Source organism: Allobosea sp. MMO-172 (assembly GCF_037147855.1).
In the GTDB taxonomy this organism is placed as follows: domain Bacteria; phylum Pseudomonadota; class Alphaproteobacteria; order Rhizobiales; family Beijerinckiaceae; genus Allobosea.
On the sequence record NZ_JBBCUM010000007.1, the window covers coordinates 1 to 113,349 of the forward strand.

The 113,349-nt window shown below is 66.6% G+C and carries 100 protein-coding genes, 1 tRNA gene, 3 pseudogenes and 1 riboswitch (1 of these 105 only partly in view); of the genes and pseudogenes, 48 read left to right on the forward strand and 56 right to left on the reverse strand.

Translation table 11 applies throughout. From position 1 onward, the window contains the following. Positions 1-104, forward strand: a pseudogene (locus tag WFK61_RS12010) (branched-chain amino acid ABC transporter permease); the annotation flags it as partial. Between the two features lie 13 nt (positions 105-117). Here WFK61_RS12010 and WFK61_RS12015 read toward each other — a convergent pair. Further along, the gene (locus WFK61_RS12015) at positions 118-648 is read right to left on the reverse strand and encodes an isochorismatase family protein (RefSeq protein WP_336811910.1); all 531 of its coding nucleotides are present in this window, start codon (positions 646-648) and stop codon (positions 118-120) included. A 131-nt stretch (positions 649-779) separates the two neighbouring features. Here WFK61_RS12015 and WFK61_RS12020 point away from each other — a divergent pair, with 131 nt between their 5' ends. The 3 genes from WFK61_RS12020 to WFK61_RS12030 all read left to right on the forward strand — a co-directional run bounded on the left by WFK61_RS12020 (position 780) and on the right by WFK61_RS12030 (position 3,493). Continuing rightward, a complete protein-coding gene (locus tag WFK61_RS12020) occupies positions 780-1,226 on the forward strand; it encodes a MarR family winged helix-turn-helix transcriptional regulator (protein WP_336811912.1) in 447 nt (148 codons plus the stop codon). Positions 1,227-1,343: 117 nt separating this feature from the next. Then, positions 1,344-2,837, forward strand: a complete 1,494-nt coding sequence (locus WFK61_RS12025; RefSeq protein WP_336811914.1) for an MDR family MFS transporter — start codon at positions 1,344-1,346, stop codon at positions 2,835-2,837. 95 nt (positions 2,838-2,932) lie between these two features. Then, positions 2,933-3,493, forward strand: a complete 561-nt coding sequence (locus WFK61_RS12030) for a DUF1269 domain-containing protein (RefSeq protein WP_336811916.1) — start codon at positions 2,933-2,935, stop codon at positions 3,491-3,493. 123 nt (positions 3,494-3,616) lie between these two features. On the opposite strand, the gene dapD is transcribed toward WFK61_RS12030, so the two are convergent. The 7 genes from dapD to WFK61_RS12065 form a co-directional block, all read right to left on the reverse strand. Further along, the gene (dapD, locus tag WFK61_RS12035) at positions 3,617-4,459 is read right to left on the reverse strand and encodes a 2,3,4,5-tetrahydropyridine-2,6-dicarboxylate N-succinyltransferase (protein ID WP_336811917.1); all 843 of its coding nucleotides are present in this window, start codon (positions 4,457-4,459) and stop codon (positions 3,617-3,619) included. 61 nt (positions 4,460-4,520) lie between these two features. Then, positions 4,521-5,279 carry a precorrin-6A synthase (deacetylating) gene (cobF, locus tag WFK61_RS12040; RefSeq protein WP_336811918.1) on the reverse strand — a complete coding sequence of 253 codons (759 nt, stop codon included), beginning with the start codon at positions 5,277-5,279 and terminating at the stop codon, positions 4,521-4,523. 53 nt (positions 5,280-5,332) lie between these two features. Then, positions 5,333-5,584 (reverse strand): hypothetical protein, encoded by a 252-nt coding sequence (locus WFK61_RS12045; protein ID WP_336811920.1) that lies wholly within the window; start codon positions 5,582-5,584, stop codon positions 5,333-5,335. Positions 5,585-5,639: 55 nt separating this feature from the next. Continuing rightward, entirely contained in the window at positions 5,640-5,942 is a 303-nt protein-coding gene (locus tag WFK61_RS12050) for a hypothetical protein (RefSeq protein ID WP_336811922.1), read from the reverse strand. Between the two features lie 157 nt (positions 5,943-6,099). Next, positions 6,100-6,879: a VOC family protein gene (locus WFK61_RS12055; RefSeq protein WP_336811923.1), complete on the reverse strand. Its 780-nt coding sequence runs from the start codon at positions 6,877-6,879 to the stop codon at positions 6,100-6,102. A 23-nt stretch (positions 6,880-6,902) separates the two neighbouring features. Then, complete coding sequence (locus tag WFK61_RS12060) at positions 6,903-7,889, reverse strand: TRAP transporter substrate-binding protein (protein ID WP_336811925.1); 987 nt, start codon at positions 7,887-7,889, stop codon at positions 6,903-6,905. A 65-nt stretch (positions 7,890-7,954) separates the two neighbouring features. Then, positions 7,955-8,554 (reverse strand): nitroreductase family protein, encoded by a 600-nt coding sequence (locus WFK61_RS12065; RefSeq protein WP_336811926.1) that lies wholly within the window; start codon positions 8,552-8,554, stop codon positions 7,955-7,957. Positions 8,555-8,842: 288 nt separating this feature from the next. Between WFK61_RS12065 and WFK61_RS12070 the strand changes: the two genes are divergently transcribed. Beyond that, positions 8,843-9,718: an aldose 1-epimerase family protein gene (locus WFK61_RS12070; protein WP_336811928.1), complete on the forward strand. Its 876-nt coding sequence runs from the start codon at positions 8,843-8,845 to the stop codon at positions 9,716-9,718. Between the two features lie 96 nt (positions 9,719-9,814). Here the strand turns inward: WFK61_RS12070 and WFK61_RS12075 are convergent, their stop codons facing one another. The 6 genes from WFK61_RS12075 to WFK61_RS12100 form a co-directional block, all read right to left on the reverse strand. After that, complete coding sequence (locus WFK61_RS12075) at positions 9,815-11,404, reverse strand: ABC transporter substrate-binding protein (RefSeq protein WP_336811929.1); 1,590 nt, start codon at positions 11,402-11,404, stop codon at positions 9,815-9,817. Positions 11,405-11,475: 71 nt separating this feature from the next. After that, entirely contained in the window at positions 11,476-12,981 is a 1,506-nt protein-coding gene (locus tag WFK61_RS12080) for a serine hydrolase domain-containing protein (RefSeq protein ID WP_336811931.1), read from the reverse strand. Between the two features lie 11 nt (positions 12,982-12,992). Further along, a complete protein-coding gene (locus WFK61_RS12085) occupies positions 12,993-14,153 on the reverse strand; it encodes an amidohydrolase (protein WP_336811933.1) in 1,161 nt (386 codons plus the stop codon). Between the two features lie 221 nt (positions 14,154-14,374). Continuing rightward, the gene (locus WFK61_RS12090; protein ID WP_336811935.1) at positions 14,375-14,590 is read right to left on the reverse strand and encodes a hypothetical protein; all 216 of its coding nucleotides are present in this window, start codon (positions 14,588-14,590) and stop codon (positions 14,375-14,377) included. 93 nt (positions 14,591-14,683) lie between these two features. Further along, on the reverse strand, positions 14,684-15,424 hold the full coding sequence (locus WFK61_RS12095; protein WP_336811937.1) for a M48 family metallopeptidase: 741 nt from the start codon (positions 15,422-15,424) through the stop codon (positions 14,684-14,686). Positions 15,425-15,471: 47 nt separating this feature from the next. Beyond that, the gene (locus tag WFK61_RS12100) at positions 15,472-16,776 is read right to left on the reverse strand and encodes a polyhydroxyalkanoate depolymerase (protein ID WP_336811939.1); all 1,305 of its coding nucleotides are present in this window, start codon (positions 16,774-16,776) and stop codon (positions 15,472-15,474) included. 181 nt (positions 16,777-16,957) lie between these two features. On the opposite strand from WFK61_RS12100, the gene WFK61_RS12105 reads away from it, so the two are divergent. Next, the gene (locus WFK61_RS12105) at positions 16,958-18,310 is read left to right on the forward strand and encodes an ActS/PrrB/RegB family redox-sensitive histidine kinase (RefSeq protein ID WP_336811941.1); all 1,353 of its coding nucleotides are present in this window, start codon (positions 16,958-16,960) and stop codon (positions 18,308-18,310) included. An 83-nt stretch (positions 18,311-18,393) separates the two neighbouring features. Next, positions 18,394-18,960 (forward strand): ActR/PrrA/RegA family redox response regulator transcription factor, encoded by a 567-nt coding sequence (locus tag WFK61_RS12110; RefSeq protein ID WP_293810715.1) that lies wholly within the window; start codon positions 18,394-18,396, stop codon positions 18,958-18,960. 74 nt (positions 18,961-19,034) lie between these two features. On the opposite strand, the gene WFK61_RS12115 is transcribed toward WFK61_RS12110, so the two are convergent. Continuing rightward, entirely contained in the window at positions 19,035-20,213 is a 1,179-nt protein-coding gene (locus WFK61_RS12115; RefSeq protein ID WP_336811944.1) for an MFS transporter, read from the reverse strand. 99 nt (positions 20,214-20,312) lie between these two features. On the opposite strand from WFK61_RS12115, the gene WFK61_RS12120 reads away from it, so the two are divergent. Further along, the gene (locus tag WFK61_RS12120; protein WP_336811946.1) at positions 20,313-21,278 is read left to right on the forward strand and encodes a LysR family transcriptional regulator; all 966 of its coding nucleotides are present in this window, start codon (positions 20,313-20,315) and stop codon (positions 21,276-21,278) included. Here the strand turns inward: WFK61_RS12120 and WFK61_RS12125 are convergent. After that, on the reverse strand, positions 21,270-21,737 hold the full coding sequence (locus WFK61_RS12125) for an MmcB family DNA repair protein (protein WP_336811948.1): 468 nt from the start codon (positions 21,735-21,737) through the stop codon (positions 21,270-21,272). The genes WFK61_RS12120 and WFK61_RS12125 overlap by 9 nt on opposite strands. Positions 21,738-21,917: 180 nt before the next feature. Here WFK61_RS12125 and WFK61_RS12130 point away from each other — a divergent pair, with 180 nt between their 5' ends. Continuing rightward, the gene (locus WFK61_RS12130) at positions 21,918-23,801 is read left to right on the forward strand and encodes a TRAP transporter large permease (protein WP_442896295.1); all 1,884 of its coding nucleotides are present in this window, start codon (positions 21,918-21,920) and stop codon (positions 23,799-23,801) included. 25 nt (positions 23,802-23,826) lie between these two features. On the opposite strand, the gene WFK61_RS12135 is transcribed toward WFK61_RS12130, so the two are convergent. The 6 genes from WFK61_RS12135 to WFK61_RS12160 all read right to left on the reverse strand — a co-directional run bounded on the left by WFK61_RS12135 (position 23,827) and on the right by WFK61_RS12160 (position 28,773). Further along, positions 23,827-24,771: a threonine ammonia-lyase gene (locus WFK61_RS12135; protein ID WP_336811950.1), complete on the reverse strand. Its 945-nt coding sequence runs from the start codon at positions 24,769-24,771 to the stop codon at positions 23,827-23,829. After that, on the reverse strand, positions 24,771-25,817 hold the full coding sequence (locus tag WFK61_RS12140; protein ID WP_336811952.1) for a succinylglutamate desuccinylase/aspartoacylase family protein: 1,047 nt from the start codon (positions 25,815-25,817) through the stop codon (positions 24,771-24,773). Before WFK61_RS12140 ends, WFK61_RS12135 begins: the two co-directional genes overlap by 1 nt. A gap of 104 nt (positions 25,818-25,921) precedes the next feature. Further along, complete coding sequence (locus WFK61_RS12145) at positions 25,922-26,704, reverse strand: transporter substrate-binding domain-containing protein (protein ID WP_336811954.1); 783 nt, start codon at positions 26,702-26,704, stop codon at positions 25,922-25,924. 41 nt (positions 26,705-26,745) lie between these two features. Further along, positions 26,746-27,477 (reverse strand): amino acid ABC transporter ATP-binding protein, encoded by a 732-nt coding sequence (locus tag WFK61_RS12150; protein ID WP_336811956.1) that lies wholly within the window; start codon positions 27,475-27,477, stop codon positions 26,746-26,748. Next, a complete protein-coding gene (locus tag WFK61_RS12155) occupies positions 27,464-28,111 on the reverse strand; it encodes an amino acid ABC transporter permease (protein ID WP_336812346.1) in 648 nt (215 codons plus the stop codon). The genes WFK61_RS12150 and WFK61_RS12155 overlap by 14 nt, the downstream gene beginning before the upstream one ends. Beyond that, positions 28,111-28,773 (reverse strand): amino acid ABC transporter permease, encoded by a 663-nt coding sequence (locus WFK61_RS12160; RefSeq protein ID WP_336811958.1) that lies wholly within the window; start codon positions 28,771-28,773, stop codon positions 28,111-28,113. Before WFK61_RS12160 ends, WFK61_RS12155 begins: the two co-directional genes overlap by 1 nt. Before the next feature lie 141 nt (positions 28,774-28,914). Between WFK61_RS12160 and WFK61_RS12165 the strand changes: the two genes are divergently transcribed. The 9 genes from WFK61_RS12165 to minE all read left to right on the forward strand — a co-directional run bounded on the left by WFK61_RS12165 (position 28,915) and on the right by minE (position 38,346). Next, positions 28,915-29,697, forward strand: coding sequence for an IclR family transcriptional regulator (locus tag WFK61_RS12165; protein ID WP_336811960.1), 783 nt, complete (start codon positions 28,915-28,917; stop codon positions 29,695-29,697). A gap of 184 nt (positions 29,698-29,881) precedes the next feature. Further along, positions 29,882-31,351 (forward strand): M81 family metallopeptidase, encoded by a 1,470-nt coding sequence (locus WFK61_RS12170; protein ID WP_336811962.1) that lies wholly within the window; start codon positions 29,882-29,884, stop codon positions 31,349-31,351. A gap of 102 nt (positions 31,352-31,453) precedes the next feature. Next, positions 31,454-33,055 (forward strand): ABC transporter substrate-binding protein, encoded by a 1,602-nt coding sequence (locus tag WFK61_RS12175; protein WP_336811963.1) that lies wholly within the window; start codon positions 31,454-31,456, stop codon positions 33,053-33,055. A 177-nt stretch (positions 33,056-33,232) separates the two neighbouring features. Beyond that, complete coding sequence (locus WFK61_RS12180; RefSeq protein ID WP_336811964.1) at positions 33,233-34,174, forward strand: ABC transporter permease; 942 nt, start codon at positions 33,233-33,235, stop codon at positions 34,172-34,174. A 13-nt stretch (positions 34,175-34,187) separates the two neighbouring features. Next, complete coding sequence (locus tag WFK61_RS12185; protein WP_336811965.1) at positions 34,188-35,069, forward strand: ABC transporter permease; 882 nt, start codon at positions 34,188-34,190, stop codon at positions 35,067-35,069. Between the two features lie 112 nt (positions 35,070-35,181). Next, positions 35,182-36,183: a D-cysteine desulfhydrase family protein gene (locus WFK61_RS12190; protein WP_336811967.1), complete on the forward strand. Its 1,002-nt coding sequence runs from the start codon at positions 35,182-35,184 to the stop codon at positions 36,181-36,183. 306 nt (positions 36,184-36,489) lie between these two features. Beyond that, positions 36,490-37,224: a septum site-determining protein MinC gene (gene minC, locus WFK61_RS12195; protein ID WP_336812348.1), complete on the forward strand. Its 735-nt coding sequence runs from the start codon at positions 36,490-36,492 to the stop codon at positions 37,222-37,224. 37 nt (positions 37,225-37,261) lie between these two features. Further along, the gene (gene minD, locus WFK61_RS12200; protein ID WP_336811969.1) at positions 37,262-38,077 is read left to right on the forward strand and encodes a septum site-determining protein MinD; all 816 of its coding nucleotides are present in this window, start codon (positions 37,262-37,264) and stop codon (positions 38,075-38,077) included. Between the two features lie 2 nt (positions 38,078-38,079). Then, entirely contained in the window at positions 38,080-38,346 is a 267-nt protein-coding gene (minE, locus tag WFK61_RS12205; RefSeq protein WP_265060491.1) for a cell division topological specificity factor MinE, read from the forward strand. Between the two features lie 28 nt (positions 38,347-38,374). On the opposite strand, the gene WFK61_RS12210 is transcribed toward minE, so the two are convergent. Together WFK61_RS12210 and WFK61_RS12215 are read right to left on the reverse strand one after the other, a co-directional pair. Beyond that, positions 38,375-38,896: a hypothetical protein gene (locus WFK61_RS12210; RefSeq protein WP_336811971.1), complete on the reverse strand. Its 522-nt coding sequence runs from the start codon at positions 38,894-38,896 to the stop codon at positions 38,375-38,377. A gap of 75 nt (positions 38,897-38,971) precedes the next feature. Beyond that, complete coding sequence (locus tag WFK61_RS12215; RefSeq protein ID WP_336811973.1) at positions 38,972-39,466, reverse strand: hypothetical protein; 495 nt, start codon at positions 39,464-39,466, stop codon at positions 38,972-38,974. Positions 39,467-40,067: 601 nt separating this feature from the next. On the opposite strand from WFK61_RS12215, the gene WFK61_RS12220 reads away from it, so the two are divergent. The 4 genes and pseudogenes from WFK61_RS12220 to WFK61_RS12235 all read left to right on the forward strand — a co-directional run bounded on the left by WFK61_RS12220 (position 40,068) and on the right by WFK61_RS12235 (position 43,599). After that, positions 40,068-41,255: an HlyD family secretion protein gene (locus WFK61_RS12220; protein ID WP_336811975.1), complete on the forward strand. Its 1,188-nt coding sequence runs from the start codon at positions 40,068-40,070 to the stop codon at positions 41,253-41,255. 104 nt (positions 41,256-41,359) lie between these two features. Next, positions 41,360-42,436: pseudogene (locus WFK61_RS12225) on the forward strand (glycosyltransferase family 2 protein); the annotation flags it as partial. Positions 42,437-42,902: 466 nt separating this feature from the next. After that, a complete protein-coding gene (locus WFK61_RS12230; protein ID WP_336812350.1) occupies positions 42,903-43,208 on the forward strand; it encodes a PilZ domain-containing protein in 306 nt (101 codons plus the stop codon). A 314-nt stretch (positions 43,209-43,522) separates the two neighbouring features. Then, a tRNA-Arg gene (locus WFK61_RS12235) sits at positions 43,523-43,599 on the forward strand. Positions 43,600-43,861: 262 nt separating this feature from the next. Here the strand turns inward: WFK61_RS12235 and WFK61_RS12240 are convergent. The 4 genes from WFK61_RS12240 to WFK61_RS12255 are packed head-to-tail and all read right to left on the reverse strand — an operon-like array spanning position 43,862 to position 48,009. Further along, positions 43,862-44,599, reverse strand: a complete 738-nt coding sequence (locus WFK61_RS12240; RefSeq protein ID WP_336811977.1) for an SDR family NAD(P)-dependent oxidoreductase — start codon at positions 44,597-44,599, stop codon at positions 43,862-43,864. A gap of 14 nt (positions 44,600-44,613) precedes the next feature. Continuing rightward, positions 44,614-45,903 carry an ABC transporter substrate-binding protein gene (locus WFK61_RS12245; protein ID WP_336811979.1) on the reverse strand — a complete coding sequence of 430 codons (1,290 nt, stop codon included), beginning with the start codon at positions 45,901-45,903 and terminating at the stop codon, positions 44,614-44,616. 47 nt (positions 45,904-45,950) lie between these two features. Beyond that, the gene (locus tag WFK61_RS12250; RefSeq protein ID WP_336811981.1) at positions 45,951-47,246 is read right to left on the reverse strand and encodes an ABC transporter substrate-binding protein; all 1,296 of its coding nucleotides are present in this window, start codon (positions 47,244-47,246) and stop codon (positions 45,951-45,953) included. Then, positions 47,218-48,009, reverse strand: coding sequence for a FadR/GntR family transcriptional regulator (locus WFK61_RS12255; RefSeq protein ID WP_336811982.1), 792 nt, complete (start codon positions 48,007-48,009; stop codon positions 47,218-47,220). Before WFK61_RS12255 ends, WFK61_RS12250 begins: the two co-directional genes overlap by 29 nt. Before the next feature lie 109 nt (positions 48,010-48,118). Here WFK61_RS12255 and WFK61_RS12260 point away from each other — a divergent pair, with 109 nt between their 5' ends. From WFK61_RS12260 to WFK61_RS12280, 5 genes are read left to right on the forward strand one after another with little or no spacing between them, the layout of a single operon-like run. Continuing rightward, entirely contained in the window at positions 48,119-49,243 is a 1,125-nt protein-coding gene (locus WFK61_RS12260) for a mandelate racemase/muconate lactonizing enzyme family protein (RefSeq protein ID WP_336811984.1), read from the forward strand. Next, complete coding sequence (locus WFK61_RS12265) at positions 49,243-50,115, forward strand: carbohydrate ABC transporter permease (protein WP_336811985.1); 873 nt, start codon at positions 49,243-49,245, stop codon at positions 50,113-50,115. Before WFK61_RS12260 ends, WFK61_RS12265 begins: the two co-directional genes overlap by 1 nt. After that, positions 50,108-50,950: a carbohydrate ABC transporter permease gene (locus WFK61_RS12270; RefSeq protein WP_336811987.1), complete on the forward strand. Its 843-nt coding sequence runs from the start codon at positions 50,108-50,110 to the stop codon at positions 50,948-50,950. The genes WFK61_RS12265 and WFK61_RS12270 overlap by 8 nt, the downstream gene beginning before the upstream one ends. 3 nt (positions 50,951-50,953) lie before the next feature. After that, positions 50,954-51,838 carry a DUF6772 family protein gene (locus WFK61_RS12275; protein WP_306223748.1) on the forward strand — a complete coding sequence of 295 codons (885 nt, stop codon included), beginning with the start codon at positions 50,954-50,956 and terminating at the stop codon, positions 51,836-51,838. Next, a complete protein-coding gene (locus WFK61_RS12280) occupies positions 51,838-52,173 on the forward strand; it encodes a hypothetical protein (protein WP_336811991.1) in 336 nt (111 codons plus the stop codon). The genes WFK61_RS12275 and WFK61_RS12280 overlap by 1 nt, the downstream gene beginning before the upstream one ends. Positions 52,174-52,344: 171 nt before the next feature. Here WFK61_RS12280 and WFK61_RS12285 read toward each other — a convergent pair whose 3' ends face one another. Genes WFK61_RS12285 through WFK61_RS12295 form a run of 3 tightly spaced genes read right to left on the reverse strand, consistent with a single transcriptional unit; the run spans position 52,345 to position 55,196 of the window. Next, the gene (locus WFK61_RS12285; RefSeq protein ID WP_336811993.1) at positions 52,345-53,811 is read right to left on the reverse strand and encodes a M81 family metallopeptidase; all 1,467 of its coding nucleotides are present in this window, start codon (positions 53,809-53,811) and stop codon (positions 52,345-52,347) included. Then, entirely contained in the window at positions 53,808-54,707 is a 900-nt protein-coding gene (locus WFK61_RS12290) for an SIS domain-containing protein (protein WP_336811995.1), read from the reverse strand. Before WFK61_RS12290 ends, WFK61_RS12285 begins: the two co-directional genes overlap by 4 nt. A 9-nt stretch (positions 54,708-54,716) precedes the next feature. Beyond that, positions 54,717-55,196 (reverse strand): RidA family protein, encoded by a 480-nt coding sequence (locus tag WFK61_RS12295; RefSeq protein WP_336811996.1) that lies wholly within the window; start codon positions 55,194-55,196, stop codon positions 54,717-54,719. Positions 55,197-55,349: 153 nt separating this feature from the next. Here WFK61_RS12295 and WFK61_RS12300 point away from each other — a divergent pair, with 153 nt between their 5' ends. Together WFK61_RS12300 and WFK61_RS12305 are read left to right on the forward strand one after the other, a co-directional pair. Beyond that, positions 55,350-56,390: a 1-aminocyclopropane-1-carboxylate deaminase/D-cysteine desulfhydrase gene (locus tag WFK61_RS12300; protein WP_336811997.1), complete on the forward strand. Its 1,041-nt coding sequence runs from the start codon at positions 55,350-55,352 to the stop codon at positions 56,388-56,390. Between the two features lie 11 nt (positions 56,391-56,401). Beyond that, entirely contained in the window at positions 56,402-57,421 is a 1,020-nt protein-coding gene (locus WFK61_RS12305) for a succinylglutamate desuccinylase/aspartoacylase family protein (protein ID WP_336811998.1), read from the forward strand. A gap of 36 nt (positions 57,422-57,457) precedes the next feature. On the opposite strand, the gene WFK61_RS12310 is transcribed toward WFK61_RS12305, so the two are convergent. From WFK61_RS12310 to WFK61_RS12320, 3 genes are all read right to left on the reverse strand, one after another. Then, positions 57,458-58,741, reverse strand: a complete 1,284-nt coding sequence (locus WFK61_RS12310) for an extracellular solute-binding protein (protein WP_336812000.1) — start codon at positions 58,739-58,741, stop codon at positions 57,458-57,460. Positions 58,742-59,342: 601 nt separating this feature from the next. Further along, positions 59,343-59,984 carry a DUF1109 domain-containing protein gene (locus WFK61_RS12315; protein ID WP_336812002.1) on the reverse strand — a complete coding sequence of 214 codons (642 nt, stop codon included), beginning with the start codon at positions 59,982-59,984 and terminating at the stop codon, positions 59,343-59,345. Positions 59,985-60,071: 87 nt separating this feature from the next. Then, a complete protein-coding gene (locus WFK61_RS12320) occupies positions 60,072-60,644 on the reverse strand; it encodes a sigma-70 family RNA polymerase sigma factor (RefSeq protein WP_336812004.1) in 573 nt (190 codons plus the stop codon). A 153-nt stretch (positions 60,645-60,797) separates the two neighbouring features. Here WFK61_RS12320 and WFK61_RS12325 point away from each other — a divergent pair, with 153 nt between their 5' ends. From WFK61_RS12325 to WFK61_RS12350, 6 genes are all read left to right on the forward strand, one after another. Then, the gene (locus WFK61_RS12325; RefSeq protein ID WP_336812006.1) at positions 60,798-61,682 is read left to right on the forward strand and encodes a CE1 family esterase; all 885 of its coding nucleotides are present in this window, start codon (positions 60,798-60,800) and stop codon (positions 61,680-61,682) included. Between the two features lie 132 nt (positions 61,683-61,814). Next, on the forward strand, positions 61,815-63,407 hold the full coding sequence (locus WFK61_RS12330; RefSeq protein WP_336812008.1) for a thiamine pyrophosphate-binding protein: 1,593 nt from the start codon (positions 61,815-61,817) through the stop codon (positions 63,405-63,407). Then, complete coding sequence (locus WFK61_RS12335; RefSeq protein WP_336812010.1) at positions 63,407-64,603, forward strand: OpgC family protein; 1,197 nt, start codon at positions 63,407-63,409, stop codon at positions 64,601-64,603. The genes WFK61_RS12330 and WFK61_RS12335 overlap by 1 nt, the downstream gene beginning before the upstream one ends. 70 nt (positions 64,604-64,673) lie before the next feature. Then, complete coding sequence (locus tag WFK61_RS12340; protein WP_336812012.1) at positions 64,674-66,071, forward strand: tetratricopeptide repeat protein; 1,398 nt, start codon at positions 64,674-64,676, stop codon at positions 66,069-66,071. 23 nt (positions 66,072-66,094) lie between these two features. Continuing rightward, a complete protein-coding gene (locus WFK61_RS12345; RefSeq protein WP_336812014.1) occupies positions 66,095-66,580 on the forward strand; it encodes a hypothetical protein in 486 nt (161 codons plus the stop codon). Between the two features lie 12 nt (positions 66,581-66,592). Further along, complete coding sequence (locus WFK61_RS12350; RefSeq protein WP_336812016.1) at positions 66,593-67,063, forward strand: YHS domain-containing (seleno)protein; 471 nt, start codon at positions 66,593-66,595, stop codon at positions 67,061-67,063. A 146-nt stretch (positions 67,064-67,209) separates the two neighbouring features. Here WFK61_RS12350 and WFK61_RS12355 read toward each other — a convergent pair whose 3' ends face one another. Beyond that, positions 67,210-67,992 carry a DUF4394 domain-containing protein gene (locus WFK61_RS12355; RefSeq protein ID WP_336812018.1) on the reverse strand — a complete coding sequence of 261 codons (783 nt, stop codon included), beginning with the start codon at positions 67,990-67,992 and terminating at the stop codon, positions 67,210-67,212. A gap of 189 nt (positions 67,993-68,181) precedes the next feature. On the opposite strand from WFK61_RS12355, the gene WFK61_RS12360 reads away from it, so the two are divergent. Beyond that, positions 68,182-68,742 (forward strand): sigma-70 family RNA polymerase sigma factor, encoded by a 561-nt coding sequence (locus WFK61_RS12360; protein WP_336812020.1) that lies wholly within the window; start codon positions 68,182-68,184, stop codon positions 68,740-68,742. Then, a complete protein-coding gene (locus WFK61_RS12365) occupies positions 68,739-69,461 on the forward strand; it encodes an anti-sigma factor (protein ID WP_336812021.1) in 723 nt (240 codons plus the stop codon). The genes WFK61_RS12360 and WFK61_RS12365 overlap by 4 nt, the downstream gene beginning before the upstream one ends. Positions 69,462-69,602: 141 nt before the next feature. Here the strand turns inward: WFK61_RS12365 and WFK61_RS12370 are convergent. The 4 genes and pseudogenes from WFK61_RS12370 to WFK61_RS12385 form a co-directional block, all read right to left on the reverse strand. Then, positions 69,603-69,932: pseudogene (locus WFK61_RS12370) on the reverse strand (site-specific integrase); the annotation flags it as partial. 97 nt (positions 69,933-70,029) lie between these two features. After that, positions 70,030-71,157 (reverse strand): ribonucleotide-diphosphate reductase subunit beta, encoded by a 1,128-nt coding sequence (locus tag WFK61_RS12375; RefSeq protein WP_336812022.1) that lies wholly within the window; start codon positions 71,155-71,157, stop codon positions 70,030-70,032. A gap of 163 nt (positions 71,158-71,320) precedes the next feature. Further along, on the reverse strand, positions 71,321-74,239 hold the full coding sequence (locus WFK61_RS12380; RefSeq protein ID WP_336812023.1) for a ribonucleoside-diphosphate reductase subunit alpha: 2,919 nt from the start codon (positions 74,237-74,239) through the stop codon (positions 71,321-71,323). A gap of 103 nt (positions 74,240-74,342) precedes the next feature. Then, a riboswitch (cobalamin riboswitch) is annotated at positions 74,343-74,542 on the reverse strand. Positions 74,543-74,726: 184 nt separating this feature from the next. After that, the gene (locus WFK61_RS12385; RefSeq protein ID WP_336812024.1) at positions 74,727-75,620 is read right to left on the reverse strand and encodes a LysR family transcriptional regulator; all 894 of its coding nucleotides are present in this window, start codon (positions 75,618-75,620) and stop codon (positions 74,727-74,729) included. Positions 75,621-75,690: 70 nt separating this feature from the next. Here WFK61_RS12385 and WFK61_RS12390 point away from each other — a divergent pair, with 70 nt between their 5' ends. Genes WFK61_RS12390 through WFK61_RS12405 form a run of 4 tightly spaced genes read left to right on the forward strand, consistent with a single transcriptional unit; the run spans position 75,691 to position 80,132 of the window. Continuing rightward, positions 75,691-77,025, forward strand: a complete 1,335-nt coding sequence (locus tag WFK61_RS12390; RefSeq protein ID WP_336812026.1) for an acyclic terpene utilization AtuA family protein — start codon at positions 75,691-75,693, stop codon at positions 77,023-77,025. A gap of 4 nt (positions 77,026-77,029) precedes the next feature. Further along, the gene (locus WFK61_RS12395; RefSeq protein ID WP_336812028.1) at positions 77,030-77,377 is read left to right on the forward strand and encodes an AtuA-related protein; all 348 of its coding nucleotides are present in this window, start codon (positions 77,030-77,032) and stop codon (positions 77,375-77,377) included. A gap of 20 nt (positions 77,378-77,397) precedes the next feature. Beyond that, positions 77,398-78,978, forward strand: coding sequence for an ABC transporter substrate-binding protein (locus tag WFK61_RS12400; protein ID WP_336812029.1), 1,581 nt, complete (start codon positions 77,398-77,400; stop codon positions 78,976-78,978). Beyond that, positions 78,975-80,132, forward strand: a complete 1,158-nt coding sequence (locus WFK61_RS12405) for a serine hydrolase domain-containing protein (RefSeq protein WP_336812031.1) — start codon at positions 78,975-78,977, stop codon at positions 80,130-80,132. Before WFK61_RS12400 ends, WFK61_RS12405 begins: the two co-directional genes overlap by 4 nt. A 323-nt stretch (positions 80,133-80,455) precedes the next feature. On the opposite strand, the gene WFK61_RS12410 is transcribed toward WFK61_RS12405, so the two are convergent. The 7 genes from WFK61_RS12410 to WFK61_RS12440 form a co-directional block, all read right to left on the reverse strand. After that, entirely contained in the window at positions 80,456-81,580 is a 1,125-nt protein-coding gene (locus WFK61_RS12410) for an acetate/propionate family kinase (protein ID WP_336812033.1), read from the reverse strand. Then, entirely contained in the window at positions 81,577-82,524 is a 948-nt protein-coding gene (locus tag WFK61_RS12415; RefSeq protein ID WP_442896297.1) for a bifunctional enoyl-CoA hydratase/phosphate acetyltransferase, read from the reverse strand. The genes WFK61_RS12410 and WFK61_RS12415 overlap by 4 nt, the downstream gene beginning before the upstream one ends. A 9-nt stretch (positions 82,525-82,533) precedes the next feature. Next, positions 82,534-83,655 carry an alpha/beta fold hydrolase gene (locus WFK61_RS12420; RefSeq protein WP_336812035.1) on the reverse strand — a complete coding sequence of 374 codons (1,122 nt, stop codon included), beginning with the start codon at positions 83,653-83,655 and terminating at the stop codon, positions 82,534-82,536. 98 nt (positions 83,656-83,753) lie between these two features. Then, a complete protein-coding gene (locus WFK61_RS12425; protein WP_336812037.1) occupies positions 83,754-84,887 on the reverse strand; it encodes an ABC transporter permease in 1,134 nt (377 codons plus the stop codon). A gap of 1 nt (position 84,888) precedes the next feature. Next, positions 84,889-87,621: a ribosome-associated ATPase/putative transporter RbbA gene (gene rbbA / locus WFK61_RS12430; protein ID WP_336812039.1), complete on the reverse strand. Its 2,733-nt coding sequence runs from the start codon at positions 87,619-87,621 to the stop codon at positions 84,889-84,891. Then, complete coding sequence (locus WFK61_RS12435) at positions 87,618-88,622, reverse strand: HlyD family secretion protein (RefSeq protein ID WP_336812041.1); 1,005 nt, start codon at positions 88,620-88,622, stop codon at positions 87,618-87,620. The genes rbbA and WFK61_RS12435 overlap by 4 nt, the downstream gene beginning before the upstream one ends. Positions 88,623-88,929: 307 nt before the next feature. After that, entirely contained in the window at positions 88,930-91,134 is a 2,205-nt protein-coding gene (locus WFK61_RS12440) for an autotransporter outer membrane beta-barrel domain-containing protein (protein WP_336812043.1), read from the reverse strand. Between the two features lie 1,341 nt (positions 91,135-92,475). Between WFK61_RS12440 and WFK61_RS12445 the strand changes: the two genes are divergently transcribed. Next, positions 92,476-93,396, forward strand: a complete 921-nt coding sequence (locus tag WFK61_RS12445; protein ID WP_336812045.1) for a helix-turn-helix domain-containing protein — start codon at positions 92,476-92,478, stop codon at positions 93,394-93,396. Between the two features lie 153 nt (positions 93,397-93,549). Here WFK61_RS12445 and WFK61_RS12450 read toward each other — a convergent pair whose 3' ends face one another. The 3 genes from WFK61_RS12450 to WFK61_RS12460 all read right to left on the reverse strand — a co-directional run bounded on the left by WFK61_RS12450 (position 93,550) and on the right by WFK61_RS12460 (position 98,340). Continuing rightward, on the reverse strand, positions 93,550-95,379 hold the full coding sequence (locus tag WFK61_RS12450) for an SLC13 family permease (protein ID WP_336812047.1): 1,830 nt from the start codon (positions 95,377-95,379) through the stop codon (positions 93,550-93,552). Between the two features lie 153 nt (positions 95,380-95,532). Next, on the reverse strand, positions 95,533-96,738 hold the full coding sequence (locus WFK61_RS12455) for a M20/M25/M40 family metallo-hydrolase (RefSeq protein ID WP_336812049.1): 1,206 nt from the start codon (positions 96,736-96,738) through the stop codon (positions 95,533-95,535). Between the two features lie 51 nt (positions 96,739-96,789). After that, positions 96,790-98,340 (reverse strand): AbgT family transporter, encoded by a 1,551-nt coding sequence (locus tag WFK61_RS12460; RefSeq protein ID WP_336812051.1) that lies wholly within the window; start codon positions 98,338-98,340, stop codon positions 96,790-96,792. A 578-nt stretch (positions 98,341-98,918) separates the two neighbouring features. Here WFK61_RS12460 and WFK61_RS12465 point away from each other — a divergent pair. Beyond that, positions 98,919-100,649, forward strand: a complete 1,731-nt coding sequence (locus WFK61_RS12465; protein ID WP_336812053.1) for a hypothetical protein — start codon at positions 98,919-98,921, stop codon at positions 100,647-100,649. 152 nt (positions 100,650-100,801) lie between these two features. After that, positions 100,802-101,827, forward strand: a complete 1,026-nt coding sequence (locus WFK61_RS12470; protein WP_336812054.1) for an ABC transporter substrate-binding protein — start codon at positions 100,802-100,804, stop codon at positions 101,825-101,827. 46 nt (positions 101,828-101,873) lie between these two features. Here the strand turns inward: WFK61_RS12470 and WFK61_RS12475 are convergent, their stop codons facing one another. Then, complete coding sequence (locus tag WFK61_RS12475) at positions 101,874-103,187, reverse strand: NtaA/DmoA family FMN-dependent monooxygenase (protein WP_336812056.1); 1,314 nt, start codon at positions 103,185-103,187, stop codon at positions 101,874-101,876. A gap of 69 nt (positions 103,188-103,256) precedes the next feature. Beyond that, positions 103,257-104,360: an LLM class flavin-dependent oxidoreductase gene (locus WFK61_RS12480; protein WP_336812058.1), complete on the reverse strand. Its 1,104-nt coding sequence runs from the start codon at positions 104,358-104,360 to the stop codon at positions 103,257-103,259. A gap of 746 nt (positions 104,361-105,106) precedes the next feature. Here WFK61_RS12480 and WFK61_RS12485 point away from each other — a divergent pair. The 4 genes from WFK61_RS12485 to WFK61_RS12500 all read left to right on the forward strand — a co-directional run bounded on the left by WFK61_RS12485 (position 105,107) and on the right by WFK61_RS12500 (position 109,480). Next, entirely contained in the window at positions 105,107-105,472 is a 366-nt protein-coding gene (locus WFK61_RS12485) for a DUF1127 domain-containing protein (RefSeq protein WP_336812060.1), read from the forward strand. Between the two features lie 92 nt (positions 105,473-105,564). After that, on the forward strand, positions 105,565-106,407 hold the full coding sequence (locus tag WFK61_RS12490) for a class I SAM-dependent methyltransferase (protein ID WP_336812062.1): 843 nt from the start codon (positions 105,565-105,567) through the stop codon (positions 106,405-106,407). Between the two features lie 287 nt (positions 106,408-106,694). Continuing rightward, on the forward strand, positions 106,695-107,705 hold the full coding sequence (locus tag WFK61_RS12495) for an ABC transporter substrate-binding protein (protein WP_336812354.1): 1,011 nt from the start codon (positions 106,695-106,697) through the stop codon (positions 107,703-107,705). A 32-nt stretch (positions 107,706-107,737) separates the two neighbouring features. Further along, positions 107,738-109,480 carry a cache domain-containing protein gene (locus tag WFK61_RS12500; protein ID WP_336812064.1) on the forward strand — a complete coding sequence of 581 codons (1,743 nt, stop codon included), beginning with the start codon at positions 107,738-107,740 and terminating at the stop codon, positions 109,478-109,480. Here the strand turns inward: WFK61_RS12500 and WFK61_RS12505 are convergent. The 5 genes from WFK61_RS12505 to WFK61_RS12525 all read right to left on the reverse strand — a co-directional run. Then, positions 109,477-110,136 carry a Crp/Fnr family transcriptional regulator gene (locus WFK61_RS12505; protein ID WP_336812066.1) on the reverse strand — a complete coding sequence of 220 codons (660 nt, stop codon included), beginning with the start codon at positions 110,134-110,136 and terminating at the stop codon, positions 109,477-109,479. The two genes, WFK61_RS12500 and WFK61_RS12505, sit on opposite strands and share 4 nt — an antisense overlap. 264 nt (positions 110,137-110,400) lie before the next feature. Then, positions 110,401-111,075 carry an RraA family protein gene (locus WFK61_RS12510; RefSeq protein ID WP_336812068.1) on the reverse strand — a complete coding sequence of 225 codons (675 nt, stop codon included), beginning with the start codon at positions 111,073-111,075 and terminating at the stop codon, positions 110,401-110,403. 96 nt (positions 111,076-111,171) lie between these two features. Then, a complete protein-coding gene (locus WFK61_RS12515) occupies positions 111,172-112,686 on the reverse strand; it encodes a tripartite tricarboxylate transporter permease (RefSeq protein WP_336812070.1) in 1,515 nt (504 codons plus the stop codon). 3 nt (positions 112,687-112,689) lie between these two features. After that, complete coding sequence (locus tag WFK61_RS12520; protein ID WP_336812072.1) at positions 112,690-113,145, reverse strand: tripartite tricarboxylate transporter TctB family protein; 456 nt, start codon at positions 113,143-113,145, stop codon at positions 112,690-112,692. A gap of 129 nt (positions 113,146-113,274) precedes the next feature. Then, positions 113,275-113,349, reverse strand: partial view of a Bug family tripartite tricarboxylate transporter substrate binding protein gene (locus tag WFK61_RS12525; RefSeq protein WP_336812074.1) — the end only. The gene runs 894 nt beyond the window's last position; 75 of the gene's 969 nt are visible here — the last part of the coding sequence; its start codon lies off the right edge, out of view; it ends in the stop codon at positions 113,275-113,277.

Genomic DNA, 113,349 nt, shown 5'->3' on the forward strand with positions numbered 1-113,349 from the left:
CCTGGGTCACGGTCGTGCAGGGCGTGATCTTCGTCCTCTGCGTCCTGCTCTTCCGCGAGGGCATCGTCGGCGTCATCGCCAAGGCGATCAAGAAGCCGCTCTGAGAGCGGCTTCGATCTAGCGGATCAGCTTCGAAACCGTCCGGAACTGCGGATGCTCGGCACTCCGCAGCCATTCGAACAGCACCATCTCGGTGGTGACGATCTCGGCGCCGTGGCTCGCCATGCGCTGCAAGGCGATCTCGCGCGATAGCGGCACGCGCGAGCCGACCGCATCCGCGACCACGACGACGCGGCGGCGATGCTCCAGCAGCGTCAGTACGGTCTGGCCGACGCAGACATGCGCCTCGCAGCCGCAGACCACCAGTTCGCGATCCCCGGCCACGGCTTCGAGGAAGGCGGGTTCGGCGCAGGCATCGAAGCTCATCTTGGTCACGGCGGGAGCGACCTCGGCCAAGGCCGGCACCGTCGCACCGAGGCCACGCGGATATTGCTCGGTCAGGACGGCGGGCACATCGAGCAGGCGCGCCGCCTCGGCGAGGCGCCCGGCATTGAGCAGCACGGTCTCGCCGTCATGGATCGCGGGCATCAGCTTCGCCTGGAAGTCGATGACCACCAGCATGGCGTTCCCGGCGCTGAGCAGCGGCATGAGCGGCCTTCCTCTTCGTGCCATCCAAGAGAAGAGCATAGCGCGCCAAGGAGCCGTCTGCGTCAACAGGCGCGGCTTCTTGGGGCCGCGCTTCGCTTGACTTGCCCAACGGCAGTCAACATGCAGATGAGATGGACGGTAAACAGATCGTTCCCTTCGCGACGACGCTGCATGTGCGCGACCATTGCCTGTGCCTGCATGTGCAGCGCGCGGCACGGGTGCTGGCGCGCCGCTTCGACGACGCCTTGCGCCCGGTCGGGCTGACCAATGGCCAGTTCTCGCTGATGATGGCCCTGAACCGCCCTGTTCCGGCCTCGCTCGGCCCGGTGGCGGACCTGCTGGCGATGGACCGGACGACGCTCACCGCCGCCTTGAAGCCATTGCAACGGCGCGGGCTCGTCGACATCGCGGTCGATCCCGCCGATCGTCGCGGCCGGTTGCTGACGCTGACGGAGGCCGGGATGACGCTGCTCGCCTCGGCCGTGCCGATCTGGCAAGAGACGCACGCCGTCATCGAGGCCGCGATGCCCGATGCCGGGCCGGAAACCTTGCGCGACACGCTGCGCAGCCTCGGCTGACCGTCGCCCCTGCCCCGCCCGCGCCGCAGGGCCGCTCCATCAATGCGCCTCTGGCGCATGGCGCCCGCTGCCGTTACCGTCCTGCCATTCCCCAGACGCAAGCAAGATCGTAATTCCATGGACAAGCGGCTCGACATCCCCGCCCCGGCCGCAGCCATGACGCCGGCGGATATCCGCTCGGTCCTGATCGGCGTCATGCTGGCGATGTTCCTGGCTGCGCTCGACCAGACCATCGTCGCGACGGCTCTGCCGACGATGGGGCGCGAGCTCAACGACGTCACCCATCTCTCCTGGATCGTCACGATCTACCTGCTGGCCTCAACCGCGGTCACGCCGCTCTACGGCAAGCTCGCCGATATCCATGGGCGGCGGGTGACGCTGCTCGCCGGCATCGTGGTCTTCGTGATCGGCTCGATCGCCTGCGCATTGGCGCCGTCGCTCTGGCTGCTCGTCCTCGCACGCTTCGTGCAGGGATTGGGCGGCGGCGGATTGATCGCGCTCGCCCAGACCATCGTCGGCGACATGGTCCCGCCCAAGGAGCGCGGGCGCTATCAGGTCTATTTCGCCAGCGTCTTCATGTCCTCCTCGCTGCTTGGCCCGGTGCTCGGCGGCTTCCTGGCCGAGAAACTGCACTGGTCGGTGATCTTCTGGATCAACCTGCCGCTCGGGCTCGGCGCCTACTGGATGTCGAGCGCGGCGCTGAAGCGGCTCCCGCGCCATGAGCGGCCGCACAAGCTCGACGTGCTCGGCGCCGTGCTGATGACGCTGGGGACGGTCTCGCTGCTGCTCGCCCTGTCCTGGGGCGGCACTGCCTATCCCTGGCGCTCGCCTGAGATCGCCGGCCTCGTCGGCGCATCGCTCGTGCTCTGGGCGCTGTTCGCCTGGCGTTTGCGCCGGGCGGCCGAGCCCCTGATCCCGCTCGACCTCTTCGGCAATCGCGTCGTGCGGCGCGGCACGGTCGCGGCCGGCTTCGGCATGGGCACCTTCATCGGGCTGACCATTTACCTGCCGCTGTATTTCGAGACGGTGATGGGCCTGAGCGCCACCCATTCCGGCCTCGGCCTGCTGCCGCTGACCTGCGGCACGGTGCTGGGCGCGACCAGCTCCGGCCGGGCGATGTCGCAGCTCACCCATTACAAGCGCGTGCCATTGGCCGGGCTGTTCGTCGCGATGGCCGGCACGGCGGCGCTCGCCGCCTTCTCCGGCCAGATTCCGCTCCTGCCCTTCTGCGTCATCCTGGCGATCGTCAGCATCGGCTTCGGCACGCTGCTGCCCGTCGCGACAGTCTCGATCCAAAATGCCGTGCAGGCGCATCAGCTCGGCACGGTGACGGCTGTCGCCAATTTCTTCCGCCAGATCGGCGGGGCGCTGATCGTCGCGGTCTTCGGCGCGATCGTGCTCGGTGGCGTCGGCGGGGCCGGCGCGCAGCTCTCGCCCGAGGCGCTGAAACTCGGCACCGTCGACCGGCAGACCATGGTGGTGCTGTTCCGCTATGTCTTCGGGGCCGCGAGCCTCGGCTTCGCGCTCGCCTGGCTTTCGCTGGCGCGGATGGAGGAACTGCCGCTGCGTGGCCGGGCGGTCGAGGCGGCCAAGGCGATCGGCGGCGAATAGCGGCGAAAGGAACCCGGCCACCCGGCCGCGCGTTGCCATCAGCCCGTCATCCGTCCGGGCCAGCATGCCAGCATCCGCCAGCCGGGAGTTCCGCCATGTCCGATCTCGTCGTCATCGTCTATCCAACCGAGGCTCGCGCCGAGGAGATGCGCCAGAAGCTGATCGGCCTGCAGAAGGAATATCTGATCGAGATCGGCGATGCCGCCATCGCGGTGATGCACGAGGGCGGCAAGGTGAAGCTGAACCAGCTCTTGAACACGACCGCGCTGGGCGCGGTTTCCGGCTCGTTCTGGGGTCTGTTGATCGGCGCGATCTTCCTGATGCCGATCTTCGGCGCGGCGCTCGGTGCGGCCTCCGGCGCTCTCGGCGGCGCACTGACCGATTACGGCGTCGACGACACGTTCATGAAAGATCTGTCCGGCAGCCTGCAGCCCGGCAATGCGGCGCTGTTCGTGCTGGTCACCAAGGTCACCGGCGACAAGGTTCTGGAAGCGATCCGCGGCACCGGCGGCACCGTGCTCAAAACCTCGCTCGACCGTTCGCAGGAGCAGAAGCTGCGCGACGCGCTGGCCGATGCCCATGGCGCGACGGCGCCCGCGACCGAGCCGCCGGAGCCCTATCCGCAAGGCACGGGCGCGCCGACGCCGGTGGGCTGAGGCTGGCGCGTGACGTCATTCTCGGGCCGCGTTTCACGCGGACCCGAGAATCTCGTGACGAGAGAACGCTGGTTTCCGAGATGCCCGGGTCAAGCCCGGGCATGACGCGCCCTGACCAGTGCGTCAGTCGCGCAGCAGCTCGTTGATGCCGGTCTTGGAGCGCGTCTGCGCGTCGACCGTCTTGACGATGACGGCGCAGGAGAGCGCGGGGCCCGGCGTGCCGTCCGGGAAAGGCTTGCCCGGCAGCGAGCCCGGCACCACCACCGAATAGGGCGGCACCTTGCCGACATGGACCTGGCCGGTGGCGCGGTCGACGATCTTGGTCGAGGCCGAGATGAAGACGCCCATCGAGAGCACCGAGCCCTCGCCGACGATCACGCCCTCGACGACCTCGGAACGGGCGCCGATGAAGCAATTGTCCTCGATGATGGTCGGGTTGGCCTGCAGCGGCTCGAGCACGCCGCCGATGCCGACGCCGCCCGAGAGATGCACGTTCTTGCCGATCTGGGCGCAGGAGCCGACCGTCGCCCAAGTATCGACCATCGTGCCTGAGTCGACATAGGCGCCGATATTGACGAAGGACGGCATCAGCACGACGCCCGACGCGATGAAGGAGCCCTTGCGCGCGGCAGCCGGCGGAACGACACGGAAGCCAGCCGCGCGGAAGCGGTTTTCACCCCAGCCTTCAAACTTCGACGGCACCTTGTCCCAGAACACGGCCTCACCCGGACCATTCGCCATGATGACGTTGTCGGTGAGGCGGAAGGAGAGCAGCACCGCCTTCTTCAGCCACTGATGCACGACCCAGTCGGCACCCTGCTTTTCCGCGACGCGGGCCTGGCCGGCATCGAGCATCTCGATCGCCTGCTCGACGGCTTCGCGGACGGCGCCTTTGGTCTGGACGCCGATCTCGGCCCGGTTTTCCCAGGCGGCGTCGATGGTCTGGTTGAGATCGGCGAGGGACATCAGGTGGCTCCGGCGCTTCCAGAAAGATCGGGGCGAGCGATGGCGGATGCAGGCGGCGGCGTCAAGCCGAACGGCGGCGCAGGAGATATGTATCCATGATCCAGCCATGCCGGGCGCGGGCCTCGGCCCTCACCACGGCGATCTCGGCGGAGAGTTCGGCCAGCGGGCCGGCGCGCAGGATTTCGTCGGGCGTGCCGAGATAGGCGCCCCAATAGATGTCCAGCCCGGCGGGATCGACCTTCGTGAAGGCCTGTTCGCCGTCGAGCATGACGACGACGCTGTCCTGATCAGCCGGGAAGCCCGCCGCCAGCCGGCGACCCGTGGTGATCAGGATCGGCGCGCCGATCGTGTTGAGCGGAATGCGGTGGCGCGCGGCCAGCACCTGGACGCTGCTGATGCCGGGATAGACTTGCCAGTCGAGGCCGAGGCCGGAAGCGGCGACGCGCTCCATGATGCGCAAGGTGGAATCGTAGAGCGCCGGATCGCCCCAGACGAGCAGCGCGCCGGTCTGCCCGTCCTGCAGTTCGGCTTCGAACAGGGCGCGGTAGCGCGCGGCGATGCGCTCGTGCCAGTCGTCGACGACGCCTTGATAGTCGTTGCCCGCTTCTGCCCGGCGCGGGATCTCGACGGGAACGGTGCGATAATCCGGCGAGCGGATGAAGCGGGCGCAGATCGCCTCGCGCAGGGCCCGAAGCGCGGCCTTCTCCTCGCCCTTGTCGGGAATGAACAGGATATCGGCGCGGTTCAGCGCCGCGATCGCCTCGACCGTCATGTGATCGGGATTGCCGGCGCCGATGCCGATGATGAGGATGTTGCGCATGCCGCTCCGCCGGTTTGCGGCGGCTTAGCATGCCGTGTGAGCGGAATGCCAATTCAGGCCCGGCCGAGCACGGCCATGCGGGCGAGATCGGCCTGCGGCGCCGGGGTCGCGCTCAGCGCCAGCGCCGCCTGAAGCGCCTCCAGATCCGCCTGGAGGCGCGGATGCCAGCCGCAAGGGCATGGCTGGTCACCGCAATGAGCATCCGCCACCTCTCTGTAGACCGAACCGACCGCGGCCGCCGCCAGCTCGAGCAGGGCGAGCGGCGGCAGGCGAGTATCGTGGAGCGCGGCGCAAAAAGCTGTCATGACCGCCTCCCGGATCTCGGCCCGGGCGGTCTCCAGCGATTCGGCGCTCCCCTGATCAGGCTGCACGTTCGATGCCCTTGATGGCGGCATGGCGGCGGCGCTGTGGCCCTTGCAAGGGCTTGGGGCCGTGCGGGAGTTCGGGCCCCTGCTCCGGCAAGGTCACCGCCAGCAGGTCGACGAGGCGCTGCATGCGCGGCGGCAAGGCCGCATCGGCGTCGAGGTCGCCCGGGCCCTTGGCGAGAGCGAGCGCCCGGCGCAATTCAGGGCGGCTCGCCCCCGTGCGGACGATCTCGCGGATGATGATCTCGTCGATGCGGCCGATAGCGGCTGCGACATCGACCTCGGTGACGCCACCCATTCGGTTTCTCCGTCGGCTGATTCACTGATCGCGAGGGAGAGATAGGCGCGCCGCCGATTCTATGCAAGCCTTTGTTATTACTACATAAATAGAACTATTTTAAGGTAACGGGTCACTCTCGCCCGCAGGCGTGACCGCATCATGACGCCGCCAGCGGCTAGAGGTCGCGGATGATTTCCAGGCGCGCGCCATGGGTGAGGCCATCGTCCAGCCGGGCCTCGTCGGGGCCGTAGAAGGAGACGGCATAGGCGCCCTGCCCGCGCCGGACGAGATGCTCACCGATGCCGGCAGCAGCCGGGCCTCGCGGCTCGGCCAGAGACAACGTCTGCCGGGCGATGCGGAACTGCGCCAGCCCGAAGCCGAGGCCGGGAACGCCGCCGATGGCGGCCGGCTCACGCCCGAGCAAGGCGCGGTAGCGGGCGACCGAGGTCGCGAGATCCTGAACCGCCACGGTGACGCCCGCGACGCCAGTCACGCCGTTGGCGTGGCGTCGCCCCGCTCCCTCGGGAACGCGCAGACTGCGCGCCGTGACGTCGGTGCAGAGGAAGGGGATATCGGGCTCCGGCGGGCGGGCCGAGCGCCAGGCGATGCGTGTGCCGTCGGGCTGGAGCCGACCGCCGTCGAGCGGGCCGTCCATGACGATGCCGGCGGCCCGCGCACGGGCGAGATCGGCATCGAGATCATCCGGCAGCACGGCATAGTCGACGAGGCCCGGGCCGGCACGGTCCAGCACCTGCCACCAGCGATATTCCGGCAGTGGGCGCGGGAACGCGATGATCTCGAGATAGGCGCCGTCCTCGAACACGACCAGCGCGTTGCGCGAGCCGCGCGGATGCTCGCCGCCGGGCAGAACCGTGAAGCCGAGCGCCGTGTAGTCGCGGACAGCCGCGTCGAGATCGGTAACGGCGATGACGATATGGTCGATCGAAAGCGGCATGGTTCTCGTTCCCGGTGCTAATCTCAGCGGCTCTGCGCGATGGCCTCGATACCCGACATGCCGCCGAGCTGCGGTGCGAAACTCTCCCAGACCTTGCGGGCGCCGTCCTGCCAGCCCGGGCGGTCTTCGGCCGGCACGACCTTGCCGCCCTCGGCCCTGGCCCGCGCCATCGAGGCTTCCTCGTCGGCCAGCATCAATTCGTCGAAATAGGCGATCCCCTCGGTCACCGCGGCCGCTAGCGCCTCGCGGTCCTGCGGCGCCAATCCCTTCCAAAAGGGTGCCGCAAACATCACGACGCCACTCGCCCAGATATGGCCGGTCTCGATCAGCACCGGGACGACCTCGTGCAGACGGAAACCGACATAGGCCGACTTGGTCAGATCCATGCAGTCGACCACACCGGTCTTGAGCGCGTTATAGGTTTCGGGGATCGGAATCGGCGTCGGATGAGCGCCGAAGCTCGACCAGAGCGCGGTATGGAGCGGGCTCTGGATGACGCGGATGCGCTTGCCCTTGACCGAGGCGGGGGTGGTGAGCGGCTCCTTCGCCAGGAGATGGCGGGCGCCGTAATTGATGAAGCCCGGCACGACGAAGCCTTGCGCCTGATAGGCCTCCTTCAGCGTCGTCCCGAGCGGCCCGGCCAATGTCCGCGCCAGATGATCGCGGTCGCGGAACAGGAAGGGCAGGTCGAGGATCTGCCCGGCCGACACCCAGGCCGAGAGCGAGGACACCGTCGAGAGCGCCGCCTGGATCGAGCCGAGGCGCAGGCCCTCGGCCACCTCCTTCTCGCCGCCCAGCGCGGCGTTGGGCACGATCCGCAGATCGAAGCGGCCGGGCGCCGTGCGGTTCAGCGTCTCGGCGATGCGCCGCCAGATCTTCGTCTCCGGCTTGTCCTCGCCCAGCAGCGAGGCGACGGTCACGGGCCGGCCGGCCGCGACAGCCTGGCCGCCCTTCAGGATGGCGGGCGCGGCGAGCGAACCGGCGGCGAACTGGCGGCGGGTGATCGGCAAGGCGTGCCTCCTTCGGCAGATGCAGCGGGATCGCGCGAAACGCGCCCCGCTGCAAGTGCCGTCGCTCAACCGGAGAAGACGCCCTCGAAGACGGTGGTGCCGATCGGGTTGCGCTGGCTCGGCGTCTCGCGCGCCTGCAGGGCCTCGGGCAACTGCGCCTTGTCGCCGGGCTTGCCGATGGCGACGGCAGCCTCGACACGATAGCCCGCCGGCAATTTCAGCGTCTGCGGTGCCCGCGTCTGGTCGAAACCCGCCATGCCATGCACCTGCCAGCCGATACGCACCGCCTGCAGGGCGAGATTGGCCCAGGCAGCGCCGGCATCGAAGGAATGGGTATAGGACGACACCTCCCCGGTCTTGCCGGGAACCGCCATCGTCTCCTTGGAAGCCACGAAGACGAGCGCCGCGGCATGTTTCGCCCAGGACTGGTTGAACTCGCCGAGCAGGCCGAGCAGCGCCGGCCAATGGGCCGTGCCGCGCCTTGCATAGATGAAGCGCCAGGGCTGCGAATTATAGGAGGACGGCGCCCAGCGCGCGGCCTCGAACAACACCTCCAGCTCGCTCTCCGAGATGATCTCGTCGGTGAAGGCGCGCGGCGACCAGCGCTCTAGGAAGAGCGGGTCGATGGCGTGGTCGGCAGTGCGGCTATTGGCGGTAACGGTCATCGCTTGTCCTGATGCATGACTTGTGGCGGCGAAAGCCGCGCGGTGGTGGCAGCAGGATCGACATCGCGGATAAACCCGTCAAGCAATGGGATTTCTCAAGAAAGACCGTTTCCTGCAAAGCCTTACTGATTTCGATGACTTATCGAGAAATACCTCTGCCGCATGACTGCTCCGGCCGAGGCGACCCTTCTTGCGCGAAACGCATGTCATATCGGATCAGCGCCCTGCGCGGTGGATTTCACGGCGCCCGATCGGCTATCCCGGAAGGAGCTGCCGACGGAGACGATGATGAGCGAGACCCATGCGATTGCCTCCGGCCGGCTGCGCGCGACGGTACGCGCGCAAGGCGGCGAACTGATCGCGCTGTCCGACGCAAACGGGCCGGCACTCTGGAACGGCGGGCCGGACTGGCCGCGCCATGCGCCGGTGCTGTTCCCGATCGTCGGGCGGCTGACGGACGATACGCTGATCCATCAGGGGCGCTCCTACCGTCTGACCCAGCATGGCTTCGCCCGCGACAGCCTGTTCAGCTGGGTCGAGCGCAGTGCCGATCGGGCCGTGCTGGAGTTGCGGGAGAGCCCGGAGACGCTGACGATCTATCCGTTCCGGTTCGTGCTGCAGATGATCTACGCGGTCGCGGGCGATACGCTGACCGTGACCTCACGGGTGAGCAATCCAGCCGAAGTGCCATTGATCTGCGGCGTCGGCGCCCATCCCGCCTTCCTCTGGCCGCTGACTGAGGGCATCACGAAACAGGCGCATCGCCTGACCTTCCCGCAGGCGGAGCCCGGCCAGGGGCTTGGCGTCGAAGCCGGCTTGCTCACCGCGCCGCTTCCCCTGCCCTTCTCCGGCAAGGAGCTCGATCTCGATGAAAGCCTCTTCGTCAACGACGCGATCGTGATCCCCGACACCGCCAACCGCTCGGTGCGCTTCGCGGCATTGGACGCGTCAGGGCGGGAGAGCCGCACCCTGACCGTGAGCTGGGAAGGCTACAAGGACCTCGGCATCTGGTCGAAGCCGACAGGGGCGCCGTTCCTGTGCATCGAGCCCTGGTACAGCATGGCGAGCCCGGCCGGCTGGCAGGGCGAAATCGCGGAGAAGCCCGGCATCCTCAAGCTGGCGCCGGGCGAGAGCCGCGATTTCGTCTGGCGGGCGACGCTTTAACGTTTCAACCGTGCCGTCATCCCGGATCGGCGCGGCTGACGCCGCTTGTCCGGGATGACCGCTCAAGGGGCAAGCGGGGAGAATGTCCTCTCGCCCTCACTTCTTCTCGATGTTCCAGAACAGCATGACCGGGGCCGCCAGCACGCCGGAGACGTTGGTGCGCCGGGCATAGGGCTGGTCGAACTGCCCGAGCACGCGATAGGGCTGCATCTCGGTCAGGCGCTTGTGCAGCGCCTCCAGCGCCACCTTGCGGCTGGCATCGTCGGGCGCATCGACGAAGGCGCCACGCAGCTTCTCGGCCTCGGCATCGCAGGGCCAGCCGGCCCAGGCGCGCTCGCAGGCCATGTTGGTGCCGATATTGGTCAGGGGCGATTGCATGGTCGCGCCCGAGGCATAGGTGACGAAGAGGTTCCAGCCGCCCTGGTCCGGCGCGCTCTTGTTCTGCTGGCGGGTGGTGACGGCGCCCCAGTCGGCGAACTGGACATCGACATTGAAGCCTACCTTCTTCAGCGAGGCCGCCGCGACCTCGGCCATGCGGCCGATCGGAGCGATATCGTTGCTGGTCGAGAGCACGAGCTTCTCGCCCTTGTAGCCGCTCTCCTTCAGGAGCTCGCGCGCCTTGTCGAGATTGGGCTTGGCGTAGCCCTCGCTGCCGACCTCGGTGCCGTTCGGGCCGCCGCAGACGAAATAGGCGTTGCAGCGCTTCCACCATTCCTCGTCGCCGAAGCCGGCGGCGAGGAAATCGGCCTGCTCGGTCGCATAGGCCAGGGCGAGCCTGGCCTTCGGGTTGTCGAAGGGCGGGTGGAGATGGTTCGGCCGCAGCATCACCTGATTGGCGAGGTTTGAATAGCGATCGACCTTGACCTGCTTGTTGGTCGAGATGACCGGGATCAGGTCCTGGCTCGGCTGTTCCCAGATGTCGATCTCGCCGGTCTGGAGCGCGGCGGCGGCGGTCGCCGCGTCCGGCATAATCTGCCATTCGACGCGGTCGACCTTGACGATGCGCCCGCCAGCCAGGCCATCGGCCGGCTCGGAACGCGGCACGTAATCGGGGTTGCGGTCGTAGACGACCTTCGAGCCGCTGCGCCATTCCTCGCGGTTGAACTTCAACGGGCCGGAGCCGATCGTCTCGGTGATCGGCTTCATCGGGTCGGACTTGGCGTCGGCCTCGCGCATGATGACGGGGATCTGCCCCACCGCCGAGCCGAGCGCGAAGGGCAACAGCGCCATCGGCCGCTTCAGCTTGAGGCGGAAGGTCGCGTCGTCCACCACCTCCATGCCATCGGTGTATTCCGCGAGCTTGCCGCCGATGGTGTCGCGCTTCATCCAGCGGGCGAGCGAGGCGATGACGTCCTTGGTCGTGACCGGCTGGCCGTCATGGAATTTCAGGCCGGGGCGGAGCTTGAAGGTCCAGGTCAGCTTGTCGGCCGAGGTTTCGAAGCTCTCGACCATCTGCGGCTTGGGCTGGAGGTTCGAATCCCAGGCGAAGAGCGTCTCGTAGATCATCAGCCCGTGCATGCGGGTGATGACGATGGAAGCAGCGACCGGATCGAGCGTCTTCAAATCCGCGTGCGGCGCGACGCGCAGGATGCGGTTCGAGGCCGGCTGCGACTGCGCCGATGCCGAAAGCGGCAGGAACGCGGCTGCCGACAGCAGCAGCGCGGCGGTGAAACGGGACAGTTGCATCAGGCGTTCTCCTCCTTCGTCACCGGCCCCGCGGCACCGCCCCTCTGCGGAGCCGCCTCAGCCGGCGCGCTTCATGCTCGTTGCATTTGCAAGATCCTTGCCCGGTGGCCGGCAACCCGCAAGCCGCCTTCCGCATCGAGCCAGAGGCAGGGCCGCGCGCGCCACGGGCCGTGCAGGTGATCGGCGAGCGCGCGGCCGTTCGGCAGCGGCGTCAGGCGCGAGACGGTCCCGCCGGAAGGCCATGGCATCAGCGCCGTACCATCGGCCCGGATCTCGATCTGTGTGCCGAAGCGCGGGTCGCGCCAGCGCCCGACCAGCCGCTCGTCGAGCGGCGTATCGGCCGGCACGCGCCTGAGCGAGCGCGGCACGCCGCCGATCAGGCCGGTGAGACGATCCTCTCCTTCCGGCTTCAGGCGGATGTCGAGATAGGCGGGCAGGCTGCGCAGGCCGCCATCGCCATCCGTCACCAGTCGCTCGAAGCCGCCCATGAAGCTGATCGAATCCGTGGCAAGCTCGGCCCAGAACGGGCCTTCGTCGCTGGCGAACAGGCCGGCAGGCGCCTGCGCGATCATGGGCAGGTCCTGCCCGAGCAGGGCCGCCAGCACCGTGAGAGCCGGCCAGAGCGCCTCTTCCTCGCGGTTGGATAGCACGACGACGCCGACGCCATGGGCCGGCGACATCCAGAAATGGTTGCGATAGCCAGCGAGCGAGCCGCCATGGCCGACGATGACGGTCTCGCCGAGCCGGCTGCAGACCAGGCCCAACCGGTAGACGCTCTCGCTGCCATCGGCGAAATGGCGCGGCGCCGTCAGGCGTTCCAGCATGCCGGCGAGCGGGCCGCGTCCCGCCAGCAGGGCCGAGGCCCAGCCGGCGAGATCGGCGGCGGAACCGACGATCCCGCCCGAGGCGGAGAAATGCGGGCCATTATGGCCGCGCCGCCAGGCCGTGCCGTCGTTCCAGTAGCCGGTGGTGAGGCCGGGAACGATTTCCGAGGCGTCATAGGGCAGGCGGAAGGCGGCACCCAGTTCGCCGGAGAGCTCCGCGACGGTTTCCTTGTAGGGTTTGCCCGTGACTTGCTCGAGGATACGCTGCCCGAGCCGCCAGCCGGTATTGGAATAGGCCATCTCGGTGCCGGGCTCGGCATTCAGCGCAGGGAAGCGGCAGGCCATCGCGTAGACCTCCTCCGCGCTCAAGGTCGCGGTGAAGGGCACGCCCTGGTGCCAGAACACCTCCATCATGTCCGGCAGGGCGCCGGTCATGTCGAGAGCGCGGCCGAGCTCGACCGCGGCGAGCGGCGCCGGCAATTCCTTCAGCCAGCGGCCGAGCGGCGCGTCGAGCGGGATGCCGGCCCGCAGCAGGGCGATCGCGAGGATATGCTTGCTGATCGAGGCGAAGCGGTTCGGCGTCTGCGGCGTGAAGGGCACGCCATATTCGATGCTGGCGAGGCCGCCGGCGAAGGCCTCGCGCACGCCGTCGCGGTCGAACAGCACGACGGCGCCGCCCGGCCCCGCCGCACTCTGCCAGCTCGCGGCGATCTCCTGCGCGCGGGACGCGGCGCGGGTCCAGTCCAGGGCCATGTCCTGCTCCCTCAACCCTGCGGGCGGGCTTCGCCGAGGAGGTTGCGCAAGGCCCGCATGAAGACGCGCGCGCCGGGGCCGATCGCATCGTCCGGGAAGTCGAAATCCGGATTATGCAAATGCGCGGTTTCGCCCGAGCCGAGCAGGAACATCGCCGATTTGGAGCGGCGCCCGAACAGGCCGAAATCCTCCGAGCCGCGCGAGGGCGGCGTCGGGCCATGCGGCACCTTCTCCTCGTCCATCGCCCGGCGCAGCATCGCGACGGCCTCCGACTCGTTCTCGCAATGGTGGAAGATGTCGTGATAGCTGATCTCGACAGTCAGCCTGCCCGCCTCGGCCGCTTCGCGCGCGAGCTTTTCTGCGGCTTCACAGAGCGCGCCCATCTGCGCGTCGTTGACGGTGCGCAAGGTCGCCCAGAGCTCGCCATGGCCCGGCGCGATGCCGAAGGCCTGCTCGCCGATCTCGACATGGGTCACCGTCACCAGCCGGAAATTGGCATCGAGCGGCCCGCCCGGTCCGAGTGCAGTCAGGGCCGGGATCAGCGATGCGATGGCCGGGGCCGGCGAGCGGCCGTGTTCGGGCGTCGAGGCATGCGAGGTCTCGCCGGTCAGGATGATCTTGATGCCGCGCGAGGCGCAATTGGCGGCGCCTTCCGAGATGCGGGCATGGCCGACGGGCACGCCCGGACGGTTGTGCAGCGAGAAGGCGTAATCCGGCACGATCTCCTCGAATTTCGGATCGGCCATCACGGCAGCGGCGCCCGCGCCGGTCTCCTCGGCCGGCTGGAACAGCAGGATGGCGCGGCCCTTTTTCGGCGGGTTGCGCTGCAGGCCGCGCGCCAGACCGGCAAGGATGGTCATGTGGCCGTCATGGCCGCAGAGATGGCCCTTGCCGGGGATTTCGGAGCGGTGGTCGCTGTCGGAGAGTTCCTCGATCGGCAGCGCGTCGAGCTCGGCCCGGATCAGCACGGTCGGGCCGGGCTCCGAGCCCTCGTAGATCGCCGCGACGCCATGGCCCCCGAGTTCGGTGACGATACGGTCGGGGCCGGTCGGCTTGAGGAAATCGACGATGGTCGCGGCGGTCTCGCGCTCCTCGCCCGAGATTTCAGGCCTGCGATGCAGCCGATGCCGGAGATCGACGAGATCGACCATATCGCTGTTGGTCAGAAACACGGATGAAGCCTCCCGGGCTGTTGGGCCGGCGGATCACCAGCTCTTGCCTTGAGAGGTTCGACAATTCAGCCGCTTCGGCAACCCGCGTCATCGCCGGGGGCGGCATGCGCGGACTCGGTATCAGGGCCTTTCCCGATTTCTCCGAAATCGGGAAAGGCCCTGAATTCTTGTTTATCGCATTTTCTTCACGCGAACCGGTGCCCACTTCGCTCGAAAATGCTTCAGCTCCCGAGCTCGGCCTCGATCTCGGCGTCGAAGGCCTGCGCCAGCATGGCGCGGCAGGCCTCGGCCTGCTGGCGCGCCGAATCCAGCGCGATATGGGGAAGAATCTCGGCGAGATCGCGCAGGGCGAAATCGACGGCCGACATCAGGCCGAGCACCGGCTCGGCAGCGGCAGCCGGCTGTTGCGGCAAACGGAACGCGATGACCTGACCCATAGGCATACTCACGCTGAAAGCGAATCGGCCTTCAGTGTGCGGGGGCAGCCTTCAGAAAGTGGTTAACGGCGGAATTGCGGCGACAGCAATCGCTCAACCATAGCCATGCAGGCTGGCGCCGTGGCGCTTCAGCCAGGCTTCCGCCTCCTCGGTATGGGGGCAGAGCTTGTGGGTCAGCGCCCAGAAGCGATGCGAGTGGTTCATCTCCTTGAGATGCGCCACCTCATGGGCCGCGAGATAATCGAGCACCGGGGGCGGCGCGAGGATCAGTCGCCAGGAGAAGCTGAGATGCCCCTGCGAGGAGCAGGAACCCCAGCGGCTCGTCGTGTCGCGGATGGTGATCTTGCGGGCGGGTATGCCGAGCGTCGCGGTGTGGCGCCGCACCGCCTTCTCGAGATCGTCGAGCGCGAGCTTCCGCAGGAAATCCTTGACCCGGCGCGAGACATGAGCGGCATCGCCGGCCACCGCGATCACCGGAACGCCCTCGGCGTCGCGCGTCGCCTGAGTCAGCCCGCGCGCCTTCGACCAGTGCACGATGCGATGCGGCACGCCACGCAGCGGTATGCTCTGGCCGGGCTCGAACGGCACCGGGCGCGGACGCTTGGCCATGCGCGCGGCGATCCAGCCGCCATGGTTCTCGGCGAAGGTGCGGCCAGCCGCGAAATCGGCACGTTCGGGCAGGGTCAGCGTGATTTCGCCGGTTGCCTGCGAGACGCGCAAGGTCATCCGCCGCGCGGCGGCGCGGCGCTTGACCAGAACGGCATAGCGCGCGCCGGCATGCACGACCTCGATCCGGTCGGGGTCCGGCTGGCGCCTGAACAGGGAGATGCGCATCGCCCGCGATTGTGCGGGATTCGCGGGCGATTAGAAAGAGACGAGCTTCAGCCGACGACCTTGAGCGCCTTGCGCTGCTGCTTGGCGCTGTCGTCGCGACGCTCCTTGGCCGCTTCCATGTCGAGGCTGACCATGAAGTCGGAGATGCGCGGCTGAATCTCGGCGCGGAAGCGCGAGCCGTTGAAGACGCCGTAATGGCCGACCTTCGGCTGGAGATAATGGACGCGCTTGTCGTCGGGGATGTTGACGCAGAGATCGTGCGCGGCCTGCGTCTGGCCGACGCCGGAGATGTCGTCCATCTCGCCCTCGACCGTCATCAACGCAACGCGGCGGATGGCGGTGAGGTCGACCGGCTTGTCGCGATGCATCATCTCGCCCTTGGGCAGGGAGTGCTTCACGAAGACGGTGTCGACGGTCTGGAGATAGAACTCGGCGGTCAGGTCCATCACCGCCAGATACTCGTCGTAGAAGTCGCGATGCTTCTCGGCGGAATCGCCGTCGCCGCTGACGAGATGCTTGAACATGTCGTAATGGGCGGTGACGTGGCGGTCGATATTCATCGCCATGAAGCCCGAGAGCTGCATGAAGCCGGGATAGACCTGCCGGAAGGCGCCGAGGCTCGGGAACGGCACGACGGTGATGCAGTTGCGGCGGAACCAGTCCGTGCCACGCTCCATCGCCAGCTGGTTGACGGCGGTCGGCGAGCGGCGGGTATCGATCGGGCCGCCCATCAGCGTCATCGAGCGCGGCGCGCAGGGGTCGGATTCGGCCTCCATGCGTGCGATGGCGGCGATGACCGGCACGGATGGCTGGCAGATCGCCATGACATGGGTATCCGGCCCCAGCATCTGCAGCATGCCGATGACGTAATCGATGTAGTCGTCGAGATCGAAGCGGCCCTCGGACAGCGGCACGAGGCGGGCATCGATCCAGTCGGTGATGTAGACTTCATGGCCGGGCAGGAAGGCCTCGACCGTGCCGCGCAGCAGCGTGGCGTAATGGCCGGACATCGGCGCGACCAGCAGCACCTTCGGCTGCGGCTTGCGGCGGCTGGACGGGATTTTGCGGTCGAAATAGACCAGCTTGCAGAAGGGGCGCTCCCAGACGATCCGCTCCTCGACGGCGACCTTGACGCCGTTGATCGTGGTCTCGTCGAGGCCGAAAGCGGGCTTGCCGTAGCGGCGCGTCATGCGCTCGAAGAGCTCGCAGGAAGCCGCGACGCTGCGTCCGAACGGCGTATAGGTCAGCGGATTGGCCGGGTTCTTGAAGGCCAGATGCATCGCATCCGAAACCCCGCGCACCGGGCTCACCATCATGTGAACCGCTTCGTAGGCATGGTAGGCAAACGACATGGCAGCCCCGTACATACGATCAATCGTCCTTCCGGCGTCGCAGCATGCGATGATGCGACGCAGCATCGCACCTTACGTTGATTTTGTTCTCATTCAACCCGGCTAAAGGCTAAGATTTTCCTGCAATGTGGATGAAGCCAGAAAAACCGTCGGCTGGCGGCGGGCGGGAGGCCCTCGAAACGTGAGCTTTCCGGACCTTTCCGCCCCGGTTCTGGCCCGTTCCAGCCGTCATTTGCGTCTGGACACGCTGGTCCGGCTGCGCTGGCTCGCCATCGCAGGCCAGAGCCTGGCCGTCGCCGGCGTGCATTTCGGCCTCGGCTTTCCCCTGCCCTTCGGCTGGTGCTTCGGCATCATCGCGGTCTCCGCCTGGCTCAATATCGCGCTGCGCATCCGCTTTCCGCTGAGCCACCGCCTCAACGACAAGGCCGCGACCGCGCTGCTCGGCTTCGATATCGCCCAGCTCGCCGCCCTGCTCTTCATGACCGGCGGATTGCAGAATCCGTTCGCGATCCTGTTCCTGGCGCCGGTGATGATCTCGGCGACGGCCCTGCCGCCGCAGCGCACGCTGGTGCTCGGACTGATGGCGATGGCGCTCGCGACCCTGCTCAGCCGCTATCACCTGCCCCTGCCCTGGGCCGGCGACGACCGGCCGGTGCTGCCGGCCTTCTACCAGCTCGGCAACTGGGCCGCGCTCGTGCTCGGCCTCGGCTTCACCGGCATCTATGCCTGGCGCGTCGCCAAGGAAGCGCGCGACCTCTCCGACGCGCTTGCCGCTACGGAGCTGGTGCTGGCGCGCGAGCAGCACCTGTCGCAGCTCGACGGGCTCGCGGCCGCAGCCGCGCATGAACTGGGTACGCCGCTCGGCACGATCGCGCTGGTCGCACGCGAACTGACGCGCCTCGCCCCGCCCGATGGCGAGATGGCCGAGGACATCGCCCTGCTGCGCGAGCAGGTGGAGCGCTGCCGCGGCATCCTCGGCAAGCTTTCCAGCCTGCAGGACGAGGATGCCGGGCCGCTCGGCCAGCTCACCTTGCGCCTGCTGATCGAGGAAGCGGCCGGGCCGCAGCGGCCCTTCGGCACGCCCTTCGAGATCACCATGACCGGCGAGAAGCCGGAGCCGGTCTGCCGCCGCAACCCCGGGATGATCTACGGCCTCGGCAATATCGTCGACAACGCCGTGGATTTCGCGCGCTCGACCGTGACGATCGCCGGCGAATGGAATCAGCATCAGGTCGTGCTGGTCATCGCCGATGACGGGCCGGGTTTCCCGCCCGACGTGCTGATGCGGGCGGGCGACCCCTATCTCTCGCGCGGCTCGGGTGAAGGCCGCGCCGGTGGCGGCCTCGGGCTCGGCCTCTTCATCGCCAAGACGCTGCTGGAGCGGGGTGGCGCCACGCTGGAATTCTCGAACCGGCCGGCGCCAGCGAGCGGCGCCTCGATCCGGATCACCTGGTCCCGCGACGATTTCGAAGCCGATCTGCTGACCTATGGGGGTACCCAGGCGGGCGCATCGGCCTTACATGAACCTAGCTGAACAGGCTCCACAGAGGCCTGTCAGCGAAGCGAAACCCTCATACGCGCAGCCGCAGCGCGCCGAGAAGCGGCAAGGAGAAGACGATGCAGGACGCAGCGAGCGAAACCGACAGGCCCGGCCCTGCCGCCGACATGTCCCTTCTGCTGGTCGATGACGACAAGCCGTTCCTGACCCGCCTCGCCCGCGCCATGGAAGGCCGCGGCTATGCGGTCCGCATCGCCGACAGCGTCGCAGCGGGCATCGCTGCCGTCGAGGAAGCGGCACCTGCCTTCGCCGTGATCGACCTGCGCCTTGGTGACGGCAACGGGCTCGACGTCATCGCCCGCCTCAAGGAGCGCCGCCCCGATGCGCGCGGCGTGGTGCTGACTGGCTACGGCAATATCGCGACCGCCGTCAGCGCCGTGAAGCTCGGCGCCTTCGACTTCCTCGCCAAGCCCGCCGATGCCGACGAGATCCATGCCGCGCTCGCAGCCCAACGTGACGCCCGCCCGCAGCCGCCGGAAAACCCGATGTCGGCCGACCGGGTGCGCTGGGAGCATATCCAGCGCGTCTACGAACTCTGCAGCCGCAATGTCTCGGAGACGGCCCGCCGCCTCGGCATGCATCGCCGGACGCTGCAGCGCATCCTCGCCAAGCGCGCGCCGCGCTGATCCCAACCTGAATGCAGAAAGCCCGCCGGACGGTATGTCCGGCGGGCTTTCTCGTTTGCGGTTGCCGGCGCGCCTCAGGTCGCGCAGGCGGGGACGATGCGGGCCGCGCGACGCTCAAGCGTGACCGCGAAGACGGCGAGGCCCAGCGCCGCCAGCGGCACCACGGCGGCGACCGGCGCGATCGCGCCATAGCCCAGCCCCTGCGTGATCACCGCGCCGCCGAGCCAGGCGCCGAAGGCGTTGCCGAGGTTGAAGGCGGCGATGTTCAGGCTGGACGCCAGCCCCTGCCCCGCGCCACCGGCCTGCTGCAGCACCCACATCTGGAGCGGCGCGACCGTGGCGAAGGCAGCGGCGCCGAGCACGAAGGCCGCAACAACGGCGCCGATCTGGCTGTGAAAGGCGAAGCCCGAGGCGAACATCGCGACGGTCAGCAGCGCGACCGAACCGATCAGCGCCGGAGCCAGCCTGCGATCGGCCCAGCGCCCGCCGAGCAGGTTGCCGACGACGAGCCCGCCACCGAAGACCAGCAGGATCGGCGAGACCGCAGTTTCGCTGAAGCCGGCGAGTTGGACGAGGATCGGCTGGATGAAGGTGAAGACCGCGAAGATGCCGCCGAAGCCGAGCACCGTCATGATCAGGCCGAGCTGAACCTGCGGCCGCGCCAGCACCTTGAACTCCTCGGCCAGCGAGCCGGGGACTACGCGCTCGCGATCCGCCGGCACGAAGACGGCGAGGACGAGGAGAGCAAGGAGGCCGATCGCGGTCACGGCCCAGAAGGTCGAGCGCCAGCCGAAGGCAAGCCCAAGCCAGGAGCCGAAGGGCACACCGAGCAGGGTCGCCAGCGTCAGGCCGGTGAACATCAGGGCGATGGCCGAAGCCTTGCGCTCCGGCGCGACGAGGCTGGTGGCGACGAGCGAACCGACGCCGAAGAAGGTGCCATGCGCCAAGGCCGTGACGATGCGCGCCGCCATCAGCCAGCCGAAGCTTGGGCTCAGCGCCGCCGCGAGATTGCCCAGCGTGAAGATCGCCATCAGCACGAGCAGGGTCGTCTTGCGCGGCAGGGAGCGGGTCGCGATCGTCAGCACGGGCGCGCCGACGAAGACGCCGAGCGCATAGCCGGTCATCAACAAGCCGGCGAGCGGGACGCTGATGCCGAGATCGGCGGAAACCTGCAGGAGCAGGCCCATGATGACGAATTCGGTGACGCCGATGCCGAAGGCACCGACGGTGAGGGCATAAAGGGCAACGGGCATGGAATGCCTCCGGGGAACGTGTTCGGGCCCGGAGATAGCGCCGCAAGCGTCTGTGAATTAGACTGTATGAAAGACCAGCAATTGTGAGATGAGTTCATAATGCCGCGCAGCGAGATCAACCGGTCCGGCGAGATGGAGGTCTTCGCCCGCGTCGTCGAACTCGGCGGTTTCTCCCCGGCGGCGCGCGCCTTGCGGATGACGCCCTCGGCGGTCAGCAAGCTCATCGCCCGGCTGGAGGCACGTCTCGGCGTCAGGCTGATCGTGCGCTCGACCCGCAAGTTCATGCTGACCGAGGAAGGTACGACCTTCCATGAGCGGACCTTGCGTGTCCTCGCCGATCTCGACGAGGCCGAGCGGGCGGTCGCCGCCTGCCAAATTCCGCGCGGACGGCTCAGGGTGAATGCCAATGTCGCCTTCGGCTGGCATTTCCTGCTGCCGGTGGCGCCGCGCTTCATGGCGGCGCATCCCGGCATCCAACTGGACATCTCGATCACCGATGCGGTGATCGACCTCGTGGACGAGCGCGCCGATGTCGCGATCCGGGTCGGCCCGCTGCGGTCCTCACAGCTGGTCGCGCGCAAGCTCGGCGAAAGCGTCTCGGCCATCGTTGCCTCGCCGGATTATCTGGCGGCGCGTAGTGCGCCCGACCATCCCGACAAGCTCGCCGGCTGCGATCTCATCACCTTCAACTTCGCCCGACACCGCGACACCTGGCCCTTCGTCATCGACGGGCAGCGCGTCTTCTTGCCGGCCCATGGCCGCGTCACGGTCGGCGATGGCGAGAGCGCGCGGCGCCTGGCGCTGGCGGGACAGGGCCTGACCCGGCTCTCGCTCTTCCATATCGCCGACGACATCACTGCGGGCCGGCTCGTCCCGGTGCTGGAGGCGTTCAATCCCGGCGATGTCGAGGATATCCACGCCGTCTATGTCGGCCATGGCGGCAGATTGCCGGCGCGGGTGCGCGCCTTCATCGATTTCCTGGTGGCCGAGATCGACCTGCGCCGGTTCGCGGCGATGCCGGGAAGCGCAAGGTCCCGAATCCGCGAAGCGGCCGTATCAGGCTAGGCCGTCAGGGTCCTCGATCGCGGCAAGCCGGCTTGAGGCCAGCCGTGCCAGCGCGATGGTCAGCATCTTGCGGCGCGCCGCGCTCAAGGGATGGCGCGGCGGCTCGCGCAGCAATTCGCCGCCATAGGCATCGGCGACGATCAGCCCGACATCGTCCGGCAGGATCTCGCGCGGGAATTCCGGCGCGACGGCGAAGAGGAAGCCGTCGCAATAGTCGCGGTAATCCGGCCATTTGCCGTCGACGCGGTAATCGGCGATGCCTGACTTGACCTCGACGACCCAGAGTTCTCCCGACGGCGAGAGCGCGACGATGTCGCCGCGCCGGCCATTGGCGAAGGTCATCTCCTTGACGATGGCATAGCCGCGCTCGCGCAGATGGCGGGCGGCACCACGGCAGACGATGCGCGTGATATCGGGCCGCGCCGGCGGCGGGTTGAGAACGGAATCCGAGAGAGACATTTGCACATGTTCTCTCTTTGTTTCCTGAATTGCAAGACCAACCGGCTTTCATGACGCATCAGCCGGGGGCTGCAGCCCGGCTTCGGAGGCTGAGCGGATGAGCGTCGGGCACGCTGGTCGCACGCGAAGCGGCGGGCCTATAAGGCCCTCACTCTGACAAAAAAGACCGGGAACGCCTCGATGGATCTCCACAGCGCACCTGCGATGGCTTCCGCGCCCCTGCCGCAGACGGGAGCGGCCCGCTTCGTCACCAGGACGGACCATGTCCTGGGCAGCGTGGTCGAGGCGGTCGCAGCCGTGCTGGTGCTGGTCGAAATCATCATCCTCGGGGCCGGCGTCACGGCGCGCTATGTCTTCCATGCGCCGCTGGTCTGGTCGGACGAGCTCGCCTCGATCCTGTTCCTCTGGTTGTCCATGCTTGGCTCGGTCGTGGCGCTGCGGCGTGGCGAGCATATGCGCATGACGGGCCTCGTCTCCCGCGTCTCGCCGCAGACGCGGGCGCTGCTGGAAGCCGTCGCGATCACCGCCTCCATCGCCTTCCTCCTCATGATCATCCCGCATGCGATCGAATATGCCGAGGAGGAGAACTTCATCGTCACGCCTGCGCTGGAGATCAGCAATGCCTGGCGGGCCGCTGCGATCCCCATCGGCGTCGGCCTGATGCTGATCGCAGCCTGCTGCCGCCTGCTGCGCTTCGGATCGCTGAAGCCGGCCCTGCTCGCGATCGGCGTGACCGCGCTGCTCGTGTTGCTGTTCTGGTTGGCGGGCCCGGCGCTGAAGCCGCTCGGCAAGCTCAACCTGATCGTCTTCTTCGTCGGCGTGGTCGCGCTCAACGTCTTCTCCGGCGTGCCGATCGCCTTCTCCTTCGCGCTCGCCACCTTCGGCTATCTCGCCTGCACCACCTCGACGCCGATGCTGGTCATGGTCGGGCGCCTCGACGAGGGCATGAGCCATATCATCCTGCTCGCCGTGCCCCTGTTCATCTTCCTGGGGGCGCTGATCGAGATGACCGGCATGGCGCGCGCCATGATCCAGTTCCTCGCGAGCCTGCTCGGCCATGTCCGCGGCGGCCTGTCCTATGTGCTGGTCGGCGCGATGTATCTGGTCTCCGGCATCTCCGGCTCGAAGATCGCCGACATGGCGGCGATCGCGCCCGTGCTCTTCCCCGAGATGCAGAAGCGCGGCGCCAAGCCCGGCGACCTCGTCGCGCTGCTCTCCGCGACCGGCGCCCAGACCGAAACCATCCCGCCCTCGATCGTGCTCATCACCATCGGTTCGGTGACAGGCGTCTCGATCGCGGCCCTGTTCACCGGCGGGATGCTGCCGGCGGTGGTGCTGGGCATCGCGCTCTGCTTCGTCGTCTGGTGGCGTTGCCGGGGCGAGGACCTCAGCAACGTCACCCGCTATCGCAAGCGGGAGATCGCCAAGCTCGCGCTGATCGCGGCGCCGGCCATCGCCCTGCCCTTCGTCATCCGCGCCGCGGTGATCGAGGGCGTCGCGACCGCGACCGAGGTCTCGACGATCGGCATCGCCTATGCGGTGCTGGCCGGCATCCTGCTCTATCGGCAATTCGACTGGCGCCGCCTGCCGAGGATGCTGGTCGAGACGGCCTCGCTCACCGGCGCGATCATCTTCATCATCGGCTGCGCCACCGCCATGGCCTGGGGGCTGACGCAATCCGGCTTCTCGCGCGACCTCGCTCAGGCGATGGCGGCTGTGCCGGGTGGAAGCTGGGGCTTCCTCGGCATTTCGATCGTCGCCTTCACCGTGCTCGGCAGCGTGCTCGAAGGCATCCCGGCGATCGTCCTGTTCGGGCCGCTGGTCTTCCCGATCGCCAAGCAGGTCGGCGTGCACGAGGTGCACTATTCCATGGTCGTGATCTTCGCGATGGGCATCGGGCTGTTCGCCCCGCCCTTCGGCGTCGGCTATTACGGCGCCTGCGCGATCAGCAAGATCAATCCCGACGAAGGCCTGAAATATATCTGGGGCTATATCCTCGCCCTGCTCGTCGGGCTCGTCGTCGTTGCCGCCGTGCCGTGGATCTCGATCGGCTTCCTGCGCTGACGAGAGCTGCGCCGGGCATCGTCGGCTAGCCCGGAAGGCAGCCGTCCGTGCCGGCGCCGCAGACCAGCGCGCAGACCTTCTCGCCGCCGGACAGCTTGACGCGTCCGGACTGGAGCGCGGCAATCGCCGCCGCGCCCGAGAGGTCGGCCGCGATGCCGAATTCGAACCAGAGCGACTTCGCCGCCCGCTCCATGTCCGCATCGGTGATCAGAACGATCTCGTTGACAGTGCGCGCCGTCGCCTCATAGATCGCCTGGTCTGTCTGGCGGCAGGACATGGTGGCGACGCGGGTCTCCAGCTTGTCGAGCGCGACGAGGCGCCCGGCGGCAAGGCAGGCATGCAGGGTCGGCGATCCCACCGGCTCGATGCCGATGATCCGCGTCTGCGGACGCAAGGCCTTTACCGCCGTCGAGAGGCCGGTGATCAGGCCGCCGCCCCCGATGGCGACGAGGATCACGTCGACATCGGGCATGTCGTCGAGGATATCGAGGCCGAGCGTGCCCTGGCCGGCGACCACGATCGGATCGCTGAAGGGATGGGCATAGGTCGCGCCGGTTTCGCGGGAATGGGCGAGCGCGGCGGCATTGGCATCGTCCCAGATCGCGCCGACGATATGCACGTCCGCGCCCCAGTCGCGCAGCTTGGCGATCTTGTCCGGCGCGGCATTGGACGGCAGGAAGATCGTTGCGCGCACGCCGAGCACATGGGCCGAGCGGGCGATGGCGAGGCCGTGATTGCCGCCCGACGCCGTGACGACGCCGCGCGCGAGCTCGTCTTGCGACAGGGTCAGGAGGCGGTTCATGGCGCCCCGCGCCTTGAAGGAGCCGGCCGCCTGCAGCAATTCCAGCTTCAGCGTGACGTCGCCGCCGAAATCGCTGCCGCGCGTCCTGGCATAGGGCAGCGTCGGAGTTTGCCGGATGTAGGGCGCGATGCGTGTACGAGCGGCGCGGATATCGTCGAGCGCGATCATCACAGGGTTCCGCGATAGGGCGCCGCGACGATCAGGCAACAATTGCCCGGCTTCACGCGACCCGGCTGGCGGCGGCCATAGAGGATGCCGTCGGCGGCGTAGTGCAGCGTCTCGGGCGGGCGCGTCGGGTCCCAGGTGCAATGGATGCGGCCTGCCGGCTCGCCGGCGCTGACCTTGGTGCCATTGGCGTGGAAGGGCTCGAAGATGCCGTCCGCCGTCGCATAGACGTAAGCGGAAATGCCGGGCAGCTCGAGGATCTGGCCCTCGCCGCGCCGGGGCTCGGGCTTGTCGCGGACGACGACGCCGAGATGGTCGAGCACATTGGCAACGCCGCGCCGGCAGACCGCGAGAGCCTCCAGCGAGACCGTGCCGGCGCCGGCCATCTCGGTGCCGACGGTGACGAGCCCCGCCCGGCAGGCGGCGGCCGTCGCCGTGCGCGGCTCGCCGAGATTGCTGATGACCACGGTCATCGGTGCGTCGAAGGCCTGCACCGCCGCGACATTGCGCTTGTGGAGCGCCGGATCGTCGGTCGGCTCGACGATGGCGCTCGGGATGATGTCGAGCGAGGAGCCGCCGGAATGCAGGTCGAGGAAGGCGTCGCCGACCGGCAGGATATGGTCGCTGACGAAAGCCGAGATCTGCTGGGTGATGGTGCCGCGCGGATCGCCCGGGAAGGTTCGGTTGAAGTTGAGCCCGTCGACCGGCGAGGTGCGCTGGCCTGCCATGACAGCATGGACGTTGTTCGCCGGCATCAGGATGAGGCGGCCCTGGACGCGGCCGGGATCGAGATCGCGGATCAGGTCGCAGATCGTGATCGGCCCCTCGTATTCGTCGCCATGGTTGCCGCCCTCCATGATCACGGTCGGGCCGGCGCCATTCTTGATCACGGCGATCGGCACGCGGGTCGCGCCCCAGGCATCGTCATGCGGCGAATGCGGGATCATCAGGAAGCCGGTCTGCTTGCCCTCGCGGTCGAGATCGACGGTGAGGAAGGCGCTGGACGGGCGCGGGGTCGGCTTGGCGCGCGCGGGGCTGGCTGTGCTCATGGGATCACGCAGGGTGCAGGACAGGGATCGGCGCCGCTGGCGGGCCGTTGGAAAGCATGGAAAAGCCGGGCGCGGCGGCGCGCCCGGCAGGAACCGCTACGACGTCACAGCGTCGGCAGCGGGTCCATCGGCATGTCCAGGTACTTGCGGTGCAGCCGGTCGAGCTCGCCGTTCATCGAATTGAAGAAGATGAAGCCGTCGAGCCAGCGCACGAGGTTATGCTGGTCCATCTGCACGCCCATATGGGCCGGGCTGCGGCGGATGACGAACTTGCGCTCGAACTCCTTGTTCGGGTTCTGCTTGGCAAGCGCCTGCGCCACGATCGAGTTGGTGGCGAGGAGATCGGCCTGGCCGGTGATATAGGCCGCAGCGGCGGTCGCGTCGTCCTCGGTGCGCATCAGGCTGGCCTTCGGCGCGGCGGCCGAGATGGCGAGCTCCTGCGTCGTGCCCTTGGCGGCGGCGACGCGGGCCGAGCCGATCGTCTCCGGGCTCGACACCGTCGAGCTTTTCGCGCCGTAAACCGCGAGGAAGGTATTGGCATAGGGCGCGGTGAACTGGATCTGCCGGGCGCGCTCGGGCGTCAGGCCCATCACCGAGATGACGATGTCGACCTTGTCGGTCATCAGGAAGGGGATGCGGTTGGCGCCGGTGATCTGCTGCATCTCCAGCTTCACGCCCAGCCCCTTGGCGACCATCTCGGCCATCTCGATATCGAAACCGATCGCCTTGCGGTCCGCGTCCTGCGAGCCGAAGGGCGGCGCATCGAGCGGCACGCCGATGCGGACGACGCCCTTGGACAGGATGTCCTGGAGCTTGTCGGCCTTGGCCTCGGCGGCGCCGAAGGCGGCGATGGCCAGGGCGGCTAAACCTGCGAACAGTGAACGCATCGTCTTTTCTCCCCTCGTTGATGTTGTCTTGGTGTTCCGCCTCAGTGCAGCACCGCGCTGAGGAAGGTCTGGAGCTCCGGCGTCTTCGGCCCGGCTAAGACGGCTGCGGCCGGGCCCTGCTCGTGAATGCGCCCCTCGTGCATGAAGACGACACGCGAGCCGAAGCGGCGGGCAAAGCCCATCTCGTGGGTCACGAGGATCATGGTCATGCCCTCCTTCGCGACGGATTCGAGCACCTTGAGCACCTCGCCAGTCAGTTCCGGATCGAGCGCCGAGGTGACCTCGTCGAACAGCATCAGCTTCGGCCGCATGGCGAGCGAGCGGGCAATGGCGACGCGCTGCTGCTGGCCACCCGAGAGCTGCGAGGGATAGGCGTCGAGCTTGTCCTCGAGACCCACGCGGGCCAGCACTTCGCGCGCGACCTCGCGGGCAGCCTGCGGCGCCTGCTTCTTCACGACGCGCGGCGCGAGCGTGATGTTGTCGCAGACCGAGAGATGCGGGAACAGGTTGAAGCTCTGGAAGACGATGCCGACCTCCTGGCGCAATTTGCGCAGGTTCGTCCCGGGATCGTTGACCTGCGTGCCGTCGACGCGGATGACGCCGGCCTGCACCGGCTCCAGCCCGTTGATGCAGCGAAGCATCGTGCTCTTGCCCGAGCCGGAGCGGCCGATCACGGCGACGACCTCGCCCTTGGCGATATCGAGCGAGACGTCCTTCAGCACCTGGACCGAGCCGTAGCTCTTGTTGATCCCGTGGATTTCAACGAGCGACATCGAGCTTCCGCTCGATCGAGCGGCTCCATTGCGAGAGGGGGAAGCACATCGCGAAATAGATCGCGGCAACGGTGATGTAGACGGCGAAGGGCTTGTAGGTGCCGGCGGCCGTGAGCTGGCCTTCGCGCGTCAATTCGACGAAGCCGATCACCGCGGCGAGTGAGGTGTTCTTGATGAGCTGGACGAGGAAGCCGACCGTCGGCGGAATCGCGACCCGGACCGATTGCGGCACGATGACGTAACGCAATTGCTCCCAGAGCGAGAGGCCGAGCGAGGCGCCGGCCTCCCATTGCGTCTTCGCGATCGAGACCAGCGCGCCGCGCCAGATCTCGCCGAGGAAGGCGCTGCCATAGACCGAGAAGGCGGTCGCCGCCGCGATCCATGGATTGACGGAGATGCCGACAAGCGGCAGGCCGAAGAAGATCACGAAGAGCCAGACCAGCAGCGGCGTGCCCTGGACGATGTGGATATAAGCGGCCGCGAGCCAGCGCAGCGGCGCGAAGGGCAGGATGCGGGCGATGGCGATGACGATGCCGATCAGCGATGCGCCGATGAAGGCGGTGGCGGTCAGCGCCAGCGTCCAGCGCGCCGCCGCGATCAGGTACATCACATCGATGAGACCGAATTCGCGGATCATCGCCTGACGAACGCCCAATAGTACAGCCCCGCGAACAGGCCGCGGAAGGCGAAGGCGAGCCCGAGATAGAGCACGCCGATGACGGTGTAGACCTCGAAATCGCGGAAGGTGCGCGACTGCACGATCGAGGCCGCGTGGAACAGGTCCTCGACCGAGATCTGCGAGACGACGCTGGTCGCCAGCATCAGCAGCACGAACTGGCTGGCGAGCGCCGGGAACATCGCCTTCAGCGCCGGGAACATCACGACATAGCGGAAGACCTGCAGACCGGAGAGGCCGAGCGAATGGCCGGCCTCGACCTGCGCCTTCGGCACGGCCTCCAGCCCGGCGCGGACGATCTCGGTGGTGTAGGCACCGAGATTGATGACCAGCGCGATGATCGCGGCGGTGAGGCCATCGAGCCGCAGGCCCAGGGTCGGCAGGCCGAAGAAGATCAGGAAGAGCTGCACCAAGAGCGGCGTGTTGCGGATGACCTCGACATAGGTGCCGACGATGCGGCGCAGCCAGCCCGGGCCATAAACGCGGGCGGCGGCGCAGGCGATACCGATGACGAGGCCGCCGATCATCGCGAGGCCCGAAAGCAGCAGCGTGATCCAGACGCCTTCGAGGATCGATTCCCAGGCGGCGAAGACATCGCGGAACTGCAGGCCGTATTTCATGGCCGGCCGCCTCGCGACAGCGGCGCGACGCTCCCAGAACCTGCGATATGATCCGACGATCGTACCATCCGCCTCCCCTTTACGAGGAGGCTAGGTTCGTTTCTTATTTGATGTCAAGCTTCATATATGAAACAGGAAAGCATGAGCGACCTGCCGGATACCGAGAACGGAGACAAGGGCAGCTACGCGGCGCCGGCGCTGGAGAAGGGGCTCGACATCCTCGAACTCCTCGCCGAAGTCGGCGAACCGCTCTCGACCCGCGAGATCGCCGAGCGCCTCGCCCGCTCGAAGAGCGAAATCTTCCGCATGGTCTTCGTGCTGCAGCAGCGCGGCTATCTCGCCCGCGAGGCCGGGACGGACCGGCTCGTGCTGTCGCGACGGCTGTTCGACCTGGGCATCCGCACGCCGGCCGGGCGTCCCCTCACCTCGATCGTGCTGCCTGTGATGGAGCGTTTCAGCGAGACAAGCGGCCAGGTCGCGCATCTCGTCGTGCTGAGCCGGGCGCAGACCGTCGTGCTGGCGACGACCTCGGGCCATCTCGATGCCAGCGTCATCGTGCGGCCGGGCTATGGCCGGCCCGCGCTGGACGCCAATTCCGGCCTGCTGATCCTCGCGTTCCAGAGCGAGACGCGCCGGCGCCAGTTGATGCGGGAGGCGTCGGAGGCCGACAAGCAGCGCCTCGAAGCGGCCGAAACCGGGCGGACTTTCGCGGAGATCCGTGCCCTCGGGCACCGCGTCGCCGCCAGCCGCGATATCATGGCGGTAACCGACATCGCCTGCCCGGTCATCGGGCCGGGCGGACATGCGGAAGCGGCGATCCTGGTGCCCTGCCTGCAGCGACACGGCATCGCGACGGATGAGGAGGTGATCCTGAAGGCGCTGAAGGCGAGCTGCGCGGAAGCCGGCTCGCAACTGTCGCTATAGGCCCGCTTCCGCCGGACACGGCGGCTGGCGCGCGAACCTTTAATTGCAAATGAGAAGGATTATTATTTGCAGTTGCATTGATCGCACCCGATGCTGCAGCTGCAAAACCTCCTGCTCGCGCTGCAGCTTGACAGGGCCTTCTCGGCCAACCGAACATGAGGTTCATTCTTCGGAAAGGTAGCTTATGCGCCTGTTTGCTGCGTCGCTCGCAACCGAAACGAATACGTTCTCTCCAATCCCGACATCCCGGGCCAATTTCGAGGCATCAGCCTATTTTCCGGCCGGCCAGCATCCCGACCGGGCGACCCATTGCACCGCGCCGCTCTATGTCGCGCGGCAGCGCGCCAAGCGCGACGGCTTCGAGCTGATCGAAGGCTCCTGCTTCTGGGCCGAGCCGTCGGGCACCTGCGCCAAGGCCGATTACGAGGAGATGCGCGAGGAGATCCTCGTCCAGCTCCGGGCGGCTATGCCGGTCGACGGCGTGCTGCTCGGCCTGCACGGTGCCATGGTCGCGCATGGCTATGACGATTGCGAAGGCGACATCCTCGAACATGTCCGCGCCATCGTCGGCCCCTCCGTGCCGATCGGCGTCGAACTCGATCCGCATTGCCACCTGACCGAGAAGCGCGTGCGCCTCGCGGATGCGATCATCCTCTACAAGGAATACCCGCATATCGACTTCGTCGAACGGGCCGAGGAGCTGGTCGACATCATCCTGGGCACGATCCGCGGCAAGCTCAAACCGGTGATGTCGCTCTACGATTGCCGGATGATCGAGCTGGTGCCGACGACGCGCGAGCCCGGCCGCTCCTTCGTCGACCGGATGAGCGCGCTCGAAGGCAAGGACGGTATCCTCTCGGTCTCGCTGGCGCATGGTTTCCAGCAGGGCGACGTGCCGGAGATCGGCACCCGCGTCCTCGTCGTCACCGATAACGACAAGGCGAAGGGCGACGCGCTGGCGGCGAAGCTCGGCGAGGAATTCCGTTCGCTCAAGGGCCAGTTCGCCCCGCCGGTGACGCCGCTCGACGAGGCGCTCGACCGCGCGCTCGGCGGCACCGCCAACGGCCCGCGCGTCATCGCGGATTCCACCGACAATGCCGGCGGGGGCGCGGCTTCCGACAACACCAACATCATCCATCGCCTGCGCGAGCGCGGCATCTCCGACGCGGCTGTCGGCCCGGTCTGGGACCCGGTCGCAGTCGAGTTCTGCCTGACGGCCGGCGTCGGTGCGACCATTCCGCTGCGCTTCGGCGGCAAGGCGGCCTCGACCTCGGGCACGCCGGTCGACGGCGAGGTGACGGTGCTCGGCGCGATCCGCGGGGGCACCCAGAGCTTCGGCACCGCCAAGGTGCCGATCGGCAATGCGGTCGGCATCCGCATCGACGGCATCGACGTCGCGCTGCTGTCGCACCGGACGCAGGCGCTGGGGCTGGAGATCTTCACCAGCGTCGGCATCGACCCGACGCAGAAGCGCATCGTCTCGGTCAAATCGACCAACCATTTCCACGCCGCCTACGGCCCAATCGCCAGCGAGGTGATCTACACCGATGGTGGCGGGCCGTCGCATCTCGACGTGCGCAAATATCCCTATCGCAAGATCAACCGGCCGCTCTGGCCGCATGATCCGCTCCCGCCGGGCCGGCTCGTCGTCTGACACCCCCGCCCCGAAAGGAACAGGAGAGAAGAAGCATGACCCGATGAGGGCCAGACGAGGCGAATGCCCGCGGTCCTCTGTTGCAACGAGGAGGAGAACGACATGACCACGACACGCAGACGTTTCGTTCAGGGCGGATTGGCAACCGGCGCGATCATCGCCTCGCCGGCCACGATCCGCGCGCAGACCACACCGACCGCAGCCCGCACCATCCGCGCCGTTTTGCACGGCGATCTTCGCGTCTTCGATCCGATCTGGACGACGGCGAACATGACCTCCTATCACGCCGGCATGGTCTACGACACGCTGTTCGGCGTGAACGACAAGTTCGAGCCGCAGCCGCAGATGGTCTCGAAATGGTCGCTCTCGGACGACCGCAAGACCTATACGTTCGAGCTGCGCGACGGCCTGCGCTTCACGGACGGCACGCCTGTCACCGCGAAGGATTGCGTCGCCTCGATCCGGCGCTGGGGCGCCCGCGACGGCGGCGGCCAGCACATGATGGCGCGCCTCGCCGACACGCCGGTGAAGGACGACAAGACCTTCCAGATCGTGATGAAGGAGCCCTATGGGCTCGTGGTGGAATGGCTCGCCAAGGCCGCGACCAATGTCTGCTACATCATGCGCGAGAAGGAAGCCGGGACCGACCCGAACCAGCAGATCAGCACGATCATCGGCTCAGGCCCCTTCACCTTCAACGAGGGCGCGGTCGTCCAGGGCCAGCGCTATGTCTATGACAAGAACGCGAACTACGTGCCGCGCTCCGAAGCGGCGGTGATGACCTCCGGCGGCAAAGTCGTGAATGTCGACCGCGTCGTGTTCGAGAACATCGCCGACGAGGCGACCGCGATCGCCGCGATCCGCGCCGGCGAGATCGACATGATCGAGTACCCCAATGTCGACCTGCTCGACTCGCTGGCTGGCGAGAAGGCGATCAAGCTCGAAGTGCTGAACAAGCAGGGCCAGCTCGGCTGGGCGCGCGTGAACTGGCTCCATCCGCCGTTCAACAACGTCAAGGCCCGCCAGGCCATGCTGCACCTCATCCACCCGACCGAGGTGATGAAGGCGACCTTCGGCGACGAGAAATATTTCCGCGGCTGCTCCTCGCTGTTCGGCATGGGCACGCCGATGGAGAACGACGCCAATATCGACTGGTTCAAGGGCGCGCCGAATATCGAGAAGGCGAAGCAGCTCTTGAAAGAATCCGGCTATGACGGCCGCCCGGTCGTCGTGCTGCAGGCGACCAACATCGCCTATATGAACAACGCCGCGAACCTGATCGCGCAATGGATGCGCCAGGCCGGCTTCAACGTCTCGCTGCAGGCCTCGGACTGGGGCGCCGTCGTCACCCGCCGCGCCGTCAAGGCCGCGCCGGACCAGGGCGGCTGGAACGTGTTCTTCACCTCCGGCTCGGTCAACGCCTTCGGCAACCCGGTCTCGCTCAGCGGCCACTCCGCCAATGGCGAGAAGGGCTGGTTCGGCTGGCCGAGCGACGAGAAGCACGAGCAGCTGCGCGACAAATGGGCGAGCGCCCAGTCGGACGCGGAGCGCAAGCAGATCGCCCGCGACATCCAGCAGAACGCCTGGGATTTCGTGCCGCATGCCTATTTCGGCCAGTGGTTCCAGCCGGCGGCCCTGCGCAACCTGACGGGACTGATCGGCATGCCCGAGCTGATCCCGTTCTGGAACGTCAAGAAGGGCTGATTTCAGCCCGGTCGTGAACCGATCCGCGGAGTCCGCCCTCTGGCGGGCTCCGCTTGCTTAGCGGTTTTCAGATGATCGTGCCGGCGGCGTGAGAGACGAGCACGTGATGCCGTGCCCAGCGGGATTGGCCCATCATCCCGCGACGAATGAACCAGCCGACGGAGGACGACCGAATCCATGTTGAGTTATCTGGTACAGCGCCTGGCATCGACCATCCTGGTGATGACGCTGGTGGGCATCTTCGTCTTCCTGCTGCTCCATCTTTCGGCCGGCGACCCCGCCGCCATCATCGCCGGTGACTACGCCACGCCCCAGCAGATCGTCGCCATCCGCCAGCGGCTCGGCCTCGACGATCCCCTGCTCGTCCAGTTCGGGCGCTGGGCCTTGCGGGTGATCCAGGGCGATCTCGGCGTCTCGATCTTCTCCAGCACGCCGGTTTCGACGCTGATCCTGCAGCGCCTTGAGCCGACGCTGTCGCTCGCCATTCTCACCATGATCTTCGCGGTCTCGATTGCGGTCACGCTCGGTGTGCTCGCCGCCTGGAAGGCCGGCCGGCCGGTCGACCGCCTGCTGATGGGTTTCTCCGTGCTCGGCTTCTCGATGCCGACCTTCGTGGTCGGCTACTGCCTGATCTATGTCTTTGCGATCGAACTGCGCTGGCTGCCCGTGCAGGGCTACCGCCCGATCCTCGACGGCATCGGCCCGTGGTTCATGCATCTCGTGCTGCCGACGGTGACGCTCGGCCTCGCCTATGTCGCGCTGATCGCGCGCATGACGCGGGCCTCGATGCAGGAGGTGCTGGAGGAGGACTATATCCGCACCGCCAATGCCAAGGGCGTCTCGGCGCGCACGATGCTGATGAAGCACGCGCTGAAGAATGCCGGCGTGCCGATCATCACCGTGATCGGCATCGGCGTCGCCCTGCTGATCGGCGGCGTCGTGATCACCGAGACCGTGTTCAACATCCCCGGCGTCGGCCGCCTCGTGGTCGATGCGATCTCGAAGCGCGACTACCCGATCATCCAGGGCGTGATCCTCGTCTTCTCCGGCGTCTACGTGCTGATCAACCTCGCGGTCGATCTGTCCTATTCGCTCATCGATCCCCGCATCCGGCATTGAGGAGGCGAGAGCGATGACCGCAATCGATACCCCGACCGCCCCTGCCCCCGCCGCGGGCAGCCGGCTCGCCCGGATCGGCCGCTTCGTGCGCCGCAACCCGACCATGCTGCTCGGCGCCGCCATCCTGATCTTCTTCCTCGTCGTCGCCATCATCGCGCCGCTGATCGCCGGCGACCCGATGCTAAAGGCGCCGACCCGCCGCTTGCAGCCGCCCTCGCCCGATCTGCGCTTCGGCACCGACCAGCTCGGGCAGGATGTCTTCGCGCGCACCGTCTACGGCGCCCGCGTCTCGCTCATCGTCGGCTTCAGCGTCGCGACGATCTCGATCCTCGTCGGCCTGACCATCGGCCTCTTCGCCGGCTATTATCGCCGCTTCGACGCCATCGTGATGCGCCTGATGGACGGGCTGATGGCGATCCCCGCGATCCTGCTCGCCATCGCCATGGTCTCGCTGAACCAGGGCAGCATCGGCATCGTCATCGCGGCGATCTCGATCCCCGAACTGCCGCGCGTCGTCCGCCTCGTCCGCTCGATCGTGCTCAGCGTCAAGGAACTGCCCTTCGTCGAGGCCGCGCGCGCCTGCGGAGCGCGCACGCCGCGCCTGCTGTTCTGGCACATCATGCCGAGCACGATCGCGCCCCTGATCGTGCAGGCGACCTATATCTGCGCCTCGGCGATCCTGGTCGAAGCCTCGTTGTCCTTCCTTGGCGCGGGCGTGCCGCCGGAGGTGCCAAGCTGGGGCAACATGATCGCATCGAGCCGGCTCTACCTCGCCCGGGCACCCTGGACGATCTTCTGCCCGGCGATCGCGCTCGCGCTGGTCGTGCTGGCGGTGAACCTGCTCGGCGACGGCCTGCGCGACCGGCTCGATCCGCGCCTGTCGCGGCGGCTCTAGCCTCACGCCCACACTGCACGCCGGGCATGCATCGGCACGCCCGGCGAATCTCCGGCACCGCGCTATGCTGCCCTGGCCATCGATGGCGAGACGAAGCTGGGAGCCTGCCGGGATGAACCGACGCGACACGATCAGATTGGCGCTGCTGCCGACGCCCTTCGAGCAACTCCCGCGCCTGTCGCAGGCCCTCGGCCAGAGCGGCAAAGGCCCGTCGATCTGGATGAAGCGCGACGACTGCACCGGCTTCGCCGGCGGCGGCAACAAGGTGCGCAAGCTCGAATACCTTGTCGCCGAGGCCCTGAAACAGGGCGCCGACACGCTGGTCACCATGGGTGCGATCCAGTCGAACCACGCCCGCCAGACGGCTGCCGCTGCGGCCCGCAAAGGGCTCGCCTGCGTGCTGCTGCTGACCGATTCGGTTGCGAATCGCAGCGAGTCCTATCGCACCAACGGCAACTGGCTGCTCGACCGGATCTTCGGGGCGGAGATCCGCCTGTTCCCGGCCGGCGGGGATGCGACCGCGATCGCAGACGATGCGGTAGCGGAACTGAAGGCTCAGGGGAAACGCCCTTACTTCATCCCGGTCGGCGGCTCCAATGCGCTGGGCAGCCTCGCCTATCGCGACGCGCTTCTGGAGCTGGCCGGGCAGGCGAAGGCCGAGGGTGTCCGCATCGATCACATCGTCGTGCCGACAGGCAGCGGCGGCACCCATGCCGGCATCCTGGCCGGGGTCGAGGATGCCGGGCTTGGCTGCCGCGTCCGGGGCGTCAGCGTCTCGCGCGCGGCCGATCAGGCGGGCGCCATCGTCTCCGGACTGGTGAACGACATCTATGCGCTGGAAGGCCGACAGCGGGGCCAGCAGGTCGCGCTGGAAATCGATGATTCGCAGGTCGGCCCCGGCTATGGCCAGCCGACGCCTGCGATGATCGAGGCCGTCGAGCTGGTCGCGCGGACGGAAGGCATCCTGCTCGACCCGGTCTATACCGGTAAGGCGATGGCTGGGCTCATCGCGCTGGTCAGGAGCGGCGCCATCGGCCCCGACGAGACCGTCGTCTTCTGGCATACCGGCGGGGCGCCGGGGCTCTACGCCTATCCGGAGGTTTTCCAGGGGTAGAATCGACCGACGGCATCGGACCGTCAGCATATCTGCGTCATGGTCGGGCTTGTCCCGACCATCCACGTCTTCGCTTGTCGAGAAGCGTGTTCAAGACGTGGATGCTCGCCACGAGGGCGAGCAGGACGACTGCGCTTTCCGTACCATTTCCCGGCACGTTCCACGTTACTTTTGCCTGTTCAGCCCCTCGTCAGGGAGCTGTGGACAGCCTCCCTCCGGAGCGCATCGGGCAGGCCTGTCGAGGGCCCGGTTTACGACCTGTTAACCATTCCCTCGATACACCGAAGCAACCGAAAATTTACCAAGATAACCGACGTGTTAACTCAACCCCGGCCCATCCGCCTCAAGGGGCGGTCCTATCTTGCGCTGACGCTGACCCCGGAGCTGCCCTTCGAGGACTGGCTCGCGCGGCTCGACGATCTCGCCTCGCGCTCCGCCGGCTTCTTCCTGCGGCGCCCCGTGGTGCTCGACATCACCGGGCTGGATATCGACCGGGCGCAGCTTCGCACCTTCGTCAGCCAGCTCGGTTCGCGCCAGGTCCGGATCATGGGCATCGAGGGCGCCTCCCCCGCCCTGCTCGGCGCGGATCTGCCGCCGGCCATGGCCGACGGGCGCCCGACTGCCGATTTCGAGCCTCCGGCCGCTGCGGCCGAGCCCGCCAAGGCCGAGTTTGCCGTCGCCGAGCCGGTCATGCCCGACCTGCCCAAGGCGGCGCCGTCGATCATCGTGACGCAGCCGGTACGCTCGGGCCAATCGCTGGTCTTCCTCGAAGGCGACGTCACCGTCGTCGGCTCGGTCGCATCCGGTGCCGAGATCGTCGCGGGCGGCTCGATCCATGTCTACGGCACGCTGCGCGGCCGGGCGATGGCCGGCACGATGGGCAATGCCGCGGCACGCATCTTCTGCCGCAAGCTCGAGGCCGAGCTGATCGCGATCGACGGCTTCTACAAGACGGCCGAGGACATGGGCCCGGAATTCCGCGGCAAGCCGGTGCAGATCTGGCTCGACGGCGAAACGTTCAAGGTCGAAGCGCTCGCCTGAGGCGCGCACATAACTCAACGTTCAGAAGGAGCGGTCAATGGGTAAGGTCATCGTCGTCACATCGGGCAAGGGCGGCGTCGGCAAGACGACGTCGTCGGCCGCGCTCGGCGCCGCGCTCGCCCAGGGCGGGGACAAGGTCGTGGTCGTCGATTTCGACGTCGGCCTGCGCAATCTCGATCTGGTCATGGGCGCCGAGCGGCGCGTGGTCTACGACCTCGTCAACGTCATCCAGGGCGAGGCCAAGCTCACCCAGGCGCTGATCCGCGACAAGCGGGTCGAGACGCTCTACCTGCTGCCGGCCTCGCAGACCCGCGACAAGGACAACCTGACGGCGGAAGGCGTCGCGGCCGTGATCGGCGCGCTGAAGGCGAATTTCGACTGGGTGATCTGCGACAGCCCGGCCGGCATCGAGCGCGGCGCCACCCTGGCCATGCGCCATGCCGATGTCGCGATCGTCGTGACCAACCCGGAGGTCTCCTCCGTTCGCGATTCCGACCGCATCATCGGCCTGCTCGATTCCAAGACGCTGAAGGCCGAGAACGGCGAGCGCATGGAGAAGCACCTGCTGCTCACCCGCTACGATCCCCTGCGGGCCGAGCGTGGCGACATGCTGAAGGTCGACGACGTGCTGGAGATCCTGTCGATCCCGCTGCTCGGCATCATCCCCGAGAGCATGGACGTGCTGCGCGCCTCCAATATCGGCTCGCCGGTCACGCTGGCGGACCAGGGCAGCGCGCCGGCCATCGCCTATTTCGATGCCATCCGCCGTCTCAAGGGCGAGCAGATCCCGGTCACGGTGCCCGGCGAGAAGCGCGGCTTCTTCGGCAAGTTCTTCGGAAGGAAGGCGGCATGAGCATGAATCTGTTCCGCCTCTTCTCCCGCCCCCGCTCGGCCCCCGCCGCCCGGGAAAGGCTGCAGGTCCTGCTCGCGCATGAGCGCGCCACCGCCGGCGGCGATGCCGACCTGCTCGGCAAGCTGCGCGACGAAATCCTGCGCGCGATCTCCAAGCATATGCAGATCGACGACGACAAGGTCAGCGTCCGGATGGAGCGCGGCCCCCAGGTCTCGACGCTCGCCGTCGATATCGAAGTGCCGTTCGACGCCGGCAAGAAGGCGGCGTAACCGTCGAACATTCTCGCGGGCCGATGCCCTATCGGCCCGCCACGCGCCCGATGATCTCGTCGACCTCGTCGCAATCGATGCGACGGCGCTCGAACAGCCGCCGGGCGATCGCGGCCTGGGCGGCGAGCATCGCCGGCCGATACAGGATCGCGGTGGCAGCCGTCGCGCAGCGCGCGCGCAAGGCAGCCTCATCCTGAGGCGGCAACAGGGCGATATAGGGCCGCATCTGCCGGAGGTCGTCCTCATGCGAGGCGATCGCGCCCGGATACCATTTCAGGCCCTCTTCGTTCCAATAGATCATCTCGCCGCAATAGCCGGCGGACAGGATGGTGATCTCGATCTCCGCACGCCTGAGATCGACCGGGCTGTCGCTCCGGAAGCCGCGCTTGTAGGGCTCGAAGCAGGTCTCACCCGAGATGCCGTGGGGCGGGCGCAGCCAAGCATGCGTGATGTGGCGCTGGTGCTCCCAGCCGACAACGATATGGCCGGCCTCGTGAAAGGCGCAGGCGGCGCGCCGGATCTCAGCCGGGATGTCGTCAAGAATCGCCATGCCGCCTCACTGTCACCGGCAGCCGCCCGCGGCAACCAACATCTCCGACGGCATTCGCACTCCCACCCAGACCGCTCAGGCTTTCGCAAGCACGCTCGCGATGCGCTCCTGCCATGCCTCGGCTTCCGCGCGGCCGGAAAAATCGCTCATCTCCACCACCGGCCATCTGGGCAAGCGCAGCCGCAGGACAGGGTAGCGGCCGTCCTCGCTGTCTTTCATGATCAGCGTCGGCGGGGTGAGCGCCGAAAGCGGATAGGTTTCGTGGCGCTTCAGGAAAGGCCCGCGCATGATCCTCACGGCGCATCCCGTCGCCGGGTTCAGCCTGAGCTCGGTGGAGCTTGTGAAGGACAGGAGCACGAAGAAGCTGCCCAGGACGACCGGGGCGGCGATGCACAGCCCGGCCAGAAGCAGCGTCGGCGAAGGCGTTCCCCAATCCGCGTGAATCAAGAAAGGGATCGGGATGACGATCCCGATGCCCAGACCGAGCACCAGGCTGAAAAGCCGCAGCGGCAGCGGCAATTTCGGCTGCCGATAAACGATCGCGTGCTCATGTTCGACCAGCATCGGCAAGACGCTAGAATCTTTCCCACGCCCTTTCCATGGCCATCGCGCCGACCTGCCGCGTTGTAGGAAGGCGCCGGCCGACAGCACCAGGCCATGTCGGAGATCATGCTCCCCTTTGAAATCAGGGAGGACATGACATCCCTTGTTCTACGATGTCTCGATGCGGGCGCCCGGCGTCTTCAATGCCAGCGAGGCGTTGAGGAGGCCGAGCAAGCCTGGCGCGCCCTGCAAGGTTAATAACATCTTAGACAATTCCGAAGTGCCCGCTTCATCACTTGTTTCCGCCGTTCCAGCGTTCGTTTCGCGAAAGATCCGGATTTAAGATTTAGGAAAGCGCTCTGCCCAATCGTCCTGTTCGCTAACAGGGACGTAGCAAATGGCCCATCCAGATTTTCGATCCAGGCAATCCGCGAGATTCGAAGCCAGCGACGTGCAGCCGGATCAAGCTGCGACAGCGGCTCGCGATGCTGCTTCTCCGGCCGTGCCCGTCAACGGCCCGGAATCTCAGGATGCGCGCGCCCTGCAGAGCAGGCTGAAACGATATGTCGACGGCGGTGAAGCCAAACCTGAGGCCGGAAGCACCGCACCGCAGCCAGCCAAGCAGCCTGTGTTGACGCCGACCGTGCGGCGGGCGGGCAAGGTCCTGCTTGGGGCCGCCGTTGTCGCGGTGTTTGGGCTGGTGCCGTTGCGCACGTTGCTGCAGACCTCCAGCGTCGAGGCTGTCGTCAATGCACGGCTGATGACGCTGCGCTCCCCCATCGCGGGTGAGGTCGTCGCGTCGCCCGCGGAATTGGCCGCTTCCGACGCTCTCGCGCAAGGCTCCACCCTGCTCCGCATCGTCAACCCGCGCGCCGATCGCGGCCGGCTCGACGAGCTGGAACAGGCACTCGGAAAGCTGGCGAGCCAGCGCGCGACGCTGAGCACCAAGCTCGCAAGCGCAGAGACCGCGGAAGCCGATCTCGATCGGCAAGCCGAAGCGTTCCGGCTTGGCAGGATCGAGCAGCTGACAGCCCGGACTGCCGAGCTCGAAAGCCTGATCGGCGTCGCGGTCGCCAGGCGCGAGGAGGCGGCCGCCGCCCACCGCCGGGCCGAGGCGCTGGCCCGGACCGGCAACGTTACGGCCGCCGAGTTCGACCGCCTGTCACGCGAGGTCGCGATCGCGACGGGAACGGAAACCTCGACGCGTCATCGGCTCGCCGCGGCGAATGTCGAACTCGCGGCGGCGCGCAACCGGATCTTCCTCGGCGACAGCTACAATGACCGGCCGAGTTCGGTGCAGCGCGGCGACGAGATGCGCCAGCGCATCGCCGATCTCCGCTCGGAACTGGCCGGCCTCGACGCGGAAGCGAAGCAGCTGGAAACCGCGCTCGCCACGGCGCGCACGCACCATCAGGCCCAATCGGACGTTGCCATGACGCTTCCGGTGACCGGGCGCATCTGGGAGGCGATGGTCTCGCCTGGCGAGCAGGTTCGCGTCGGCCAGGACCTCGCGCGATTGATCGATTGCTCGACCGCGGTCGTGACGGCGAACGTCACGGAATCCGTCTATAACCGCCTCTCGGTCGGCAGCCCCGCCCGCTTCATTCCAGCCGATGGCGGCAATGACCTGCAAGGCAAGGTCGTCAACCTGACCGGCCGGGCCACTGCGGCGGCGAATCTCGCGATCGAGCCCGCCGCGCTGAGCAAGGAGCCGTACCGGGTCACGGTTTCGGTGCCTGATCTGGGCACCGGGCAGGTCTGCGCCGTCGGGCGCACCGGGCGCGTCGTGTTCGGCGAGCAGGCCTCCGCGCCGTGACGCACGATCTCCTGACCGCTCTGGCACCGGGCCTGGCTGCGGCCGGGCTTGCCGTCATGCTCACTCCGTTGCTGAGGCATGACCGGACGCCGGCGCGCATGCTGATGGTCGGCGTCGGGCTCCTGCTGCTGCTGCGCTATTTCCACTGGCGGGTGACATCGACGCTGCCACCAATCGGCTGGACGGCCGATTTCGCGGCGGGCAGCATTTTCCTGGTCGCGGAAACGGCGTCGCTGTCGGCGGCCATCCTGGCCTCGATCTTCCTGTGCCGGACACGGAACCGTTCGCCCGAGGTCGAGGCGAACAAGGCCTGGCTCGCAAGCCTGGAGCCGCCGCTGGTCGATGTCCTGATCTGCACCTACAACGAGGAAGAGGCCATCCTCGAGCGCACCATCATCGGCGCGACCGGGATGAACTACGGCAATTACCGCGTCTGGGTGCTCGACGACGGGCGCCGGCCCTGGCTCGAGGAGCTGTCGCAGCGCCTAGGCTGCCGCTATCTGACCCGGCCGGACAATAGCCATGCCAAAGCCGGCAACATCAATCATGCATTGGCACATCTGGCGACCCTGCCGGATCCTCCGACCTTCATCTCGATCCTGGACGCCGATTTCGTCCCGCTCCCGGATTTCCTGCCGCGGGCGCTGTGCCTGTTCCGCGATCCGGGCGTCGGCCTGGTGCAGACGCCGCAGCATTTCATCAATCCCGACCCGATCCAGACCAATCTCGCCGCCGCCCATGTCTGGCCGGACGAGCAGCGCTTCTTCTTCGATGTCGTGCTGGCCGCGAAGGATGCCTGGGGCGCGGCGTTCTGCTGCGGCACCTCTTCGGTCATCCGCTTTGCGCCGTTGATGGCGATCGGCGGCTTTCCGACCGATTCCGTCACGGAAGACTATCTGCTGACACTGCGACTGAAGGAAACGGGCTTCACCACCGCCTATCTGAACGAGCCGCTCACGCTCGGGCTCGCACCCGAAGGCCTCAAGGAATACATCACACAGCGCGGCCGCTGGTGTCTGGGCTTCATGCAGATCACGCGCGGGCGCAGCGGCCCGTTCTCGCGCACGTCGAGCCTCACCTTCATCGACCGCCTGTCACTGGTCGACACCTTCCTCAACTGGACCGCGGTCTATATCGCGAAGCTGCTCGGACTGCTCGTCCCGGTCGGCTACCTGCTGTTCGGCATCCATACCGTCGATGCCGATCTCTACGACCTGCTCGGCTATTTCCTGCCGTTCTTCCTGTGGCACTCGGTCACGATGAGCTGGATTTCGCGCGGCCGCTCGCTGGTCTTCATGACCGACGTGTCCCAGTTCATAGCGGCCCCGGCGATCCTGAAAGCGGTCTTCACCGGGCTGCTGCGGCCACGGAACCAGAAATTCAAGGTCACCGCCAAGGGGGGGCGACCGGGGCCAGCGCTTCATCGAATGGCCGCTGGTGAAGATCTACGGCAGCATCATCCTCCTCACCCTGGCCGGGCTGGTCTATGCCTTCGCGATTCATGTGAGCGGCGACAGCCTGACTTCGGGCGGCCTGGCCTTCGCCTGGAGCTGGTACAACCTGATCGTCCTCATCATCGTCTGCTTCGTCTGCATCGAGCAGCCGCGGCGCCGCAAGGCGGAGCGCTTCGCGACCGACGAGGCGATCATGCTCGAATGTGCCGGGCAAAGCCTGATCCTGCGGCTGACGGACATCTCCATCACCGGTGCCGGGCTGCGCGGCGAACCTCCTGCGCCGCTGGGCACGGCGATCACCTGCACGATCGGCGGGCGCGCCGTCCGCGGCACGATCGTGCGCAAGCTGGCGGATGGCTTCGCGATCAAGTTCGACGAGGAGCTGAAGACGCGTATCGAGATGATCCGGGGCTTCTACGCCGGCAACTATGTCAAAGCCTTTGCGCAGGTCGCGACATTGGGCGTGACCACCGCCGTCATGCGCCGGCTGTTCGACTGAAGCCCCCCGAAGCGGGCCGAGGCAGGGCGATCGGTCGGTGCGCGCGGCATTCTCAACATCCGCGCAAGTGGCGCATCTCTCGAACGCGAGCGGCACCGCAAAGGCTGAGGCGAGATAACGGCACACATCTCTTTTCTCGCATCGATCTGATTTCTGGCGCCATGCCATTCCGCGGTTGGCGTTAGCCTACGGCCACATCCACGCCACGCTCGACACGATTCGAACGTGTGACCTTTGCCTTCGGAGAACTGCGCGTTACCCAAAATCCCGCATTGCCGAAGTGGCGGGGATCGGCTATCCAGCCTGCACGGAAAGCGCCCGTAGCTCAGCTGGATAGAGCGTTGCCCTCCGAAGGCAAAGGTCACACGTTCGAATCGTGTCGGGCGCGCCAATAAATTCAGATGCGTAGCAGGCACGCCCCGCGCAACCTTGCGAGGTAAGTAGGCGGCGTGAATTCATGCTGGTTGCCTCCCTCCTTTCGCGCTTGAAGCGGGCCTCCACGGACAAATGTCAGGCCGGAAAGCCCGCCAGTGAGAGCGACAAATCCAGGCAAGATGGCAGCGTGGCGCCAACATCGGGCGTTGGATGGATCCCGAAAAGCGGGCGTTGGCTGATCTCCACACCGGGGCTTCCTGAAAAGGTCGCGGCGCCTGTCACAGACGCAAACCACCATCCACCGCGATCTCGGCGCCGTTGATATAGCTGCCCTCGGGTGAGCAGAGCAGCAGGGCGATGCCGGCGCAATCCTCGGGGTTACCGATCCGGCCTAGAGGAATGCGGGCAAGCACCTGCCTCTCCCGACCGGGCTGCGCGAGGGCCGCGCGGTTGCGGTCGGTCAGGATCGCGCCTGGCATGATGACGTTGAAGGTGACGTCCGGTACCTGCGTTGTGCGGGCGAGGTTCAGGATCACGTTGGTCTGGGCCGCCTTTGTGGCGGCGTAGTAGAAATGGGTCGCATTGGGGCGCGCTTCCTGCACGCTGCCGATCGCGATCACCCGGCCGAAGCCGCGCGCCAGCATTCCCGGCAGGAAGGCTCGCAACAGCCGCACGGTCGCGTGGAGGTTGATCGCGGTCTGCGCGGCCATGGCGGCTTCAGACACCACATCCCAGGTTTCGAGCATCTCGACGGAGGCACAAAGTACGACGATATCGGGCTCGATTCCGTTCGCTTTCAACTCCGCTGCCATCGCGGTAGGGGCGCTGGTCTCGGCGAGATCAGCGATCAGGGGCGTGGCCGAGAGACCTCTCCCGCGCAAATCGGCCACCGCAGCATCGGCGGCAGCAGCGTCCCGGTCGTGGATGATCGCATGCGCGCCGGCCTCGACTAGGCGTGTCGCGATCGCAAGGCCGATGCCGCGCGCCGCACCGGTGACGAGGGCGACGCGGCCCAAAAGTGCTCCCGCCATCAGCCGAGCAGCGGCTTTACGCGGGCCGTCGCGTCGTCCATCGCCTGCTGCGCCGGCTTGCGGCCGAGCACGGCCGCCTGCGTCTCCTCGATGAAGATATCATGGGCGCGGACCTGCTCGTCGAAGGCGGGCAGATGGATGCGCGAGGCCTTGAGCGCGGCAGCCTCGTCGGCGGCATAGGGCATCGCCGCCTTCAGCTTCTCGTCGGCATAGGTCGAGATGCGAACCGGGCCGTTGCCGTTCAGCGCCATCGCGGTCGTGCCGGCCTTGGAGGACAGCGCGCGGATGAACTCCCAGCTCAAGGACTTCTGCTTGGCATTCTTCGGAATCATCAGCGCCCAGAATTCGGTGGTCGGCGCAAAGGCGATCTTGCCGGCGAGATCGGCGGCCATCGGCGGCAGCAGCGATTTGAAGCGTCCGCCGTACTTACCTTTGGACGGGTCGTTATAGGTCACGAGCCGGGCGAAGGGATTGATCGTCATCGCCGCCCGGCCCTGCTGCATCCAGGTGGTGATCTCCTCGTTGTTCACGGTCGCGAAATTCCGCGGCAGCACGCCGGCCTTGTAGAAATCGCCGAGCAGGGTGAGGGTCTTCACCATCGGCGGCTCGGCTGCGACGATCTTGCCGTCAGTCGTCATGTAGTCGCCGCCGAGGCAGCGGGCGAGCGTCAGGAAGTTCGAGGCGAAGACCGCGGTGAAGGCCAGGCCATAGACCTGCGTACCGTCCTCCCGCTTGAAGGTGAGCTTGCGGGCAAGCTCCGTCAGCTCCTCGAATGTCGTCGGCAGCTTGCTGATACCGCGCTCCTCCAGCAGCGCCTCGTTATAGATCAGGGCATTGGTCGCGTGGCGCACCGGAATGCCGTGCAAGGCATCGCCGACCTTGAGCGGGGTGAGCAGACCCGGCGCGAAATCGTCGAAGGCCTCGATGGGCGCCTGTTTCATCAGCGTGTCGAGCGGCTCGAAGAGCTGGAGATTGCGTGGCACGGCGCGCCCGTTGACGAGATAGGCGACGTCGATCGAGGTCTCCGACAGGGAGGCCTCGCGCAACAGCCGCTCATGCACTGCATTCACGTCGCCGAAGGTGACCCAGTTCACATCGGCGCCGCTCGCTTTGCGGAAGGCTTCGGTCGCGTCGCCGCCTGGGCCGGTCGTCGCCGCGTTCTGATGGACGCGGTGGCCGAGCGCGGTCAATGTCTTCGCCTGTGCGAAGGCGCCGCGCGGGAGAAGAGTCGAGGCGGCGGCGGCCCCGGCGAGCGCACCGAACCGGCGGCGCGAGATGCGGGATGTCATCGATGGTCCTCCGGTAATCGTTCTTGCCGTGTTGTTTCCGCGAACGCTCAGGCCGGCAGCAGCGGCTGGACGCGCTTGACCAGCGAGGCCATCGCCTCCTCCGGCGTCTTCATGCCGAGCACGGCGGCCTCCGCCTCTTCCTTGAACAGGTCGCCCGCACGCGCCGCCTCGTCGAAGGCCGGCATCGGCACGCGCGCAACCTTGAGCACCTTCAGTTCCTCGGCGGCATAAGGCACCGTTCCCGCAAAACCCTGGTCGGCATAGGTCGAGGCGCGGACCGGGCCGTTGCCGTTGAGCGCGGCCCTGAGCGTCGCATCCTTCGATGTCATCGCCTTGATGAAGCTCCAGGCGAGGTCCTTGCGCTTGGCGTTCTTCGGAATGACCATGCCCCAGAACTCGACCTTGGCCGGGGCAGCCGCATATTTGCCGGCAAGCGTCTTCGAGGCCGGCACCGCGATCGTCTTGATCCTGCCGGGGAATTTCGACTTCTGCGGGTCGTTGTAAATGCGGTTGCGGCCCATGCTCTGCAGGCTCATCGCGGCGCGGCCCTGCTGCATCCAGACATTCACGTCCTCGGGCGAGAGCGTCGCGAAATTGCGCGGGAAGGCATTGGCCTGGAAAAGCTCCCGCAAGGTGCGGATGGCGTTCAGCATCGGCGGCTGGTCGGCGACGCATTTGAAGTCCGGCGTGATGAACTCGCCATCCCAGGCGCGGGCAAGGTCGATCACATTGGGATAGGTCGCGCCCGGCGTGCAAAGGCCCACGACCTGCGTGCCGTCGGCGCGGCGATAGCTGCAGGCCTTGGCGATCTCGATCATCTCCTCGATGGTCGCGGGCGGCTTGGAGAAGCCCTTCTCGGCCAGGATTTCTTCATTGTAGTGCAAGCCGGAAGAGGCATGGCGGAACGGGATAGCGAGCTGCTTGCCACCCACCTTCATGCCCTCCATCAGGCCGGGGAAGATGTCGGCGGCGTCCTCGACGGGGTCCTTCTTCAGGTAGTCGTCGAGCGGCTCGAAAAGGCTCGCGGCGCGCGGCACCACCTGCGTGTTGACAACGAAACCTACATCGACCGAGGTCTCGCCGAGGCTCGCCTCGCGGAACAGGCGCTCTTGCAACGGACCGGTGTCGAAGGTCGTCCACTGGACGGTAACGCCGTTCTTCTGCGCCCAATCCCTGGTGATGTCGCCGCCCTGCGCGCCCGTCGCGACCGTTTGCATGACGCGATGGGTGAAGACGTTGAACGGGCCGCTCTGCGCCTGCGCGGCGTGGCCCAGCCCGGCAAAGCTCAGTCCGAGAATGCCGGCGCCGAATTGCCTACGGTCGAGTGTCGCCCCTTGGTTCATGTTGATCCTCCCTCTGGCTCGCGAGTTCCGCGATGGCGGCTTCTGCCGCTTCGAAATGCTTGTTCATGGCTGCAGACGCCGCGACGGGATCGCTCGCCTTGATCGCCGCGACGATGCGGACATGACGCTCGAAGGTGCGCTGCCAGTCTTCCGGCCCGCGGGCCTCGCGCGAGTTGAAGGTCTCCATCACCTCGCGGATCACCGGCCTCAGGCCTCGGATCTGGAAATCGAGCAAGCGGTTGCCGGAGGATGCTGCGACGGCTTCGTGGAAATCGAGATCGGCCTCGATCCAGTGCTGCACGTTGCCCAGCGCATCCTCCATCCGGGCGAGGATGAAATCGAGCTTCTCGACGTCCTCGGCTGAGCGGCGCACGGCGCTGTGGGCGGCAATCGGGGGCTCGAGAATGCGGCGCAGTTCCACCGCCTCGCTTAGGCCATTGGGACGTCCGCGTACGGCGAAGCGGTAGAAGCGGTCGAGCGGAGCGGCATCCAGCGCCTGCACCCGCGTCGGCTTGCCCTGCTGGATATGGACCACGCCCATCGCCGCGAGTTGGCGGATGGCCTCACGCGCGATCGGCTTGCTGACGCCGAAGGAAGCGGCGATGCGCGCCTCGGAAGGCAGGGAATCGCCGGGTTTCAGGCGCCCTTCATGGATCGCCTGCGTGATGCGCTGGATCACGGCATCACCGAGCCGCATCGGCACGACATCGCCGCCCGCGAAAGGGTCGTCTGCATCCAGCACGGAACGGGCGAGATCGCTCATCCAAATCCTCCAGCGGCGATCATTGACAGACGCTGCGTTCCTTGGCAACTGTTCAACCTATCAGATAAGTAGATGTCATTCCGTGACATGCTCGGGAGGGTTAAGCCGCATGTCGGCCAGCCGCATCGCCAAAATTGACGTCCATCCGCTGCGGGCGACGCTGCCGAAGGTCCAGCGGACCTCGCAGGGCGATTATCCGGCAATCGAGATCGTCGTCGTCGAGGTCGAGACCGAGGACGGTACGACCGGTTTCGGCGAGGGGCTCTGCCGGCGCGGCGCGGCCGGCTATGCACGCTTCATCGAGGAGGCGCTGGTGCCGCGCCTTGTCGGGCGCGATGCCGCTGACCGGCGCGCGCTGTGGAAGGCGATGCGCGCGGCGTTGTCCGGCCGGCCGGGCGGGCAGGTCGTCGAAGCGATCGCGGCGATCGATATCGCGCTCTGGGATATCGCCGGAAAGCAGGCGGGTCAGCCGGTTCACAAATTGCTTGGCGGCATGGGGAGCAAGGAGGTCGCGGCCTATGCCTCCTCGATCAACTGGCTCGACGATGCGACAGTCGAGGCCGAAGTGGCGGCGGCGCTCAAGGCTGGCTTCCGCGAGATCAAGGTCAAGCTCGGTCATCCGCTGCGCGATGCAGTGGCCCGCGCCAAGCTTGTCCGCCGGCTCGCGGGCGATGATATCGCCCTCTATGTCGACGCGAACTGGGCCTATGATGTCGACGACGCGATGATCGTCGGCCGGGCGCTTGCCGATCTCAACTATGGCTTCTTCGAGGAGCCGATCGCGCCCCATGACCGCGAGGGCTATCGGCGCCTCGCCCAGCATCTGCCGATCCGCCTCGCCGCCGGCGAGAGCGACTTCGTCGCGAGCGAGGCGTTGATCCTGCTGCAGGATCGTTCTCTCGGCCTGATCCAGCCCGACGTCACCCGCTCCGGCGGCATCACCGAGACCTGGCGGATTGCCGAACTCGCCGCGAGTTTCAACACGGCCTATGCGCCGCATGTCGGCTGGTCCGGCGCGATCTGCGTGGCGGCGAGCCTGCAATTGGCGGCAGCGGCGGAGAGCTTCCGCACATTCGAATGCATGGTCTACGAGAACCCGCTGCGCGACGCCTTCACCCGGCCGCTCGTCGGCGAGGGCTCGCAGCTCATCGAAGGCAAGCTCGCAATCCCGCAGGGGCCAGGCCTCGGAGTCGAGATCAACCGCGAGGCGCTGAAGCGCTTCAGGATCGCCTGATGAGTGGTCGTACGCCTCTCTCAGCGATCGCGCTGGTCACGCCGGTCCAGTTGATGATCGGCGGCATCATCCTCGTGCCGGCGCTCTATGTCTTCTGGCTCAGCCTCAACCACTCTTCCTTCGGGCAGGCGGCGACGTTCGTGGGGCTCGCCAATTACGCGAAGGTGCTGGCCGATCCGTATTTCTGGAAGGCACTGCTCAATACGGTGATCGTCGTCGCGGTCGTCGTGCATGTCGAATTGCTGATCGGTCTCGGCATGGCCCTGTTCTTTGCGTCCGGCGTGCCGTTCCGGCCGCTTCTGCTCGCCATCGTGCTGGCGCCCTATGCGGTGAGCGAGGTCTCGGCCGTGGTGATGTGGCGCTACCTGTTCGAGCCCGATGTCGGGATGATGAGCCGCCTCCTGACCACGATCGGCCTGCCGCCGATCGAATGGGCCGTGAACCCGAACCATGGCCTCGCCATGGTCAGCCTGCTCTCGATCTGGCTGCACCTGCCGTTCTCGTTCATCATCCTCTACGCGGCGCGGCTCTCGATCCCCAGCGATCTCTACGAGGCGGCTTCCATCGACGGCGCCACGGCCTGGACCTCGTTCCGTCGGATAACGCTGCCGTTGCTGATGCCGGCGCTGCTGATTGCAGCCCTGTTCCGCTACATCTTCGCCTTCCGGCTATTCTCCGAGGTCTGGCTGATGACCGGCGGTGGACCGGCGCGCTCGACCGAAGTGATGGCGGTCTACCTCTATCTCGAAGCCTTCCGCTACAACGCCTTCGGCTCGGCCGCCGCCACCGGCTGGCTGCTCGTCCTGGCCTCGCTCCTGCTCGCGCTGTTCTATCTGCGCCGGCTCTACCGGGAGACGTTCGCGCGTGCCTAAATCCCTCCTGCCCAGGCTTTTACGCCATCTCCTGAAGCTCGTCGGCGTGCTCGCTGTCGTCGCCTGGTCTCTGGTACCGATCGGACTGATCGCGATGTCGTCGTTCAAGTCCGATCGCGACATATTCTCGACCACAGGCACCTTCTCCTTCGCGCCGACACTGGCGAACTATCAGGCGCTCTGGAGCCGCTGGGGCGATTTCTTCTTTGGCCTGTGGAACAGCTTTCTGGTCACGGCTGGCGCGACCGTCCTCGCGGTCGGCGTCTCCCTGCTTGCGGGCTTCGCCTATTCGCGCTTCGCCTCGCGCGGTTTGCAGGCCTCGGCCTTCTTCCTGATCTTCATCCGCCTGATCCCGCCGATCGTCATCACCCTGCCGCTCTTCCCGGTGGTGAACTGGCTCGGGCTCAACGATACGCATTTCATCCTGATCCTGCTCTACGCCACCTTCTTCGTCTCGCTGGGCACGGTGGTGATGCGGACCTTCATCGACCAGATCCCGCGCGAGCTTGACGAAGCCGCAATGGTCGACGGCGCCTCGCAGATGCAGATCATCGCTCGCGTCATCCTGCCGATGGCGGCGCAAGGAATGCTCGCCGTCTCGGTCTTCGTCATCGTCTACGCCTGGAACGAGTTCCTCTTCGCTTTCATCTTCACAACCACGAAGGCGAAGACAGCGCCGCTGGTGATCTCCGAGATGATCGGCGCCGTCGAAGGCGTCGAATGGGGCGTGCTCTTTGCGGCCTCCACCGTCCAGCTCGTGCCGGTGCTCGCCTTCGTCATCCTCATGCAGAAGCATCTCGTGGCGGGGCTCACCGCCGGCGCGGTGAAGGGATAAGCCATGCCCCAGCTCGACGATCTCAGACGCGCCATCCGCGAGAGCGATCCCCAACTCAGCCGTTTCGACCCGCTGCCGCGCATCATCTGCCTGGACGATTTCGACCGCGGCATGTGCGGCTGGACGCAGCTCGTCGGCAATTACGAGGACACCCTGGACGCAATGTTGCCGGGCTATGCCCAGCACAGCCACGCCATGCTCTCGACCTTGCCGAATTGGGATTTCGGCTCGCATGGGGGCGTCGATGGTTCCTATGCGCTGAAGATCGCAACGCGGGCGAGAAAAGGCGCTCAGAACGTCGCGATCAAACGGCTGACCTTCCGCAAGGCCGGGCCGATCCGGCTGGAGGCCTATTTCACCTTCAAGCCCGAGGCGACCGAGCTCGCGCTGTCGGAGACCGATATCCGTTCCTTCGGCTTCCTCTACGATCTCCAGATCGGCGATACGTCAGGGCCGGGCGACCGGGTGATGCCGCATTTGCGTTTCCTCAATGCGCAGGACGGGCAGCACATCCAGAAATGGCAGTTCAAGCGCCGGACGACTCCGATCAAGCCGATCGGCACCGCCGGCAAGACGATCACGCATTACCACCTCGCCCCAAGCGATTGGGAGGACCTGCCCGGCGGCGAGCAAAGGCTCTGCTACAACGAGATTCCGACCAAGGTGAACTGGCATTATCTGCGCTTCGATTTCGACCTCGCGGCGATGCAGGCGACAAGATTCCAGGTCAATGACCGCGTCTTTGCCATGGACGGCTTCGACTGCATCCGCATCCCTGCGATGAAGAATCTGTGGTGCATGCTGAACCTCGCCTTCTTCGCCGAGACGGATACCGACAAGCGCGCTTTCGCCTATCTCGACTCCGTTTGTCTGTCGGGGGATTTCTGATGCTGCCCGAGAACCTGACCGCCGTCGTCGCTCGCAACGAAAGCTGGATGGCTGAAAGCGCTACCGAGCCATACGAGGCCGGCTGGGCGAAGGAAGCGATCGTCTTCGTCCGGGCGCTGAAGCAGCCGAAGGGGCAATTGCCGAAGGCACGGATCGAGATTTCCGCCGACGGCCTGCACTGGTGCCACGAAGGCTCGGAATTCGATCTGCCGGCGGCAAAGGATGCCGTCACCTTCCAGCGGGTCAGCCACTTCGGCAATTTCCTGCGTGTCGCCGTGACGCTGCCTGATGGCGCCGAGATCACCGTACTGGTGACGCTTCATCTCAAGGTCTGACCACGCAAGGGCAGCAAGTGCCAATGGCAGGCACCGGGGCCGTGCCTGCTCGAAACCAGCCCTTCGCCGGTGGCACGTCGGTATTACCGCCTCACCTCGCCTCAGGCCGTCTGTGCCGATTGGCGGGCGGATCGTGGCTTTCCCGGTACCGCGATGGCGAAGGCGGGGTGATTACGCCATCCAGACGGGCGAGACATTCGCATCGAGGGGAGCGATAGGCCGGCGAATGCGGCGATACGGAATTGCGGCGGCATCAGGCGGATAGGGACCGCCGCAATTCACGAAAATCACGTCGGCGGCGATCGGCGCGAAGGCTGTGTGAAAATGGCTTGCGGATTTGACCACGACGACCTTTTTCTTCGAGAGGTCGATCCCGAGCAATTCGAAGACGGCGGGGTGGAACGTCTGGGCGCGCTTGCTCGCCAGCACGACATCCAGCTTGCCGAGCCGCAACGAAGCTGCCGCCCCCAGGGAAACACGACTCTCCTGAAACGGAATGACGAGATCGCGCGTCGTGGCGACGACCTCGATTTCAGCATCGACAGGCATGCCCGAACTCGGCGCCGCCTTACCACCGAAGCGCAGTTGCAGGCGCGCGCCAGGGCCCGCCGCCAGGCAGAACGAGACAGCGACCGGATCCCAGAGCGCCCCGACCGCGGCATCGATGTCCGCACGCTCGCGCAGCGCGTGAACAAGAAACGTGCTGTCGCCGGCCACGCCGCCGCCCGGATTGTCCCAACGGTCGGCAAGCACGACAGGTTGACCGGCCACGCCTAGGGCGATGTCAATCGCCTCGGCTGGACCGGGCATGTACGGCATGCGGTTGGCGCCGAAAGCAAGGATACGGGCACCGAATTCAGCCGCCACGGATCGTCCCGTGTCCGGCGCATCGTCGCTGATGACGATGACCTTGGTGCCAACATCGTGGATGTCGGCCGCGGGAAAGCCGTGCACGACGGAGATGCTCAACACGCCGTCCCTGCCCTCGCGAGCAAGCATGTCGTCGACAAGGGCCCTGCCCGGTTCGCGGCTCGTCAGGAAGTTGGCGATGGCGCGGCAGTCGAGGACGCTCATCACCGGCGTGATTTCCTTGCGGGCGGCGCGCAAGGACAGATCCACCATGTCTTCCGCGCGTTCGAGGAAGTCGCTGTGCGGCACCTCCTTGAAGGTGACCAGGATCGTGGCCGCGTCGATCATCGCCTGAGTGAGATGGCAATGCGGATCGAGTTCGACCCCGATGACCACGTCCCGCCCCGCGATGGCGCGGGCCTGAGTCAGCAGATCGCCCTCACAATCGTCGTAGCCCTCGGCGATCATCGCGCCATGCAGGCCGAAAAGCACCACGTCGACGGGCATCGCGGCGCGCAACTGGTCCAGGATCTCGTTCCGTAACCCCTCATAGGCCTCGCGTGAAACCAGGCCGGCAGGCTCGGCCCAGGTCGCCGTCCCCTCGATCAAGGTAAATCCCTGCTCGCTGGCGCGTTTGCGGGCGGCAATAAAGGGCGCCGAACAGAGCGTAGGTGTCTCGGGATGTCCGCCGGGCGGGGCGTAGAAAGCGTCTTCGAAAGCGCTGCGGTCGATGCGGATCGGCGAAAACGTGTTCGTTTCGGTGGCCAGCGAAGCGACAAAGACCCTCATCTGCTTTTGCCAGGGGCCGGCGGAATACGCAGATCGGCGAGGCTGTTCTTCGCCTCGCGCAGGCGATCGAAAAGCACAGGCCCGCCACGGAGAGCCATCGCCGTCGTGATGATGTCGATCAGCACGGCGTGGGCCACGCGCGATGTCATCGGCGTGTAGATCTCGGTGTTCTCATGCGCGTCGATCTCGAGGACGATGTCGGCAGCAGCCGACAGCGCGGTGTTCGGCCGGGTGATGGCAATGACCGTGGCACCGCATTCGCGCGCCTTCAGCGCCATCGCCTCGATGTCGCGCACCATGCCGGTGTGGGAAAAGCAGAGCGCCACGTCGCCCTTGCGCAGCGTAGCGGCGGCAAGGCGCTGCAAGTGGGTATCGTCATACGCCACGACCGGTATGCCGAAGCGCATCAGCTTGTGTTGCGCCTCCATGGCCAGGATGCGCGCTGCACCGGCCCCGTAGCAATCGATACGCGGCGCGTTGGAGAGGATGTCGATGACGCGCGCAAGCACCTTCTGATCGATGGAACGGCGCAGCATCGTCAACGTGTAGATCGAGGAATCGACAAGCTTGTCGACGATCTGATCGAGCGGATCGCTGGAGGCGACCTCGCTATGCACATAAGGGGTTCCGGCGACGATGCTTTGTCCGGTGCGCAGCTTGAGCTCCGGATAGCTGGCCAACCCCATGGTGCGCACCAAGCGCAGCACGGTCGGCTGGCTGACGCCCACCTCTTCGGCCAATGTCGCGATCGACATATGGATGACCTTGTCCGGCGCCTCGAGCACGAACTCTGCCACCCGGCGCTCGGATGGCGAAAGCTCAGCCTTGCGGGCGGTCAAGACGTCAAGGAAGCGGTCGTCTCCTCCCGCATGGTCCGACGCTTCACATATCGTCATGCCGTTCTCCTATTCGAACGCGAACAAGGCTTCTACCTCGATGCAGGCTCCGAGCGGGAGCGTGGCAACACCGATGGTGGTACGACTATGTCGGCCGGGCTCGCCCATGATCTCCACGATCATGTCGGAGGCGCCATTCATCGCAGCGCCAGGCGCGACGAAGTCCGGCTCGGCATTGACGAAGCCACCCAGCCGAACGCATTTCGTGATCCGGTCGAGCGATCCCAGTGCCAGCTTCGCATGGGCGAGCACTTGCAACATGCAGAGACGCGCGGCAGCATAACCGTCCGCTTCCGTAATTTTACTCCCTAGCTTGCCTCGATAGGCTTCGGGTATCTTGCCGTCCGGCCCCACGCAGAGCTGCCCGGAGACATAAAGCAGGCCACCGATGATGTTGTAAGACGTATAATTTCCTTTCGATTCTGACACATAGGGAAGGTCCATATTGAGGCGAACCAAGCGGGACTCGATGGAAATACCGGTGGTCAAGGCATCCGCCTCCGTGCCATGATCGTTGTTGCTCCGGCCCGCTATTTGGCCACCCCGCCCCTTCCTATCCGGTTCAAGGCGCGTTGACGAGAGTATTTTCGTAATTTATCTACATGACGCCCGGCGGCCGCCGATGCCCTGCAGGATGCTGCGATGTTGGTACCTTGCCCACCTGCCGTTTCGATTGACCCAGTATCCGGTCGCCCGCGCCTCGAGCTGGCGCGCCTGCCGACACCTTTCGAGCCGGCACCACGACTGGCCGAGCACCTCGACATTGCATCGGTCTACGTCAAACGCGAGGACATGGCCGGCTATGCGCTCGGCGGCAACAAGCTTCGCCAGCTCGACTTCATCCTTGCCGAAGCAATCGAGGCGGGAGCTGACATGTTGATCGCCACAGCCGGCAGCCAGTCCAATTTCTGCCGGTCTTTGGCAGGCGCGGCAGCCAAGCTCGGTCTCGGCTGCCACCTGCATCTGCGCGCCAAAATGGGCACGGAGCATGTCGGCAACCTGCTCCTGAACGACATCTTTGGGGCGGACGTCACCTTCACCCAGAACACTGACCCCTGGCACCCGGCCATCAAGGATGAAATCGAGGCGATCGCCGAGGAGTACCGCAGGCAGGGGCGATCCCCCTTCGTCGTGCAACTGACGGGCGTGAGCGCCAATGTCGGCGTCGCCGGCTGGATGTCGGGTGCCGCCGAACTGGCCGAAGATTTCAAGACGATCGGGCAGACGCCCGACATCGTCGTCGCGGTCTGCGGTTCCGGGCTGACGGCGGCCGGATTGGCGCTTGGCTTCAAGCATCTCGGTGTCCCGACAAGGGTCATGGGCGTCAGCGCCCAGCAGCCCGAGGCGCGGCTCCGCAAGTGGATCATCGAGACCGCCAACGTTGCCGCCGCCTGGATGGGCCTCGAGACACGCCTGTCGGGGCAGGATTTCGACATCTTCGACGGCGAGATCGGCCCAGGCTACGGCCTCCCCTCCGCCGCGAGCCTCGCAGCCGTCAAGACCGCTGGCCGGCTCGAAGGGTTGGTTCTCGATCCCGTCTATACAGGCAAAGGCATGGCTGCCCTGATCGGCGCAGCCGAGAAAGGCCTGCTCGGCAAGGCATCCTCCATCGTCTTCCTGCATTCCGGCGGCACGCCAGGGCTGTTCACGCACGCGCCCGCCTTCGAACGCCCCGCACCCTAATGAAACACGACATGTCGAGAGCAGGCGGCCCCGCCCGGCTGGAGGTCGAACTCGATCGACGGGGTCGCCATGTCGGCGCCCTTTTCGTTCCGCACTCGCACGACCGCTCCGCCTATGGTCGCATCACGCTTCCGGTGATCGTGGTCAAAGGAGGCGACGGGCCGACCTTGCTGTGCACCGCGGGATTGCATGGCGACGAATATGAAGGGCAGTTTGCACTGTCGCGGCTGGCGCGGACACTCGATCCGGATCGACTGAGCGGACGAGTGATCCTGCTGCCAGTCGCCAATCCCGCCGCATCGGCGGCCGCCACGCGCACATCTCCCATCGACGGCGTCAACCTGGCCCGGTGCTTTCCGGGCCGGCCGGACGGCCAGCCCACCGAACAGATCGCGGATGGCATCTTCCGGCTGCTGCTGCCGTTGGCCGACTGCGTGGTGGACCTGCACAGCGGCGGCGGAACGCTCGACTATCTGCCATGCGCCTTTGGACGCCTGCCCGCAGACCGCGGACTGGCAGAGCGCACGCTGGATCTAATACTGGCCTTCGCGGCGCCTCATGCGATGGTGATGCGCAGTCCCGAGGCCAGCGCGACGCTGGTCTCGGCTGCATTGGAGCAGGGCATTCCTGCGATGGCGACAGAACTCGGCGGCGGCGGGTGCGTAACGCCCCGGACAATCGAAATCGCACGGGTCGGCATCGAGAGCGTGCTCGCTCATCTCGGCATGATCGGTTCGGCCATGCCCCTCGGGAAGGCGCGTCTGTTGGCCATCGAGCCGCAGGGCTTCCTGCGCGCGCCCGGTCGCGGCGCCTTTGAGCCCAGCCATGCGCTTGGGGAGACGGTGCGGGTTGGCGAAACCGCCGGGTGGCTCTGGGACCTGGAACGCGCCGACAAAGCCCCCGAGCAATTGCTGATACCGGACGATGGAATGATCGTGTGCCGCCGCGTGCCACCGATCTGTTCCGCCGCCGACGTGCTGCTCCATCTTGGACGAGACACGACGCGCGCCGAACTGCTCGGCGTCGCCTAGCAAGGAGGGGGAGGCCAAGGCCTCCCCCTCCCCGCTTCATTTCAGAAGCGCCTGTACGCGAACGGTCAGGTCGTCCATCGCCCGCTGCGGCGTCTTCATGCCAAGCACCGCAGCCTCTGCTTCTTCCTTGAAGAAGTCGGCGGCGCGCGCCGCTTCATTGAAAGCGGGCAGCGGCACGCGCGAGACGGCAAGGACCCGCCGCTCGTCCTGCGCATAGGGCAGCGCTTCGATGATGCGCGGATCGTCGTAGGTCGAGTTGCGGACCGGGCCATTTCCGTTGAGGGCAGCCCCCAGCGCCGCCTGTGGAGAAGACATCCACTTGATGAATTTCCAGGCCAGGTCCTTATTCTGGGAGTTCTTCGGGATCGCCATGCTCCAGAACTCGACTTTGGCGGGCGCAACCTCGTATTTCCCCCGCAGGGCCGTCGCGACCGGGAAGAACGTCGTCTTGATCTTGCCCGCGGCCTGCGACTTCTTCGGGTCGTTGTAGAGCCCGTTGCGGCTCATCGAGCTCATGGCCATCGCCGCGCGGCCCGTTTGCATCCAGGTGTTGGCGTCTTCGGCCTTCATGCCGGTCAGATTGCGCGGCACAGCGCCGGCCTCGAAGAGCTGACGGATGACGGTCAGCGCCTTTACCATCGGCTCGGAATTGGCGACGACCTTCATGTCAGGGGTAATGAAGTCGGCGTCCCAGGCGCGGGCAAAGGCGATCACCTCGGGATAAGCGACGCCGGGCAGGATGAAGCCCACGGCAGGCGTGCCATCGGGCCGCTTCCTGGTGCATTTCTTGGCTATGTCTATGAATTCTTCGATCGTTTTGGGCGGGCCGGAGACTCCGCACTCGGCGAAGATCTCCTCGTTGTAGTGCAACCCGGTCGAAGCATGGCGGAACGGCACGGCAAACAGCTGCCCATTGAAGGTCACCGCACTCACGAGGCCGGGAAAGATGTCGCCGAAATTCTCGATCGGGTCGCTCTTCATGTAGGCGTCGAGCGGCTCGAACAAGGTGGCGACGCGCGGCGTCGCGTAGGTGTTGAGCAGGAACGCGACATCGATAGTCGATTGGTCGAGCGAAGCTTCGCGAAACACGCGATCGTGCAGCGGCCCGGTCTCGAACGTCGCCCAGTTGATGCCGGCGCCATTCGCCTTCGTGAAACCCGCGACGACGTCGCCGCCCGCTGTACCATTGGACACATTCTGCAGGACGCGATGAGCGAACACGTTCAGTTGCTTGCCCTGCGCGAACGCCCGATCAGCCGCATAAGGCATGGCGCAAGCGGCCGCGGCCCCGGCGACGAAATGCCGTCTCGTCAAGCGCATTGGCTTCCTCCCTTGCTTGTTCAAATTCCGCGACGCTCAGGGCCTCTTTTTTAGTTCGCGCCCGCGCGAAACCCGCTTTTCCTGTCCCTTATCCCTATGTAGAATAATTACACAAAATGGCGAAACACAAGGGAAAAATCACGATAATTGGCGATCTCTTTTATATTTACTACATGGCGTTCTCGAGCTTGCCCAAAGCGGCGTTTGACGCTTGCGATACGCCCGGACCCGTTGATCCAGCTCATTGTTCATCGCCAGGGTGAACCGCCCCGGCGTCGCCGGTGCCATTTGGTTCGAACCGAGTTTCTACGGGTCCGATCTCATGTGGTCGGGCGCCTCGGCTTCCGCCCGAAAGCGGGCGACCACCAGCTGCCTTCGATCGTGGACCCTATCGCCTGATATCGCGACATCGAGAGTGCATCAGTCGCAATGGCTCACGTCAATGGATTGCTGATGGGCGGTATGCGCCAATAGCAGACGTTGCAGGGGTGCCCCGAAAGCAGCGTAGTTGTTGCGCACGCTCGCGGTCTGCCCGTGCGAGCGGCGGCGATCATTGCGGGAAATCAGATCGTCGTTTTGGCGCATTCCATGCGGCTTGGTCTCACCAACGCAGGAAGCGAGGCAGGATGAGCGCGCCGAGCCCAGCAACGATCGCAGTCGCGATCGTGTACCAGGTCGCCAGGAAGGGCGCGGTATCATCCGGGCAGTGCAAGCTGTAGGCGACGGTGGCGAGTCCTGCCGAGGCGAGCCCTGCGCAAGCCCCGGTCAGGACAGCGTCGACCGGGGCACCGCGGCGCGCCAGTACCAGCAGTACGGCCAACGGAAGCAGTGCGTAAAGCGGTACTGCGATCAAGCAGGCTCGCCAGTAGCGACCGAAGATCAAGGCACTCCACTGGTCGGCCGGTGCCTGAACCAGTGTGAACACGGCCCAGCCCGCGGCGACCAGCAATGGCACCGCGACGAACGGCAGATGCCGCGCCGGTTTCAGACCCGGCCGCAGACTGTTCTGGAACAGCACGAGCGCGATGGTGGCGATGCTGGCCCCGAACGCGGCTTTGGCGATGATCGGAAGCGTCATCCAGGCCCTGGCGAAATCAGGCCGGGCACCGAGCACGAGCAGCGCGAGGCCGGCCGTGAGCGAGAGCGCGACGATGGCGCAACACCATGTGGCGCGGCGCAGCCAGCCGGTATCGACCGGCCGGGCGCTCGCACTCATAAGGGAGATCAAATCGTCGGTTTGCATGTCCGATCTTCGGTGACGCAAGGGCTTATCGGGAGTTCGCTGGAAGCTGGCGAAAGGTTACAGGACGCCGATGATGTATGCGCTCCGTCATGGTTTCGCCCTGCGTTTCGAGAGGAATTTCGCCATGGCCTGCAGGCCGCGATGGATCGCGACCTTGGCCGCGGTCTCCGTCATTCCCACGGCACCGGCCGCATCGGCGACGCTGGCACCCTGGAGCTTGACCTGATCGATCAGCCCCCGCGTGCGTTCGGGCAGCGTCTCCATCGCGCGCGCCAGATCGAGCCTGGCATCGGCGGCGGCGTCCTCCGGCGGACCGGCAAGACCGGAAGCTTCGTCCTCGAGCGGGAGGGCGTCGGCATGGCGGCCCGAGCGGCGCAGATGATCGACCAGCTTGTAGCGCGCGATCGCGTGCGCCCAGGCCGTCACGGGGCTGGCGGCATCATAGGTGTGGCGGGACAGGTGCAGCGCCAGCAAGGCCTCCTGCAGCACGTCCTCCGTCTCGCCCGCGTCGGTTCGGCCGGCGCGTGCCAGCATCTGACGCAGATAGCCGCGCAGCCTGACGCTGATCGTATCGAGAAAGAGGCGATAGGCTGCGGCATCGCCGGCAAGAGCCGCGAGGAAGATCGGTCGGAGCTGGGTTTCGAGCTCTTGCAGCGACATATCTTGCGCATTTCGCACGGGGATTCGCAGCCCGAATCCGTTGCATGCCGGGTGCGGGCTCACAAGCCCGCGATGCCAGGGTGAAGGGCGCGCCGCGCATCGCTACGCTCGCGCAGGGGCACAAGGCGTCATCGCGCGGCGGAGAGTTGGCAAATGGCGAAAGGGCTGGGAATCGCTACTGCGCTGGCCGGCTGCATGCTCGCGGTTTCGGCTGTCGCGCAGGCGCCCGCCCCTCCCAGGCCCAACGATGCCTGCCCTGCCGGTTCGGGCTGCAGCGTGGCAAGCGGCCATTATCGTATCGTGCTGCCGCCCAAAGTCGCCGCCGAGCGGACGGTCGGCGCGATCATGTATTTCCATGGCTATCAGGAAACGGCCGAGACGGTGGTCGCCGATCCCGGCCTCGTCGCGATCGCCCGACGTCTTGGGGTCGCTCTCATCGCACCGGACGGTGCCGCCCGGTCATGGTCCTTTCCCGGTTCGCCGGCGAAGCAGCGCGACGAGTTCGTTTTTGTCGGGCAGGTACTTGAGGACGTCTTCGCGCGCTTTCCCGTCGACCGCGGCCGCATTCTCGCGAGCGGCTTCTCACAAGGCGGCTCGATGGTCTGGTATCTCGCCTGCCGGATGCCGACGCGCTTCGCGGCTTTCGCGCCGATCGCGGGCGCTTTCTGGGAGCCTTTGCCCGAGAGCTGCGCACGCCCGCGTCCGCCTTTGATCCATGTCCATGGCACGAGCGATACGACCGTTCCGCTCGCCGGCCGCAGATTACGCTCCGGCGTCCGGCAGGGCGATGTCTTCACCAGCCTTGCGATCCTCGCGCCCGGCGGCTGTACCGCGGACTGGGCCGAAGCTGCCCGCGCCACCCCAGCGCCGGAAGGTCTGGCCTGCCGGATTGCGACGACCTGCGGCGGCAAGGCGCGGCTGGAGCTCTGCCTGCATGGCGGCGATCATATCGCCGACGCGAGCTGGGTCGAACGCGCCTGGCGACTGCTGATGCCGGCCGGGCCAGCAGCTTCCGCGACCAAGCTCACGTCTCCGTGATCGTGTAACCAAACCGGCATCCGGTGCGATCTCTCCCGCAGAGCCGCTCCCGCGGCCACGCGGAGAGAGACGATGCGTCATGAACGGATAGCAGTCGCGGAGCCGGCGGGAATAGCCGATCCGGAAGACGGTATGACCGGCGCCGATCTCGTGGCTGCCCAGCTCGCAGCCGCGGGCGCGACCCATGCCTTCGGCATTCCCGGCGGCGAAGTGTTGGCGCTGGTCGATGCGCTCGAACGCTCTGGCATCCGGTTCGAGCTCGCTCGGCACGAAAACGCGGCGGGCTTCATGGCGGAAGGGCTCTGGCACGCGACCGGCGCTCTGCCCGTCCTGGTCGCGACCCTAGGCCCGGGCGTCGCCAATGCCGTCAATGTCGTCGCCAATGCGCAGCAGGACCGCGTGCCTCTCATCTTCGTGACCGGCTGCGTCGATCAGGCCCTGGCCGAAAGCTACACGCATCAGGTGTTCGACCATCAGGCCATGCTGCGCCCGCTGGTGAAGGCGAGCTTCCGTGCGGCGCCGGGCACCGAGGATCTGGTCGTCGCCAAGGCCGTTGCGCTCGCCCGGCGCGGGCGGCCGGGGCCGGTCCATATCGACCTACCGATCTCCGTCGCGGAAGCCCGCGCCAGCCGGCGCGCAGCGCCCGCCATTCTGCCTGCACCCCCCTCCATTCCGGCTGATCTCCAACCCGCTCAGGCGCTTGTCGCAGCCGCACGGAGGCCGCTGGTCATCGCCGGACTGGACCTCATCGAGGGGGGAGCGGCAGCGCTTGATCGCTTCATCACCGTAACAGGCGCCCCGCTGCTCACGACCTACAAGGCCAAGGGGTTGGTGCCCGAGGATGATCCGCGCGTGATCGGGGCCGTCGGCCTCTCGCCCAAGGCCGATGCGCTCGTGCGCCCGCTGATCGAGGCCGCCGACCTGATTGTGCTCGCCGGCTATGACCCGATCGAGATGCGTCAAGGCTGGCGCCATCCCTGGCCGACCGGCAAAGCCGTCATCGACATCGTCGCCGAACCGATCCAGCACGGCATGCATCATTCCAGCCTGCTGCTGGAGGGCGATGTCGGCACGATCCTGACGCGGCTATCGGACGGACTGGCGGCAGCGCACGCCATCTGGCCGGGTCGCGAGCCCGACGCGATCCGCGAAGCCTTTCGCTCCGCCTTTGCCGCTCCCGCGAACTGGGGGCCGCATGCCGTCTTCGAAACGCTGCAACGCGTCGTCCCCGCAGGCACGGTTGCGGCCGCCGATTCAGGGGCACATCGAATCCTGTTCAGCCAGATGTGGAGCTGCGACGGGCCGCGCCGCCTGCTGCAGTCGAGCGGACTCTGCACCATGGGCTGCGCCCTGCCGCTGGCGACCGGCGCGGCACTCGGCTCGGGCCGGCCGGTTCTGTGCTTTGTCGGCGATGCCGGGCTCGAGATGGTGCTGGGCGAGCTGGCGACGCTGCGCGATCTCGGCCTGCCGGTGATCGTCGTCGCCCTGGTCGACAGAGCGCTCGGCCTGATCGCGCTGAAGCAGCGCCAGCTCGGCCTGCCTCGCGCCGGTGTCGATATCGGCGAGACCGATTTCGCCGCCGTCGCCCGCGCGCTGGGCGGGCATGGCGCGACGATCGACGACCGCGAGACGCTTGTCCGCGAAGCCGAGGCGGCCTTCCGGCGCGACGGCTTCACCATCCTTGCCTGCCGCATCGATGCGGCGAGCTACGAGGAAGCGTTCTGATGGCTGCGCTCCCCGCCACGGCGGCGAAGCGTCCCCGCGACGAGCGGCTCGATCTCTTTCGCGGCCTGACCATGCTGATCATCTTCGTCGCGCATCTGCCGGAGAACAGCTGGAATGCCTGGATCCCCGCGCGTTTCGGATTCTCGTCCGGCGCCGAGCTCTTCGTCTTCTGCTCCGGCATCGCCAGTGCGCTCGCCTTCGGCGGGGTCTTCGTCAGGCGCGGGCTCGCCATGGGCACGGCACGCATCGCCTACCGAATCTGGCAGGTCTACTGGGCGCAGATCGGCCTCGTCCTCGGCCTGATCGCGCTTGTGGCCGGGCTGGACCGCATCTTCGGGTTGGCGGAGATCGCGCGCCAGTTCGCGCCCTTGCTGTCCGATCCCGAACAGGCGCTGCTCGGTTTGGTCACGCTGACCTGGCAGCCGGACTATCTCGATATCCTGCCGATGTATCTCATCATCCTGGCGCTCGTGCCGGTGATGATGCTGGCGCGCCGCCTCCACGCCGCCTTGCCCTTCCTGATCGCGGCCGGACTCTATGCAGCGGTCTGGAGCACCGGCCTCAACCTCTCCGGCAATCCCTGGAACGGTGCCGGCTGGTTTCTCAATCCCTTCTCCTGGCAATTGATCTTCTTCATCGGCTTTTTCATCGGCATGGGGTGGCTGCCGCTCCCCCGCCTCGGCCTGCGCCGGCTGATGCTCGCTGCCGCAACCTTCCTCCTGTTGTCGGTGCCGCTGTCCTTCTGGGGCATCCTCGAGCATTGGCCGTTCGCGCAGGCGATGCGCGATCTCCTGATTCCGGCCAGCGAGAAGACTGATCTGCATATCCTGCGCGTGCTGCACTTCCTGGCGCTCGCCTATCTCGTTCTCAGCCTGATCGAGCCGTGGCGGGACCGCCTCGACCGCGGTGCGGGCCATCTCCTCATCCTGATCGGACGACAGTCGCTCGCCTGCTTCCTGGCGAGTGTCGTGCTGGCGCGTTTGCTCGGCACGATCGCCGACATGGCCGGGCGGGGCGAGTTTCTGGTCGCGCTGCTCAATCTCGCCGGCTTCGCGCTGATCCTCGCCACCGCGCTCGTGGTCGGATGGTTCAAGAGCGCGCCCTGGGCCGGTCCGGGACGCAAGCCTCAAGACGAGACCCGCCACGCGCCGATCGCGCAGACCTCGCTGACTACACGGGTCCGTGAGGCGAGTTGAACGCCGCTTGATCGCGCCGTTGCGAACTCCCTCACAAGCGCCCCTTCACGGCGCGGGAATGGAGCAGCCCATGTCTTACGCCGTCCATCACGATCTCTCCAGCGACCGGATCACCGTTGCGAGCGATGCCGCGCGCCTCGCCTGGAACGACACGCTCGAAGCGCTGATGGCCCACGCCGCCGCGACGCCTGAGCATCTCGCCCGGACGCTCGCTGCCGATTCCGATTTCGCGCTGGCCCATGCCGCCAAGGGGCTGATGCTGCTCTCGCTGGCGCGGGGCGAGCTGGTCGCCCCGGCGCGCGATTGCCTCGGCAAGGCGCGGGCGGCCACGCTGCTGCGTCCGGTCACCCGGCGCGAGGCAATGGTCATGGAGGCGCTAGCGTTCTGGCTCGACGATCAGCCGCGCCGTGCGGCCGAGCGGCTGGAGGCGATCCTGCTCGCCCATCCCTTCGACGTTCTGGCGCTCAAGCTCTCGCATGGCCTGCGCTTCATGCTCGGCGACCAGGCCGAGATGCTCGCGATGCTGAACCGCTTCGCGCCGGCCTTCGGCGAGCGGCATCCGCTCGCCGGCTTCGTCCATGGCTGCCATGCCTTCGCGCTGGAAGAGCGCGGCTTCTATGCCCAGGCCGAGCATGCCGGCCGCCGGGCCGTCGCCTTGAGTCCGCGCGACGCCTGGGGCCGCCATGCCGTCGCTCATGTGCTGGAAATGACCGGCCGTGCCAACGAAGGCATCGCCTGGCTCGGCGACGGACGCCATGTCGCCCATGCCAACAACCTGCGCTTCCATATCTTCTGGCACCTCGCCTTGTTCCGGCTGGAGCGCGGCGAGACCGGCGAGGCGTTGCGGCTCTATGATGAGGAGGTCCGCGTCGAACCGACCGACGACTATCGCGACATCGCCAATGGCGCCTCGCTGCTAACCCGGCTCGAGTACGCCGGCGTCGATGTCGGCGATCGCTGGGAAGAGCTCGCGGCCAAGGCCGAAGCGCGCATCCATGACGGGCGCCTCGTCTTCGCCGATCTGCACTATGCCCTGTCCCTGCTTGGCGCCGGCCAGACCGACGGGGCCGAGGCGATCGCCCGCAGCCTGATCGAAGACGCCGAGGCCCATCCGAGCGGCGAGCGGCGCGACGCCGCCCGCAGCGGCGCGTGCGCGGCCTTCGGACTGATCGCCTTCCACGAGGGCGACTATGACGAGGCCGCTCGTCTGCTCGGTTCCGCCCGCAATGGCTTGCTCGCGATCGGCGGCAGTCATGCCCAGCGTGACCTGTTCGAGCAGGCCTATGCCGAAAGCCTGATCCGCTCGGGCCAATACGATCGCGCCGCCGAGATCCTCGGCGAACGGCTGGCGCGCCGCGGCGGCGCAAACCTCTTCGCTGCCCGCCGGCTGGCACAACTGCGCCATCGCGGCGCCGGGCGGCTTGCCGCGCTCACCATCGCTTCGACCCCGCTCGCCATTGCTCACTGACCTTAGGAAGGGACGAACACACCATGACCACCGCGACCATGACCGGCGGCTTCGCGCTGCCCTCCACCCGCACCGTCATCAATCTTGCGCTCGGCGGCTTCGCCGGCCTCGGCTTCTGGGAATTGTTCTCGGCCGTGCCGACCGCCTGGTTCGCCGAATACCCGCTGGAGCCGCCGGAGCTGGTGAAGTCGCTCTTCTTCCATCAGCTCGGCCTGACGATCTCGACGCCGACCGCCAAGCTTTTGCATTTCGTCACCGGCTTCCTGTTCTATCCGCTCGGATACTGGGTGGTGACCCGCTGGGTGAAAAGCTTCGGCATGCCGGCCGATGGCTGGATCTGGGGCGTGATCACCTATTTCATCGCGCTCGCCTTCTTCGCGCCGCTGGCCGGGCAGCATTTTCTGCTGAACGATGTGCCGCGCCTCTCCTTCATGAGCCTCGTCGGCCACGCGATCTACGGTTACCTCGCGGCCTATGTCTTCGAGGCGCTGGAAGCGCGGCGAGCCTGAGGGAGGGGCGTCATGCTCGACAGACGCAAGTTCATCGCCTTTTCGGCGGCAGCACTGGCTGGCGCCGGCAAGGCCCAGGTCGATGCTCCCCGCCCCGTCAATACGCTCGGCTCGACGGACGGTGTCGCGATCCGCGGCTATGATCCCGTCGCCTATTTCCGCGACGGCGGGCCGCGGCTCGGCAAACCCGAATTTTCGGTTCGGCATGGCGGCGCCGTCTGGCGCTTTGCCAGCGCCGAGCACAAGGCGCTGTTCGAGGCCGCCCCGGAGCGCTATTTGCCGGCCTATGGCGGCTTCTGCGCCTATGGCACGTCGCGCGGCTATCTCGTGAAGATCGAGCCGGAAGCCTGGTCGATCGTCGATGGCCGGCTCTATCTCAACTACGATATCGGCTTGCGGAAGACCTGGCTCGGGCGGACGAAGACCTATATCGCCCGCGCCGAGGGCAACTGGCCGCGTCTGACGACGAAGGATGTCCGTTAGGCCGAACGAGTCTGAGCGCCGATGGCAGGTATCGTTCGCCTGCCAGAAACGGACATTTGAATCAGGTGAGGCGCGGTTGAAAGGTTATGCAAGGGGCGATGGGGACGCCCGCCCGGGGGCGAGCGTCCTGACAAGCGAAAACGAGTCTACATCGCAGGCAGAACCGCGATGTCCCTCGCAGCAGCGCCGAGGCCCGAGACCTTGCCCACCGCAGTCGCCTTACCGGTCGCAAGGTCGACCTTGTGCAGCGCGCCGTCAGCAAGCAGCCAACCGGTATTGGAGCCGTCGGCAGCCGTCTCGATGTCGAAGGCGACCGCTTTAGGCATGACGCCGAGCTTGCCGACCGCGCCGAGAACGCCGTCATTGGGCGGCGCCTGCTTGATCAGGCCGCCGATCTTGCCGTCGATGTCGTAGAGCGCCGTTTCCTTCGTACCCTTGACGGAGTTGGTGTAAGCGCCGGCCACGATCATGGGGGCTTCACCCTTGTGCATATCGGTCTCGGCGAATTTCAGCTTGCCGTCGATGGTGGTCTTGCCGTCGTCGACATTGACGCGAAGGTTGGTGCCGTCCGAACCGATCACGCGGAGCCGGTCGGCGGCCGGGTTGAAATCGACCGTGGCCATGGCGCCGGCGGACAGCACGGTGTCCATCTTGGACTTCATCGTCGCCTTGCCGGTCTTGTCGATCGTGTAGATCGTGCCGTCTACCGCGAGCGCGTAGAGCATGCCGTCGGCCGGCCTGACGTCGATGCCCGCGATCTTGCCGGCGATGCCGGAGACCTTCATCTGCTTGCCGGCCTTGAGGGTCGCCGTATCGACCATGGTCAGCGTGTCGTCGCCGGTGAGAGCCGCGAGCATGGCGGCCTGCGCGGCGATCCCGCCGCCGAGAAACGTGGAAACGACGAGGGCTAAACGGATCGTCTTGGTCATCTTGTCCTCCGGTTCTGTCGGGCGCCGCGGGGTTGGTGCCTGCTGGCGACGCTGATGCCGGATAGAGCCGGGGCAAGGCCTTGGATGCGTTCGAAAAAATAAACCTGTCAGGGTGCATCCATCGCGGCGCAGGCAGCGTATCCTCCCGTCGTGCCGCCCAACCGGGGTCGCCGAGCTTAGGGATTCCGCATGGCCGTCGATGCCGCGCAATCGCAGGGAGCAGGCATCGAGCAGGCGCTGGCAGCCTGCGCCGGCGGCGATAAAAACGCGCTCCGGCGCATCTACGACCAGGAATGCCCGCGTATGATCGGTGTGGCGCAGCGCATGCTGAAGCGTCGCGCCCTGGCGGAGGAAGCAGTGCAGGACAGTTTCATCCTGATCTGGCGGCATGCGGGGCGCTTCGACCCGCAACGCGGTTCGGGCCTGACCTGGATCTACACCATCCTGCGCAACCGCTCGCTATCGATCCTGCGTGACGAGCGGCGGATGGAGACCGATGAAAGCCCGATTGGCCAGGAGGCTGCGAGCGAGGAGGATGATCCGGAAACCGTGATGGCGAAGCTCTCCGATGCCAAGGCATTGCGCGGCTGCCTAGAGACCCTGCCGGCTCCGCGGCGCGGGATGGTGCTGCTCGCCTTCGTGCAGGGGCTGAGCCATGGCGAGATCGCCGGCAGGCTCGGCATGCCGCTCGGGACGGTGAAATCGTGGATCCGCCGTTCGCTGATCGCACTCAAGGAGTGCCTCGGATGACGTTGGAACCAGATCGCGAGATCGTCGCGGGCGAGTATGTGCTGGGCCTGCTCGACGGCGCCGAGAAGGCGGCGTTCGAGAGGCGGATGGCGGGTGACACGAAGCTGGACGCCGCGGTCGCCCGCTGGCAGGCGCGGCTGGCGCCGATCGATGCCACCGCCGGGGCGATCGAACCGTCGACAGAGCTGTGGCAGCGTATTGAAAACGGCCTCGACCAAGCTCCCGTTCGCAGCCAAGCCATGGCCTCGCAGTCCATGCTCGGCGTACGACTCTTGCAATGGTGGGACAGCCTTTGGCTCTGGCGCGGCGCCGCCTTTGCCGGTGTTGCCGCCGCGCTCTTGCTCGCCTTCGGGCTCGTCGCTGCGCTCGATCGTGCGCGTCGCCAGCCCGTGATGGTCGCCGTCCTGCTGACCGAAACCAATGTCGCCGCGGCTGTGGTGAACACGTTCGCCGACGGGCGCGTCGAGTTGCTGCCACTTCAGGACATCGCTGTACCGCAGGGCCGTGCCCTGGAAATCTGGACATTGTGGGACCGTGCTGCGGGGCCGCGCTCGGTCGGCCTCATCGACCGGGCTCGCGCCGTGCCCCTGCGACTGGACAACCTGCCGCTGGGGGCCGACCAGCTCTTCGAGATCACGGTAGAGCCTGCCGCCGGTTCTCCAACCGGACGCCCGACAGGCCCGATCATCGCGAAGGGGCTGACCGCAAGGCGCCTCTAGGAGATTCGCGCAAACGGATGCGGTGGGACACGCCGCGCCCGTCAGCGGCCTTGCAGGGCGATCAGGTTGACGTCGATCATCCGGGCGCGGAAGCCGACCTCGCAACAGCAGAGATAGAACTCCCGGAGCCGGCGAAACGGCTCGGGTCGTGTCCTCCAGCTCAAACGACACCGGCCGGCCGGTCTTCTGCTGGATAATCGATGTCCTCAACCTCACGGTTCCGCCTAGGACAACATCGCCTACTCGTAACGGCACCAAATCACAGCCGCGCAGTTTGCTGTCGATCGCGAGATTGAACATCGCTAGATCCCGCACGTGTCGGTCGTGCTGCAGCCGTGTCCTGATGGCCCATATGTGGCGCGGTTTCAGAGGCGGCTTGAGGCTAATGATGCGCCCATTGTCCCAGGCGGGGCGCTGATGGGGCACTTGAAATTCGACAAGCCTGACGCGCCCTCTATGTGAAGGCCGCATCCAAAACCATGATAACTCATTCGTTTCATCACTGCGCGCCACGAGAGGACATTGAGCGCCGGCCGGAATCCAGACATTGCGGCCGACGCTCGGTGGCTCACTCCCAGCTCAGCGCGCCGCCGTTCTGATACTCGATGACGCGGGTCTCGAAGAAGTTCTTCTCCTTCTTGAGGTCCATCGCCTCGGACATCCAGGGAAACGGGTTCTCGGTCTCGGCGAAGACGGGCGGAAGCCCGAGCTGCGCGCAGCGGCGGTTGGCGATGAAATGCATGTACTGCTCGCAGAGCGCTGCGTTCAGGCCCAGGAAACCCCTCGGCATGGTGTCGCGACCGTAGGCCGCTTCCAGCTCGGCGGCTTCACGGAGCATGCCGCGCACCTCGTCCTGGAAGGCCTTGGTCCAGAGATGCGGGTTCTCGATCTTGATCTGGTTGATCACGTCGATGCCGAAGTTCAGATGGATCGACTCGTCGCGCAGGATGTACTGGTACTGCTCGGCGATCCCCACCATCTTGTTGCGCCGGCCGAGCGAGAGGATCTGCGCGAAGCCGGTGTAGAACCACATGCCCTCGAAGATCACATAGAAGGTGATCAGGTCGCGCAGCAGGGCCTGGTCGTTCTCGGGCGTGCCCGTGCTGAACGCGGGGTCCTCAATGCTCTGCGTATGCTTCAGCGCCCAGGCCGCCTTGTCGGTGATCGAGGGCACCTCACGGTACATGTTGAACAGTTCACCCTCGTCGAGGCCGAGGCTCTCGACGATGTACTGGAAGGTGTGGGTGTGGATCGCCTCCTCGAAGGCCTGGCGCAGCAGGTACTGCCGGCATTCGGGATTGGTCAGATGACGGTAGATCGCCAGCACGATGTTGTTGGCGACGAGGCTCTCGGACGCCGCGAAGAAGCCGAGATTGCGCTTGAGCATGCGCCGCTCGTCCTCGGAAAGCCCATCCTTCAACTTCCACAGCGCGATGTCGGCCTGCATCGAGACCTCGGTCGGCATCCAGTGGTTGTTGCAGCCGGAGAGATACTTCTCCCAGGCCCATTTGTACTTGAGCGGCAGGAGCTGGTTCACGTCGGCGCGCGCATTGATCATGCGCTTCTCGTCGACGGTGACGCGGCCGCCATTGCGGTCGATTTCGCCGAGGCCGGTGGCGTCAGGCGTGGAGGATGGGTTGGTCAGGATGGCTGGGTTGGCCGGGGTCGCCGGCTTGGTGTCGGACCAGTCGAGCATGGGATTTCCGTTCGATCAATGTGAGGGCTGGCCGCTGCCTCCCCGTCATGCTCGCCCCTGCGGCGAGCATCCACGTCTTGAACACCGCTCTCGACGAACGAAGACGTGGATGGTCGGGACAAGCCCGACCATGACGTTGGAAGTCACGAGGCTGGGAAGGCGATTACTGGCAGGCTTCGCAGGTCGGATCGTCGATCGAACAGGCGTTGGGCACGGCCATGCCGTTCTCCAGGGGGATGTCGACGATGATCGGCGCGGCTGCCTTTGCTGCGACGGGCACGGTCGCCGACACGGCGTTGAGCTTGCCGTCCGTGCCCTTCAGCGTCGATTTCTCGACATGGGTCGCCGACAGGGCGCGCAGGTAATAGGTTGTCTTCAGACCCAACCGCCAGGCCAGCCGATAAGCCTCGTCGAGCTTCCGGCCCGAAGGTTGCGCCATGTAGAGGTTCAGCGACTGGCCCTGGTCGATCCATTTCTGCCGGCGGGCTGCCGCCTTGATCAACCATTCCGTCGGGATCTCGAAGGAGGTCGCATAGAGCGCCTTGAGATCGGCCGGGACGCGATCGATCTGGCTGACCTTGCCGTCATAGTATTTCAGGTCCGAGACCATCACTTCGTCCCAGAGCCCCCTCGCCTTCAGGTCATGGACGAGCCCGGCATTCACGACGGTGAAATCGCCCGACATGTTCGCCTTGACGTAGAGCTGGCTGTAGCTCGGCTCGATCGACTGCGAGACACCGACGATGTTGGAGATCGTCGCGGTCGGCGCGATCGCCATCGTATTGGAGTTACGCATGCCGGTGGTCTTCACCCGTTCGCGCAGGCCCGCCCAGTCGAGCGTCGCGGAGCGGTCGAGTTCGACACCGCCCTCGCGGGCTTCCGAGAGGATATCGAGCGAGTCGATCGGCAGGATGCCCTTCGACCAGAGCGAGCCCTCGAAGCTCGGATAGCGACCGCGCTCGGCGGCGAGATCGACGGAAGCCGAGATCGCATGGAAGCTGATCGCCTCCATCGACGTATCGGCGAAGGCAACCGCCTCCTCAGACGCTGCGGCCAGGCGCAGGGTCTGGAGCGCATCCTGGAAACCCATCAGGCCCAAGCCCACCGGGCGATGGCGCATGTTCGAGCGGCGCGCTTCGGGGATCGTGTAGAAATTGATGTCGACGACGTTGTCGAGCATGCGCATCGCGGTCTTCACGGTGCGGGCGAGCCGAGCCTGATCGAGGCCCTCGGCGGTCACATGCGCCGCGAGGTTGACCGAGCCGAGATTGCAGACCGCGACCTCGTCGGCCGAGGTGTTGAGCGTGATCTCGGTGCAGAGATTGGACGAATGCACCACGCCGGCATGCTGCTGCGGCGAGCGCAGATTGCAGGCATCCTTGAAGGTGATCCAGGGATGGCCGGTCTCGAACAGCATGGTCAGCATGCGCCGCCAGAGATCGACCGCCTTGATCCGCTTGAAGACCTTGATGCCGCCGGACGCCGCCTTCGCCTCATAGGCCTCGTAGGCCATCTTGAACGGCTTGCCATAGAGGTCGTGCAGGTCGGGCACCTCGTCCGGCGAGAACAAGGTCCAGTCGCCGCCGGCCTCGACGCGCTGCATGAACAGGTCCGGAATCCAGTTCGCCGTATTCATGTCATGGGTGCGCCGGCGGTCGTCGCCGGTGTTCTTGCGAAGATCGAGGAATTCCTCGATGTCGACATGCCAGGTTTCGAGATAGGCGCAGACCGCGCCCTTGCGCTTGCCGCCCTGGTTGACGGCGATGGCGGTGTCGTTGGCGACCTTGAGGAAGGGCACCACGCCCTGGCTTTCGCCGTTCGTCCCCTTGATATGGGCGCCGAGACCGCGCACCGGCGTCCAGTCATTGCCCAGCCCGCCCGAGTACTTGGCGAGGAGCGCGTTGTCCTTCACCGCCTTGAAGATGCCGTCGAGATCGTCGGCGACCGTCGTCAGGAAGCAGGAGGAGAGCTGCGGACGCAGCGTGCCCGAATTGAACAGGGTCGGCGTCGAGGCCATGAAATCGAAGGACGAGAGCAGGTTATAGAATTCGATCGCCCTGCCCTCGCGGTCGATCTCGCGGATGGCGAGGCCCATGGCGACACGCATGAAGAAGGCCTGCGGCAGCTCGAAGCGATTGCCACGGACATGCAGGAAATAGCGGTCGTAGAGCGTCTGGAAGCCGAGATAATCGAACTGGAGGTCGCGCTCCGGCTTCAGCGCCGCCGCGATGCGGGCGATGTCGAAGCGCCCGAGTTCGGGATCGATCAGCTCGTTCTCGATGCCGGTCTTGAGATAGGCGGTGAAGTAGTCGCCGTAGCCGGCCGCCATCTCCTCCTGCGTCGCCTGCTCGGCATGGCCATGGACGAAACTCAGGGCCTCGCGGCGGAGCTTGTCGAGCAGGAGGCGGGCCGAGACCTTCGAATAGTTCGGCTCGCTCTCGATCAGCGTGCGCGCGGCCAGGATCGGTGCCAGTGCCAGTTCGTCGAGCGAAATGCCGTCATAGAGATTGCGGCGGGTTTCGGTCAGGATCGGCTCGGCCGCGACGCCGTCGAGCCCGGCACAGGCCTCGCGCACGACCTTGTCGAGGCGGGCGGCATCGAGCGGAACCAGCGTGCCATCGGTGAGCTTCATCTGAAGCGACGGCGCCGCAGCGGCAGCCGGCTTCGCCTCGGCTTGCGCCCTCGCTCGTTCCTGCGCGCGTTCGGCGCGATAGAGCACATAGGCGCGGGCGACCTTGTGATGCTCGCCGCGCATCAAAGCGAGCTCGACCCGATCCTGCACGTCTTCGATGTGGAAGGTGCGGCCGGTCGCGGCGCGGCGGGTCAGGCCGGACACGACCTGCTCGGTGAGGTCGGCAACGACATCGTGGATACGGCGGGACGCGGCGGCGCTGGCGCCCTCCACCGCGAGGAAGGCCTTGGTCAGCGCGACCGCGATCTTCGAGGGGGCGAAGGGCGTCACCGCGCCATTGCGGCGGATCAGCTGGTAGCCGGGCTCCGCCGCAGCAGCGCGCGGCGGAGAAACAGGTTCGGCACCCAGCGGCGCCGGCAAAGGCCGTTCGGCTTCGAGAGAAAGAGACATCGGCATCAACCCCAAGATGTTGGGGGCAAAGGCCAGAGCGGTTGCGTTGAAAAGGCGCACGGTGGCGGCCTGTCAGCGCACCACCGGGACACCCCGCCCGTGGACGAATACTAGGGTCGCGGCAGGTCTCCTGGCTCGCGGGTCATCGCCGTCGCCCCGTCTTCCCAGAGCCAATCGGCTCCAGTGACAACGTTGGGGCGGTGGCTCACCGCTTACAGTTGCGGGGGCAGCGTCGGCGTTACACCGACTTCCCTCTTAGCCTTCGACTCGATGAGCTGAAGGACCGTGACCACAACATCTTGTGTGAGCTGAGCAGCGAGAGTCAATAACTTGTCCACGATCGTCCACTCCGCTCTTCGGACCTGCTACTTGTCGGAGCCTGTGGTTGGCAGCGAGCGCGCAGCACCGATTGCTGGCGTTGGTACATGGCGCGGAACCGGGCATCGCCTGTGTCGTCACGTGATGGGGAAGCCACGACACCGCGGCATCACTTATTCTCCGCCATTTCGCGGAGGTGACCGACGAAGAGGGCCGACAGCGGGGACAAGGTTCGGCCGCCCTTCTTCACGAGACTGATCTGCCTCTCGAACCCTGCTGCCTCGATCATGCGCGACCGGATCATCGGATAGGCATCGATTTCCTTGGCCGATGAAGGCAGGATCGCGATGCCCAGGCCGGCCTGCACCATCCCTACGGCCGTCATCATATAGGTCACTTCGACCGCTGGGCGCGGGATCAGCCCCGCGGCATGAAAACCGGCCTCGACCACGGCGCGGACGCTGGTATCGGGATCCATCATGATCAGCGGGTATCGCATCAGCAGGTCAGGGGTGACGAGCTGCGCCTCAGCGAGGGCGTGAGCCTGCGGAAAGACGACATGCATGCGATCTTCGATCGTCAGCAGCACATCGACATCGATTGCATTCGTCGGCCCACCCGTGACCCCGATATCAACCTCTTCCGCTTCGACCAGGGTCAGGACGCGCCGGGCGATCACGTCGCGGATGCGGAAATTGGCGCCCGGGTGCGCGATACGGAACGAAGCGATGGCTTTCGGCAGCAGGGCGGCGGCGGCGGTGGGCAGCGCGGCGATCTTGATCAGGCCCTGATAGCCGGCTCCGTGGCTGCGAACCTCGGCAATGACACCATCCAGATCCTGGACGAGCCGGCCAAGGACCGGGAGAAGATCGCGCCCCATCTGCGTCAGCGCGACCGAGCGCGAGTTCCGGTCGAACAGCCTGACGCGAAGGGCCTCTTCGAGCTTCCTGATCTGCACGGTCAAGGTGGGTTGCGCCACATGCAGCAGCGCCGCGGCACGGGTGAAGCTACCCAACCGCGCGACGGCCACGAAAGCCCTGATCTGGCGGAGATTGAGATCCATAGTAAAATGCTATTGCAGAGATTGAACCATTTCAATTGATTGATGGTCGCGCTGGCTCCAGCCTTGCCGGATGCGAACCATCAGGATCGGTGCCGGGGCAGGTTTCGCGGGGGATCGGATTGAGCCCGCCGTCGAATTGGCCTGCCACGGGCATCTCGATTATCTCGTCTTCGAATGCCTGGCGGAGCGGACGATAGCGCTTGCCCAGCAGGCGCGTCTCGCGGATTCGGACAAGGGCTACGATGTCCTGCTTGAGCAGCGGATGTCTGCTGTTCTCCCTGCCTGCCGCAAGAACGGCACACGGATCATCACCAATATGGGCGCGGCCAACCCACTGGCGGCTGCGGAACGGGTTCGCGATGTCGCGCGCCGGCTAGGCCTCGCTGGCCTGAAGGTCGCGGCCGTGACCGGCGACGATGTACTCGCAGCCATAAGCGGCAGCGCGCTCTCGCTTCTGGAAGGCGGCACGCTGGCCGACCTGGACAATCGCATCGTCTCCGCCAATGCCTATATCGGTGCGGGTCCGATCGTCGAGGCGCTGGCGGCGGGTGCCGATGTCGTCGTCACCGGGCGTGCGGCCGATCCGGCGCTGTTCCTGGGACCGCTGATCCATTCCTTCGGCTGGGCTAAGGACGATTGGGAAAAGCTCGGCAAGGGCGTGCTGGCCGGGCATCTGCTCGAATGCGCCGGACAGATCACCGGCGGCTATTTCGCCGATCCGGGCGTGAAGGATGTCGCGGGACTGGCGCGCCTCGGCTTTCCGATCGGCGAGGTCTCCGAGAACGGCGATCTCATCGTGACCAAGCTCGAAGGGACCGGCGGCGCCGTCACGACCGCCACGGTCAAGGAGCAACTCCTCTACGAGATCGAGGACCCGGTGCGTTACCTGCAGCCCGATGTCGTGGCGGATTTCTCGCAGGTCCGTGTGCGGGCGGTCGGGCCTGACCGGGTTGCGGTCGATGGCGGGAACGGTGCGGCGCGGACCGGCCTGCTCAAGGTCTCGGTCGGCTATGTCGACGGCTGTGTCGGCGAGGGCCAGATTTCCTATGCCGGGACGGGAGCCGTCGAGCGCGGCCGCCTGGCGCTCGAGATCGTGCGCGAACGGCTGGCGCTCACCGGCGTGCCGATGACGGAGGTTCGTTTCGACCTGATCGGCGTCGATGCGCTGCACGGCGCCGCGCTGTCGCAGGGCGGTGCTCCCTACGAAGTCCGCCTGCGCGTGGCGGCGCGCACCGGAGCGGCGGCCGATGCGGTGGCGATCGGCAACGAGGTCGAGGCGCTTTACACCAACGGCCCGGCAGGCGGCGGAGGCGTGTCGAAATCGGTCCGACAGGTCGTCGCGATCGCCTCGGCCCTGGTGCCTGAAAGCCTCGTCCAGACACAGCTCAGCATTTTCGAGGCCTGACGCGATGAAGCTCCGCCAGATCGCGCATTCCCGAACCGGCGACAAAGGCAATGTCTCGACCATATCGGTCATCGCCTTCGACGAAGCCGACTATCCCCTCATCGCCGAACAGATTACGGCCGCGCGCGTGGCCGCGCATTTCGCGGGCATCGTGACGGGCCCGGTCACCCGTTACGAGCTTCCGCAGCTCGGCGCCCTGAATTTCGTCATGAAAGGCGCGCTCGGCGGCGGCGTCACGCGCTCGCTGGCGCTCGACGCCCACGGCAAGAGCCTGAGCTCGGCGCTGCTCGATCTCGATCTCACCGCCCCGGAACATCCGGAAGGCGGAAAAGCCCGACAGGGCAAATCATAAAGCTGAGAGGGATAACGCCCATGACGACAAGACGTGGCTTTCTCGCCGGCATGGCCTCGAGCGTGTGCCTGCCTTCGATCGTGCGGGCGCAAGGCACATCCACGCTCAAATTCGCACCGCAATCCGACGTGGCGATCCTCGATCCGATCATGAGCGTGTCCTATGTCACGCGTAACCATGCGCTGATGATCTTCGACACCCTCTATGGGGCCGATGAGCACAACCGCACCCAGCCGCAGATGGTGGAAGGCCATCGCGTCGAGCAGGACGGGCGCCAGTGGACGCTGACCCTGCGGGAGGGGCTGCGTTTCCACGACGGGTCCCCAGTGCTGGCCCGCGACGTGGTCGCGAGCGTGAAGCGCTGGTGGAAGCGCGACAATGTCGGTCAGGTTCTGGCTGCGGTCACGGACGAATTGTCGGCCGCCTCGGATCGCGAGGTCCGCTTCCGGCTCAAGTCGCCGTTCCCGATGCTGCCCGACGCGCTCGGGAAGTTCGGCACCAACAATGCGGTGATCATGCCCGAGCGGCTCGCGCTCACCGAGGCGACCGTGCAGGTCACGGAGATGGTCGGCAGCGGCCCCTATCGCTTCGTGGCCGACGAGCGCGTGCCGGGAAGCCGCCTCGTCTACGCGAAATTCGATGGCTACGTGCCGCGCCAGAGCGGGACGACGAGCGCACTCGCCGGGCCGAAGATCGCCCATTTCGACCGTGTCGAATGGGTGGTCATGCCGGACGTCGCCACGGCGGCCTCCGCCCTTCAGACCGGGGAAATCGACTGGTGGGAACAGCCGGCCTCCGATTACTGGGACCTGCTCGCCGTCAATAAGAACGTGAAGCTCGACCTGATCGACTCTTTCGGGTCGGCGGGCGTCGTCCGCTTCAACTTCCTGCAGGGGCCGACGAGCAACGTTCTCGTGCGCCGGGCGGCGCTGGCGGCGATCAGCCAGAGAGACGTCATGACCGCGGTGATCGGCGAGGATGCCCAACGCTGGAAGGACAAGGTCGGCTATTTCCTGCCAGGCACTCCGATGGCGAGCGAGACGGGGCTCGATGCGTTGAAAGAGCCGCCTGACAGGGAGGCGGCGAAGCGTCTTCTCAAGGAGTCCGGCTACAAGGGCGAACCGCTGGTTTATCTCGTGCCCGGCGACGTCGCGACGATCAAGGCCCAGGGCGAGGTCGTTACCGACGCGTTGAAGCAGGCCGGCTTCAACGTCGACATGCAGGTGATGGACTGGGGAACGGTGCTGACCCGCGCCAACAACCGGCAGGGGCCCGACAAGGGCGGCTGGCATCTGGTGGGCACCTTCACGGCCGGTGTCGGCTTGCTCAACCCGTCGAGCAACAACTTCCTGCGCGGCAGCGGCACATCCGCCATCTTCGGCTGGTCCGAGATTCCGCGGCTCGAGGAGTTGCGGATGGACTGGTTCCGGGCGCCGGACGAAAAGGCGCAAGCCGCGATCTGTGCCGAGATCCAGCGTGTCGCCTTCGAGACCGTGCCCTATGCGCCGACGGGCCTCTACTTCCAGCAGACGGCTTATCGCAGCAATCTGACCGGCGTGCAGAAGGGCCTGCCGCTGTTCTATGGAGTGCGCCGGGCATGAGCAGCACCATCGCACAGCCGCGCCGCCATATCCCGCGCGGCGAGGATTTCCTGCTGCTGTCGCCAAGCTGGCAGGCCTATGCCTATGCCAATGTCGACGCCATGTTCGCGACGCGCCGCATCGCCCGCGGCGCCGATGCCTTCCCGCTCTCGCGCGGGGCGGAGATCGCGCCGGAGCACGAGCTGGCCGGCGAGCGCCGCGGGCTCGACGACTATATCCAGCGGACCAACGTTGCTGGTCTGCTCGTGCTGCAGGGCGGTGCGATCCGGCTCGAACGCTATGCGCTCGGGCTGGAAGAGAGCCGCCGCTGGTCGTCGATGTCGATGATCAAGTCGCTGACCTCGACGCTTGTCGGTGCCGCTTTGCAGGATGGTTCCATCGAAAGCCTCGACGATGCCGTTTCGCGGTATCTCCCGGCCCTGCACGGCAGCGCCTATGACGCGGTCAGCGTTCGCGACCTGATCACCATGTCGTCCGGCGTCGAATGGAACGAAGACTACACCGATCGCCATTCGCATGTGAACCGCTACAGCAAATCGCTCGGCGACAAGGTTCCCGGCGGCGTGTTGGCGCTGATGCGCAGCGTGCGTGGCCTGTATCCGCCGGGCAGCCAGTTCAACTACAATACGGGCGACACCTATGTGCTGGGGGCGCTGCTCTCGGCCGCGACGGGCCGCACGCTGGCCGACTACATGTCAGGCAAGATCTGGTCGCGCTTCGGCATGGAGTTCGACGCCTTTTACACGCTCGAATCCGAAAATGGTCAGGAGATCGGCGGCAGCCGCGCAGGGATGGCGCTGCGGGATTTCGGCCGGTTCGGCCTTTTCCTGCTCAAGGGAGGCGTGGCCGGCGGCGAGCGGGTCCTGCCCGAAGGATGGCTCGATGCGGCTGGCTCGCGTGTTTTCGCGCTCGATCCGCAGACCAACAATTACGGTGCCGACGGCTATGGCTACAGCTGGTGGATCGACCCTGACGGCGCCATGGTCGCGGTCGGATTCGCGGGGCAGACGCTATATGTCAACCGGCAGGCCGACGTTGTCATCGTTACCCTGTCATGCCATCCGCAACCACCTTTCGCAGCAAGCTACGACGTGGATTTCAAGGCCGAGCGTTTCGCCTTCAAGGATGCGGTGCTGCGCCAACTGGGGGTCTAACTCGTCCCAACAATAGCCTGAACGTTTGCGATGCTCCGAATGGTCGGTTCAGAACGAGGGGCGCCATTTGCAAACGTTGGGCGGCCTTCGAGAAACAGATATAGGCGCGCCTGGAAGACCACCCGCCCTCTCTCGATACGAGCAAGCTTCAGTTCCGTAATGACTCCAGCCGACAATGGACGTTTTCGATAACAACCTCCCGTTGCCGATCGGTCCGTGTCGTCGCCATTGCTCAAGGAGCGACGTATTGCGATCTGCATGTCGACTGAGCGGGTGAAACTCGCTCGCTGCCCCGTGCGGAGTGCGCCACGCGGCTGTAACAGCTATTGTCTCTGTCCCTCTGCGGCGAGGCATGTGCGCGCTTGCAGCGCCATGACACGCTCTTCGTTGGCCTTGATCACGATGACGTCGAAGGCCCCGAGAAAGCGCAGGCGTTCGACGATCGCATCGCGTAGAGGAGCCGCGTGCTCGCCGATGCCGCCGGTGAAGGCGAGCGCGTCGATCCCACCGATGGCGGCAGCCATGGATGCCGCGAACTGCGCGACCTTGAGCGCGAAATAATCGAGCGCGAAGCGGGCGCGCGGGTCGTCGCTCTTCAGCAGCGTCTCGACATCGTTGGAGAGGCCCGACAATCCCAGCAGGCCCGAGCGTTCATAGAGCGCCTCCGAGACCTCCTGCGCATTCATACCCAGGCTCTGGAACATGTAGAGCACCGCCCCGGCATCGAGCGCGCCACAGCGCGTGCCCATCGGCAGGCCGTCGAGCGCCGTCATGCCCATGGTCGTGTCGATGCTTCGCCCGCCTTGGATGGCGCACAAGCTTGCACCGTTGCCGAGGTGAGCCGCGACGACGCGGCCGGCATGGAGCCTCGGATGCTGCTCGGCCAGCACCATCTCCAGCCACTGATAGGACAGGCCGTGAAAGCCGTAGCGACGGATGCCTTTGTCGCGCAGCGCCTGCTCGAGCGCGAAATTATGGGTGAGCGCGTCGTGGCGCGCGTGGAAGGCGGTGTCGAAACAGGCGATGTTCGGCACGTCACCCATCAGGCGGCGCGCGGCGGTCACCGCAGCCAGATTGTGGGGCTGGTGCAGCGGCGCCAGCGGCGAAAGCGCCTCCAGCGCCGCGAAGACCTCGGGCGTGACCACGACCGGATCGACAAAACGTTCGCCGCCATGAACGATGCGATGGACGATCGCCTTCATCCGCCAGGCATCGTCATGGCGGTCGACGAAGGCGAGAACGGCGGCAAGGGCGGTGTCATGGTCGCAGGCCGGCGGCAGCGCGATGCGCTCCCGGGTGCCGTCCGCGAGGCTCGCGTCCATGGCGGGTTCCGGTTCGCCAAGGCGCACGGCCTTGCCGCGCGCCAGCACGTCGAGATCGCCGACGCGAAAGACCTGGAACTTGAGGCTGGACGAGCCGGCGTTGAGGACGAGGACGGTCTCGATCACTTGATCCGCCCCGTGCGGCGCGCGTCCGCCAGAAGGACGGCCAGCGCGCAGGAGAGCAGGCGTGCGCGCAGATTGTCGGCGCGGCTCGTCAGGATGATCGGCACGCGCGCGCCGAGCACGATTCCCGCAGCGTCGGCGCCGCTCAGGAAGGTCAATTGCTTCGCCAGCATGTTGCCGGCCTCGATCTCGGGCACGAGGAGGATATCGGCATGGCCGGCTACGGCCGAGGCGATGCCCTTCTCCTTCGCCGCTGCGGCGCTGATCGCATTGTCGAACGCGAGCGGCCCGTCGACGATGGCGCCGGTGATCTGGCCGCGATCGGCCATCTTCGACAGGGCAGCGGCATCGAGCGTCGCCGTCATATGCGGATTGACGGTCTCGACGGCGGCCAGCACCGCGACCTTCGGCAATTCGTCGAGGCCGTTCAGCGCGACATGCCAGAGATTGACCGCGTTCTGGACGATATCGGCCTTCGTCATGAGATCGGGCGCGATGTTGACCGCGGCATCGGTGATGATGAAGGGCTTGGGATAACTCTCGATATGCATCACGAAGGCGTGCGAGATGCGCCGCTCGGTCCGCAATCCGGAATCGGACCGGACGACCGCCCCCAGAAGCTCGTCGGAGTGGAGCGACCCCTTCATCAGCGCATCGAGTTCGCCGGCGGCCGCCAGCGAGACTGCTTTCGCCGCGGCCTCATGGCTGTGCTCGGTATCGACGATCTCCCAGGGGGAGATGTCGATGCCGGCCTCCTGCGCGGCAGCACGGATGCGGCCGGCCGGCCCGATCAGGACAGGCGCAATCAATTGTTCACTGACGGCATCGGCCACCGCCTCGATCACATTGGCCTTGACGGGATGCACCACCCCGGTCCGCACGGCCGGAAGAGCCTCGCAACGGCCGAGCGCGAGCCGGAAATACTCGGATGAGGTCAGCATCGTCATGGCGCCTCTCTAGCTTTGCGCGACGAGCCAGCGGGCGATGCCGGGCCAGGTCTCGCCCAGCGTCTTGCGGCCCATGAACAGGCCGATATGGCCGCCGGGCACCAGCTTCTTCTCGATCTGCTTCTTCGGCGTGCCGACGAGGTCCTCGGCTGCGAAGACCTGCTCGCTGGTGGTGATGTCGTCCTCCGCGCCGGCCAGCAGATAGACCGGGCAGGTCACGTCCCTCAGGCTGAGGCGCCGGCCGAGGCCGACGAACTCACCCTTGGCGAAGCGGTTCTCCTTGAAGATCTGCTCGATGGCCTGAAGGTAATAGACCCCCGGCAGGTCGAGTGGATTCTCATACCAGGCGGCGAAGGTCTCGGTCCGGTCGAGATAATTTCGGTCGGCGAGGTTCTGGTAGAGCCGGATGAATTTTTCGACGTAGTGCTCCTCGGGATGCATGTTCTTCCAGCCCGCGAGCATGAAGCGCCCCGGCATGAGGCCGCGACCGGCCCGGACCATCGCCTGATAGCTCTTCAGCGGCATGGTCTGCGCCATCTGCTTGATCGGGCCGTTACCGGCATCGGCATCGATCGGCGAGCCCGCCAGCACCAGCGACTTGACCTTGTGCGGGAAGCGCGAGGCCAGCATCGCGCTCAGCCAGCCGCCCTGGCAGAGCCCGACGAGATGCACGACGCCGCCGAGATCGTCGATCGCAGCGTTGAGCTCCGCCAGATAGGTGTCGATGCTGAAATAGCGCATCTCCTGCGTCGCCGGCTTCCAGTCGGTGACGAGGACGTGCCCGACGCCGTTCGCCAGCAGCACCTCGACGAGGCTCTGCCCCTTGTCGTAATCGGCAATGGTCGCGCCATGCCCGGCATAGGGGGCATCGACCAGGACGGGAATGCCGCCGGCGACGGCCTTGCCGAACTCGCGCAGGCGCATGGTCGGCAGGTCGAGGCGCACCGTATTAGGCGTCGCCCAGTCCGGCGGCGGCGGGCGGGTAATCCTCACGGCCTCGGAGAGGAAATCGAGATTGCGCTCGGTCAGGCGCAGCGCGGCATCGACCGGCCAGAACCAGGGCAGGCTTAGCGCCGCGGGGCGGTCACCAGCGGCCTGCGGGGCGGGTTTCGTCTTGTTGCGGGCGGTCATGTCGAGCGGGGCCTCCTCCCGTCAGGTCGGAACACTAGGAAGCCGACATGGCGATGACAATCGACCAGGCCGCTTCCGCTCCCGCGGCAAAACCGCCCTCACGCGAAGATCACTTTCCGGAAGCGGGCGAGCGCAAAGGCAAAATAGGCCGCACCGATCGCGATGATCTTGGCGATCTCGGGCCAGACCACGTCCAGGCCTGCGCCGCGATAGAGCACGCCTTGCGAGAAGGCCACGAAATGCGGCGTGGGACTGAAAATCCGCATGATCCATTGCAGCCAGAGCGGCATGCTCTCCATCGGCGTCGTCGCGCCCGAGAGCAGTTGCGTCACGACGAAGACGGGGATCGCGAGCAGGCCGAACTGGCCCATCGTCGTCGCCAGCGTGCCGAGCAGGATGCCGAGCGCCGCGACGGCAAAGGCGTAGATCGCAGTCCCCAGCACGAAGAGCAGGAGCGAGCCGGCGATCGGGACGCCGAGCGCCCATTCGACCACAAGCACGAGCGATGCCACTGCCGCGACCAGGATGACCAGCGCGTTCGCCGTCATCTTGGCGAGCATGATCTCGACCGGCGTGACCGGCATCACCAGGAGATGCTCGACCGTGCCCTGCTCGCGCTCCCGGATCAGGGCGGCGCCGGTCAGGATGATCGTCAGCAGCGTGACGTTGTTGAGAACCTGCATCACCGAGCTGAACCAGCCGGAATCGAGATTGGGGTTGAAACGCGCCCGCACCACGAGATTGATCGGCAGCGTGGTGGTGGTCTCGCGTCCGGCCTGGCGGTTCGCGATCTCATGAGCGATGATCTGCTGGATATAGGCCGTACCATTGCCGGCCTGGGTCATCGCTGTGGCATCGATGTTGAGCTGCAGCGACGCTGGCCGCCTGGCGAGCAGATCCGCCTGGAAGTTCGGCGGAATCTCCAACACGAAGACGAGTCGTCCCGCGTTCATCTCGACGTCGATCTCGTTCGCGGCGATGGTCCTGGAGACCTTGAACAGGGGCGGGCCGAAGGCTCCGAGCAGGCTGCGCGAGAATTCGGAGCGGTCCTCATCGACGATGCCGATGGTGAGGTCGCGCGCCTCCAGCTTCACGCCGGTCGCAACCGTGTAGACCGCGATGCTGAAGGCGTAGGCCACCAGCACCAGCATGATTGGGTCGGCACGCAGGCTGCGCAGCTCCTTCACCACGAGGTGCAGGATGTTTTGAAGATGGATGGCGAGCCTGGTCATCTCAGGCTTCCTGCTTGCGTAGCGCGAGCTGGGCTACGACGAGGAAAAGCAGGAAGAAGAAGCCCAGCATCACCAGATTGGGCCAGAGCTCGGCCACACCCAGCCCCTTCGTGAAGACGCCGACGCTGACCGGCTGGTACCAGGCCGGCGGCAGGCTCATGCCGATGATCCGGCCGCCGCCCGAGAGCGAGGCGACAGGCACCATCAGGCCCGAGAAATTCACCGCCGGGATGATCGAAAGGATCGCGGTGGCGAAGACGGCCGCGACCTGCGTCCGCGTGAAGCTGGAGATGAGCTGGCCGAAGCCGGTCGTGGCCGAGACATAGAGCAGCGTCGCGAGCCCCAGCACCCAGGCCGAGCCCTTGATGGGCACACCAAAGACGGTGAGTGCGATCAGGACGAGCATCACGAAGCTGCCCATCGCGATGGCGATGTAGGGCAATTGCTTGCCGAACAGGAATTCGAAGCGGCTGATCGGCGTCGAGCGGAAATTGGCGATCGAGCCGGTTTCCTTTTCGCGGACGACGCCGATCGCCGACATGATCGCCGGGATCAGAATCAGCATCAGCATGATCACGCTCGGCACCATCGCATTGGCGCTCTTGAAGGCCTGATTGTAACGGAAGCGGGTCTCGATCGTGACCGGCGACGGCGCATGGCTAGACGCGGCCTGGGCTGCCGCGAAACCCTGCGCATATTGCGTCGCGAGCCCCGTGACGTAGCCGCGCGTCGTTTCTGCCCGGAACGGCATGGCGCCGTCGAGCCAGACCGAGAGCTCCGGCAAGCGCCCCGCCATCAGGTCGCGGCCGAAGGAGGGCGGGATTTCGATCGCAAGCTGAAGCTCGCCGCTTCGCAGGCGCTGGTCGAGTTCGGCTGCCGAGCGGATCGGCGCCTGCTCGGAGAAATAGCGCGAACTGGAGAAAGCCTCGACCAATTGCCGGCTCTCCATCGAGTTGTCCTGGTCGAAGGCTGCGAATTTCAGGTTCTCCACATCGAAGGAAATGCCGAAGCCGAAGGCCAGCATCAGCAGCAGGGGGCCAAGGAAGGAGAAGCTCAGCCGGATCGGGTCGCGCAGAAGCTCCATCGTCTCCCGCCGGGCGCAGGCCCAGAGCCGGCGCGGATCGAAGCGGCGTGCCGGCGTTGCCGGCCGGGCAGCGGCGGCAGGCACTGCAGCCGTTTCAGGAGGCGCATCCTCGATACCCGCGGCTTCCTTGAGATAGGCGATGAAGGCCTCTTCCAGCGTATCGACGCCGCGCTTCTCCACCAGCTCCTGCGGCGTGCCGACCGCCAGAACCTTGCCGGCATGCATGAAGGAGATGCGGTCGCAGCGCTCCGCCTCGTTCATGAAATGCGTCGAGAGGAAGATGGTGACGCCATCATCGCGCGAGAGGTCGATCAATGTACGCCAGAAGGCGTCGCGAGCGATCGGATCGACGCCCGAGGTCGGCTCGTCGAGGATCAGCATCGTCGGGCGGTGCAGCACGGCGACGGCGAGCTGCAGGCGCTGGCGGATGCCCAGCGGCAGGCTCTCGGGCCGTTCGTCGGCGACATCCTCAAGGTCGAAACGGGTCAGCAGCTCCGCGATCCGGCCAGGAATCTCGGCCGGTGGCAGATGGTAGAGCTCGGCATGGAGCACGAGGTTCTGGCGGACCGTCAGCTCGCTGTAGAGCGAGAAGGCCTGCGACATGTAGCCGACATTGCGCCGCGTCTCCATGTCGTCCGCGGCGAGCGGCTGGCCGAAGAGCCTGGCCGTGCCCTCCGTCGCCGGCAGGAGACCAGTCAGCATCTTCATCGTCGTCGACTTGCCGCAGCCGTTCGAGCCCAGGAAGCCGAAGATTTCGCTGCGGCCGATGCGGAAGCTGACATGGTCGACCGCGACGAAATCGCCGAAGCGCCGCGTCAGCCCCTCGGCCTCGATCGCAGGCGTCGCATCATCGCCCGCGACCCGCGGTCGCAGCACGACCTCCCGATGCTGCGCGCGCTTGGCTTCAGGCAGCAGCGCGACGAAAGCGGCTTCCAGCGTCGATTGCCCGGCCTTCTCGCGGAGTTCGGCGGGCGTGCCGGTCGCGATCGCCCTGCCGTCGTCCATCGCGACCAGCCAGTCGAAGCGCTCCGCCTCCTCCATATAGGCGGTGGCGACGATGACGCTCATGCCTGGCCGGCGGGCGCGGATCGTGTCGATCAGGTCCCAGAACTGCCCGCGCGACAGCGGATCGACGCCGGTGGTCGGCTCGTCGAGGATCAGCAGGTCGGGATCGTGAATCAGCGCACAGCAGAGAGAGAGCTTCTGCTTCATGCCGCCGGAGAGCTTTGCGGCCGGCCGCCCTTCGAACGGATCGAGTCCCGTGGCCTTGAGAAGCTCGTCGATGCGGCTGCGGCGCTCGGCCGCATCCTGCCCGAACAGCCTTGCGTGGAAATCGATGTTCTCGAAGACCGAGAGCGTCGGATAGAGGTTCCGGCCGAGCCCTTGCGGCATATAGGCGATGCGCCCGCGCCGGGCCTCGCGCTGGGTCTTGTCGCTCAGATCGCCGCCGAGTGCATGGACGCTGCCCTGCTGGATCACCCGCACCCCTGCGATCAACGCCAGCAGGGTCGATTTTCCGACGCCGTCCGGTCCGATCACGCCGATCATGCGGCCGGCGGGGATGTCGAGCGTCAGCGCGTCGAGGGCCGTCACCTTGCCGTAGCGATGCGTGACGCCGGCAAGGCTGGCCGCAGGGCCGGCCTCCGTCATGGCAGCTTCACGGAAAGCGAATCGGGCCATTTCGCGGAGGAAGAGGTACGGACGAAGCCGAGGCCGCGCACGCCGGTCTTCACCCGCCGATGGTATTTGGCGAGAAGCTGCGGATCGACTTGGAGCTTCGCGCGGAAGACGAGCTTCTCGCGCTCCTCGGCTGTCTCGACGGCCTTGGGCGTGAACTGCGCATCGGCCGCGACGAAGCTCACCGTCGCCGGGATGACATATTGCGGGACGGGGTCGAGGATGATGCGCGCCTCGTCGCCAAGCGCGAGCTGCCCGGCCTGCGCGGCCGGCAGATAGATCGTCATGTAGACATCCGACAGGTCGAGAATGGTGACGACGCGCGTGCCGGCCGCGACGACCTCGCCCGTACGGGCGAGCTGATACTGGACACGCCCGCTGCGCGGCGCGAGCAGCACGAGATCGACCAGGATCGCCTTGATCTGCTCGGCATCGGCCTCCGAGGCATGGATCGCGAACTGGGCCTGGTCGCGCTGCGCCTGGGCTGCCCGCAGAGCGGCGTCGGCGGCATCGGCCTTGGCGGCGCGCTGGTCGTCGACCTGCTTGCTGAGATAGCCCTTGGCGACGAGCTCCTTGCCGCGCTCGGCATCGGTGCGGGCGAGGATCTGGTCGCTCTTGCGCTGGGCGATCAGCGCCTCGGCCTCGGCGAGCGCCTGGCGGGCGCGCAGCACCTGCGCCTGTGCGGACCGCAACTGCGCTTCGTATTCGGGCGAGGCGATCCGGGCGATAACTTGCCCGGCAGTGACCTCATCGCCCTCCTTCACCGCGACCTCGGCGAGGCGCCCGGCGTATTTCGAGGAGACGTCGACCTGCGTCGCCTCGATGCGGCCGTTGGTTTTGACGATACCGTCCGGCATCGTGTCGCCGCGCAGCCGTTCGATCAGGGCCTTGATGCGCGATTGTGCCTGCACGCCTGGCGCCGGCAGAACGAGCCCAGCGAGAAGGATTGCTGCAACGGCTCGAAAGCAGCGCATCTTGCATCTCCGAAAAAAGAGGCGGAACCGGTATATGCTGTCGCCTTAACATGCGGGAAGCAACCCGCCGGGCCAAGCAGCCACTTCGCGTCAGTAAATCTAGCCGGCGATGTCGAGCGCTGGACGACGGACCACTTCACCTGAAACCCGACGATGCCAAAGTCCGCTAAGGGCCAAAAGCTGACGCGCTACTGGATTAGAGGAGGCAGCCGAAGGCACCTGATCTGATTGGGATGCACGTCGGACTGCTGTGAGCTCGACAATCGTTTTCTCTCACCCGATGGCTGCAAGGGTTAGCCATTTTCGCTCAGAACCGCATCTCGACCCGGCCCTTGAGCGCATGGTCGCGGGATCGTTCGCCCAGTGAGGCGGAGTAGGTCAGGCCGAACGTCGTCGCATGCGAGACGCGCCAGTCCAGCCCAGCCTCGGCGGCCAGTGCGTCGCGGTCGATCGGTGCCGCGAAGACGCGTGCCGGGGTGGTGCCCGCGACGAAAGCCGTGCCGGCCTCCGGCGTCAACGCGCCGAAGCCGTGGCGCCAGCCCACCATGGCGCGGGCGAACAAGGGCATCGCCCCGATCTGCGCCTCGGCACGCAGGCCGAGCGTCGCGAAGCCGAGGCTTTGGTCCCTGCCGAAGATGTGCAAAGCCGCCGCGCCGCCGCTCTCGGTCCCCGTTTCGGTGCTGACCCGGATCAGGGCCAATTGCGCGAACGGCTCCAGCGCGAGGCCGCCGAAGGTGAAGCCATAGCCGAGCTCGGCAAAGCCCTGCAGCGTCGAACCGGCACGCTGCAGGCGCAGCTGGTCGCCGAAGCCGCGGATCATGACCTGCCGGCGGATATCGCTTTCGCTCCAGCTGTAGGCCGCGCCGGCATCGAGCCTGAACCCGCCGAACCGGGCACTGGCATAGAGCGCCGCATGGCCGCTCTCGAGCCGGCCTGAGGAGAGCAGGGTATCGTGATCGAAGCGCGACTGGCTGTAGCCGCCAGCGGCGCCGAGCTTGAGCGACGAGCCCGGCGCATCATGGACCATCAGGTCGGCGCCGAACAAGGCGCCGCCGCTGCGCTGCGACAGGCTTCCGGCATTGCCGTCTCCATCCCGGTTGCCGGCGCCGCCGAAGGCCGCCCCCCAGAGCGTATAGCGCGGCTGCGGCATCGGCGCGGGCATCATGATCGCGTCGTCGCGGCCGGGGCGATCGGCGCTGAAGCCGGCGGCGACCTGTCCCGGCACCGGCGCCGACAGCGGGTTGCGCAGATGGCCGAGGATCGCCTCGCGCAGCAGCCCGCCTTCATTGACCATCACGCCGGCGACATGGGCGTGTGCTTCGCCCGAGAGCAGGTTGAAGCCGGCACGGGCTCCGCCGGCCGTTTCCGCGACCAGCGCCTTGTGGATCGGATTATCCGCGCCGAGCCGCTCCGCCGCCGCGGCGATGAAGCCCTGGTTGCGCGTCGCCGTGATGGAGGCGAAGGAATTGTCGTTGCGCGTCATCGTCAGCACGACGTTCTGGCTGCCATAGCTGAGCGAGGGCGTCAGGAAGGCGAGATTCGAGGTCGCGGCCGCGAACTGGCCGCTGACGCCACCGGTCGCGGTCAGGATCGTGTAGCTCTGGTTCGCGGCGTAGGTGCCGTTCGCCGCCAGCACCTGGACCGTGCCGCCCGAGAGCGTCGCAGTGCCGCTCGCCGCGATCCGGTCGTTCTGGCCGCCGGCGTTGATCTCGACCTGATAGGTCGAGCCGGCGGCGAACGAGACATTGCCGGAGACGTTCAGGGTTCCGATCGAGTTGCCGGGCATCACCGTCGCGCCGGCATTGGCCACGATCCCGCCGACCCGGCCCACGCCGCCGAGCGCCCCACCGCTATCCAGCGTCATCACCGAATTCGTCATCTGGCCGTTGACCACCAACTTGCCGGCCGAGACCGTCGTGCCTGCGCCATAGGCGGAGCTGTTGCCGGTGAGCGCGAGCGTGCCGGTGCCGGTCTTGCTCAGCCCGCCGGTCCCGGAGATGCTCCCGCTCATGGTCAGGGTCTCGCCGGAAACCACCTCGACCGTTCCCGCCGAAGCGAGATTCGTCGCCCGCGCCGTCGTGAAGCTTCCCAGCGCCTGCAAGGTGCCGCCATTGAAGGTGAGCCCGCCTGAAACCGCGCCGAGATTGGCATTCGAGGAGACCGCGAGCCTGCCCCCGGTGAGGCTCGTGCCGCCGCTATAGGTGTTGATGCCGGTCAGGATCAGCGTCCCGGCGCCGCTCTTCGTGACCTGTCCCGCGCCGCTGATGGCATTGTCGACCGTGACATTGGTCGGCTGGGCGAAGGTCAGGCTGCCGGCGGCGACGACGATGCCGCCGTTCAGGCCGGAGGTCGCGTTGCCGAAGCTCAAGCTGTTGCTGCCGCCGGTGATGTGGATCGCCGCCGCGCGCGTCAATCCGTCGCCGGAGAGGCCGCCGGCAATCGTGCCGGTATTGGTGATCGAGAGGTCGGAGCCGCTGATGCCCGCGGCACCGGCGCCATAGGTGCCTCGCACGGAGGCCGAGGCGCCGAAGCCCGCCGCGCCGCCAGCGCCGCCCTGGATCGTGCCGCTGTTGTCGATCGAGAGCGTGGTCCCTGATATTCCGGCGCCGCCAGAGCCACCGGCGGCGGCATAATAGGCAGAACTTGCTCCAGATGAGCCACCACTACCGCCGTTTCCGCCCGTGATGACGCTGGTGTTGGTGATGGCCGAACTCGTGGCGGCAACACCGACGCCGCCTGCACCGCCTTCACCCCCCGGATCGGAAGTGCTGGTGGTCGAGCCGCCGGCGCCGCCCGCTCCACCCGTGACAGCACCGTTGTTCGTGATCGATGATGTCGCAATGGCGACTGCTGCGCCACCGGAGCTGCCAGATGTTCCTGCAACGGACCAAGAGAGCGTTGAGCCGCCATTGCCCCCGCTGCCACCTAGAATGCTGCCGTAACTTGTGATCGCGAGATTCGTACCGGAAACGCCGACCCCTCCAGCGGCAGAGGCTCCGCCAAGAAAGTTTTCGCCAGCGCCACCGTTGCCGCCCCGCCCTCCCGAGACGGCTGCCGAGACGGCTGCCGAGCCACCGATCGTCAAGCTGCTTGGCAGGGTTGAGTCGAGATATAGCAGGCCGATTCCGCCCGCGCCGCCGGCTCCTCCGTGGATAAGGGAGTCGCCTCCCGCGCCACCTTGACCAGCCGATATCGTGCCTAGGATCGTGCCAGTTGTGCCGGCTCCAGTGATAACGGCCCCATAGCCGCCCGCGCCACCGCCACCGCCGCCGCCAACCTCACCGCTTCTGCTCTCGCCGTCGCCGCCAGCCGTTCCGTTCGCAGAGACGAGCGGAAAGGTGGCTCCGGCATGACCATGGATGCCGCCGTCGCCCCCTTTGCCGCCAGCTGCGGGACCGTCGCCGCCCGCGCCGCCTGCACCACCGGCGCCTGCTCCCGCGCCACCACCACCACCACCGCCGCCGCCTGCACGAAAATCCGTGAAATTGTCGCTGCCTGCCGTTCCGGCCGCTCCGGCTGCGGCCGTATTGCTGGCTCCGCCTGCTCCTGGTGCGCCTGCATAGGAGCCCCAGCCGCCGCCTCCCCCTTGAGCAAGGGCCGGCGCCGTCAGCAGCGCAAGCGCGCAGGCAGCCATGGGCGCCACGAGACAGGTCGTTCGCAGCAACCCGGCGATGGTGGAGGGGCGGCCGAAGACGGGACGGACAGGCATGCGGGCTCGCACTCGCGGAGAATCTGTTAGTCACGCCAGAATCTCAGGAGCGGCAGGGGCTTTCCATGTCGCAGCGTCTCGCGTCATGGTAGCAGCGTCTCCGAATCTCCCGCTTCGCCCGCATTGGTGAGTCGTCCGTTAGCGATGATCGAGCTTTCGACCGATATGGTTCCGGCCGGCGACAGCCTCGATTACTGGGGCGGCTCGGTGTTCCGCCGCATCGCTATCTCCGCCACCGAGCCGCGGCGCCCGTTCCGCGCCAGCCTGCGCCGGATGGCCTCGTTGCGCGGCGAGGTCTGGGACCACCGTTCCGAGGCCATCACGGTGGAGCGCGACGCCGGCCGCTGCGCCCGCGACGGCGGCGACGAGATTTATCTGGGCCTGCTCGCCGACGGCCCCTCGCAATTCGAGCAGAACGGCCGGGCGCATACCGTCACCGCCGGCGACCTCTATGTCATCGACTTCGCCCGTCCGGTGAAGGCCGCCTGGTCGGCGCATCGCGAGATCGCCGTGGTGCTGCCGCGTGCCGCGCTGGCGGAATGCCTCGGCTATCCGGTCGGCGAGATCGGCGGGCAGGTGCTGCCGCGCGGCGGCATGACGACGCTGCTGACCTCGCATCTCCTCAGCCTGACCGCAGAAGCGGCGCGCCTGACGCCGCAGGAGCGCGACACCGGCCTTGCTGTCGCCTGCGAACTCGCCTGCGCCGCGTTGCGTCCGCTCACGATGCCGACGGCGCCGCCGCGCGGCGAAGCGTTGCTGGCAGCGGCGCGCCGTCTCATCGCGCGGGATTGCACCGATCCCAATCTGTCCCCGGAGCGATTGGCGACTGCGCTCGGCTGCTCGCGGGCGCAGCTCTACCGCGCCTTCTCCGAGCAGGAGGATTCGGTCGCGACCGCGATCTGGAACGCGCGGCTCGATCTCGCAAAGGCGATGATTTCGGACAATCTGCTGACACGCTCCGCCAGCGAGGTCGCCACACGATCAGGCTTCCACGATGCATCCAACTTCAGCCGGATGTTCAAGCGCCGCTTCGGAGTGAGCCCCGGTCAAATGCGCGACACCTGAGGCAGGCCCGTCAAAGGGCCTGACCGTCGCAATATCGCACCCCTATCTGTTCAAGCTGAACTGAACCCGGAAGGATTGGGGTCCGGATCGCTCGATCTCGTCAGAAAGCTACAAGCCAACGCGTTTCAGCTGCGCCAACCGTTCGGCGCCGACCTAGAATCGCCAGATCAGCGGCACGATGAAGACCGCGACGACGAAGAACCATATCAGCAGGGGCAGGCCGAGCTTCCAGTAGTCGCTGAAGACATAACCGCCCGGGCCCATCACCATCAGGTTGGTCGGTGTGGCGATCGGCGTCAGGAAGGCGCCGGCGGCGGCGACCGCGGTGCTCATCAGCACCGGGCGCGGCGAGATGCCCATGGCGGTCGCCGCAGCGACGCCGATCGGGATGATGATCAGCGCCGTTGCCGTGTTGCTGATGAGCTGGCCCAGGATCGCGGTCAGCACGAACAGCCCGGCGAGGAGCGCCGTCGGCCCGGCATCGCCGACCAGCGCGACCAGGCGGTCGGCCAGCATCTTCGCCGCACCGGTCTCGATCATCGCGGTGGAGAGCGGCATCATCGCGCCGACCAGGATGACGGTCGTCCAGCTGATCGCGCGATAGGACTGCTCGACGGTCATGATACCGCAGAGGATGATGGCGCCGGCCGCGAGCAGGCCCGCCACGGCGGAGGGGACGATACCGGTCGCCAGCATCAGGACCATAGCGAACAGGATGACGATCGCCTGCTTGGCGCCGGGCCCCATCGGCACGGCCTGACGCCGCACCAGTTCCGGCGAGCTGACGACGAGGACATCGGGGTCGTCGAGATGGGTGTCGAGCGCCTTCCAGGTGCCTTGCAACAGCATGGTGTCGCCGGCCTGCAGCTCGACGCTGGCCGCCTTCGACTCACCGGAGCCCTGCGCATCGTTGGCGCCGCGCTGGACGGCCAGCACGATCAGGTCCCCGCTTTCGGTGACCATGCCCGGAAACACGGTCTGGCCGATCAGGCCGGAGCGCGGCGGGATGACCACCTCGGCGAGGCCGGAGCGGCGGTTGAACAAGGTCTCCTCGCTGTCGCCAGCGCCTTCCTCGCGGAAGGAGAGGTGCATCTGCGCCGCGAAATGGGCCGCGGCCTCGCCATCGCCGCGCAACAGGAGATGGTCGCCCTCGGCGATGGTCGTGCGGCGCAGCGGCCCGGCCGTGTCACCGTCCTGGATCGCGACAAGCTGGAGCCCGGACCATGAGCCGAGATCGACCCCGCTGGAAGGCTGCCCGATATAGGGGCAGGTCGCGCGGACGCGCAGCTGGTGGATGCCGCTCGCGAGGCCGTATTGCTCGACCAGCGTCTTGGCGTGGCGGCTGAAATCCGCCGGCATGGTCGCGCCATTGCGCTGCGGCAGCAGCTTCTCGCCGAACAGGATGATGATCGCCATCGTGCCGGCGAGCAGCGGGATGCCGGCCAGCGCGAACTCGAAGAAGCTGAAGCCGCTGACTCCGGCATCGAGCGCGGCCTCGGAGACCAGCACGTTCACCGGCGATCCGGTCAGCGCCAGCATGGAGCCGGCATGGCCGGCGAAGACCAGCGGCATCAGGAGCTGCGATGAGTTGCGCTTGAGCCGGACCGCGATGACGACGACGACCGGCAGCAGGGCAGCGACCGCACCGTTGAGGCTGATCAGCGCGACCAGCAGCGACACCAGCCCCATCATCATGAGGAGCAGGCGCGTGCGGCTTTCCTCGCCCGCGCCCTTGATCAGGAGCTGGCCCGCCCAGGCCGTGACGCCGGTGACCTCGAGCCCCGAACTGACGACGAAGAGCGAGGCGATGAAGATGACCGCGGGGTCGCCGAGGCCGGCGAAAGCCTGCGGCAAGGTCAGCACGCCCGTCGCCCAGAGACCCAGCGCCGTGCCCATCGCCACGAGTACGACGGGCACCTTGTTCGTAATGAACAGGACGACGGCAATGGCGATGATGAGGCCGGTATAGGCGATCGGGCTCAAGCGGCGGCTCCTTGTGGGGCCTGCTCAACGCAGACCCGGCGAAAGCCAAATCCGATCAGGCTGGAAGAACCTGATCGGACCCGGCTCTCATTGTCGATAAGAACATGCATCGACCTGACTGCGAAGCAGGCTTAGCGATGCGTGCTCTGGGTTTCAGTCCTGCATCGTCGCCATGAGGATGCCGAGGCGGCAACCCTTCTCGTATTCGTCGAGATTCACGTATTCCTTGATGGTGTGAATCTCCGCCTGGCCGGCGCCGATGGTGATGGTCGGCACGCCGTGCTTGTCGAGCCAGTTGGCATCGAGCCCGCCATTCGAGAACAAGTAGTTCGGCTCGATGCCGAGGATGCCGAGCGCCTTGGTGGCGCGTGCGACCACGGGCGAATCCTTGGCGAGCTCGAAGGGCGGGTAGGCCGGCTTGTGGCTGAACTTCACCTGCGCGGTCTCGCCGGCATCGTCCTTGACCTCGGCCTGCGCCTTGGCGAAGGCCGCCTTGAAAGCCTCGGCGATCTTCGTGGCGAAGGCGGCCTCGGGACTGCGGGCCTCGCCGCGGATATAGGCGTAGTCGGTGACGACATTGGTCGCGTCGCCGGCGGCAATCGTGCCGCCCTTGCCGCCGAAGATGCCGACATTGCTGGTGCCGCGCCCGTCGGGCTTGACGATCTTGCCGAACCAGCCTTCGCGGCGGGCCTCGGTGATCGCGATCGAGCCGACCAGCGTCGCCGAGATGCCCTTCTCCGGCGCGACGCCGGCATGGGAGGCCTTGCCGGTGATTTCGACTTCCCAGTTCTCCTGGCCGACGGCGCCGATCAGCAATTCGGACGCGAGCTGGCCGTCGACATTGATGCACATCGCCGCGCCGCCGAGATCCTTCGGGTTCAGCTCGCGCGCGCCGTGCAGGCCGCTTTCCTCGCGCACGGTGAAGAGCAGCGTGATCGGCGGATGGGGCAATTTGTGCTTGATCAGCGTCTCGGCCAGCACGACCAGCAGGGCGACGCCGGTGCGGGCATCGCCGCCGAGCGCCGTGGTGCCGTCGGAGACGATGCGATTGCCCTTGCGCTCCGGCTTGGCGCCGGCGCAGAGCGGCACGGTGTCGAGATGGGTCGAGAACAGCAAGCGCGGCCCGGCCTTGGTGCCGGGCAGGTCGACGATGAGGTTGCCGGTCTCGGTCGGCAGCGGGATGCGCTTGTTGGCGTCATCGAAGCGGATGGCGGAGGCGGGAACGCCGACGGCCTTAAGGGCCTCGACGACGGCAGCGCCGATATTGGCCTCCTTGCCGGTAACGCCTTCGACCGAGAGGAAGCGCATGAGATGCGCGATGGCGGCTTCGACGTCGAGGGGAATGGACGGTGTCGTCATGATCTGCATCCGGGCGGTTTGAATGGGCGACGGAATCGGTGGCGCGGGAGGTCAGAGGCCCCAGGGCAGGCCGAGCACCTTCCAGACGGCGAAGAGCGCGGTCCACAGCACGAACATCCAGACGACATAGGGCAGCATCAGCGACACCACCGTGCCGACGCCGGCATTGCGGTCGTATCTCTGGATGAAGCCGACCACGAGGGCGAAATAGGCGTTGAGCGGCGTGATCGCGTTCATCGGGGAGTCGCCGATGCGATAGGCCGCGAGCACGGCTTCCGGCTCGACGCCGAGCTTCATCAGCAGCGGCACGAAGACGGGCGCGAAGATCGCCCATTTCGCGATCGCACCGGTCAGCAGCAGGTCGATCAGCGCGACCACGACGATGAAGCCGAGCAGCAGCGGCAGGGCGCCGATATTGGCGGCCTGCAGCGCCCCCGAGAGGCTGAGCGCCATCACCGTGCCGATGTTCGTGTAGGTGAAATAGGCGACGAACTGGCTGAGCACGAAGAACAGGAAGATCGTGCCGCCCATGCTCTTGATCGATTTCTCGATCGCCGCGATGACCTCCGCCAGCGTCTTCAGCGTGCCGGCGCCGATGCCATAGGCCCAGCCCGTGACCAGGAACATCAGCATGATCAGCGCGATCAGGCCGTTCATGAAGGGCGAGTTGCCGATCAGTTCGCCGGTCGTCGGGTTACGCAGCGGCGCGCCTGCAGGAATCGTCAGCAGGCAGAAGACGGCAACCAGCGCAAGCAGGCCGAAGCCGGCGAAGCGCAGGCCGCGCGACTCCGCCTCGGACAGCACGGCGCCCTGCTCGGTGACGGTGCCTTCTGCCGCCAGCTTCGGATCGTAGGCGCCCAAGCGCGGCGAGATCATCTTGTCGGTGATGAAGGCAATGATGACCGTCAGGAACAACACCGAGGCGATCGAGAACCAGAGGTTGGACGCGAGGCCGATCGTGCGGTTGGGATCGACGAGGCGCGCGGCATCGTTCGTGAACTCGACCAGCACCGCGTCGAGCGGCTTGATCAGCATGTTGACCGTGAAGGCGCTGGCGACCGCAGCGAAGCCAAGAGCCAGGCCGGCGACGGGATGGCGGCCGACGGCGAGATAGGCGATGCCGGCCAGCGGGATCAGGACGAGATAACCGGCATCGGCCGCGATGCTGGCGAGGATACCGACGAAGGACAGGATATAGGTCAGGGCCCAGCGCGGCGAGATGATCACCAGCTTGCGGATCAGAGCGGTGACGAGCCCGGATTCCTCCGCGACGCCGGCACCGATCATCGCGACGATCATCAGGCCGACCGCGGTGAAGCTCATGAAATTCGGGATCAGCGACGAATACATGAAGCGGATGCCGTCGATCGTCAGCAGGCTTCGGATCGCCGTGCTCGCCGTCTCGATCTTGTGCGTTTCCGGATTGATCCGCTCGAAGGTCACCGCGGCGCCGAACAGGCCGAGCACGGCGGAAAGGGCGATGACGATCCCGATCAGGATCAGGAAGATGATGACGGGGTGGGGCACCATGTTGCCCACTTTCTCGACCGTGTCGAGAAACCTCTGCATAACCGTCTTCGGTGCGGCACTGGCGGTCGTCATGCTATCTCCCCCCTGGGACCGGAGCCTTCAGCGACAGGATTGCGGTCGGCAGGCGAGAACGTGACGCGCGACGCAAGCGTCGGCTGGACTCCGAGAAATCGACTATTGGCTCCGGCCGGCGAGAATGCATCGGCACAGAATCCCTGAATTTGGATTCCCGTCCCAAATTCAACGGGGCGAGCCTGCCGGAGAGGCTTCGGCCGTGCTCCCGATGGGTCGCCGTCGAGGCGACAAGGCGAGCCGCATTGCCAACAAATGAGATGAAGAGTCCAGAAGTGGGATTCTGGGCTGATCCGTGTTCCCGCCGCTGTTGCTAGCGTCCCCATGGTTTCGCGGCGCAAGGCGCGCGCGGATGCGTGCGATGTCGTGGCCGCCAGGGGAGGCGCGATGCGAAAGCAAGGTTTCCGGCGTTCGGCCCCGCTTCGCCGCCGCCAGCCTTCGGGCCTGCCCGCAAGTCCCGGCACCACGCCCACCCGCCGGCAGGAGCTTCAGGGCGACGAGGCGGTCCATCGCTGCTTGCCCCATCCAATAGGCCCCGTGCTGCGCCCGGCGGTGGCGAGCACTCGGCTGGCGGTGCCGTGACCCTGGACTGGAGCCTGGGGGCCGAGGCCGCCGCCTGGTCGCTTTCGGCTGCGCGTCTCGACGATTTCCGGCCGTTGCTTCCGGCGGAAGAGGAGATCGTCGCCAAGCTCCAATCCGGCGAGTTCGACGGGCTGGGAGACGGCGCCCGGCCCTCGCAGCCGGATCCGCCACGCGTGGTGCGCGCCGCATTCCTGCGCTTCCTGATGTTGGGCGGCGAAGCCGGATGCCGGCCGCATGAGAAGGGCGTCCTCATCCGCGGCGCCTGGGTTTCCGGCGTTCTCGACCTCGAGGCCTGCCGCATCTTCCGTGACATCGGCCTGAACGACTGTCATTTCGAGGCGCCGCCGATCCTGCGGGCGGCCATCATCAACCGTCTCTTCCTGGACGGCTCTCGACTGCCGGGCCTGCAAGCGGAGCGGCTCGAAGCGCGGGGCGGCGTCTACCTGCGCGGGGCCGAGATCGATGGCGTGGTCAGCCTCGATCAGGTTCGCCTGGGCGGCAATCTCGAATGCGCCGGAGCAACGCTGCGGGGCCGCAGCGGCTATGTCCTGCTGGGCCGCAGCCTGGAGGCGCGCAACGTGCTGCTCCATGGCGCGACGCTGCGCGGCGGCATCAACCTCTCCGGCGCCGTGCTGAGAGCTGACCTCGATGCGTCTGGAGTAACCGTCACGGCCTTGGACGGGGTGGCATTGGAGGCGAGCGAGCTTTCCTGCCAGGGCAGCATCGTGCTGCGCAGTGCCCGCGCCGCTGGCGAAGTGCGCCTGACCGGCTCGGTCGTCGGCGGTGACCTCGATTGCTCCGGCACCGTCGTCGAGAACCCGGGCGCAGCCGCGATCGAGGCGAGCCGGGCCGTGGTCAAGGGCGCATTCTTCCTGCGGCGGGAGGCCCGGCTGGACGGTACGCTTGCGCTCTCCGGCGCCTCGATCGGCACGATCCATGACGAGACGGCCTGCTGGCCGAAGCATGGCGACCTCCTGCTCAACCGCTGCCGCTATGGCGCTTTCATCGACGGCCCGGTCGATTCCGAGAGCCGTCTGGACTGGCTGGCGCGCCAGACGCCCGAACGCTGGGGCGAGGATTTCTGGCCGCAGCCTTATGAGCAGCTGGCCGCGGTCTTCCGCGAGATGGGACATGGCGAAGAGGCTAGCTCCGTCCTCGTCATCAAGGAGAGGCTGCAGCGCCGGGCGCGCCGGGCGCGGACGGAGAACCCGATCTGGCGGACGTTCCTTTTCATATCCGACGGCATTCTCGGCATCACGCTGGGATATGGGCGCCGGCCGCTGTTTGCCCTCGTCTGGCTCGTCTTCTTCTGGCTTCTGGGCGTGGCCGCCTTCGCCTATGCCGAGCACCAAGGAGCGGTGATGCCCAACAGTGCCGTCGTCCTGCGCGCGCCGGAATGGACCTTGTGCGGCATCGAGCGCAACGAGCAGAGGCAGCTCGTCGCCAGCGGCGAGTCACAAGGGCTCGCGGCACCGGAGCAGACGCAGCTCGCCTGCTTCCGGCAACGTTGGGAGGCTTCGAGCTATCCCACCTTCAGCCCCTGGATGTATTCGCTCGACACGCTCCTGCCCGTGCTGGACATGGGCCAGCGCACATTCTGGCGGCCGAATCCGACGAAGCCCGGCGGACGCGTCGCCATCGGCTATTTCTACTTCCAGTCCGTCGTGGGATGGGCGTTGAGCCTGCTCGCGGTCGCCGGTTTCTCGGGACTGGTCAAGTCGCCATGACGCGGCGGGTATCGCCACCGGAGATGGCGCCCCAGCAACGGCGGTTTCCGCCTCTTTATCGGCGGATATAGAGATCCATTCTCCCCAGCGCCGGTGTCATAACGCGCCCCGACCGGCTCGATCCGGTCCTAAACTGGCAAAGGGGCTTTGGCATGATGATCGATCGCAGGACGTTGCTCGCCACGGCCGCGGCTGCGGGCATCAGGCCCGCCCTTGCGCAGAGCGCGGTGCTGCGAGTCGGCTATGTGCCGGTCATCGGGGCGAGCGCGCTGTTTGTCCTCGCCGGTAACGGGTCGGCGAAGGACGCGGGCCTCGACCTGAAGCTGAGCAAGTTCGATTCCGGCCCTAACGCGATCCAGGCCTTCGCCTCGGGCACCATCGACATCTTGGTGATCGGCGTCGCTCCGGTCGCGGTTGCCCGGTCTCGCGGTCTCGCGGCGTCGGTCATTGCTGCCGGCGCTGTCGGCGGCACGGCCTTCCTCGCGGGCCCCACCCTCGCCAAGGCGTTTTCCGACAATGGCAACGATCCTGCAAAGGCCTTTGCTGCGTTCCGCTCTGCAGCCGGCCGCAAGGCGAAGTTGGGTACGCTCCCACCGGGAGGCGTCCCGACCGTCGCGCTGCATCACTGGCTCTGGAAGGTCGGCCATGTCGACCGCGCCGATGTCGAGATCGTCAATATGGGCATCGAGGTGGTGCAGCAGGCCATGCTGACCGGCGCCATCGACGGCGGCACCCTGCTGGAGCCCTCGGCCACGCTGGTTCCGGAGCGCGACCTGCGGATCAAGCGCATCGTGAATTCGCCCGACATGTTTCCGAACATTCCCGGTGTCGTGGCGGCGGCCTCGGGCGAACTTCAGAAGACCCGCCCGGATGTGGCGGATCGCTTCGTCGCGCTGTTCCAGCGCGCGACAGAGCTGGTTCGCAGCGACCCGAAGAAGGCCGCCCCGTTCGTCCTCGCCGCGCTTGGTGGCGACCTCGTCTCCGAGACGACCATCGCCAATGCTTTGGTGTCGCCGGCCGTAAGCTTCGTCAACGATCCCGCCAAGATCCGGCAGGCGACCGAGGCGCTGCTCGCCTATCAGGTCGAGCTCGGCGATTTCCAGAAGGCGCCGCCACTGGATGGGCTCTTCGATCAAGCCGCCTACGAGCGCGGCATTCGCACGCCGCTCGGGCGCTGACAACGCGATGGGAGGTGCTTGCCTCCCATCGGAGATCTTGCTGGCCCTAGGCGATGCGGGCCAGCGCTGCAGGCGGCGCCAGTGGAGGCAGCTCGAGGTTGGAGCGGAAATCGCCCCCGACATAGTCGGTGTCGATCAGTGCCCGCCGGCGCAATTCCGGCAGGAGACCGTTCAGGAGAAGGTCCTCCTGGTCGGGATTGCCGAGCCCGTGGAGCGTGAGGACATCCAGCACGCCGGCACGGAAGCGCTCCTCGATCGCGTCGGCCAATTGTTCGGGCGTGCCCGCGACCGACCAATGGCCGGTCTCCTGCGCCTCGATGATCAGTTCGCGAAGCGTCAGGCCCTGCTTCGCGTAGCGGCTGAATATCTCGACACGTCCACGGCGCCGGTTGGTGTCGGTGACCTCGGGCAACAGGCTGTCGGGCAGCGGCTTGTCGAGCGGCAACCCCGAAAGGTCGATATCGCCACCGAGCATGTCGGCGAGCTTGAGGCGGCCGAGCTCATAATCGATGCGCTCGTGCTTTTCCTTCAGGCGCCGGGCGACATCCGCATCGGATTCGCCGATGACCGAGTGGAACGAATTCATCACGAAGGGCAGGTTGTCGCCGCGCCCGAAGCTTTTGGCGCGGCGCCGCAGCTCGGTCACGAACGCGATCGCGCCTTCCAGCTTCGGCTGCGAGGTGTAGACCACCTCGGCATAACGCGCGCCGACAGTGATGCCTGCTTCGGACTGGCCGGCCTGAAACTGCACGGGGCGGCCCTGCGGCAGAGGGGGCACGTTCAACGGTCCCTGAACGGTGAAGTGCCGACCGCGATAGTCGACGCGATGGAATTTCGCGGGGTCGAGCGCGAGCGCGCCGGAGGCCTTGCGGGTGACGGCGTCCCTCTCATTCGCATCGTACAGGGCGTTCACGATCTCGATGAATTCCGCGGCGCGGGCGTAACGATCCTCGGGGCTGAGCAGCGCTGCCCCAAAATTCTCCTCGCCGACCGAGGAGGTGACCGCGTTCCAGGCGGCACGGCCGCCGCTGGCATGGTCCAGCGTGCCGATCAGGCGCGCCAGATTGTAGGGATGGTGAAAGGTCGTCGAAACCGTCGCGACGAGGCCGATATGCGACGTGACCTGGCTCAGGGCGGCGAGCGCAATCAGTGGATCCTGCACCCCGGCCGTGCCGGCGAGGCCGGCCGGGTCGATCTGCAGCAGGTCGGCAGTGAAGAGCCCGGTGATCTTCTCGGTCTCGGCCCTGCGGGCGAATTCTGCTGCTCGTTTCGCACCCGTGGCCGGGTCGGCATCGTTCGCAGCGGCGATCACGTTGGAGGCGCCCATCAGGGTCTTGAGACGGCGACGCGATGACGACATGGCAATGTCCTTCTTCTGGAATTCGGTTGGCAGCGGAGGTTGCTTCGGCTGTCGTGCTTCCGGCGCCGCTCAAGGCGCCGGACGCGCCTGAGCCGGCATTCGCTCGTCGCGCAGCAGAGGCAGCAGTTTCAGGCCCTGGCGCTCGATCTCGGCGAGATAGGGCGTGTCGGACAAGATGAATTGGGTGATCCCGAGGTCGCGATATTTCTTCAGCGATCTCGCGACATCCGTGGCCGAACCGACGAGCCAGGTCGTCCCCGCGCCGCCGCCGCCGACCTTGCCCGGCGCGGTGTAAAGATTGCCGTCCAGCACCTTGCCGCGCGTGGCCAGGTCGAGCAGCCGCCGCTGGCCGGTGGCGACGAAGTTCTGGTGGTCGTGCCAGCCTGTTCCGTTATTTTCCGCCATCGCCGCGACCTTGGCCTCGGCATCGGCCCAGGCCTGCTCAGTCGTGTCCCGGACCAGCGTCGTGATGCGCAGCCCGAACTCAAGCGGCGCGAGTTCGCGGCCGAGCTCGTCGCTCAACGACCGGAGGCGCTCGATCCGCTGCGCGATGTCGGCGAGCGGCTCGCCCCAGAACAGTTGAACGTCGGCCTCGGTCGCGGCCACACGCTCCGCCGCTTCCGACGCGCCGCCGAAATAGAGCTTGGGGTGAACTCTGCCGTTTCGCTGCTGCGGGCGAGGTTGAACGGTCGCATTCGAGACGGAGAAATACGTGCCGCGGAAGTTGACCTTCTCCTCGGTCCAGAGCCGGCGGACAAGCTGCATGAACTCGCGGGTTCGTGCATAGCGCTGGGCCTGGTCGCCTTCCTCATCGCCATAGGCCGCAAAGTCGTCCTGCCCCGACACGATGTTGATGCGGACGCGCCCGCCGCTCAGGTGGTCGAGCGTCGCGGCGGCCGAGGCGAGATTGGCGGGCCGCCAATAACCGGGGCGGATCGCGATCAGCGGCTCGAACGTCCTGGTCCGGGCGGCGAGCGAGGCTGCGACGGTGAATGTGTCCGGCCGCCCCCAGCCCGTGCCGATAAGGGCGCCCTTCCATCCGAAGCGCTCAAGCGCCAGCGCATGGCTGGTCAGGGCGTCGAAGCTGTTATGGTCACCCGTGGCAGAATCGCCGCGGTGACCGGGCTTCACATCGTTCGGTATGTACCAGAGGAATTCGCAGGCATCTGTCATTAAGATTGGGGCTCGATTGAGATAACCGACAGCCACAACTTACGAGGATGCCCCCTCCCGCAGGAAGAAGAGGTATTTCTTTATTTAATCGCCGATGTAGTTGTTTAATCCTCGGCGGCACAAACGCTGACCATCGCACAGGGCAAAGACATCCTGCCGCTCGATCCGGCCAATCACGGCAATAACAGCACCGAGTCGGCGCTGGTGAATCTCTACGAATATCTGGTCGACAAGGATTTCGGCCAGGGACAACTCCGCTTCACGCCGCGCCTCGCGGTGTCCTGGGCACGGAATCCCTGATCCAGCACCCGGCGGGCATAACTCACGCGATCGTTAGCCGCGAATGGCTTGCCGGCCTCGCCATCATCCGCAGCCCTCATGGCAAGGTCAACGCCGCTCGACCCGAGCGTTGAGGCCATTGGCTCGAAAGCCTGTATCGCCTCCGGCATATCTGGCCACTCATCGCGCGACGATGGTCCAGCACGCGCGATAATGCTCTGGCGTCCAAGCCGAACTATGCTCGGCATCCGCGAGCGCAGTGGCATTGTCGTCATCACGCATCGCCAGACGGCCATCCGAGCGAGGATCGCTGGCGAGCTGCTCCGTCCGCAGCATCGATGACGATGTCAGCGCGCGCCGCCTCCCCGCGGCTGTGTGCGGCACCTCACAGACGATGCGCCCCCAGAGCCGCCATAACGCCGCCACACCGCCCGATGAGGCGGCGGACACAGCAATGGAGCGGCACGATGCATGCGCTGAGAAGCGACTTCTTTCACGATATCGACGACCTGACCGACATGCTGCGGCCTCGCGCCAAGTCGATGTTCGATCGGCTGATCGGGCGCATGGCGGTCGGACAGATCTTCGGGGAGCAGTTCCTCTACGAGGTTCACGGCCCCTTCCTCCCGCCTCACCAGAAGCCCGCGCGGCGCCCGCTGACGACGAGGCTGATCGAGGCGCTGTCGGAGCGGCTGCGCAGGGTGCGCGACAAGGCGGAGCTGCGCCAGGCTGCCAAGGCGCTGTCGGAACTCGACGACAGGATGCTGAAGGATATCGGCATCACCCGTTCGGAGATCGAGTTCGCCGTTCGGCGCCCTCATCCGCGGCCGTGACCGGCCGCTGCACGGCGCGTGGCCCCCCGACGCGTCGTGCCCCACCCCCTTCACCAGAACCTGCCAAGCGAACCTCAAAGGAAGAATGTCCCATGTCCACCATGTTTCAGGGCGATATCGCGCAGAAGGTCGATCACGAAGCGATCAAGCTCCGGCAGCACGGCGCCTGGTCGTCCGGCGACTACGCCGTCGTCGGAACGACCTTGCAGATCGTCGGAGAACGCCTCTGCGAGGCGCTTGATCTGCGCGCCGGCCAGATTGTGCTCGATGTCGCCGCCGGCAACGGCAATGCCAGCCTCGCCGCGGCGCGCCGCTGGTGCGACGTCACCAGCACGGACTATGTCGCCGCCTTGCTGGAGCGTGGCCGCGAGCGTGCGGCCGCCGAGCGGCTCGATATCTCGTTCCGCGAAGCCGATGCCGAGGCCCTGCCTTTCGCGGACGGCGAATTCGACGCGGTCCTGTCGACCTTCGGGGTGATGTTCACGCCCGATCAGGAGCGTGCGGCGTCCGAGCTGCTGCGGGTCTGCAGGCATGGCGGCAAGATCGGCATGGCCAACTGGACGCCGGACGGCTTCATCGGCCAGCTCTTCAAGACGATCGGAGCATACGTCCCGCCCGCTGCCGGGCTGCGTTCGCCCGCGCTCTGGGGAACAGAGGAGCGCCTGACGGAGCTGTTCGGCTCGGCAGGCACCTCGATCCAGACGAGGCGGCGCGATTTCGTCTTTCGCTATCGCTCGCCGGATCATTGGCTCCAGGTCTTCCGCAGCTACTACGGACCGGTGCTCAAGGTCTTCGCCGCGCTGGACCCGCAGGCCGGGGCAGCTTTGACCAAGGACCTGATGGCGCTGGTCGGCCAGTTCAACCGATCGGGCGATGCGACCGTCGCCGTGCCGAGCAGCTATCTCGAGATCGTCATCACGCGCGGGCTGAACTGAGTTCGATCACGCCGGCTCGCCCCGGTGCCCGGCCCCCCACCGCGTACTGAGCTGCCCGCCCGCGCGAACGGCAACCTGCGACCATGTTGCCCCTGCGCTGCAACAGGCCACGGCCTGCTGCAGCGCGCCCGTTTTCGCGTGTCGATGCGTCCCTCGCCTCGACCAGACCAACCACGGATCCGTTTCGCGACACGGCTCAACCCGCATGATATAAGGGCATCGGTGCAGGTTCGGCGCTTTCCGGGCTTCCGCCACTCCCGGTCGGAAGGGGAACGGCCGTGCGTCTCATGCCCTGCTCCTTGCGCCGGACCGTCCCGACGACGCGGCGCGAGACGATCGCGCTGCTCGGTGCCATGGCGGCATCGACCGTCGCCGCGCGAGCGCAGCCAAAAGCCATGCCGGTCATCGGCTATCTCGGCTCGGAATCCCCCGAACCCTATGGCAGCCGCCTCGCCGCCTTTGCCGAGGGCCTGGCAGAAGCGGGCTATGTCGACGGCCGCAATGTCACGATCGATTTTCGCTGGGCCGAGGGCCAGTACAGCCGGCTGCCGGCGCTCGCGATGGATCTGGCGGAGCGCCAGGTCACCGTCATGGTCGCGCCAGGAGGCGCGGAGGTCGCGCTCGCCGCGCGATCGGCGAGCAAGACGATCCCGATCGTCTTCGAGATGGGTGGCGATCCGGTCGCCTTGGGCATGGTCGCTAGCCTGTCCCGACCCGGCGGCAACCTCACCGGCGTGAGCAGCCTGAGCGTGGAAGTCTCGCTGAAGCGGCTGGAGTTCATGAGCGAGCTGTTCCCGGCCGCCAGGACCTTCGCCGTCGCCGTCAACCCGGCAAGCCCGACCTCCGGCTCGCAGTCGCGCAATCTGGAAGCTGCCGCGAGCAGGCTTGGGCTGGAGCTGCGCCTGCTCAATGCCAGCAGCGAGCCGGAACTGGAGAGGCTGTTCGCAGCCGCCGCCGAGATGAAGCTGCCCGGACTGGTCTTCACCTCCGACCCCTATTTCGCCTACCGAAGCCGCCGCCTCGCCGAGCTGGCGATGCGTCACACCATGCCGGCCATCACCCAGGCGCGGGATTTCCCGAATGCGGGCGGCCTGATGAGCTATGGCGGCGACTTCCGGCAGTCGCACCGCCATACCGGGATCTATGCCGGCCGGATCATCAAGGGGGAGAAGCCTTCCGACCTGCCGGTCCAGCGCGTGACGAAGGTCGAGCTGTTCGTCAATCTGAAGGCGGCCGGACAGCTCGGGCTGACCATGCCGCCCTCGATCCTGAGCAGTGCCGACGTGGTGATCGAGTAACCTGCCGGAAAGCCGGCGCATGAGCTGTCACGGTGACGCAATCGCCCCCCACCCCACGGAGCTCTCTTTTCGCGAAGTATTTCCTCGCGCTGTTCGCGGCCGTCGTCGTGCCCCTGCTTGTCGCCGGCGGCAGCGAAGCCTGGTTCGGCCACCGCGACCAGAAGGCCAGGCTGAACGACCTTCTCGAAGCGGAGGCCCGATCGGCGGCTGCGAAAATCCAGGACTTCCTGGACGGGATCCGCGATCAGCTGGCATGGACGGTTCAGCTGCCCTGGTCCGACAGCGCCGGCGAAAGGCACCGGCTCGACGCGTTCCGGCTGTTGCGCCAGGTGCCCGCCGTGGTGAACCTGACCCTTGTCGATGCCACCGGCCGCGAGCGCGTGTTCGTCTCCCGCATGGGGCTCAACAGGGTCGAGAGTGGCGCCGACCACACGCTCAACCCGGCCCTCAAGGCGATCGGTCCCGGCGGCGTCTGGTATGGACCGGTGACCTTCCATGCCGGCTCGGAGCCCTTTCTGACCATTGCCGTAGCCGGCAACCGCTCCGCGGTCGGCGTGGCGGTCGCCGAGGTCAATCTCAAGCTCATCTGGGATGTCATATCGGCAATCCGGGTCGGGCGGACCGGGGAAGCGTTCGTTCTGGACCAGCCGGGGCGCCTGATCGCCCATCCCGACATCAGCCTGGTTCTCAGAGCCGACCAGGCCACGATACGGCCACTCCAGATCCTCAGAGCGCGCCTAGCGGCGCAACGCGGCCAGGCGACCGCGGGGCGCGATCTCGACGGCCATACGGTTCTCGCCGCAATGGCGCCGATACCGGGGGTCGACTGGAGCGTCGTCGTCAAGCAACCGGTCGCCGAGGCCTTCGCGCCGATCTACGCGGCCCTGTGGCGGACGGGTGCCGTCCTCGTCATCGGTTCCGGCCTCGCCGCGGCGCTGGCCTACTGGCTCACCCAGCGCATGATCGAGCCGATCCGCATCCTGGAAGACGGCGTGGCACGGATCGGAGCCGGCCAGTTCGACCACCGGATCGACATCCCCACCGGCGATGAATTCGAGCGGCTGGCGACGCGCTTCAACGAGATGGCCGGCGATCTGGCGGTGTCGCAGGAGCGCTCCGAGCGGATCGGCCGGCTCAAGCGGTTTCTCGCGCCGCAGGTGGCCGAGCTGATCGACCAGTCGGGCGACGACAGCGTGCTCGACGGCCGGCGCATCGAGGTGGTGGTCGTCTTTGGCGATCTGCGGGGCTTCACCGCCTTTTCGGCGCGCTCCGAGCCCGAGGTCGTGATGCGTCTCCTGAGCGACTATTACGATGCCCTGGACAGGGTCGTGATCGAGCACGGCGCCACGCTGACGCATTTCTCCGGCGACGGCATGATGGTGCTGATCAACGCGCCCGTGCCCTGCCCGGACCCTGCCTTGTGCGCGATCCGGATGGCGCAGGACATGCAGAAGAGCGTCCAGCTCCTCCTGCGTGATCGGCAAATGCCGGGCCTCCGGCTTGGTTTCGGGATCGGGCTCGCGATGGGGCTCGCGACGGTCGGGCGGATCGGTTCCGAGGGCCGGCTCGAATACACGGCGATCGGAAGTGTGGTGAATCTCGCAGCGCGCATCTGTGCCAGCGCGCGCAATACCGAGGTGCTGATCGACATGGTCGCTGCGGAGGCGGTCGAGGGTTGCGTGCCTCTCGTCGAACTGGATGCGCGTGTCCTGAAGGGTTTCGACCAGCCCGTCCGCGTTTTCGCGGCAGGCGAGCCAGCGGCCGAGCAGCTCTAGGCAGCGTCGATCTTCGCCAAACGCCTGAGGTCGTCGATATCCCGGATCAGCAACCGCCCTCGCCCCAACGAGATGACACCGGTGCGCTTCCAGGACTGGAGATGGCGATTGACCGTTTCGCGCGTCACGCCGGTGAGGGACGCCAGCTCCTCCTGGGACGCGCGGACATCCGTGCCGTAATCGGCGGCGAGCACGAGAATGCGCCGCGCGAGCCGGATGGCGGACGGAAGAAACGTGGTCTCCTCCAGGCGACCGATGACATCGCGCAATCGCGCGCAGAGGAGTTCGATCAAGTGCAGCGCGATCGGCGGTTCGCGCTTGAGCAGGCTCAGGAAGTCCTGCCGCGGCAGGAAGAAGGTGTGGGTGTCCTCCATCGCCACCGCGTCGGCTGTGCGGGACCGGCCGTCGAGCAAGGTGATCTCACCGAAGACGTCGCCACCGCCCAGGACGTTGATCGTCATCTGCTGCCCGAGATCATCCACGGTTCCGATGCGGATCAGGCCCCGCCGGATCGCATAGAGACCGTCGCCCGGATCGCCCTTGAGGAACAGAACCTCCCGTGCGGCCAGGTGCCGTTGCCGGCAGACGGCCGCAATCTTCTCAAGCGCATCCCGCTCGAAGCCCGCAAAGAACGGGTTTGCGGTCAGAATGCTCACGATGCGATGAGAGACATCATTCATCGGAAGCCTCAGAATTCGGACCAGACCACCGCAGCTTCAGCAGACCGGGACGGTGCAGAAGCCAGGGCGACAGGCCACGCCTCCGCTTGCGACCAGCACGGGAGATCGCAAGCGGAGCAAGACAATGCCGAATGGCCTGGTCTGTCACAACACGTTCGCGCGTGGCGGGTCGCGGCCTGCGCCAGTCCGGTCTCAACCGGGACATGAGATTGATCGACCGAACGCAATGTTTCGCAGCGATCAAGCCTCCACGGCGCAGCCCAGGCGCGTGAGCGTGGCGTCGATCCAGCTGCGATCGTCCTTCCCCTGCTCGATCGCCTGCATCTTCTTCTCTTCCATCGCATGCTTCTTGTGCGCGGCGGCATAGACCGTCTCGGCATGATCGAAGGGGACGCAGAGGATGCCGTCGTCGTCGCCGATGACGAGATCGCCGGGCTCGATCACCATGCCCTCGATCGCGATCGGGACGTTGATCTCGCCGGGCCCGTCCTTGTAGGGGCCGCGATGGCTGATGCCGGCGGCATAGATCGGCAGGTCGTTCTCGCGGATCCAGGCTGAATCGCGCACGGCGCCATGGAGCACGATGCCGGCGATGCCGCGCGTGCGGGCATGGGCGATCATCAATTCGCCGATCAGGGCATTGGTGAGGTCCCCGCCGCCATCGACGGCGACGACATCGCCGGGCGCGGCAAGGTCGAGCGCCTTGTGGATCATCAGGTTGTCGCCCGGCCGCGTCTTCACGGTGAGCGCCGGGCCAGCCATCACGCCGCCCCGGTGCATCGGCCGCAGCGAGGCGCCGCCGGCGGTCATGCGCGACATGGAATCGCTGACATTAGCGACCGGGACCGTGCGGAAGCGCTCGACGAGGCCGGCATCGACCTGGCGGCGGCGCTTGAGGATGCGAAATCCGATCATGGGAGGTCCTTGGCTGTCATGGCTGGCCGGCGCGGCGAACCGGGCGGCGCAGCGGTTGGGAGAGTGATGGTCTGTGAAGGGTGCGTGCCGGCGCGCTCAGGTCGCGCCGGCCTCCTCCTGGTCGACGCGGGCCTTGCCGCGGCGGATGGCAGGCAGGGCCATGCTGACGAGCAGCAGCAGCGAGAGGGTGAGGAAGGTCAGGCTGATCGGGCTCTTCAGGAAGATCGAGAGATCGCCTTCCGACAGGAGCAGCGCCCGGCGGATATTCTCTTCCATCATCGGACCGAGCACATAGCCCAGCACCAGCGGGGCCGGCGGGCATTTCAGCTTGGCCAGCACATAGCCGAGCACGCCGATCGCCGCGCAGAGATAGACGTCGATCGCGCTGTTGTTGAGGCTGTAATTGCCGAGCGCGCAGAACATCACGATCGCCGGGAACAGCCAGCGATAGGGAATGCTGAGCAGGCGCACCCAGAGGCCGACCAGCGGCAGGTTCAGGGCGACGAGCAGGGCATTGCCGATGAACATGCTGGCGATGACGCCCCAGAACAGCTCGGGGTTGCGCGCCATCACGGTCGGGCCTGGCTGGACGCCGTTCATGATCAGCGCGCCGAGGATCAGCGCCATGGTCGCGCTGCCGGGAATGCCGAGCGTCAGCGTCGGGATGAAGGCGGTCTGCGCCGCGGCGTTATTGGCGGCTTCCGGCGCTGCGACGCCCTCGATCGCGCCCTGACCGAAGCGGGACGGGTCCTTCGCCAGCTTCTTCTCCAGCATGTAGGAGGAGAAGGAGGAGATCGAGGGACCGGTACCCGGCAGAATGCCGAAGAAGGCGCCGATGGCGGTGCCGCGCAGGGTCGGCAGGAACGAGGCTTTCAGGTCGCTCCAGCTCGGCATCAGGCCGCCGACATTGCGGGTGAAGACCTCGCGCGCCTCTTTCTGTTCGAGGTTGATGACGACCTCGGAGATCGCGAAGATGCCGACCGCGAGCACGGTGAAGCCGATGCCGTCGGCGAGCTCGGGCAGGCCGAAGGTGTAGCGCTCGACGCCCGAGTTCACGTCCGTGCCGACGAGGCCGATCAGCAGGCCGACCACGACCATGGCGAGCGCCTTGACCATGTCGCCATGGCTCAGCACCGAAGCCGCGATGAGGCCAAGCACCATCAGGGCGAAATAATCCTCGGCGCCGAAGCGCAGCGCCCAGGAGGCGAGCGGCACGCCGAGCGCGACGATCAGCAGCGTGCCGATGCAGCCGGCGACGAAGGAGGACAGCGCGGCGATCGCAAGCGCGGCGCCGGCCCGGCCGCGGCGCGCCATCTGGTAGCCGTCGAGGCAGGTCACGGCCGACGAAGTCTCACCGGGCAGATTGACCAGGATCGCCGTGGTCGAGCCGCCATATTGGGCACCGTAATAGATGCCGGAGAGCATGATGACGGCGGAAACCGGCGGCAGGCCGAAGGTCACCGGCAGCAGCATCGAGATCGTCACCAGCGGGCCGACGCCCGGCAGCACGCCGATCAGGGTGCCGAGCAGCACGCCGAGGAAGCAATAGGCCAGGTTCTGCAGCGACAGGGCGACGCCGAAGCCGAGCACGAAGTGATCGATGATCTCCATGGCTCAGAAATTCCAGGCGAAGAGGCTGTAGGGCAGCTTCAGGCCCCAGATGAAGACGACGGCGGCGAAGACCGACATCACCATCGTCAGGACGAGCACCTCCAGCGCCTTGAACTCGTAGCCGGCACGGGCCGAGACGAAGAACAGGGCCGCGAGTGCCGGCACGAGGCCGACACGTTCGAGCAGGAAGCCGAAGAGCAGGAGCGAGGCACTGAGCAGCAGGAGCGGCAGCCAGGCCCAGCCGCCCTCGACGGGCATGCAGCTGCGTAGCCCCTTGAGGAAGGTTACGATGCCGAAGCCGATCAGGACGAGGCTGAGGATACGCGGGAAATAGCCCGGGCCCATGTCGATCGTCGTGCCGAACTTGTAGCCGAGCGCGATCGCGAAGCCGAGCGCGCCTAACCCCATGAACAGCAGGCCGGCAAGCGCGTCCTGGTTCTTGAAGATGCTGGTTTTCATGGCCGATATCCGTCGTGATGCCGGGCGGCGCGGCTTGGCGCCGCCGGGACACAGACTTTTGGGGATGGATGCGCAGCCCCGCGACACCACCGGCTTCAGGGGCGGCGTCCCGGCGCTTCAGTCATCGGCTCAGTCGGCGACCTTCACATCGGCCGCCTTGATGACCGCGGTCCATTTCGGCACGTCGGACTTGATCAGCGCGCC

What these genes read in the sequence shown, in the direction of transcription:
- WFK61_RS12265 (WP_336811985.1), top strand. Translation starts at nt 49,243, where the DNA reads ATGAGTGGTCGTACGCCTCTCTCAGCGATCGCGCTGGTCACGCCGGTC.
- WFK61_RS12110 (WP_293810715.1), top strand. Translation starts at nt 18,394, where the DNA reads ATGCAGGACGCAGCGAGCGAAACCGACAGGCCCGGCCCTGCCGCCGAC.
- WFK61_RS12025 (WP_336811914.1), top strand. Translation starts at nt 1,344, where the DNA reads ATGGACAAGCGGCTCGACATCCCCGCCCCGGCCGCAGCCATGACGCCG.
- WFK61_RS12165 (WP_336811960.1), top strand. Translation starts at nt 28,915, where the DNA reads ATGAGCGACCTGCCGGATACCGAGAACGGAGACAAGGGCAGCTACGCG.
- WFK61_RS12070 (WP_336811928.1), top strand. Translation starts at nt 8,843, where the DNA reads ATGAGCGAGACCCATGCGATTGCCTCCGGCCGGCTGCGCGCGACGGTA.
- WFK61_RS12185 (WP_336811965.1), top strand. Translation starts at nt 34,188, where the DNA reads ATGACCGCAATCGATACCCCGACCGCCCCTGCCCCCGCCGCGGGCAGC.
- WFK61_RS12285 (WP_336811993.1), bottom strand. Translation starts at nt 53,811, where the DNA reads ATGAGGGTCTTTGTCGCTTCGCTGGCCACCGAAACGAACACGTTTTCG.
- WFK61_RS12140 (WP_336811952.1), bottom strand. Translation starts at nt 25,817, where the DNA reads ATGAGCACAGCCAGCCCCGCGCGCGCCAAGCCGACCCCGCGCCCGTCC.
- WFK61_RS12255 (WP_336811982.1), bottom strand. Translation starts at nt 48,009, where the DNA reads ATGAGCGATCTCGCCCGTTCCGTGCTGGATGCAGACGACCCTTTCGCG.
- WFK61_RS12305 (WP_336811998.1), top strand. Translation starts at nt 56,402, where the DNA reads ATGTCGAGAGCAGGCGGCCCCGCCCGGCTGGAGGTCGAACTCGATCGA.
- WFK61_RS12045 (WP_336811920.1), bottom strand. Translation starts at nt 5,584, where the DNA reads ATGACAGCTTTTTGCGCCGCGCTCCACGATACTCGCCTGCCGCCGCTC.
- WFK61_RS12330 (WP_336812008.1), top strand. Translation starts at nt 61,815, where the DNA reads ATGACCGGCGCCGATCTCGTGGCTGCCCAGCTCGCAGCCGCGGGCGCG.
- WFK61_RS12445 (WP_336812045.1), top strand. Translation starts at nt 92,476, where the DNA reads ATGATCGAGCTTTCGACCGATATGGTTCCGGCCGGCGACAGCCTCGAT.
- WFK61_RS12080 (WP_336811931.1), bottom strand. Translation starts at nt 12,981, where the DNA reads ATGGCCCTGGACTGGACCCGCGCCGCGTCCCGCGCGCAGGAGATCGCC.
- WFK61_RS12345 (WP_336812014.1), top strand. Translation starts at nt 66,095, where the DNA reads ATGACCACCGCGACCATGACCGGCGGCTTCGCGCTGCCCTCCACCCGC.
- minE (WP_265060491.1), top strand. Translation starts at nt 38,080, where the DNA reads ATGAATCTGTTCCGCCTCTTCTCCCGCCCCCGCTCGGCCCCCGCCGCC.
- WFK61_RS12310 (WP_336812000.1), bottom strand. Translation starts at nt 58,741, where the DNA reads ATGCGCTTGACGAGACGGCATTTCGTCGCCGGGGCCGCGGCCGCTTGC.
- WFK61_RS12175 (WP_336811963.1), top strand. Translation starts at nt 31,454, where the DNA reads ATGACCACGACACGCAGACGTTTCGTTCAGGGCGGATTGGCAACCGGC.
- WFK61_RS12340 (WP_336812012.1), top strand. Translation starts at nt 64,674, where the DNA reads ATGTCTTACGCCGTCCATCACGATCTCTCCAGCGACCGGATCACCGTT.
- WFK61_RS12480 (WP_336812058.1), bottom strand. Translation starts at nt 104,360, where the DNA reads ATGACAGATGCCTGCGAATTCCTCTGGTACATACCGAACGATGTGAAG.
- WFK61_RS12015 (WP_336811910.1), bottom strand. Translation starts at nt 648, where the DNA reads ATGCCGCTGCTCAGCGCCGGGAACGCCATGCTGGTGGTCATCGACTTC.
- WFK61_RS12510 (WP_336812068.1), bottom strand. Translation starts at nt 111,075, where the DNA reads ATGATCGGATTTCGCATCCTCAAGCGCCGCCGCCAGGTCGATGCCGGC.
- WFK61_RS12470 (WP_336812054.1), top strand. Translation starts at nt 100,802, where the DNA reads ATGATGATCGATCGCAGGACGTTGCTCGCCACGGCCGCGGCTGCGGGC.
- WFK61_RS12280 (WP_336811991.1), top strand. Translation starts at nt 51,838, where the DNA reads ATGCTGCCCGAGAACCTGACCGCCGTCGTCGCTCGCAACGAAAGCTGG.
- WFK61_RS12245 (WP_336811979.1), bottom strand. Translation starts at nt 45,903, where the DNA reads ATGACATCCCGCATCTCGCGCCGCCGGTTCGGTGCGCTCGCCGGGGCC.
- WFK61_RS12180 (WP_336811964.1), top strand. Translation starts at nt 33,233, where the DNA reads ATGTTGAGTTATCTGGTACAGCGCCTGGCATCGACCATCCTGGTGATG.
- cobF (WP_336811918.1), bottom strand. Translation starts at nt 5,279, where the DNA reads ATGCGCAACATCCTCATCATCGGCATCGGCGCCGGCAATCCCGATCAC.
- WFK61_RS12425 (WP_336812037.1), bottom strand. Translation starts at nt 84,887, where the DNA reads ATGACCAGGCTCGCCATCCATCTTCAAAACATCCTGCACCTCGTGGTG.
- WFK61_RS12275 (WP_306223748.1), top strand. Translation starts at nt 50,954, where the DNA reads ATGCCCCAGCTCGACGATCTCAGACGCGCCATCCGCGAGAGCGATCCC.
- WFK61_RS12400 (WP_336812029.1), top strand. Translation starts at nt 77,398, where the DNA reads ATGACGACAAGACGTGGCTTTCTCGCCGGCATGGCCTCGAGCGTGTGC.
- minD (WP_336811969.1), top strand. Translation starts at nt 37,262, where the DNA reads ATGGGTAAGGTCATCGTCGTCACATCGGGCAAGGGCGGCGTCGGCAAG.
- WFK61_RS12320 (WP_336812004.1), bottom strand. Translation starts at nt 60,644, where the DNA reads ATGTCGCTGCAAGAGCTCGAAACCCAGCTCCGACCGATCTTCCTCGCG.
- WFK61_RS12290 (WP_336811995.1), bottom strand. Translation starts at nt 54,707, where the DNA reads ATGACGATATGTGAAGCGTCGGACCATGCGGGAGGAGACGACCGCTTC.
- WFK61_RS12395 (WP_336812028.1), top strand. Translation starts at nt 77,030, where the DNA reads ATGAAGCTCCGCCAGATCGCGCATTCCCGAACCGGCGACAAAGGCAAT.
- WFK61_RS12475 (WP_336812056.1), bottom strand. Translation starts at nt 103,187, where the DNA reads ATGTCGTCATCGCGTCGCCGTCTCAAGACCCTGATGGGCGCCTCCAAC.
- WFK61_RS12090 (WP_336811935.1), bottom strand. Translation starts at nt 14,590, where the DNA reads ATGGGTCAGGTCATCGCGTTCCGTTTGCCGCAACAGCCGGCTGCCGCT.
- WFK61_RS12335 (WP_336812010.1), top strand. Translation starts at nt 63,407, where the DNA reads ATGGCTGCGCTCCCCGCCACGGCGGCGAAGCGTCCCCGCGACGAGCGG.
- WFK61_RS12145 (WP_336811954.1), bottom strand. Translation starts at nt 26,704, where the DNA reads ATGCGTTCACTGTTCGCAGGTTTAGCCGCCCTGGCCATCGCCGCCTTC.
- WFK61_RS12490 (WP_336812062.1), top strand. Translation starts at nt 105,565, where the DNA reads ATGTCCACCATGTTTCAGGGCGATATCGCGCAGAAGGTCGATCACGAA.
- WFK61_RS12115 (WP_336811944.1), bottom strand. Translation starts at nt 20,213, where the DNA reads ATGCCCGTTGCCCTTTATGCCCTCACCGTCGGTGCCTTCGGCATCGGC.
- WFK61_RS12260 (WP_336811984.1), top strand. Translation starts at nt 48,119, where the DNA reads ATGTCGGCCAGCCGCATCGCCAAAATTGACGTCCATCCGCTGCGGGCG.
- WFK61_RS12100 (WP_336811939.1), bottom strand. Translation starts at nt 16,776, where the DNA reads ATGTCGTTTGCCTACCATGCCTACGAAGCGGTTCACATGATGGTGAGC.
- rbbA (WP_336812039.1), bottom strand. Translation starts at nt 87,621, where the DNA reads ATGACGGAGGCCGGCCCTGCGGCCAGCCTTGCCGGCGTCACGCATCGC.
- WFK61_RS12460 (WP_336812051.1), bottom strand. Translation starts at nt 98,340, where the DNA reads ATGACGACCGCCAGTGCCGCACCGAAGACGGTTATGCAGAGGTTTCTC.
- WFK61_RS12120 (WP_336811946.1), top strand. Translation starts at nt 20,313, where the DNA reads ATGCCGCGCAGCGAGATCAACCGGTCCGGCGAGATGGAGGTCTTCGCC.
- WFK61_RS12160 (WP_336811958.1), bottom strand. Translation starts at nt 28,773, where the DNA reads ATGAAATACGGCCTGCAGTTCCGCGATGTCTTCGCCGCCTGGGAATCG.
- WFK61_RS12415 (WP_442896297.1), bottom strand. Translation starts at nt 82,524, where the DNA reads ATGACGATGCTGACCTCATCCGAGTATTTCCGGCTCGCGCTCGGCCGT.
- WFK61_RS12355 (WP_336812018.1), bottom strand. Translation starts at nt 67,992, where the DNA reads ATGACCAAGACGATCCGTTTAGCCCTCGTCGTTTCCACGTTTCTCGGC.
- WFK61_RS12435 (WP_336812041.1), bottom strand. Translation starts at nt 88,622, where the DNA reads ATGCGCTGCTTTCGAGCCGTTGCAGCAATCCTTCTCGCTGGGCTCGTT.
- WFK61_RS12230 (WP_336812350.1), top strand. Translation starts at nt 42,903, where the DNA reads ATGCTCGAATGTGCCGGGCAAAGCCTGATCCTGCGGCTGACGGACATC.
- WFK61_RS12190 (WP_336811967.1), top strand. Translation starts at nt 35,182, where the DNA reads ATGAACCGACGCGACACGATCAGATTGGCGCTGCTGCCGACGCCCTTC.
- WFK61_RS12135 (WP_336811950.1), bottom strand. Translation starts at nt 24,771, where the DNA reads ATGATCGCGCTCGACGATATCCGCGCCGCTCGTACACGCATCGCGCCC.
- WFK61_RS12390 (WP_336812026.1), top strand. Translation starts at nt 75,691, where the DNA reads ATGCGAACCATCAGGATCGGTGCCGGGGCAGGTTTCGCGGGGGATCGG.
- WFK61_RS12250 (WP_336811981.1), bottom strand. Translation starts at nt 47,246, where the DNA reads ATGAACCAAGGGGCGACACTCGACCGTAGGCAATTCGGCGCCGGCATT.
- dapD (WP_336811917.1), bottom strand. Translation starts at nt 4,459, where the DNA reads ATGTCCCTCGCCGATCTCAACCAGACCATCGACGCCGCCTGGGAAAAC.
- WFK61_RS12360 (WP_336812020.1), top strand. Translation starts at nt 68,182, where the DNA reads ATGGCCGTCGATGCCGCGCAATCGCAGGGAGCAGGCATCGAGCAGGCG.
- WFK61_RS12170 (WP_336811962.1), top strand. Translation starts at nt 29,882, where the DNA reads ATGCGCCTGTTTGCTGCGTCGCTCGCAACCGAAACGAATACGTTCTCT.
- WFK61_RS12030 (WP_336811916.1), top strand. Translation starts at nt 2,933, where the DNA reads ATGTCCGATCTCGTCGTCATCGTCTATCCAACCGAGGCTCGCGCCGAG.
- WFK61_RS12055 (WP_336811923.1), bottom strand. Translation starts at nt 6,879, where the DNA reads ATGCCGCTTTCGATCGACCATATCGTCATCGCCGTTACCGATCTCGAC.
- WFK61_RS12375 (WP_336812022.1), bottom strand. Translation starts at nt 71,157, where the DNA reads ATGCTCGACTGGTCCGACACCAAGCCGGCGACCCCGGCCAACCCAGCC.
- WFK61_RS12315 (WP_336812002.1), bottom strand. Translation starts at nt 59,984, where the DNA reads ATGCAAACCGACGATTTGATCTCCCTTATGAGTGCGAGCGCCCGGCCG.
- WFK61_RS12150 (WP_336811956.1), bottom strand. Translation starts at nt 27,477, where the DNA reads ATGTCGCTCGTTGAAATCCACGGGATCAACAAGAGCTACGGCTCGGTC.
- WFK61_RS12020 (WP_336811912.1), top strand. Translation starts at nt 780, where the DNA reads ATGGACGGTAAACAGATCGTTCCCTTCGCGACGACGCTGCATGTGCGC.
- WFK61_RS12210 (WP_336811971.1), bottom strand. Translation starts at nt 38,896, where the DNA reads ATGGCGATTCTTGACGACATCCCGGCTGAGATCCGGCGCGCCGCCTGC.
- WFK61_RS12485 (WP_336812060.1), top strand. Translation starts at nt 105,107, where the DNA reads ATGCATGCGCTGAGAAGCGACTTCTTTCACGATATCGACGACCTGACC.
- WFK61_RS12065 (WP_336811926.1), bottom strand. Translation starts at nt 8,554, where the DNA reads ATGACCGTTACCGCCAATAGCCGCACTGCCGACCACGCCATCGACCCG.
- WFK61_RS12075 (WP_336811929.1), bottom strand. Translation starts at nt 11,404, where the DNA reads ATGCAACTGTCCCGTTTCACCGCCGCGCTGCTGCTGTCGGCAGCCGCG.
- WFK61_RS12455 (WP_336812049.1), bottom strand. Translation starts at nt 96,738, where the DNA reads ATGACGACACCGTCCATTCCCCTCGACGTCGAAGCCGCCATCGCGCAT.
- WFK61_RS12380 (WP_336812023.1), bottom strand. Translation starts at nt 74,239, where the DNA reads ATGTCTCTTTCTCTCGAAGCCGAACGGCCTTTGCCGGCGCCGCTGGGT.
- WFK61_RS12365 (WP_336812021.1), top strand. Translation starts at nt 68,739, where the DNA reads ATGACGTTGGAACCAGATCGCGAGATCGTCGCGGGCGAGTATGTGCTG.
- WFK61_RS12405 (WP_336812031.1), top strand. Translation starts at nt 78,975, where the DNA reads ATGAGCAGCACCATCGCACAGCCGCGCCGCCATATCCCGCGCGGCGAG.
- WFK61_RS12420 (WP_336812035.1), bottom strand. Translation starts at nt 83,655, where the DNA reads ATGACCGCCCGCAACAAGACGAAACCCGCCCCGCAGGCCGCTGGTGAC.
- WFK61_RS12125 (WP_336811948.1), bottom strand. Translation starts at nt 21,737, where the DNA reads ATGTCTCTCTCGGATTCCGTTCTCAACCCGCCGCCGGCGCGGCCCGAT.
- WFK61_RS12050 (WP_336811922.1), bottom strand. Translation starts at nt 5,942, where the DNA reads ATGGGTGGCGTCACCGAGGTCGATGTCGCAGCCGCTATCGGCCGCATC.
- WFK61_RS12385 (WP_336812024.1), bottom strand. Translation starts at nt 75,620, where the DNA reads ATGGATCTCAATCTCCGCCAGATCAGGGCTTTCGTGGCCGTCGCGCGG.
- WFK61_RS12095 (WP_336811937.1), bottom strand. Translation starts at nt 15,424, where the DNA reads ATGCGCATCTCCCTGTTCAGGCGCCAGCCGGACCCCGACCGGATCGAG.
- WFK61_RS12130 (WP_442896295.1), top strand. Translation starts at nt 21,918, where the DNA reads ATGGATCTCCACAGCGCACCTGCGATGGCTTCCGCGCCCCTGCCGCAG.
- WFK61_RS12520 (WP_336812072.1), bottom strand. Translation starts at nt 113,145, where the DNA reads ATGAAAACCAGCATCTTCAAGAACCAGGACGCGCTTGCCGGCCTGCTG.
- WFK61_RS12325 (WP_336812006.1), top strand. Translation starts at nt 60,798, where the DNA reads ATGGCGAAAGGGCTGGGAATCGCTACTGCGCTGGCCGGCTGCATGCTC.
- WFK61_RS12515 (WP_336812070.1), bottom strand. Translation starts at nt 112,686, where the DNA reads ATGGAGATCATCGATCACTTCGTGCTCGGCTTCGGCGTCGCCCTGTCG.
- WFK61_RS12300 (WP_336811997.1), top strand. Translation starts at nt 55,350, where the DNA reads ATGTTGGTACCTTGCCCACCTGCCGTTTCGATTGACCCAGTATCCGGT.
- WFK61_RS12350 (WP_336812016.1), top strand. Translation starts at nt 66,593, where the DNA reads ATGCTCGACAGACGCAAGTTCATCGCCTTTTCGGCGGCAGCACTGGCT.
- WFK61_RS12495 (WP_336812354.1), top strand. Translation starts at nt 106,695, where the DNA reads ATGCCCTGCTCCTTGCGCCGGACCGTCCCGACGACGCGGCGCGAGACG.